The following is a 93997-nucleotide window of genomic DNA, read 5'->3' as shown; positions in this document are numbered from 1 at the left end:
GAACACCACACCGTGCACGCCGACCGCAAGGTCGAGGCCCGCGCCAGCGACCATCTGACCGTCGGCGCCAACCAGCACATCAAGATCGGCACCGGACAGTTCATCGAGGCTGGCCAGGAAATCCACCTCAATGCCGGGGTGAAAGTGGTGCTCGAAGCCGGCAGCGAACTGACCCTCAAGGGTGGTGGCAGCTTCGTCAAGCTCGATGCCGGCGGCGTGACCATCAGCGGCCCGCAGGTCAAGGTCAACTCCGGCGGCGGCCCGGGCAGCGGCTCCGGCGCCGCACCGCTGATGCCGGGCGTGCTGAAGCAGGCCGACGCCGCCAAGGCCGGCGCCCTGCTGACCCCGGCGCAAATCAACACCCTCAAGCGCAACGCGCCGTTCTGCGAAGAGTGCGAAAAATGCAAGGACGGTGCCTGTGCCATCTGATCGCCTGACACCCCAGGCCTGGCTCGCCAGCCAGCCCCTGCAAGCCGACGAGCGCCTGTACCTGGTCGTCAGCAACGCCAGCGACGCCGACCCGCTCAAGGATTTCTACCAGACCCAGGGCGCCAGCGGCCTGACCCCGATCTGGAGCGGCACGCCCTACGCCGACTGGCAGCCGGTGATGCCTTACCTCGTCGAACTCAAGCCGAACGCACCGTTCCTCGACTGGATCGCCAGCACCGACGCCGACGACTGGGGCTGGCTGGCCGTCTCCACCTGTGAACCGGAGGTGGTGTTCGAACACCTGCGCAGCTTGACCCAGGTGAAGATGCCGGATGGGGCGGAGGTGTTTTTCCGGTTTTGGGATGGGCGGCATATCTACCCGATCCTGCAAGGCCTCGGCGCTGCCGCCGGGGAAGTACTGCCGGTCTTCAACCGTTACTGGATCAACGGCCAACCCCTGGACACCGGCTCACGCCCGGTGCCCAAGGCCAAGCAATGGCCGTGGTGGGAAGTCCCGAAGGCCCTGCTCGACCAGTTGACCAAGCAGGACCCGACCACCCTGATCGACAACCTGATGCAATGGCTGAGCGAGGAACGCCCAGACCTGTACGACGCTTTCCCGGAGGCCGTGTTACGCCACAAGGTCGCGCACTTCGTGCGCCGACCGGACGCCCCGAAAGCCCTTAACGAAGCACTGCTTAACCACCTGACTCTGGAGCAAGGATGATGGGTCGCGTTGCCGATATCGAAGCACAACTGAACTCGTTCAAAGGCAGCCTGACGCTGTACCGCGAGCAGACCGAAAAGTGGTACGCGCAAGCTGCAGATGCTGTGAGCGAGAAAACGGATATGCCTTCCTTGCTGGGCATGGAACGGGTGATCAAGGTCGGTGGCACCAGCAAAGCCGTCAGCATAACCGACGGCAGCTTCACCTCCAACGTTGCGCAGTGCCCGCTGAAAGGTCCGTTGCTGATCGAGAGCAAGTTCGAGTCGGTCTATGACATCCCATTGGGTGGTATCCAGGTCGAAGTCATTCCCGTCAAAGGTGGCGCAGCCACCAAACTGATGCTGGACGACAAGGGCAAAGCCAGTTTTCAAGGCAAGCCGGGAGAGTTCTACAAGATCCGCGTGCAGAACGAGGTCACTCCCGCTCAGGTCAATACGCTGTTCAAATCCTATGACGGCCTGACTGGCGAGCTGGAAAGCTGGTTGCGCAAGGAATGGGCCGTTTTCAAGCCGCAATGGTCCACTCAGTCGGCGGCGGCCTCGCTGAAAGCCGTCGGCAACGGCATCCTCGCGGGCAGTTGGGAAGCGATCAAAGGCGTGTGGGACGGCATCACGCTCATTCTCGACATCCTGCAAAACCCGATGAAGTACGTCGACCGGCTGGGGGCGGGCGCGGAAAAACTCGCCAAGCTGGCCAAGGAAGCCCCTGATGTCATGCGCAAGGCGATGCTGTTCGCCAGCGATGAAGCAGCGCTGTTTCTCCTGCTACGCAGCGCATCAATCTGGCTCAGTGCGCTGCCCCCCACTCAAATTGCCGGCGAAGCGGCCAAAGCCGTTTCTTCCGCCGTGGTTTCGATCCTGATCGATATCATCCTGGGCATCGTGCTGACCATTGCCCTGGAAGGCATGGGGGTCGTCTACCTGGCCCTGCGCCTGAAGAAATATGGCCAGGTCATCGTCAAAGCCGCGACACGCTTTGTCGAGTCCGTTTTCAAAATCATCAACAGCTTCATGGGCTACATCAAGAAGTACACGGAAGTGGCTGCACGTGGCATACAGACAGCAGCCAAGAAAGGTGTGGTTCAAGTTCGTTTCGATGGTAGAAAAAACTCCAGGCTTGGGGGAAGGCAAGCAGCCCCCGACGCCTCCCGCTCTGCAACGACTCCAGCCAAGCGCAATGCCGACTCCGCCAGCAATACCTGCACCAGCGGCTGCCCGGTATCGATGGTCACCGGCGAAGAACTGCTGACCCTGACCGACGGCGAGCTGGATGGGCTGCTGCCATTTGAATGGACGCGCCTGTATCGCACCAGCGCTGCGGAACTCAACTGTGGGCTGGGGTATGGCTGGAGCCATGCCCTGGCGCAGCGTGTCGAGATCGATGGCGAAACCGTCGTCTGGACCGACCATGAAAACCGCTCGACGACCTTTCCCCTACCCAGCGAACAACGTCCGGCCATTACCAACACCCTTTCCCGGGCAGCGATTTTCCTGGGAGACGATCCTTCCGAACTGATCCTGTCCCAGGCCGGCAAATCGTCGCGATTCTACCATTTCCGCTACAACAGCCAGGGCGCAAGCCTGATCGCCATCAGCGACAGCTATGACAACCGCCTGCACATTACCCGCGACATTCAGGGCCGGATCAAACGTATCGACAACGGTGCAGGGCGCGCCCTGTTGCTGCGTTACGACCGCACATTAATCGTCGCTGTCGATTACCAGCGGTTCACCCCGGCAGACACACTCGAAGACGCATGGAGTACCGTTCAGACTCTGGTCAGCTATAGCTACGACGCACAGCACCGCCTGATAGCAGCGAAGAACGCCGCGGGCGAAGCGGAGCGTTATACCTACGATGAGCAAAACGTCATTCTCGAGCGGCAACTGGCCGGAGGCGCAAGCTTCTTCTGGGAATGGGAAAACCAGGGCAAGGACTCACGCTGTATCCATCACTGGGCGAACTTCGCGCAAATGGACCAGCGCTATATCTGGGATGACAAAGGCAGCGTCACGGCCATCAACGCCGATGGCAGCGAAGAGATCTATACCCACGATGAGCAGGCGCGACTGATCAGCAAGGTCGATCCGGACGGCGCCGAACACCTCAAGGCCTATGACGAAAAAGGTCGGCTGATAGCGGAAAAGGATCCACTCGGAGCAGTGACCGAATATCGCTACGACGAAGCCGGGGACATGGTGGCGGTGATTCCGCCGGAAGATGAACCCACTGCCTACGAATACGACAACGGTCGTGTCAGTGCCGTCCATCGCGGCAACGCGACATGGAAATACCAGCGCAACCCTCAAGGCGACATCACTCGCCAGACCGACCCACACGGCAACCAGACCCACTACAGCTACGACCGCCAGGGCCGCCTGCTGGAAATCACCCACCCCGACGGCAGCCATCATCAACTGGGCTGGAACGGCCTCGGCCAATTGCTGGAAGAACGCCTGCCCGACGGCGGCCAGCGCAAATACCGCTACGACGCCCTCGGCCGGCAGATCACCCGCCAGGACGAAAGCGGCGCCATCACCCAGTACCAATGGGACGCCGCCAACCGCCTGGCGCAGATCACCCTGCCCGGCGGCGCGACCCGTGCCTTCAGCTACAACGCCTACGGCAAAGTCACCGCCGAACGCGACGAGCTGGGCCGCGTCACCCGCTACGAATACGCCGACAACCTGCACCTGGTCAGCCGCCGCATCAACCCGGACGGCAGCCAGCTGCGCTACCGCTACGACAACGCGCGCCTGCTGCTCACCGATATCGAAAACGAGCGCGGCGAGCAGTACCACCTGGATTACTACCCCAATGGCCTGATCCAGCAGGAAACCGGTTTCGACGGGCGCAGCACCGCCTACGCCTACGACCTCAATGGCAACCTGCTGAAGAAAACCGAATTCGGCGACGACGGCAGCGAACTGGTCACCGAATACCAGCGCGATGCCGCCGGCCGCTTGCTGGTGAAAACCCTGGCCGATGGCGAAGAGACCCACTACAGCTACGACGCCCTTGGGCGCCTGGTCAGCGTCGACGACGGCCACTGGCCGCTGGCCTACGAATACGACCTGCAAGACCGCCTGATCGTCGAACACCAGGGCTGGGGCACCCTGCGCTACGAGTACGACAAGCTCGGCCAACTGAGCCATTGCCGCCTGCCCGACGGCAGCAAGCTCGACTACCGCCATGCCCCTGGCGGCCAGCTCAGCAGCATCGACCTCAACGGCTCGCGCCTGACCAGCCACCAGTTCAATGCCGGCCGCGAACAGCAGCGCCAACAAGGTCTGCTGCTCAGCCAGTACCAGTACGACGAACAAGGCCGCCTGCAGGCCCACAGCGTCAGCCAGCAACAGCACGGCCAGCAGCACAACCTGTACCGCCGCGCCTATGCCTACGATGCCAACGGCAACCTGGCCGGCATCGACGACAGCCGCAAGGGCAACCTGCGTTATCACTACGACCCGCTGGATCGCCTGATCAACGTACGCGGCACCACCCCGGAAAGCTTCGCCCACGACCCGGCCGGCAACCTGCTCGGCCAAGGCGACCAGCCCGCTGCCAACCTGGCCAACGTCAAAGGCAACCGCCTGCTGATGCAGGGCGACCGCCACTACGACTACGACGCCTTCGGCAACCTCAGCCGCGAACGCCGTGGCGCCGGCCAGAAGCTGGTCACCGAATACCAGTACGACTGCCAGCACCGCCTGATCGGCGTCAGCCTGCCGGGTGGCAGCACCGCCACCTACAAGTACGACGCCTTTGGCCGTCGCATCGCCAAGACCATCGATGACCGCACCACCGAGTTCCTCTGGCAAGGCGAACGGCTGATCGTCGAGAGCGGCGAGAACCGCTATCGCACTTACCTCTACGAGCCCGGCACCTTCCGCCCGCTGGCGATGCTCGATGGCGAAGGCCCGACTCGGGCCACGCCGTTCTACTACCAACTCGACCACCTCGGCACACCACAGGAACTGACCGCCTATAGCGGCGAGATCATGTGGTCGGCGAAGTACCGCGCCTACGGCAATCTGGCTGCGCTGGATGTTTCCGAAATCGACAACCCGCTGCGCTTCCAGGGTCAGTATTTCGATGCCGAAACCGGACTGCACTACAACCGCCATCGCTACTACAATCCGAGCTCTGGACGGTTTTTGACGCCGGACCCGATCAAGTTGGCGGGTGGGTTGAACAACTACCAGTACGTGATCAACCCAACGGGGTGGGTGGACCCATTGGGGCTGAATGGATGTCCAGGCTCAACGCCTCACAAAGGCACGCCAATCAGTAATAATGCAAAACACCATATGGAAAAAGCCGACGGGTACAGTACCAAAACGGGTATCAAAGGTGCACACAATCGAGATGAGTTTATGCAAGCAATAAAAGATAATAACTTGCACATAATCTCTGAAACTCAAAGCCCGACAGTTCCAGGCCTCTCAGAAATTACTTATGGAAGGGATGCTCTAGATAGGACAGGAAAACCTACAGGAGTGATAAAAGAATTTGGAAATCCTAAAACTGTTTACGACCCTAAAGTCATCTCTACAGACAGCATGTTCGAAGCAGGCAAGGATGCCGCAGCTAGTGGATATAGCGCAGCAAAAGCTAGTGGCAACCGAGTATATAGCGCATCGCACAACGGCATGAATTTCAGAATATACCTAGATGAAACACTTACAACCGTCACAAACTTCCACCCATCCATGAAGTAGACCGATGAACATGAAGTTAACAGAGAAACAAATAAGCATTCTTCATAACTGCTTGCTTGACCTTAGGGACTCGTCCTCCCTAAAGAACCCAAGCTTTCTTCCCGTAGCCTTGGACAGACTTGTAAACTCAGAAGGTTTCGGAATAGAGATGTCTGGAATTTATCTCAGTATTGACGATGACTTCGAGAATGTTCCTGACTATTTAAAAGATGGTATGGCTTTTGAATTTATGGATGACCATGTAGTCCTCTCATTTTCTGATGGCACATCCTTCATAACAAACTGGTGCAAAAAGAACGTCACCCAAGATTATGAAAAAATACTATTGAAGTGTTCAAGCTTAGAAAAACGATTTCAAGAAAAAGAATAGTCAGAAGACCAATATGGACACAGTCACTTGGACGCCTACCTAAATTAGGAACCCTGAGACTTTCGACATAGGGTACATGAGATTAATAGGGAAACCAACAAGCATCATTATCACGAAAAAACGTGAACACTTGATATAAAGAACAACGCCATGGATGTAAATACACCGTTGCTCGCGCTCCCTTGGGGACTAAATGAATGAAAGTTACAATTCTTAGCGCAGCACAATCAGATACTGAAAGATCATTTGTAGAGTTCTCGACCTTTGTCGGTAATGGCTTGGCCCATTGGAGAGCCCGACCGACCGCTAAAGGACAAACACATGATGTAGAAGTAGAAATTGATGATGACTTTTTCTGGGGTAAAAACATAAAATCCTCAGCGAAAGCTTCATCATCCATTGAAAATTGCCAAGGAACTATTCACGTAACGGCCAAATTAATTTCTAGTGAGGATGACGGCTTGGCAGTAGTAGAGCTAGATAACTCTATAGTCATGTTGTCAACAAATAAGAAAGTAGACCCACCTCCAGAATATGTAGATTTTACAGCAACGCACATATCGTTATACCCTACAAATCTCTAGAATTTCTTGCTTCAGCAGAGCTCATGAGCAGGACCTATATTTTAAATATGGCACCATCTAGTCAATTAATTTCATTACAAAAGTAAAAATATAGCAACCATCAAACACCTGCAGACAACAAAATTAAAAACATCAGTCCCCCTGAAGTTTCGACCAATCCTACGATGCTATTCACTAGAGTTCCCCTACAGACTTCAAAGAATTTTCCTACAATCAATATCGACTTGCATTCTTGTGCCAAGGCATCCGTCTAGATAGCATCTTTAAGTCGCTGCAAAATCAGCGATCGGATGTGGAAGTCCGTTCTATAGCTAAAGGCGCTAAAGCGCCCAAAAACACATGTAGGTATTTTCTTATTCCTGCATTATTGTGTTGCGGCCGCTGTGCGCGGGGCACTTTCGAGTGCGCCGGGTTCCTTTAGCCCCGGTCTTCCACACCCGCGTACAGCTGCCACCACTCATGTGGAAGTGAGAAAGCAGTTCATCGAATTGCTAAAGGAGCTTCATCATGAATCGATACATGCCCATCACCGGCATCGACAACAACTTTCCCTCGCTACTGATTGATACTCAGGCACCTGTGGACGTGCTGCATGACACCGCCGCATACCGCATCCGATGCGTAACCCGACTACTCGAAACGATTTCTCTAACCGAAAATTTCAACAGCGACCCGCTACTGCTACAAGATTTGTCGCGAGTGATCGTCATCCCACTCCGCGACGGCTGCGACTTGATGGATGTCATCGGCCGCAGATTGCAGGATCAGGTTCTGAACGCTTAAACCCGTTCTTTAAAAATCAGGGATGTTCTATCAGCGCTGTCTGACGAACTGCGCTGATCTTCCGACGGTGGCCAGCACCGCCAACTGCGGATTTACTATCTATCCAACGACTAGAGATGGCTTTTGTATAGGTGGCACGACGGGGAGTTTCAAAATAAAACCAAAGGAAAACCATTTAACAAACTTATTTCTGAGGACATTTGAAAATGTCAAAAATAAGCATCGCCTCTGCAGTTCCTACTAACGATCTCGAGATCGCCAAGTTCTTACATCAACGATTCAAAATGTCATTAACGGGTTCTCAAAAAAAACTAAGCATGGGAGATAGAGGCTTTTTTTACACGTGTGACTTATATGGAAACGATCACGTAGAGCGAGAGACCGACATTCGCGACATCATTAGTTTTTTTAGTGGCAAAAAAAATCCACTTCTCTTTCTTGAAATTGACGACGACCAAGACTGGGGGGACCTAGACCCTGACAACCTTAGTGAGTTTTCAATATCAGAAGAGGAAATGATTAACACCCTTAACTCATCCAAAGGGCTTTATGAATAACATCACAATCCCTTAACTGTGAGCTAAGCCACCGAAACAGATCAAACAGCATATGGAAAAATCAAATTGAGAGAAAAATTAGAATACCATCTTCAAGCCATACGAGTGCCAAGCGGATGGACAATAACCATAAACAACCTATTCGAAGTTGAGCTAACAGAGAGAACGTCTGGCTGGTACAGTAGTTCCGTACTTATTGGTGGCGCACGAAGAAGCACTGGCCATTGTTTCGATGCACGACTAGAGCCAGAAGGAGACCCGTCCGGAGAGTTCGTAGTAGACTTTTTGACCATAAAATATGACAAATATGGAAACCCCATAAAAAACTCTGAAGAATACATACGTGAATTCAGAACAAGGTGCAAACTGGAGTTAATAGACACAATCGAGAGCTACATGCTAGAAACATGACTTTGCAGCTTAAAAACTCTCTCAACCCGACAAGCCCAACACCGATAGAACCCTACCCATCTTCCAAAAATCCAAGTTAAAAACCATGTACATCAATAAATCCCAAAAAACCGAATCCGACTCATATATTGGGGGAAAACCAGCCATTCCCCGAGGATTAAGTATCCCCAAAAGCCCAAACGGCAGCCTGATGAGCTTTTATTTCACCCTGCAGTTTCCAGAAGCTCATTCACTGCATGGCTACACGCTTAGTGTTTTTGCAGCAACAGATGACTTCAACGAAGACTATACGATTCCTGAAATGCTCAAGGTCCCACTATTGGGAGCAACCATTCCAGACAATTTCTTAAGAGACTACCAAAAACATTTCGCGGTCTTTCTTTTCAAGAATGAAGAAAAGGTCTATGTGAGTGACTACCCGTTACGGATTGCAATGACTCCTTTGGCGTTTAGCCATAGCGAAGGCCGTGACGTGTTCGGTTGGGCTGGCGACAAGCCCAAGTGGGTCCTGGATGATGAGACGCCGGGCCAGTACAAGGGAGCGGCTTTGGACTTTTTATTGCAAGTATATGGAGAGCAATCATTTCCGATTACTGACACCGCACCTGCGCAACAAGAAATGGACATCTTTGGCGAAAGCAAGCCCCGCACAAAGAGAAACTATATTTTATTCAATCAGAACGAAGTCTATTTCTTTGGAAGCAAAGCCGGAGATTTCGACGACCGTGTATATATAGTTACACAGTGCGACTGACACACCAACCCGCCTACATCCTCATGATGAGGGTAAAACCACATCCGCTTCATCTGGAGAGAAACCATGATTTTCATATCCGGCAACAAAGAAGTAAGCATCGACGTAGTTGGTCACAGAGAACCAGGCTTCGGAGAAAAACTAACAATAAAATCACAAAGCTTCGAGTTCAACATTGAACTCAACGAATTAAGCAGTGACTTTATAGACAAAGCCGACTCTTTTATTGAGGAGTGCAGAACTGATGATCTGTCCCAAGGATATATGGACATACCGGAGCTAGGAAATTTGGGTTATCCGAGCTTTGTAGAACTTTTCAGGAACAATAAAGAAACAGCTGCTTCGCTTATTCAAGATTTTCTATACTTCAATATTTTTGAGGAGTTATTCACCCGCAAGAAAAAATACGAGTTGGTGATAAACAACATTTACACCACGAAGATCACTGGCAATAGAATCACAATCAACGGTGAAGTTTTTATATCCCCACCAATCCCCATACAAGAATGATCAAGCGGGCACCCTTCGATAAACCTGAATAGCGCAATCCCGCCAAAGCCCATCGCACAGCGACAAAAAACCACAACCATCTCCCCCGCCAAACCCGTCATGCTCCCTCCCCTTGCGCCCCCCACCTGGCAGGCGCATTAACCGGCCGTAAACTCGGCAACCCGTACCCTCACCCCCACTGCCCATTTGTTTATTCCGCCGTTCATCCGTTTAATCCCTATCCACTCCCCCGCTACACAACGAAGACCCTCATGACTCGATACACGCTTTACCCCCTCCTCCTCCTTTCCCTCCTGCTCACCGGCTGCGCCACCAAGCTCGACGTGGCGCTCAATGGCACGCCGGATCCGGACTATGCCTTCGACCGGCAGGCGCCGGTGTTGGTGACGGCGACCCAGGGCAATGATGAGAATTCGCTGAATGCCCGTTATTACCTGCGCGACATGGTCAATGCCATGAAGGACCAGGGGTTCCGGGAGGTGTTCACCGAGGCGACGCTGCCGAAGAAGCATGCGCCGATCAAGATGACGGTGATGCTGGATATCGGCAGCAAGCAGGTGACGTATCGCTATACCGCCACCGAGTACGGGCAGGTGCAGAACAGTACTTCCACGGTATGCAAGGATGGCAAGAAAAAGGACAAGCTGGTCTGCACCAGTACGCCCAATACCTCTTATGGTCCGGTCGGTACTTCGGAGCGGACCGGGTATGCCAGGCTGACCACGTTCACCGTGACCGCCCGGGACGAGGCCAGCAAACGGGCGGTGTATCTGCTGCGGGTGTCGTCGCAGAACGACGATTGCCAGGACGCCAAGGTCGAGGCCTTTGTAGTGCAACAGGGTTTGCAGAACCTGGATTTCCGCGACCGGGTGCAGCGCAATTACACGGTGACCATGCCTGACAATTACAGCTGCAAGTAACCGTCTGCAGGAGCAGCCGGTCGACGCTTGGTTGACCGCGCTGCGTCAGGCCAGATGCAAACGGGCTGGCCGCGCGGCTCGACCTGTGCCCCCATTTGATGGCCTGGATCACCTCTGATCCGGCCCTGATGCCGCTCTGCCACTAGCGCGCAAAAACACGACTACACTCCCTTTCGCCAGGCCATCGCGATGTTCGGTACCGTGCATTTGTACGGCCGGAAAATGGCCAATCCCCAGGGTGCACCGTCCCCCGACTCCCGCAGGTCCCTGGCGCTGACCGGGCTTGATCAGGCTGCGATCTCGAGTCAAGGCGATACCACCGATCGCCACGCGCGGTCGATGCATCACGGTGCAGGAATGTGCGCGGCATTGCGCGAGGAACAAGGAATGTTCAAGGCATCCCACCGGGCTCGCGTTGCCTGGCTTCCAGACGCCCTGGCGAACCCTCGCACCCGGCAATGGCGCCCTTTGCCCCTGCGCCTGCCAGCTCAGCGTGGCGGGCCTTCTGCAGATTCCCCACCTGACCACGAGCGCAGCAGGCGCCTCGCCAGACGCGCCCTGGAGCGCCATCGAAAGAACCATCGGACGGCTACATGAGGTGCTACCTGGCCACCTGATTCTGGAGCAACGTGATGGATCGCATTGCCGCAATCGAACAGCAACTGGATACGTTCAAAAACAGCCTGACGCGTTATCACGAGCAGCTCAGAGGCTGGTATGCCCAAGCCTCGCAAGACCTTCCCTTCGAAAGGAGCAGGCCTTCCCTGCTGGCCATGGAGGCTGTGATCGGATACAGCGGCAGCCGCTTCACAAACTTTGAAAGCCCGCTCTCCTGCATTGCTCGATGCCCACTCGGCGAACCACTGCTGATCGAGAGCAAACTGAAATCGACCTATGACATTCCTCTTGGCGGCATCCAGGTCGAGGTGGTTTCTTTCCTGAGGGGTACACAGGCCACGCTGACGCTTGATGAAGAGGGCAAGGGGTATTTTCAGGGGACGCCAGGCGAGTACTACAACATCCGCGTGCACAACGGCGTGACGCCGGCAGACATCGATACCCTGTTTAACGTCTATGACGAGCTTGGCGGCACTCTGGAAGACTGGCTACGTGAAGAGTGGGCCGGTTTCAAACCACAGTGGCCAAAACAGTCGGTCTATATATTGCTGCACCCCATACAAATGGGAATCTTTGCCGGGGACAGGGACACCATCAACGGTGTCTGGAGCCAAATCAGGTGTGTCCTCGACATCCTGAAAGATCCCATGAGGCATACCGCACTGCTGGAAGGCGAGGCGCAATCACTGGCGGAGCTGGCAGAAACCACGCCCGACGCCATGAAGCGGGCGATGCTACTGGCCAGCGATGAGGCTGCACTGTTCCTGCTGGTACGCAGCGCCTCGATCTGGCTCAGCACACTGCCACCCACCCAATACCCCCACACGACGGCCCTCACGATTTCTTCCAACATCATTTCGGCCTTGATCGACATGGTGCTGGCCGTCGTGCTGAACATTGCGTCCAGCGGGCTCGGGGACAGTTACCTGAACCGCCGTCTGAACGCCAAGGGCGACTTCAATGCGGTGAATGACTTTCTTGCCGCCGTTTATTCAATCACCGATTCCCATCTCCAGTACCTCGCGCAATACACAACCGTGGCCGCGCGCGGTGTAATGATGTTGGCCAAGAACGGCCTGGTAAGACTCTACTTCGACGGCAGGCGCAACACTCAACTCAGCGATTACCCAGCGCTGCCCGACGCCTCCAGCCCGGCCACCACCCCCGATCAAAAAATCAACGACGCCGCCAGCAACACCTGCACCAACGGTTGCCCGGTGTCGATGGTGACCGGCGAGGAACTGCTGACGCTGACCGACGGTGAACTGGATGGCTTGCTGCCCTTCAAGTGGACCCGCCTGTATCGCACCAGTGCCGCCGAAATCGACTGCGGCCTGGGTCATGGCTGGAGCCATGCCCTCGCCCAACGCTTGGAAATCCATGGCGACAGCGTCATCTGGACCGACCACGAAAACCGCTCGACGACCTTCCCCCTGCCCGACGAGCAGCACCCGACCATCACCAATACGCTGTCACGGGCGGCGATCTTTCGCGGCGACGATCCCGCCGAGCTGATCCTGAGCCAGGCCGGCGAGACAGCGCAGCTCTTTCACTTTCGCTACGACAACCGTGGCGCGACGCTGGTCGCCATCAGCGATGCCTATGACAACCGCCTGCACATCACCCGCGATATCCAGGGGCGCATCAAACGTCTCGACAATGGCGCCGGCCGCGCCCTGCTACTGCGTTATGACCGCACCCACATCGTCGCCGTCGACTACCAGCAGTTCGTCCCCGCGGACACCCAGGAAGACAGCTGGAGCACGCTCAAGACCCTGGTCAGCTACCGCTACGATGCGCAACATCGCTTGGTAGAGGCCAAGAACGCGGCAGGCGAAGCCGAGCATTACCGCTATAACGAGCAGCACGTCATTCTCGAGCGGCAGTTGGCGGGCGGGGCGAGCTTCTATTGGGAATGGGAACGCCAGGGCAAGCACTCCCGCTGCGTTCGACACTGGGCCAGCTTCGCCCAGGTAAGCCAGCGTTATGTCTGGGATGACCAGGGCGGCGTCACGGTCATCTATGCCGATGGGAGCGAAGAGATCTATACCCATGACGGTCAGGCCCGGCTGATCGGCAAAGTCGATCCCAACGGCGCCGAGTACCTCAAGGCCTATGACGACAAGGGCCGGTTGATTGCCGAACAGGACCCGCTGGGCGCCATCACCGAATACCATTACGACGAGGCTGGCCAGCAGATCGCGGTGATCGCGCCCGAAGACGAGCCCATCACCTACGAGTACGAAAACGGCCTGGTCAGCGAGATGCATCGTGGCCAGGCAAGCTGGAAGTATGAATACAACGCTCAAGGCGATATCACCCGCCAGACCGACCCCGACGGCAATACCACCCGCTACAGCTACGACCGCCAGGGCCGTCTGCTGGAAATTCGTTATCCCGACGAAAGCCATCATCGGCTGGGCTGGAACAACCTCGGCCAGCTGCTGGAAGAACAGCTGCCCGACGGTGGGCAACGTAAGTACCGCTACGACGCCCTGGGCCGGCAGATCACCCGCCAGGATGAAAACGGCACCATCACCCAGTACCAATGGGACGCCGCCAACCGCCTCAGCCTGATCACCCTGCCCGGCGGCGCCACCCGCGCCTTCAGCTACAACGCCTATGGCAAGGTCACTGGCGAGCGCGATGAGCTGGGACGCATCACGCGCTACGAATACGCCGATGGGCTGCACCTGGTCAGTCGACGCATCAACGCCGATGGTAGCCAGCTCAATTACCGGTACGACAGCGCTCGCCTGTGGCTGACCGAAATCGAAAATGAACGCGGCGAGCAGTATCGCCTGGACTATTACCCCAACGGCCTGATCCAACAGGAAACCAGCTTCGACGGACGCCGTACTGCCTATGCCTATGACCTCAACGGCAACCTGCTGAAGAAAATCGAATTCGGCGACGACGGCAGCGAGCTGGTCACCGAATACCAGCGCGATGCCAGCGGCCGCGTGCTGGTGAAGACCCTGGCCGACGGCGAAAAAATTCACTACAGCTATGACACCCTTGGCCGCCTGGTCGGGGTCGACGACGGTCACTGGCCACTGGCCTACGAATACGACCTGCAGGACCGGCTGATCACCGAACACCAGGGCTGGGGCACCCTGCGCTACCAATACGACACGCTGGGCCAGCTCAGCCACTACCGCCTGCCGGACGGCAGCCGGCTCGACTACCACTACCAACCTGGGGGCCAGTTGAGCGGTATCGACCTCAACGGCTCGCGCCTGACCCGTCACCAATACAGCGCCGGCCTTGAACGACAGCGCCAACAAGGGTTGCTGCTTAGTCAGTACCAGTACGACGACCAGGGGCGCCTGCACGCCCATGACATCAGTCAGCAAAACCACAATCTGCTAAAGCGCCGTTACGCCTACGACGCCAACGGTAACCTTGCGGGCATCGATGACAGCCGCAAAGGCAATCGCCGCTACCAGTACGACCCGCTCGACCGTCTGATCCACGTACGCGGCAGCACCCCGGAAAGCTTCGCCCACGACCCCGCCGGTAACCTGCTGGGCGGTGGCGATCAGCCCGTCACCGATCAAGCCAATGTCAAAGGCAACCGCCTGCTGATGCAGGGCGACCGACACTTCGACTACGACGCCTTTGGCAACCTCAGCCGCGAACGGCGCGGCACCGGGCAGAAGCTGGTCACCGAGTACCGGTACGACTGCCAGCATCGGCTGATCGGTGTCAGCCTCCCCGGGGGCCGTACCGCGACCTACAAGTACGATGCCTTTGGCCGGCGCATCGCCAAAACCGTCGACGGCCGCACCACTGAATTCTTGTGGCAAGGCGAACGGCTGATCGCCGAAAGCGCTGAAAATCGCTACCGCAGCTACCTCTATGAACCTGACACCTTCCGCCCGTTGGCCATGCTCGACGGCGAAGGCCCGCTCAAGGCCGAACCCTTTTACTACCAACTCGACCACCTCGGCACACCACAGGAACTGACGGACTACAGCGGCGAAATCATGTGGTCGGCCAGGTATCGGGCCTATGGCAACCTGGCTGCGCTGGATATTGAGGAAATCGACAATCCGTTGCGGTTCCAAGGGCAATACTTCGATGCGGAAACCGGGCTGCACTACAACTTGCATCGTTACTACCACCCCGATACCGGACGGTTTTTGACACCCGATCCGATCAGGCTCGCAGGAGGGCTGAACAACTACCAATACGTACATAACCCAACGGAGTGGGTCGATCCGTTGGGATTAGCGGCCGGCAAGGGCACAACATCGTCAACGCTATTCATCCGAGCCTCAAGAAACGGGTTCTTGAGTCACTCCAAGCAGTTGTTTTCCACTGGCACCAACACCCTTTCGAAACGATACCAGCGTCCCGGCCCGCTGATTACCTCTGAACGCATCAAGATCCCAAGCATCAAAAACAATGCATTCCGCGATTGGTTCAGCGCTATATCCCCGGATGACTTTGATGCTGTCTGGGCCAATAAAGAAAACAGACAAGATATCGAAAGCAGGCTAAGAGCTCCCGGTAAGCTTCACGAGTGGTTTGTTGTTTCAAGAGCAAACATATTTAAAAGATGGGACGTATCGATAGATCTCATCTATGAAGCGAGGACCCCAATCTCTGAGGTAATCTTCATCAACCCTTCAGGGAAACATGGTGGGAAGGGGTCAACGCGAGCGCACAATGAAATCATTGAACTGATTGACCAGTCGAAAAACCCTGACGAATACCTATCTCGCTTAAATGAATGGGCGGATCATAGGCTATCAGGCGGCGCCAAGGCACTCCCCCCAGACATTCAGGTCGACTACCGTAAGCATGGAGACAACGATGAATAAATTTGTATCTATATGGATTGCCAATACAAATTGGGAAGACTCCACCCTCAGGGAAGTCTTAAAGCCATCGTACTCTGAAGACGGAGATTTTCTCGGATCCGAATTCACCAATGCCTTTGCGTTGGGCTATATCGACGATGACAAGATCGAAGCTGAAACCATTGAGCTTACAACTTCATTCGCGGATGCAATTGACGGCTTCTCTTATGACACCGATATTCTGAACGACATGAAGATCAAAAAAATCCTATCAAACGACACACCGATAGACACGATAGTGTTGATCTACGACTATGAATTCAATGCTTCTACAGATGCAGAAGCCATAAGAGATAAGTACTTTCTTTACATTGGAAAGTTTGAATACCGTGAATAACCATACAAACCCTGATTATTGAGCAAGCGCGTTGACTCGCGATACAGGCACCATAGTGTTAATCGCTGGAGCTATCGCGAGCAAACCCGCTTTTGAATAAATCAGAAATCGTAACGCCCGGTCACGCCCAATGTCCGCGGCGTCCCCAACAAGCCTTCATACCCACCGTTCCCACCGGTCCACAGCGTGGTGTAGTAGGTCTTGTCGAAGGCGTTTTTCAGCCACAGCGACACGTCCCACTGCCCCTGTTCGTAGTTGCCGCGCAGGCCGGTGGAGAGGTTGACCACCGCGTAGCTGGGGATCTGGCCGTAGTCGGAGTCTTCCACCGTACCCACCGCCTTGGAGCGGAAGGCGTAGCTGCCGGTGACGTAGGGTTCCAGGCCGTTTTCCAGGTTCCACTTGTATTCGCCGTTGGCGTTGCCGATCCATTTCGAGGCGCCGACCACCTGGTGGCCGCTGAGGTCGCAGGAGGCCGGGGCGCCCGGGCGCAGGCTGACTTCGGGCGGGCATGGCGCATCCTTGTACGACAGGTAGCGTACGTCGTTATAGGAACCGTTGAAGTTCAGGGTCAGGCCACGCAGAGGAATCAGCGTGCTTTCGAATTCCACGCCCCGTGAGCGCACCGAACCGGCGTTGGTCAGGTATTGCACGCGGTTGGCGTCATCGTAGGCGTTGGTCTGGTAGCCGTTGACCTGGGTCCAGAACAGGTTGGCGTTGAGTTGCAGGCGCTTGTCCCACAGGGTGCTCTTGAAACCCAGCTCGGCGTTGTTGGCGCGCTCGGTGCCGATCAGCAGCGAGTCGGCGCCGGCGGTCGGGGCCGAGCCCACCACCAGGTTGACCCCGCCGGACTTCTCGCCGTGGGACAGGGTGGCGTAGCCCAGCACATCGTCGGTGAAGCGGTAGCTGAGGTTGAGCAGGCCCGAGGGGCTGGTGCTGTACTGGTTGAGGTCGCCGGAATCGTAGGCTCCGGCACGCCCGCGCCGCGCGGTGGCCGCGGCGCCGCTCACCGCCGCGCCGCCCACCGGCGCATTGCGGGTCACCCAGGCGCTTTTCTCCTCATAGGTGCCGCGCAGGCCGGCAGTGAAGTCCAGGCGCTCGGTGAGGTGCCAGGTGCCCTGGGCGAACAGGGCGAAGCTGTCGGTGCGGATATGCCCGTTGCCGATGCTGGTGACGTTGTTCAGCGCGCCGTTGGGCGTGCCGTTCCAGATGTCGGCCTTGGGTCCGTAATAGGCGAAGGACTTGTTGTCCAGGTCGGAACCGAAGTAGTAGGCGCCCAGCACGTAGTCGAAGAAGCCGCCGGTGGGCGAGGCCAGGCGAAATTCCTGGGACCACTGTTTGTCTTCCACCGAGACCCCGGCGTTGTAGGTCGCCGGCACATTGAGGCCGTCGTCGTTGCGCGGGGTGAAGTTCCACCAGCGGTAGGAACTGACCGAGGTCAGGGTGAAGTCGCTGGGCAGGGTCCAGTTGGCCTCCAGCGAGGTGCCGCCCTGGAACACCGTGACGTGCTGATCGTTGTCCAGGTTGACCTTGCGGTGCGTGCCGTCGACCAGGGTGGCCCCGGCCGCGTTGGCCCGCGCCTGGTACAGGTTGGTGCCGTTGATGGTCGGCCCGGTGCTGTACAGCACCCGGGTGCCGGCGCTGGAATCCTCTTCGTTGTAGTCGCCGATCCAGCGCAGGTTGAAGCTGTCGTTGGGCTTGTACAGCAGCTGCCCGCGGAAGCCCTGGCGCGAGCCGCCGTTCAAGTCATGGCCGTCGAACTCGTTCTTGATGTCGCCGTCGCTGCGGGTGCGGTACGCCGAAAAGCGCCCGGCCAGCTCGTCGTTCAACGGCCCGGAAATGGTGCCCTTGGTCTGGAAGTAGCCGTCCTCGCCCACCGAGGTCTCGATGCTGCGCTCGGGGGTGAAACTCGGCGCGCGGGTGCTGATATTGATCACCCCGGCAGTGGTGTTCTTGCCGAACAGCGTGCCCTGGGGGCCGCGCAGCACTTCCAGCTGCTCGATGTCCATCAGGTCGAACACCGCCATGCCCGGCCGCCCCAGGTAGACGTTGTCGATGTACAGCCCGACGCTGCCTTCCAGGCCGTCGCTGGCCGGGTTGTTGCCCAGGCCGCGGATCGACACGCTGGACTGGCGCGCATGCATGTAGGCGACGTTGACGCTGGGCACCAGTTGCTGCAGGTCCTGGATACGGTAGACCCGCTGGCTCTCCAGAGCCTGGCCGCCGATCACGCTCATCGGCGTCGGTACGTCCTGGGAACTCTCTTCGCGGCGGCGCGCGGTCACGGTCACGGTTTCCAACTGGCCGCTGGCGGCGGGCTTGCCAGCGCTGGCCTTGGCCGAGGCCTCGGCGGGCGCTTCGGCGTCCGCGGCATAGCCTTGGGACCAGCCGGCGCTGCCGGCCAGCAACAGGGCCAGCGGCAGGCGCTTGAGCCGTCGAGGCGAGGTGGGGGACGCAAGGTTCAACGGGCTCATGGGCGGCTCCTGGGCAATGAAACAGGCTGATCCGTATATTCTTTTTGGCTATTTATTTATGTTTTTACAAAGATTTACGGAATAAGAGATTGCCTTTATAAAGAGTCGACCTAATGCATAGCCAATGCATTTCCCCGATATTTTCAATGTGAAAAATGCATATCGATCTGCGCCAGCTCCGTCACTTCATCGCCCTCGCCGAACAGCGCAGTTTTGTCGCGGCCGCGGTGGCGGTGAACCTGTCGCAATCGGCCTTCAGCCGCAGCATCCAGGCCCTGGAACACAGCGTCGGCTGCCAGTTGGTGGATCGTGGGCGCAAGGACCTGGCGCCGACCAAACAGGGGCTGGTGCTGCTCGAACATGCGCGGCGGCTGGTCAGCGGCGCGCAGCAACTGGCCAACGAGATCAGCCAGTTCAACGGCCTGGAGGCCGGCGAGCTGCGCTTCGGTTGCGGCCCGGCGCCGGCGGCGGGGCTGATCCCCCGGGCCATCGGCAGTTTTATCGGGCGTTATCCCAAGGCGCGGGTGCAGTTCCAGGTGGACGACTGGCAAACCTTGAGCAAGCGTCTGCTCAGCGAAGAGTTCGAGTTTTTCGTCGCCGACACCCGGCACTTCGAGGCCAACCCGGATTACCTGACCCAACGCCTGCGCCCGCGCAAATGGCATTTCTGCTGCCGCGCCGGGCACCCGCTGGCCCGGCAGGGCAGCGTCAGCGCCGCCGAATTGATGAGTTATCCCCTGGCGGTGACCATCCGCCCGCCGAACCTGCGCAAGGTCATCGTCGACCTCAGCGGCCGGCCGGACTTCGCCCCGAATGTGGAATGCGAGAACAGCTACAGCCTGCTCGGCGTGGTGCTGCGCTCGGACGCCATCGGCATCGTCGGTTCCTACAGCGACGCGCTGCACCAGGCCAGGGGCGAACTGGTGTGCCTGAAGATCGAAGGCCTGGCCGACGACCTGGAGGAGCTGTACACCCGCTACGGCATCGTCAGCCGCGCCGGCTACCGGCTGTCGCCGCTGGCCGAGGCGATGATCGAGGAGATCAAGCGCACCGATGCGCTGGATGAGGACCTGTGTTCGCTGGAGAATTTCGCCGTTTGAAACGCCGCGTCCTGTAGCCGCTGCCGCAGGCTGCGATCGGCGGCGTAGCCGTCGCCAAGCCTGCCAACGCGCTTTTTCAGGCATATCGCGGACTCAGGGTTTGCGGTTGCTCTGCAACCGATCGCAGGCTCGGCAGCGGCTACAGAGATCGCATCCTCCGATGCAGACCGCGCATGAAAAGCATGCGCCGAATGCGCTTGTGGTAACGCCCCGCTGGAAGCGAAAAACCTCGCCTGTCTTTCGATTGGTGAAGCCCATGTCCAACCCCGTCCCATCCGTGCGCAATGTGCTGTACATCATGTGCGACCAACTGCGTCGCGATTACTTGTCGTGCTACGGCCACCCCCACCTGCACACGCCGAACATCGACCGTCTGGCCGCCACCGGCGTGCGTTTCACCCGGGCCTACACCCAGGGCACCATCTGCGGACCGTCGCGGATGTCGGCCTACACCGGGCGCTATGTCAGTAGCCACCAGGTGGCGTGGAACGCCGTGCCGCTGCCCCTGGAAGAACTGACCCTCGGCGACTACCTGCGCCCCCACGGCATCCGCACTGCGCTGGTGGGCAAGACCCACGCCACGCCCAACCTCGATGCCCTGCAACGCCTGGCCATCGACCCCGAGAGCCGGCAGGCCGAAGCCCTCAACGAGGTGGGTTTCGAGCCCTACCTGCGCCACGACGGGATCTTCCCCGACAGCCCGCTGTTCGACGACAAGCGCGAGTCGGCGCCCTACACCCATTACCTGCGCGCGCAGGGTTACGAAGGGCGCAACCCGTGGCACGACTGGGCCAACGCCGCCGAAAGTGAACGGGGCGAAATCCTCAGCGGCTGGCACATGCGCCATGCCCACCTGCCAGCCCGCGTCCCCGAGCAGCATTCGGAAACCGTCTACACCACCGACCGCGCCCTGGACTTCATCCAGGAGCAGGGCGAGCGGCCCTGGTGCCTGCACCTGTCCTATATCAAGCCGCACTGGCCCTATATCGCCCCGGCGCCCTACCACGCGCTGTACGCGGCCGAGCAGGTGATCGCCCCGATACGCACCAGCACGGAAGAGGCCAGCGACCACCCGGTGTACGCCGCGTTTCGCCAGCACGAAGAGAGCCGCAACTTCTCTCGCGACGAAGTGCGCCTGAACGTGGTGCCGACCTACATGGGCCTGATCAAGCAGGTGGACGATCAGCTCGGCCGGCTGTTCGATTTCCTGCAAGGCAGCGGCCGCTGGGACGACACCCTGATCGTGTTCACCAGCGACCACGGCGACTTTCTCGGCGATCACTGGCTGGGGGAAAAGGAGTTTTTATTGGAGCCGGCGGTGGGCGTGCCGCTGATCGTGCGCGACCCGCGGGCGGCGGCGGATATCAGCCGGGGCACGGCGGACGAGCGCCTGGTGGAGACCATAGACACCCTGCCGACCTTCCTCGAAGCCCTGGGGCTGCCCGGTGCCGAGCATCGGCTGGAAGGCCGTTCGCTGATCCCGCTGCTGCACGGCACGGCCGGCGACTGGCGCCGCTACGCCATCAGCGAATACGACTACGCCTTCCAGGCCCCGGCCCGGGAGCGCCTGGCGCAGCCCATCGACCGCTGCCGCATGACCATGGTGCGCAGCGAACGCTGGAAGTACCTGGCCTACGACGGCTTCCGCCCGCAGCTGTTCGACCTCGACAACGACCCGCAGGAATTGCACGACCTCGGCGCCGACCCGGCCTATGCGGCGGTGCGCGAGGAGCATCTGGGGTATCTGTTCGACTGGCTGCGCGGCTTGAAACGCCGGACCACCATCAGCCACGAAGAGATCGATCTGCGCGGGCAGCGGTTTCGTTATGGCGAACCGGAGGCGGAGAAGGTGGTGCAGATCGGGGTGTGGTAGGGCGGCGGTTTCAAGGGGCCTATCGCAGGCCGCGTTCGGAGGACGGTCGCGGCGGTCTCGGGGCCCTCGGAGGTCCTGCGGACCTTTCGCAGCCTCGCAGGCTCGGCAGCGGCTACAGGCGTCCGGCTTCTACCTGTTCCTGTAGCCGCTGTCGAGCGGAGCGAGGCTGCGATCGCCCCGCAGGGGCGCAACGATTCAACGTCCAGCGGATTATTCAAAGCCCCTTGATAGTCTGGCTACGCTGCCCCTGCACGCCCACCGGCACGTCGCCCTTGAGGGTCACGCGGCGCACGATGCGGTCCTGGGTGCCGTAGTCGTCGACCGCGTAATGCTGGGTCGAACGGTTGTCCCAGATCGCCACGTCGCCGGCGGTCCAGCGCCAGCGCACGGTGTTTTCCAGGCGGGTGACATGGCTTTGCAACAGGTTGAACAGGTGCGCCGAGTCGGCCTGGGTATAGCCCTTGATGCGTTTGACGAAATGCCCCAGCACCAGGCTCTTCTCGCCGCTCACCGGGTGCACGCGCACCAGCGGGTGCTCGGTCTCATAGACGGTGGAAGTGAAGATCTTGCGGTAGCGCTCGAGCTTTTCCACCGACACGTCCGGCTTGGCCCCGGCGTAGTCGTACTCGTTGCTGTGCACCGCCCAGAGCTTGTCCGCCAGCTCGCGCAGCTCCGCCGGCAGCTCGTTGTAGGCCGCGGCGGTGTTGGCCCAGACCGTGTCGCCGCCGGAGGCCGGGGCCACCACCGAACGCAGGATCGAGGCTTTCGGGTAGGCGTCGACGAAGGTCACATCGGTGTGCCAGGAGTTGGCGCGCTGGCCCTCGGCGCCGTCCAGTTCGAGCAGGTAACGGGTGCCGTCGCGCACCGGCACCGTGGGGTGCGCCACCGGCTCGCCGAGCAGGTGGGCAAAGGCTTCCTGGCTCTGGTCGTCGAGGTGGGCCTGGCCACGGAAGAAGATCACCTTGTGCTGCACCAGCGCCTGCTGGATGGCCTCGACGGTGGCGGCGTCCAGCGCGCCGGACAGTTGCACGCCCCGGATCTCGGCGCCGATACGGCCGGCCACCGGGTGGATCTCAAGCGCCTGGACAGCGGGTTTAACGGCTAATGCGGCATTGCTCATCGGGTAGACCCTCTTCTGACTGCTGACGGTTGGCCGGCAGCGAAACAACGCTCTATCTATATTCATTTTAGATCTAATAGATAATTACATGCTTCGTTGACGGAATAAGAGCTTGCATTTAAAACCTCATTCCTCACTCGTCGCAAATGCCTTCGGGCTATTTTTCGGATGCCGGGAAAGCATATGGATCTTCGCCAGTTGCGTTACTTCATCGCCCTCAACGAGCACCGCAGTTTCGTCCGTGCGGCCGACGCCATGGGCATCACCCAGCCGGCCTTCAGCCGCAGCATCCAGGGGCTGGAGCAGGAGTTCGGTTGCGTGCTGGTGGACCGCGGCAACAAGGACCTGCGCCCCACCCCGGAAGGCCAGGTGGTGCTGCAACACGCCCTGAGCCTGGTGCAGGGCGCAGCCCTGTTGAGCAGCGAAGTGACGCAGATGACCAAGCTCGACGCCGGCGAACTGCGCTTCGGTTGCGGCCCGGCGCCGGCGGTGAAACTGGTGCCCGACGCGGTGGCGCAATTCACTGGCACGCACCCGAAGGTGCGCGTCTGCCTGGAGGTGGATAACTGGGAAAAACTCAGCCGCAGCCTGAGCCGCGAAGAAATCGAGTTCTTTATCGCCGACATCCGCCATTTCGAGGCCGACCCGAACTTCCAGACCCAGCCGCTGACGCCCAAGCGCGGGGTGTTTTTCTGCCGCCCCGGGCACCCGCTGCTGGCCAAGGAAAGCCTGTCGACCAACGACATGTTCGACTACCCGCTGGCCGCTACGCTGATCCCGCCGGGGATCCGCAAGCTGCTGGCCAACCTCAGCGGGCGCATCGACTTTGCCCCGACCATCCAGACCGAACACTTCCCGGCGCTAGTGAAGATCGTGCGCCAGTCGAACGCGATCGGCGTAGGCACCGCCGAGGCCTTCGTCGAGGACATCGAGCAGGGTTCCCTGGCGCTGCTGCACTGGCGCAACCTGCCGCAGAACCTCGAGAGCATGAACGCCCGCTGCGGCATCGTCAGCCGCACCGGTTTCCGCCTGTCCCCGGCGGCGCGCAAGATGATCGAGGTGCTGGTGGCGGTGGATCGGCAGCAGGTCGACATGGCGTCGTAGTGGGTCTTGAGGGCCTCTCGCGGGCAAGCCTCGCTCCTACAGAAGACGCGATTTCCTGTAGCCGCTGCCGAGCCCGCGAGGCTGCGATCGGCCCCGCAGGGGCCGCAAAACCGGGCACCGCGTTCCTCCCGGTAAACCGCGTGGACAGGTTTGGCGAGGACTGCGTCCTCGATCGCAGCCTCGCAGGCTCGGCAGCGGCTACGGGGCGTGTTCCAGGTGGCTTAAAGGCCGGCGGCAGCCAGTTGCGGCGCTACCCATTCGCTGACGTTGAACGGCTTGCGGATCAGCCGTTGCTGCGCGGCCAGGTCCACGGCGTCTTGCAGTTTGCCGAGGAACACCGGGTCCAGGGTCGAGGGGAAGATTTCGCTGAAGCGCTGGTCCTTGAGGTCCTGCTGCAGCACCACCGGCGGGTAGCTGGCCAGCCCCGAGACCAGCTGGATATAAGCCTCCTTGTTGCTGTCCTGGGTCAGCCACTGCACCGCCTGCTGCTGGGCCTTGAGCAGTTTCTCCACCACCTCGGGATGGGCGTCGACGAACGCGCCGCTGCCCACCAGCACTGCCTGCACGCTACCCGCGCCGCCCAGGTCCTTGGTGTTCAGCGGCACCTCGGCCAGGCCCTTGGCCTGCAAGGCATTCAGGTTGGCGCCGCCCCAGGAGGCATCGATCTGCCTGGCCGCCAAGGCCGCCACCGCCGCGTTGAAATCCAGGTTGATGATCTTCAGGTCCTTCTCGCTCAGGCCCTGGCTGGCCAGCGCCGCATCCAGCGACAGCTGGGTGGCCGTGCCGCGGAACACTGCGACCCGCTTGCCCTTGAGGTCCTGCAGGGTCTTGATCCCCGAGCCCGGCACCACCCCCAGGTATTGCTTGACCCCGCGGGCCGTGGCGCTGAGCAGGCGGGTATCCAGGCCGTTGGACTTGCCGATGATCGCCGCCAGGTCCCCCAGATAGGCCAGGTCCACCTGACCGTTGGCGAACGCCTCGTTGATCACCGGGCCGGCGCCCTTGAAGTAGTTCCACTGGATGCTGATGCCCTGGTCGGCGAAGGCCTTTTCGAAGATCTGCTGCTGACGCAATACATCGGTGATCCCGCCGCCGCTGTGTTGGGTGCCGGCGCTGAGGTCCGGCACGGCGATGCGGATCTGCTTGAGTTCGTCCGCCTGGGCCAGCCACGGCAGGCTGCCCAGAAGCCCGGCCAGGGCCGGCGCGGCGAATACACGGAAGACGCGTTTGAAAGGAAGGTTCATAAGGTGGGGCTCCTGGCTGCGACGGGCATTGAGGAGCTGAAGGTAGGCCGAAGGCGATCCAGGCTTTAAATACTATAAATTCACATTTTAATAGCCATATCGAATAAATCAGTCAGAACGCGGCTCTGCGCGAGCCATGCATGAACCGCATCGAAAATATTCTCCAAATGCATTGGCTGCAGCGCACCCGCGCAGCCTTAAATGGCCTCTCTTATCTCCCAATAGCATCGATAAAACTTTTTATATAACCAAAAAACATTTTGTAGGAGCGAGCGGGCGGCGATCCGACTTGCCCGCGATGGCGGCATCAAGGCCACAACCGGCCTGCGGCCTATCGCGGGCAAGCCTCGCTCCTACGCAAGAACAAAAGCAAAAGCTGCAGCCCAACCCGACAACGGAGGTCATCCATGGCCCGTGTTTCCCTTCTCAGCCTGCCGTTGGCCGCGCCCGCCGATCAGCCGCTGTCCTGGCCGCGCCTCAACCGGCGGCTGCTGCCCTGGCTGCTGCCCCTGGGCCTGTTCGCCCTGTGGTGGCTGGCCGCCCGCCAGGGGTGGATGAGCGAGCAGATCCTGCCGGCCCCGGCGCTGGTCTGGCACAGCGCCCTGGAACTGGCCGGCGGCGAGCTGTGGAGCCATCTGGCGATCAGCCTGCAACGGCTGTTCTGGGGCCTGCTGGCGGGCATCGGCGCCGGTGCCTTGCTCGGGGCGGCACTGGGTGCCAGTCCGCGCCTGGAACGCCTGGTGTTCCCCACTTTCGCCGCCTTGGCCCAAGTGCCGACCCTGGCCTGGATCCCGCTGTTCATGGTGTTTTTCGGCATCGGCGAGCTGCTCAAGCTGGTGGTGCTGGTCAAGGCCATCGTGGTGCCGGTGACCCTGCACACCTTGGTCGGCGTACGCGACGCCCAGCCCAAGTTGCGCGAAGCCGCCGCGGTGCTGCGCCTGCCGCCGCACCTGATGATTCGCCGGCTGGTGCTGCCTGCCGCCCTGCCCGCCTTCATGGCTGGTGTGCGCCTGGCCCTGGCCGCCGGCTGGACCTCGTTGCTGGCGGTGGAACTGCTGGCCTCCAGCGAAGGCATCGGCTACCTGATGGTCTGGGCCCGCCAGCTGTTCATGCTGGATATCGTCTTCGTCTGCATCGTGGCGATCGGGGCGATAGGCGTGGCCATGGACCGCGCCGTCGGCCTGCTGGATAAAGCCTTGGTGCACTGGCCGCACCCGGCCATCGCGCAGATCCGCCGCGGCCCGCGTTATCAAGGCTGGCAACGCCTGCAGCCGTGGCTGCTGCCGCTGTCGCTGCTGGCGCTGTGGCAACTGGCGAACCGCCTGGAATGGGTCGACGCCAATATCCTGGTCAGCCCCTTGGCGGTGCTCGACACCACCTGGCACGGCCTGCTCGACGGCACGCTGTCCAGCGGCCTGGCCCTGAGCTTGGAACGCACCCTGGGCGGCCTGCTGCTGGGCGGCGGCCTGGGGTTTGCCCTGGGCCTGCTGCTGGGCCTGTCGCCGCTGAGCGAACGTCTTTTCGGACCGACCCTGGCAGCCGCACGGCAGATCGCCATTTTCGCCTGGGTGCCCTTGCTCACCGCCTGGTTCGGCCTCGGGGAACTGGCGAAATGGGTGTTCGTCGCCCTGGCCGCGTTCTTCCCGCTGTTCATCGCCACCCAGCGCAGCGTCGCCAACCTGTCGCCGCAACTGGCGGAGGCCGCCCAGGTCTTGCGCCTGAGCCTCTGGCAACGCCTGCGGCGCCTGGTGCTGCCGGGCGCGGCGCCGGGGATCTTCGCCGGCCTGCGCCTGAGCCTGATCTACGCCTGGCTGGGCACCATCGGCGCGGAATATTTCATGCCGTCCAACGGCGGCATCGGCAGCCAGATGATCGGCGCCCAGCAGCTGTTGCGCATGGACCTGATCCTGGCCGGCATGCTCCTGGTGGGCCTGACCGGCGCCCTGCTCAACCTGCTCGGCCAACAGCTCGAACGCCGCGCCACCCGCTGGAGACACGCATGAACGCACCCGTACCGATAGTCAGCTTCAACCAGGTCGGCAAGACCTTCGAGGTCGCCGGCGGTGAGCTGGAAGCGATCCGCGAATTCAACCTGGAGATCGCCGAGGGCGAATTCGTCGCCATCGTCGGCGCCAGCGGTTGCGGCAAGTCCACCCTGCTGCGCCTGCTGATCGGCCTGGACACGCAGTTTCGCGGCGAGATCCGCATCGACGGCAAAGCCGTCAGCGGCATCGGCGGCGAACGCGGCATCGTGTTCCAGGAACACCGCCTGTTCCCCTGGCTGACGGTCGAGGACAACATCGGCCTGGGCCTGGTCAACGAGCCCCTGGGCAACGCGCAACGGCAGAAACGTATCGCCGATTTCATCGAACTGGTCGGCCTGAGCGACTTCAGCCGCGCCTACCCGCACCAGCTGTCCGGCGGCATGGCGCAACGGGTGGCCATCGCCCGCGGCCTGGTGGCCAGCCCGCGCCTCCTGCTGCTGGACGAACCCTTCGGTGCCCTCGATGCGCTGACCCGCCAGCAGATGCAGGACGAGCTGCTGGCGATCCGCGAACGGGCGCGGATCACCACGGTGCTGGTCACCCACGATGTCGAGGAAGCGATCTTCCTCGCCGACCGCGTGGTGGTGATGGAGCCGCGCCCCGGCCGCATCAAGCGCGTGGTGAACATCGCCCTGCGCCATCCACGGCAGCGCAGCAGCTTCGACTTCCACCAACTGCGCGAAGAACTGCTCCACGAACTGACCCGCGATGAGCACTACCAGCTGCCCTTGCCCGCTCAGATCCGTGACCTGCCCCTGGCCTTTATTGCTTGCTGATATGGAGTGAACCGATGCCGCAACGTCCCAACTTCCTGGTGATCCTGGCCGACGACCTGGGCTTTTCCGACCTCGGCGCGTTCGGCGGCGAAATCGCCACGCCGAACCTCGATGCCCTGGCGTTCAATGGCCTGCGCCTGACCGACTTCCACACCGCGCCGACCTGCTCGCCGACCCGTTCCATGCTGCTCACCGGCACCGATCACCATATCGCCGGCATCGGCACCATGGCCGAGGCCCTGACCCCGGAACTGATCGGCAAGCCAGGCTACGAAGGCCACCTCAACGATCGTGTGGCGGCCCTGCCCGAGCTGCTGCGCGAGGCCGGCTACCAGACCCTGATGAGCGGCAAATGGCACCTGGGCCTGACCGCCGAACTGGCGCCCCATGCCCGGGGTTTCGAGCGCTCGTTCTCGCTGTTGCCCGGCGCGGCCAACCACTACGGGTTCGAGCCGCCCTACGACGAAACCACCCCGGGCCTGCTCAAATCCACCCCGGCGCTGTACATCGAGGACGACCGTTTCGTCGACCAGTTGCCCAAGGATTTCTATTCCTCCGACGCCTTCGGCGACAAGCTGCTGCAGTACCTCAAGGAGCGCGACCAGACCCGGCCGTTCTTCGCCTACCTGCCGTTCTCGGCGCCGCACTGGCCGTTGCAGGCGCCCGAGGAAGTGGTCGCCAAATACCGGGGCCGCTACGACGCCGGCCCCGAAGCGCTGCGCCTGGAGCGCCTGGAAAACCTCAAGCGGCTCGGGCTGATCGACGCCGATGTGGAGCCCCATCCGCTGGTGGGGCTGAACGCCGAATGGGCCGCCTTGAGCGAAGAGCAGCGCCAGGTGTCGGCGCGAGCCATGGAGGTCTACGCGGCGATGGTCGAGCGCATGGACTGGAACATCGGCCGGGTGGTGGACTACCTGCGCCAGCAGGGCCAGCTGGACAACACCTTTATCCTGTTCATGTCCGACAACGGCGCCGAAGGCGCGCTGCTGGAGGCCTTCCCCAAATTCGGCCCGGAGCTGCTGACTTACCTCAACCAGCACTACGACAACAGCCTGGGCAATATCGGCCGCGCCAACTCCTACGTCTGGTACGGCCCGGCCTGGGCCCAGGCCGCCACCGCGCCGTCGCGACTGTTCAAGGCTTTCACCAGCGAAGGCGGGATCCGCGTGCCGGCGCTGGTGCATTACCCGCAGCTGTCGCTCAAGGGCCGGATCAGCCATGGCTTCGGCACGGTGATGGACATCGTCCCGACCGTTCTCGACCTGGCCGGCGTGCGCCATCCGGGCAAGCGTTGGCGCGGCCGGGACATCGCGCCGTTGCGGGGCAAGTCGTGGCTGGGCTTCCTCTCCGGCGAAACAGCGCAGGTGCATGACGAACACACCGTCACCGGCTGGGAGCTGTTCGGCCGCCGGGCGATTCGCCAGGGCCAGTGGAAAGCCGTGTATATCCCTGGCCCCGTGGGCCCGGCGATCTGGCAGTTGTATGACCTGGATCGCGATCCGGGGGAGGTCCACGATCTGGCGCAAAGCCAGCCGGACAAGCTCGCCGCCCTGATCGGCCATTGGCAGCGCTATGTGGAAGAGACAGGGGTAATCCTCAGCGCCTCGCCGTTCCAGCCGGATTGATGCCCGGTCCCCTGTAGCCGCGCGATCGACCGGCACGGTCGCGGCGCTCACCAGGCCCCAGGAAGTCCTGCGGGCCTTGCGCAGCCTGTGGCAGCGGCTACAGGTTTTGATTCGCGCTATCTCTCCCTCCTTTTCCTGCCGTCCTTGCTTGAACGTCGATTGGCGCACTCATGATTATGCATAAATGCATATTAATGCTTGCATGCATAACTGTGTTTTTATACAGTACACAGCCTAAGGAAATGCTTCTCAATACGCCTTACGCGTTGCGACTCGCACCCTCAGGATCATTCAATCTAGGAACAGGACTTCATGGCAGAAAAAAACATTCTGGTTAACCGCGGCATTCAACCCGGCACCAGTATCGGCAGCAGCCCTTCGCGCTTTGGCAACGGCTGGAACACCCGCAGCTACAACACCGACATGACCTCCGGCGCCGGTGCCGGGCTCTCCAGCACGGTCTCCGTCAACGGCGCCCCCACCAGCGGCGGTCACGCCATGGCGCAGGTCCCGTTCTACCTGCTGCAAAGCGCCCTGGAAGAATCGTTGGCCGAAGGAAACGGCTGGCTCCCGTATGAGTCCTATCCCGACCTGGGCATGGACTTCTGGGGCACGATCCCGATTCAGCTCTACGAAACGCGCCGGGAACTGGCCTCCAAATTCGACCGCGAACGCAATCAGCAGCTCGCGGCCGTCAAGGCCGAACTCAATGGCGCCGGGGTGTCGCACGCCAGCGTCGACGTGATCAACCGCTCCCTCAAGTTCGTGCAGAAAAAGCTGGGCGAGTGGGAAGACAAACTGGCGGCCAGCGTTGCCAGGCTGATGCAGAACCCGGCCAAGGACTACCTTGAGCGCACTATCGACGACATTCTCGCCGACCTGAAAAAGATCGGCGAATACGACGCCCCGGCAGCAATCGACCAGGAACTGGCCGGGTTCAAGAACGCCTGCGAAACCGCCAACAATCTGGTCATCCGCGACTTGCTGGCCCAGGAAAACGCCAACCTGGTGGACAGCCGCAGCGCGCTGAACGCCATTGCCCAAGCCAAGCTGATGGCCAGCATGACTGCCCAGGAACAGAGCCAGGCGCTGGCCCAGCAGCCGTTGTTCGACGCCGATTACCTGCGCGACAAGGAAGGCGGCCTGCAGACGACCGGCTACATCCCGATGGAACAGGGCGTGCCAGTGGGCGAGTCCGGCGTGACCTTGGGAGTCGGGGTGGACCTGGGTGGCAAGACCGCCGCCTCGCTGCTCAACGACGGCGTGCCGCCGAGCCTGGTGTCGATCCTCGGCGAATACACCGGGCTGCGCGGCCAGCAAGCCCTGAACAAGCTGCAGCAAAAGCCGCTGGTCGTTAGCGAGGCCCAGGCCAGGGAGCTGACCGCCATTTACTTTGAAATCATCTCTTCGGCCGTGGAAAGACGCATCGACAAAGTCGCGGGTGCCGGGAAATTCCGCAGCATTCCCTTCCACACCCGTACCGCGATCATCGATCTGGCGTACCAGTACAACGACAACCTGGCGGCAAGGACGCCGAAAACCTGGGGGATGATTATCGGCGGCGACTGGAAAGGCCTGGTGCAGGAGTTGCACAACTTCGGCGACGCCTACCCGACGCGCAGGGAAGCCGAAGCCAAGTTGATTCAAGGCGATATCGACAGGGGCCTGCTCAAGTAAAACAACGCCTGCGCCATGCTCGATCCATGGCGCAGGCCTCAGCCCCGGGTGATGTCGCAGGCCGGGGTCTTCGGCAGTTCCTTGACCACGACGTAATGCCCGGCGCGGTTTTTCTCGACCAGCAAAGGCGAGGCAAACAGGTAGCTACCGCGCAGGTTATGGTCGACAAAGCAGATAGTGATGCCCTTGCTCCCCTGCTCCATCACCCTGACGCTGTAGATCCAGCTTCGTTCTTCGTCCACCGCGCTGTAGGTGCCCTCGACGCCTGCGGCCTTCTCGTAGACCCGATAGGGCGTCTGGCCCAGCGTAGTGCCGTCCGGGTAGTGCCCCGGCCGCAAGGAATTGCGAAAGCCGTTCACTTCCAGATTCTTCAAGATACTCAGCGCCAACGCCTCGTCGTTGCCGCCTGCCGCCGAGTCGGCCAGTGACACGCCGCCGACACTCATCAAGGCCCCGGCGATCAACAGCCTTACCGCACTTTTCATACCCGCTCCCTGTCGATGCCCGTCCACGGGCACCGGGATGTTCCCGGCGCCGCATTACCTTGCGTTTAACGTTATCGATCCTTGGATATTTAACCAGAGAGAGGGCCCACCCACTCAGGCCCGTGCCGTATGCGCCGGTTGCGTCGCCGCCTGTTCCTTGCGGGTAAACCGGTTGGCCCGGCCGAAGGTGCCGAAATCATTGAAGCGCACGCCCATCTCGGCCATCACCTTATGCGCCACCGGCGCGGTCAGCTGGCGGATGTAGAACGGTTCCTTGACCACGAAATGGTGGATGCCGTGGGTGCTGCCGAAGTTGCAGCAGAACGCCTGCAGCGGCCACAGCCACCAGGGGTTGAGCACCTGGGTCTGCTGGATCACGTTGCCCGGCTCGATGTCGCCGTAGTAGTGCATGTTCGAGCTGACGAAGTGCAGGCAGAAGGTGCGCAGCACATTGGGACCGATGATCACCACCACGGCGATATCGATCACCTGCATCACCGCCAGGGTATCCGCCGACCAGTCGATGGAGCCGCCCAGCAACGCGGCCACGCCATTGGCCCCGTGGAAGCCGAGAAACAGGTACCAGGCGCCCCAGTGCAGCAGCGCCAGCGGCGCGTAGACCTTGAGGGTGCGCTTGAGAATATTGAGCTTGTGCGCCCAGGTCCTGGCCCGCAGGGTGCGGATCAGCGACGACATGACATTGTCGCCAACCATCAGCAGGCGCGCGAGGCCCCAAGGCTCGCCGTTGGTGATCGCGCGTTCCTCCATGTCGGCCTCGCTGCCGGAGACCTTGTGGTGGTTGAGGTGCAGATGGCGACGGATCCACGGGTTGATGGTGCTCGGCCGCGCCAGCCAGACCAGCGCCAGCATCAGGTTGTGGGGGATGCGCTGCTTGCGGAAATACATGCTGTGGATCAGGTCGTGTTCCAGCTCGTGGGTCAGGGAGGCGAAAAAGGCGTTCAACAACAGACAGGCCCACCAGGCCAGGTAACCGCCAAGGTAGAGCGCCGCCGCGCCGACCATCCCGAGCAGGGCCAAGGCCAGGATGCCCGCGCCCAGGGCGTCCTGATGCTTGAGCAGCGGGTAGCGCTCGCGCAGTTCGACGCCCCGGGCCAGCACCACCTCACGAATATGCGCCGATCGTTGCTGGGCATTCAGCCGGTCGGGACTTGCAGAAGTACCGTGCATGCTTCCATCCTCTGGTTATCGATGTTCGCATCCTGCCCTGCGCCCGCGCCCCGGGCGCTAGCCGCAGACGCCAACCTGTTGACCGGACGCGCCAACCGCCATGACCGAACCCACTTCCCTCGCCAGCTGGACCCGCGCCCTGCGCAAGCAGCTCGATGCCCTGGGCCTGGACAGCTGCGCCCTGTGCCAGCAGGCCGGGCTCGACCCGCAGCTGATGGACGATCCCAACGCCCGCTACCCGCTGTCGGGCACCACCCGCCTGTGGCAGTTGGCGGTGCAGGTCAGCGGCGACCCGGCCATCGGCTTGCGAGTCTCGCGCTTCGTCAGCCCGACCACCTTCCATGCCCTGGGCTATGCGCTGGTGGCCAGCGGCAGCCTGCGGGAAGTGTTCGAGCGCATCGTGCGTTATCACCAGGTGGTCAGCGACGCCCTGGAGCTGGAACTGACCCGTACCGAGGACCGCTATCGCTTCTGCCTGAAAGTCCCCGCGGGCAACCCGGAGCCGGCGCTCGAGGCCATCGACGCCTTCGTCGCGATCTACGTGCGTACCTGCCGCAACCGCCTGGGCCGCGACTACGCGCCGCTGGCGGTGTACCTGCGGCGCCCCGAGCCGGCCGATCCCAAGCCGTGGCACACGGTGTTCCGCGCGCCGATGTTCTTCGCCGCCGACGAGGACTGCCTGGAGTTCGGCCTGCAGGATTTCGACAGTCACCTGGACGACGCCAACCCGGAGCTGGCCGAGCACAACGAAGCGGTGCTCAAGCGCACCCTGGCGCAACTGCAACCCCTGACCTGGGAACGCAAGGTGCGCGGGGTCATCGAGGCCCAACTGCCGGAAGGCGAACCCGCGGCCGAGCGCGTGGCCCAGGCCCTGCACCTGAGCCTGCGCAGCCTGCAACGGCATCTGGCGGACGAAGGCTGCCGCTTCGACACCCTGCTCAACGAATGCCGGGAGAACCTCGCCCTGCTGCACCTGCGCGACCCGCAGTGCTCCCTGAGCGAGATCAGTTACCTGCTGGGTTTCGCCGACGCCAGCAGCTTCAGCCGCGCGTTCAAGCGCTGGACCGGGATGACCCCGGGGCAGTTTCGCGACGGGTTGCGCTAAGGCAGTGCGGTGGGGCCGAGGGCCCTATCGCGGGCAAGCCTCGCTCCTACAGAGTGGCGTTGTTCATCAATATCGCGAACGACACGAACCTGTAGGAGCGAGGCTTGCCCGCGATAGCGATCTGAAGGTCAAACCCCGGCCAACAGTCGCAACCGGTCCTCGTCGAGGATCTCGATCTCGCCGTAACCGAGCTTGAGAATGCCCTGGCCCTGCAAATCCTTGAGGATCTGGTTGGTGGTCTGGCGCGACAGCGAGAGCAGCAGCGCCAGCTGTTCCTGGGGCAGGTGCAGGACCCGGCGCGGGGTGTCGGTCTCGCCGTAGCCGCGGGCGATCATCAACAGGCGGTTGGCCACCCGGGCCGGGGCCGGCATCAGGCTCATCTGCTCGAGGTTGATGAAGGTCAGGCGCAGTTTTTGGCTCATCAGCAGCGCCAGCAGCTGCCAGTATTGCGGGTGTTCGTCCAGCAGTTCGAGCAGCGCCGCCTGGGGCACGTTGAGCAGGCGGCACTGGCCCACGGCATAGGCGTCATGGGTGCGCGGCTGGCCGTCGAACAGGCTGATCTCGCCGAACCAGTGCGGCGCCTCCACCAGGCTCAGCAAGGCCTCCTTGCCCTCTTCACTGACCGCGCCGATGCGCATCGTGCCCTCCAGCACCGCATACAGGCCGCAGGGCGGGTCGCCGCGCTGGAACAGGCGCTGGCCGGGGCCTAGCAGGCGCAAGCGGGCACTGGCCAGCAAACTATTCTGTAAGGGGGCGGGCAAGTGGCTGAACCACTGGCCGCGCATCAGGCACTCACGCCAGAACTGCATATTCATCGATGGTTTCATCCACACGGGCAGCGCGCCGATTGTCGCCTAGCCGACAGAGCCGGCAACCGGCGCAGGGCATGATGCGATCACCCTACAGGAGGAACAACAATGAAAAGCCTCGTCGACCATCTCAGTCAATACGCCGCCTACCACCGCGATCCGCGCAATATCGCCAGCCACTTCGTCGGAATCCCGCTGATTGTGGTGGCCGTCGCGGTGCTGCTGTCGCGCCCGGCCTGGCCGGTGGCCGGGCTGTGGTTGTCGCCGGCGCTGCTGCTGGCCCTGGTGTCATGCGGGTTCTACCTGCGCCTGGAGCTGCGCCTGGGCCTGCTGATGAGTGTGCTGATGGGCTTGTCGGTGTGGGTCGGCCATGCCCTGGCGCAACAGAGCACCCTGGTCTGGCTGGCCAGTGGCGTGGGCCTGTTCGTGATCGGCTGGGCGATCCAGTTCGTCGGCCATTACTACGAAGGGCGCAAGCCGGCCTTTGTCGATGACCTGTCGGGGTTGATCGTCGGGCCGTTGTTCGTGGTGGCGGAGCTGGCGTTCATGCTGGGCTTGCGTCAGGGGCTCAAGCAGGAGATCGAGGCGCGGGTGGGCGGGGTGCGGATCAATCCGAAGCGTGCCGCGATTTAGATCGCAATCGCGGGCAAGCCTCGCTCCTACAGGTCCCGGGTCGAGCACGCCATGTGTCCGACCACGGTCCTTGTAGGAGCGGAGCTTGCCCGCGATGCTTTTGCTTTTAGATATTGGCCACTTTCTGCCAGACCTTGGGCTTGAAGAACAGCGTCTCGCCCTTGGCCAGGCCGACCAGGCTGTCATGGTCCTTCACCACTTCGGCCTCGATCAGCTCGCTCTGCCCTTCGACCTTCAGGGTCACCCGGGTGGTGGCGCCCAGCGGACGGATATCCCGCACTTCGGCGGCGTGGTGATCGGCCAGCTCGGAACGTGACAACGACACTTCGTGAGGGCGGAACAGCACATGGTGGTCCTCCCCCAGGTGCAGGCGGTTGGAGTCGCCGAGGAAGTGGTACACGAAGTCGCTGGCCGGGTTCTCGTACACCTCCCCTGGCGAACCGATCTGTTCGATCACGCCCTTGTTCATCACCACGATGCGGTCGGCCACTTCCATGGCTTCTTCCTGGTCGTGGGTGACGAACACCGAAGTCAGGTTGATGTCTTCATGCAGCCGCGCCAGCCAGCGCCGCAGCTCCTTGCGCACCTTGGCGTCGAGGGCGCCGAAGGGTTCGTCCAGCAGCAGCACCTTGGGCTCCACCGCCAGGGCGCGGGCCAGGGCGATCCGCTGGCGCTGGCCGCCGGACAGCTGCTCCGGATAACGGTCGGCGAGCCAGTCCAATTGCACCATGTTCAACAGTTCGTGGACCTTCTCGGCGATCCGGCTTTCGCTCGGGCGCTGGTTTTTCGGTTTCATGCGCAGGCCGAAGGCGACGTTGTCGAACACGCTCATATGGCGGAACAGCGCGTAGTGCTGGAACACGAAACCGACGTTGCGATCGCGCACGTCGTGGCCGGAGACGTCCTCGCCGTGGAACACGATGCTGCCGGCGTCCGGGGTCTCCAGGCCGGCGATGATCCGCAGCAGAGTGGTCTTGCCGCAGCCGGACGGGCCCAGCAGCGCCACCAGCTCGCCGCTCTGGATGTCCAGGTTGATGCTGTTCAGGGCCTTGAAGGCATTGAAGTTCTTGCTGACGTTACGGACTTCGATCGACATGAATTATTCCTCCGCGGCGCTGGCGCGCAGGCGGTTGATACGGTTTTCGCTCCACTGCTTGAGCAGCAGGATGAAGAGCGCCAGGATCAGCAACAGGCTCGCGACGGCGAACGCGGCGACGTGGTTGTATTCGTTGTAGAGGATCTCGACGTGCAGCGGCAGGGTGTTGGTCACCCCGCGGATGTGCCCGGAAACCACCGACACCGCGCCGAATTCCCCCATGGCCCGCGCGGTGCAGAGCACCACGCCGTAGATCAGGCCCCACTTGATGTTCGGCACGGTCACATGCCAGAACATCTGCCAGCCGTTGGCCCCCAGCAGCCTGGCCGCTTCCTCTTCCTGGGTGCCCTGCTCCTGCATCAGCGGGATCAATTCGCGGGCGACGAAGGGCACGGTGACGAAGATGGTCGCCAGGACGATGCCCGGCAGGGCGAACACGATCTGGATGTCGTGATCCGACAGCCACGGGCCGAACAGGCCCTGGGCGCCGAACATCAGCACGTAGACCAGGCCCGCGATCACCGGCGACACCGAGAACGGCAGGTCGATCAGGGTCACCAGCATGCTCTTGCCGCGGAAGCTGTACTTGCTCACGCACCAGGCCGCGCTGACGCCGAACACCAGGTTCAGCGGCACCGAGATCAGCACCGCGATCAGCGTCAGTTTCAGGGCCGACAAGGCGTCCGGTTCGAAGATCGCGGCGAAGAACGCGCCGAGGCCGAGCTTCAGGCCCTGGGACACCACGATAAACAGCGGCAGCAACAGGAACAGGGCGAAGATCAGCCAGCCGAGGCCGATCAGGATGCGCCGCGAGGTGGCGCTGCCACGACGGTCGGCGTTGGCCGAAGAGGCTGCGGAAATAGACGATTGGGACATGGTCGCGCCTCCTTAAGGTCGTTCGATGCGCCGCTGCAGCAGGTTGATCAGCAGCAACAGGACAAAGGACACCACCAGCATCAGCACGCCGATGGACGTGGCGCCGGTGTAATCGTACTGGTCGAGCTTGACCATGATCAGCAGCGGCAGGATCTCGGTTTTCATCGGCATGTTGCCGGCGATGAAGATCACCGAACCGTACTCGCCGACGCCCCGGGCAAAGGCCAGGGCGAAGCCGGTCAGCCAGGCCGGCAGCAGCGCCGGCACCAGGATATGGCGGAACACCTGCCAGGGCTTGGCGCCCAGGCAAGCAGCGGCTTCTTCGACTTCACGGGGAATGTCGGCCAGTACCGGCTGTACGGTGCGCACCACGAACGGCAGGGTGACGAAGGTCAGCGCCAGGGTGATCCCCAGCGGGGTGTAGGCGATCTTGAAGCCCAGGTCGGTGGCGAACTGGCCGACCAGGCCGGTCGGCGCGTACAGCGCGGTCAGGGCGATGCCGGCCACGGCGGTGGGCAGGGCGAACGGCAGGTCGATCATCGCGTCGATCACCTTGCGCCCGGGGAAGCTGTAGCGCACCAGCACCCAGGCCAGCAGCGTGCCGATCACGCCGTTGATGATCGCCGCGTACAGTGCCGTGCCGAAGCTCAGTTGGAGCGCGGCGAGCACCCGTGGCGCCGAGACAATGGCCCAGAACTGGTCCCAGGTGAGTTGGGCGGCATGCACGAACATGGCTGCCAGGGGTATGAGCACAATCAGGCTGAGGTACACCAAGGTGTAGCCCAGCGTCAGCCCGAAGCCGGGTATGACGGGGGAGATACGACGCGACATAAAAGTCCTTGGTTGACACGCAAAGCCCGGAAACGAATCCGGGCCTATTGTTCTGGCGGTTCGGCGAGCCCGGGAGTCTTACCACCCCGGGGGCTCGCCCCTGAAGATTACTGTGCCTGATAGATCTGGTCGAACACCCCGCCGTCATTGAAGAATTTCGGCTGGGCGGTTTTCCAGCCACCGAAGTCCTTGTCGATGGTCACCAGGTCCAGTTTCGGGAACTGCTGGGCGTATTTGGCCGCGACTTCCTTGTCCCGTGGACGATAGAAGTTCTTCGCCGCGATCTCCTGGCCCGCCGGGCTGTACAGGTGCCTGAGGTAGGCCTCGGCGATCTCGGTGTTGCCCTTCTTCTGGGCGTTCTTGTCCACCACCGCCACCGGCGGCTCGGCGAGAATCGACAGCGAAGGCACCACGATGTCGAACTTGTCGGCGCCGCCGTCTTCCTTCAGGGCCAGGAAGGCTTCGTTTTCCCAGGCCAGCAACACGTCGCCCTGACCGTTGTTGACGAAGGTGATGGTCGAACCGCGGGCGCCGGTGTCCAGCACCGGCACGTGCTTGAACAGCTCCTTCACGTACTCCTGGGCCTTGGCTTCGCTGCCGCCGGCTTTCAGGCCGTAGGCCCAGGCGGCGAGGAAGTTCCAGCGGGCGCCGCCGGAGGTTTTCGGGTTCGGCGTGATCACCGACACGTCTTTCTTGATCAGGTCGCCCCAGTCCTTGATGCCCTTGGGGTTGCCCTTGCGCACCAGGAACACGATGGTCGAGGTGTAGGGGGTGCTCGCCTCCGGCAGGCGCTTCTGCCAATCGACCGGCAGGGTCTTGCCGAGCTTGGCGATTTCGTCGATGTCGCCGGCCAGGGCCAGGGTCACCACGTCGGCGCGCAGGCCGTCGATCACCGCGCGGCCCTGCTTGCCCGAACCGCCGTGGGACTGCTGGATCTTGACGTTGTCGCCCGGGTGTTCCTTGTTCCAGAAGCTGGTGAACTCAGTGTTGTAGTCCTGGTACAGCTCGCGGGTCGGGTCGTACGACACGTTGAGCAACTCGTAATCCTTGGCGACGGCGGAACCGGCAAAAACGGCGCTGGCGAGAGCGGCCAGGGCATAACGGCGAATCGACGACATGGTCAAGCTCCTGAAATTCTTAGTGTGCTGGCATTTTCTTATGGCGATTCAGGCCCGCATTCGTGAACGAACGCTGGGGTTTTCAGTACTGGGGGTCATGGAAGACGCCCTCCGGTGGTCCAGTCGGGCCTCGGCGGGCTTCTCAAGAAGCCCGGGAGGGTGACGCGGATTCAGCTCGGCTTGTTGCCCGGGTTCTGCAGGCGGAATTTTTCCTTGCGCTCGATCTGCACCACCTGGGCGTTGTGCACGGTGATCTCCACCGCGCCGAAGCGCAGGTCGCGCAAGGCGCTTTGAATTTCCCGCAAGATGGTTTGTTCGTCCTGGCCGTCCACGCTACGAAGAGATGCGCTCATGGTGTTGCTCCTGAATGAAAGGTGCCTGGCAGTGGCGGCACTGCTTGCGGCGTGAGGGCAATAGTAGATAGGCGCAGATATTCTTAAAAATACTATTTAAGAATGTTTATATAACCAGGAGAAATTATTTGCAGGAACGCGGGCTTACAGCCAAAGAGCCGCCTGTAGGCTGCTGCCGCGAGTGTTTTCTGAGGCACCGCGGCGTCTGGATCGCGGGCAAGCCTCGCTCCTACGAATTCGCGGAGTGGCGCGGGGGCAAGGACAACGCTGACGTGTAGGAGCGAGGCTTGCCCGCGATGCCCCACCAGGGCCCGGCTCAACGAATCTCCGGCACGTGCCGCCAATCCAGCTGCTCGGCCGGCACCGGGCGGCCGAACCAGTAGCCCTGGCCCAGGTCGCAGCCCTGGTCGAGGAGGAACCGCGCCTGTTCCACCTGTTCGATGCCTTCGGCGTGCACCTGCATGCCCATGCTCTGGGCCAGGGCGATGATCACCCGGGAAATCGCCGCATCGTCTTCGTCCCACGGCAGGCCGGCGACAAAGCCCTGGTCGATCTTCAACTTCTGCACCGGCAGGCGCTTGAGCCGCAGCAGCGACGAATAGCCGGTGCCAAAGTCGTCGATGGCCAGGCGCAGCCCCAGCTCGCGCAGGCGGTGCATCTGCTCCAGGGCGACTTCCGGGTCTTCCATCACCGCGCTTTCAGTCACCTCCAGTTCCAGGTAGCCAGGGTCCAGGCCGGTGTCGTGCAGCACCTGGGCCACCTGCTGGTACAACTCGCGGCGGGCGAACAGGCGGCTGGAGACGTTCACCGCAACGAACGACAACGCCACACCGGCTGCCTGCCATTGGCACATCTGGCGACAGGCCTGCTGCATGACCCAGGCATCGATCTCGGCGATCAGCCCGGTGCGCTCGGCAATCGGAATGAACTCCCCCGGCGGCACCAGCCCCCGCTGCGGATGCTCCCAGCGCACCAGCGCCTCGACCCCCACCAGGCGGCCGCTGGCGAGGTCATGCACCGGCTGGTAGAACACCCGCAGCTCCTGCTGCTCGAGGGCCCGGCGCAGCTCGAAGGCAATCTCCACCCGCTGCTGGGCATGGGCCGTCAGCTCCTCGGTGTACAACGCATAACTGTCGCGCCCGGTGCTCTTGGCCTTGAACAGCGCCGTATCGGCATTGCGCAGCAGTTGCTCGGCGCTCAGGGCATCGCTGGGAAACAAGCTGATGCCGATGCTGGCGTTGATGAACAGCTGGTTCTCGTCCATCAGGAACGGCTGCTTCACCCCATCGATGATGCGTTGCGCCAATACCGCGGCCTGCGCCGGTTGCGCGCAGCTCTCCACCAGCACCGCGAACTCGTCGCCGCCCAGCCGCGCCAGGGTGATGCCCGGCCCGAACATGCCCTGCAGGCGCTGGGCCACAGCCTTGAGCAGGCGGTCGCCGACGTTGTGCCCGAGGCTGTCGTTGATCATCTTGAAATGGTCCAGGTCGACCATCAGCAGCGCGCAGCCGCGCTTGTGGATCTGCGCCGACGCCAGGGCCTGCTCGGCCCGGTCGGTGAACAGCAGGCGGTTGGGCAGGTCGGTCAGCGGGTCGTGGTGCGCCAGGTGAGCCAGTTCGTGCTCGGAATCCTTGATCGCGCTGATGTCGGAGAACACCGCGACATAGTGGCTGAGCTGGCCGTCGTCGTCCCGGATGGCGCGGATGGTCTGCCACTGCGGGTAGATCTCACCGCATTTGCGCCGGTTCCAGATCTCGCCGCTCCACTCGCCCGTGGCCTTCAGCGAATCGAACATCGCCAGGTAGAAGTCGGCGCTGTGGTGCCCGGACTTGAACATGCTCGGCTGGCGGCCCAGCACCTCCTCGCGCTGGTAGCCGGTGATCTCCATGAAGGCCCGGTTCACATGGACGATCTTGCCCCGGCGGTCGCTGACCAGCACCCCTTCGCGGGTGCAATCGAACACGGCCGCCGCCTGGCGCAGGCGCTCGCGGTCCTCGCGCTGGTGATGCAGCCAGGTATCGGCGCCCAGCATGCGCAACAGCCGGCCCCGGGCGATGAAGATCAGGACGGCGCTGATCAGGGCCCAGAGGTAGCCGTTGATCCGCTGCCAGTGCGCCACGTCGTTCGACTCATCGAAGAAACTGCTCAATAAATAACCACTGAACTGCAGCCACAACACGGACAGCAGGAGATAGAACAGGGCTGCACGCAGAGCGTCGCGAGAAGAAACCGACATAAGGTCGTCAATGTCCTTACGAAAAGCTTGGGATTATAGAGTAAGAAACATCCCGCCACTCTTATCTGAAAGGGCGACTGGTTTTCTGTGCGGGCTTGGTGATAATGCGACTGCTGTTTTTTCTTGATGAGGGCCCTACAGCCTATGTGGTACGAAGGTTTTCTTGGCTTGTCGGCCTGGCAACTGGTGGCGGTCACCCTGGTGATGACCCACATCACCATCGTTGGCGTCACGGTCTACCTGCATCGCTATTCAGCCCATCGCTCCCTGGAGCTCAATGCCGGCCTGAAACATTTCTTCCGCTTCTGGCTGTGGCTGACCACGGCGCAGAACACCCGCGAGTGGACCGCCATCCACCGCAAGCACCACGCCAAATGCGAAACCGCGGACGACCCCCACAGCCCGGTGATCAAGGGCCTGTCCACGGTACTGCGCAAGGGCGCCGAGCTGTACCGCGAGGAAGCGAAAAACCCGGAAACCCTGCGCATCTACGGCAAGAACTGCCCGGAAGACTGGATCGAACGCAACCTCTACTCGCGCTACAAGCTAGGCGGCGTGGCGCTGATGGCGGTGATCGACCTGCTGCTGTTCGGCACCATCGGCATCACCATCTGGGCGATCCAGATGATGTGGATCCCGCTCTGGGCCGCCGGCGTGATCAACGGCCTGGGCCACGCGGTGGGCTATCGCAACTTCGAGTGCCGCGACGCGGCGACCAACCTGGTGCCCTGGGGCATCCTGATCGGCGGCGAAGAGCTGCACAACAACCATCACACCTACCCCAACTCGGCCAAGCTGTCGGTGAAGAAGTGGGAGTTCGACCTGGGCTGGGCCTGGATCAAGGTGTTCAGCTTCCTGGGCCTGGCCAAGGTACAGCGGGTCGCGCCGATCGCCCACCGGGTCGAAGGCAAGGGCCACCTGGACATGGACACGGCGATGGCGATCCTCAACAACCGTTTCCAGATCATGGCGCAGTACCGCAAGCTGGTGATCGCGCCGCTGGTCAAGCAGGAACTGGCCAAGGTCGATCACTCGGTGCGCCACCAGTTCCATCGCGCCAAGCGCCTGTTGTCCCGGGAAACCAGCCTGCTGGAAGAGCGTCACCACGCCCGCATCCAGAACATGCTGGAACACAGCCAGGCCCTGAAAGTGATCTACGAAAAGCGCCTGGCGCTGCAACAGATCTGGGTCAAGACCAGTTCCAACGGCCACGACATGCTCGCGGCGATCAAGGACTGGGTGCACGAAGCCGAAGCCAGCGGGATCCAGTCCCTGCGCGACTTCGCCAACCAGCTGAAAACCTACTCGCTGCGCCCCGCCAACGCGTGACGCCAGGCCCGCCCGCCACGGCCCTTTCACGGGTCATGGCGGGTGCCCCGAGCCGCCCTCCCCAACGATCGCTCCCAGGGCCATGACCGCCCAGCGGGTGCCCGCGCCCCGGCCACGGAACACGGGAACTTCGCCGCCGATCCCCTATCTCAAGCAACACTTCGCCATCCAGGCGGGTTTTCCGCGGCCGCTTGGTTTTCCGAGCGGCATACGCTTTGAGATCTGTGCCGATGGTCAACAAGAACCCCCAACACCCATCCGCTTTTCCCCAGTGGCCCGAGGCCGCGCAAACCCTGATGGCGCTGATGCATGCCCAGGGCGAGGTCGCCCGGCTGACGGAGCGCGAACAGCTGTTCAGCTCGTTGCTGGTGAGCGTCAACGCTGTGCTCTGGGCCTTCGACTGGAGCAACCGCCAGGTGCTCTATGTCAGCCCGGCCTATGAACGCATCTTCGGCCGCTCCGCGGGCCTGTTGCTGGCAGACGCCAACGAATGGCGCGACAGCGTCTACCCCGACGACCTCGAATACGCCGAGCGCAGCCTGGCCCAGGTGCTGGAGACCGGCGCGGTGGAAGACCGCGAATACCGCATCATCGACGCCCAGGGCCAGGTGCGCTGGCTCAGCGACAAGTGCTTCATCAATCGCAATGCCGCGCCGGGGGACCGGGTGATCATCGTCGGCCTGGCCGAAGACATCACCGAGAAAAAGCAGCTGGAAACCGAGCTGCAGCGCCTGGCCACCACCGACGTGCTGACCCAGAGCAGCAACCGGCGGCACTTCTTCGAATGCGCCAACCGCGAGTTCGAACAGGCGCGCCAGCAAGGCACGCCGCTGGCCTTCCTGCTGCTGGATATCGATGACTTCAAGGTGGTCAACGACACCTACGGCCACCCCGAAGGCGACAACGTCCTGCAACGCATCGCCGAAACCGGCCGCGCGGCCCTGCGCCGTGGCGACCTGTTCGGGCGGATCGGCGGCGAGGAATTCGCCGCCCTCTTCCCCGGCTGCGCCCCGGAGATGGCGCGCCAGGTTGCCGAACGCCTGCAGCGGGAAATCCAGCGCCTGACCTTCAGCCATGACCAAGAGCCGTTCAGCATCACCGTCAGCCAGGGCCTGACCAGCCTCACCGCCGACGACGAAACCCTCGACAGCCTCTTCGCCCGTGCCGACGCAGCGATGTACGAAGCCAAGCGCCAGGGCAAGAACCGTATCGTTTCGGGGTAGATAACCTCCACCACAAGAACCTGTAGCCGCTGTCGAGCTCCAGCGAGGCTGCGATCGGCACCGCAGGGGCCGCAAAACCAGGCACCGCATTCCTCCCGGCAAACCGCATGGACAGGTTTTGCGAGGACTGTGTCCTCGAGCGCAGCCTCGCAGGCTCGGCAGCGGCTACAACGGTGGTGTGCCAGCACGAAACCGGTAGCGAGCCTACCCACGAAGCAATCGCCCGGATCTCTTCCGCTTCAGCCTTTGCGCAGCCGAACGAGCTCCGGCAGGCCAATCTTGAGCAGGCGCGCGGTCTTGCTGTTGGCCAGCTCTTCGACGCCTTCGGACGGCTGCAGGCGGGCCAGTTGGGCGGCGAGATTCATCACCAGCGCCTCGCGGGAATACACCCCGCCCCCCAGTTGATAGACCGACGCGATCAGCTCGCGCAACTCCAGCGGCAGGCGCCAGCGGGTGCGCAAGGCCGAGCCGTAGGCGGCGCCGAATTTTTCCAGGGCGTCGCCGATCTCTTCCATGTCGTCGAGGGCGCCGCCGGCCTGCCGCCACTCCTGCAGGCAACGCAGCAGTGCCAGATCCCCCAGGCGATGCAACATGCCCGCGCAATAGCAGCGCTCCTGGTCCAGGTCCAGCAAGCGGGCCAGGGTCCGGCCGTATTCGGCGGTGTGCAGCGATAGCTCCCAGTAACGCTCGGCATAATCGGACAGGGCCGGATCGCTCAAGCGGGCGCTGCGCTTGAGGGCCAGGCCGAGCACCAGGTTCATGCTCTGCCCGGAGCCCAGCCGTTGCAGGGCCTGGGCCAGGGTCTGCACCGGGCTGCCGTGGTGCTGGGCGGCGCTGTTCGCCGCGGCGATCAGGACCGCGGTGATCTGCGGATCGGTACGCACCTCGTCTTCCAGCAGCTTGAGGTCGAGGTCGTTGGGGTCGAGGCTGCGCTTCACCGCCAGTTGCACATCGGCCAGCAACGGCGCGCCTTCGGCCAGATCGCGACGGCGCTCGAGAAAGCCCCACAAGGTCATGTTCGGCGCCAGGGCCGGAACCTCGCACGACACTTCCTGGCCGGCATCCAGCAGCAGGTCCTGCAGGCGCTGGGTCAGGCCTTCCATGTTCAGCGGCTTGGTCAGATAGGCCGTCGGCGCCAGCGGCAGGGCTTCGCGCACGCTGGCACTGTCGTTGCGACTGCTCATGAGGATGAAGGGCAACACCGGATTGCGCCTGCGTTGCCGCACGTTGCGCAACAGGCCCAGGCCATCGACGCCGGGCAGCTCCCAATCGGCGATGACCAGGTCATAGGGGACGTCGGCCAGCAGCTGCAGGGCTTCCTGGCCGTCGGCGCACACATCCAGCCGTGCATCGCAACGAACATTGAGCAACACCTGTTGCAGCAAATCCCGCGACCAAGGGTCCGCCTCGGCAATCAACACTCGCGGTACAGCGGGTAAATCCACAGCAGTCATGCAACACGCTCCTTGGACAATCCCTTGCACCTTAGTCAATGCGCACCGATCCATACAGCGCAAATACCTTCAGTCTGGCAGGCAGCGATAAAAAAACCCGCCGAAGCGGGTTTTTTGTCGATCGGCTCACGGGCAACCAGCCCCGCGGGATCACAGCTCGGCGAAGCACTCTTCGATGATCGCCAGGCCCTTGTCCAGTTGCTCGTCCGGCGAAGTCAGCGGAACCAGCACGCGCAGCACGTTGCCGTAAGTGCCGCAGGACAGCAGGATCAGGCCTTTGTCGCGGGCCTTGGCCACGACCTGGGCGACCGCTGCCGCGTTCGGCTTGTGGCTGTCGCCGTTCTCGAACAGCTCGACCGCGATCATCGCGCCCAGGGCACGCACATCGCCGATCACCGGGTACTTGGCCTGGATGGCCTTGAGGCCGGTCACCAGACGCTCGCCCACCGCCTTGCAGCGATCCAGCAGGTGCTCTTCCTCGAACACTTCCATCACGGCCAGGGCCGCAGCGCAGGCGATCGGGCTACCGGCGTAGGTGCCGCCCAGGCCGCCTGGAGCGATGGCGTCCATGTATTCGGCCTTGCCGCAGACACCGGCCAGCGGGAAGCCGCCCGCGATGGACTTGGCGAAGGTGGTCAGGTCGGCGGCGACGCCCATCTGCTCCATGGCGAAGAAGGTGCCGGTACGGCCGGCGCCGGTCTGCACTTCGTCGGCGATCAGCAGGATGCCGTGCTGGTCGCACAGGGCGCGCAGACGCTTCATGAACTCTTTGGGCGCAACGTAGAAACCGCCTTCGCCCTGTACCGGCTCGATGATGATCGCGGCGATGTCACGGGGCTCGGCGTCGTTCTTGAAGATGCGCTCGATGCTGGCGATCGAATCGTCGATGCTCACGCCGTGCAGCTCGTTCGGGTACAGCGCGCGGAAGATGCCGCCTGGCATCAGGCCCATGCCGGCCGAGTAAGGCACCACTTTACCGGTCAGGCCCAGGGTCATCATGGTGCGGCCGTGATAGGCGCCGGTGAAGGCGATCACGCCGGCACGGCCAGTGGCGGCGCGGGCGATCTTGATGGAGTTTTCCACGGCTTCGGAACCGGTGGTCACCAGCAGGGTTTTCTTGGCGAAGTCGCCCGGCACCTTGGCGTTCACTTTTTCGCACAGTTCCACGTAAGGCTCGTAGGCCAGGACCTGGAAGCAGGTGTGGGTCAGCTTGTTCAGCTGCTCGCTCACCGCGGCGACGACTTTCGGGTGCAGGTGACCGGTGTTCAGCACGGCGATGCCGCCGGCGAAGTCGATGAACTCGCGACCTTCGACGTCGGTCACTGTGGCGTTCTTCGCGGAGTCGGCGAAGATCGGGTGAATCTGGCCTACGCCGCGGGGAACAGCGGCGACACGGCGGGCCATCAGATCAGCGTTAGTCTTGCTCATTACAGTCCTCATTCGCCGCTCATCGGTCGGCGTGGTTCAAGGATGAAGCGGCGGGGGGCGAACTGCGACAGCATGCGATGATCGACTGCCACAGGGTTCCCGGCCACAGAGAAAATTCCAGTTTGACGCGGCGCAAAGGGACAGCGCTCTCGTGCCCTTTGCGCTTGAAGCAATGCCTTGCCCGGCCTAAACCTTCGAGCTTAGATGCCCAGGCAGAGGTATTTGATTTCCAGGTAATCCTCGATGCCGTACTTGGAGCCTTCACGGCCCAGGCCCGAGGCCTTGATGCCGCCGAATGGCGCGACTTCGTTGGAGATCAGCCCGGTGTTGACGCCGACCATGCCGTATTCCAGGGCTTCGGCCACACGGAACACACGGCCCAGGTCACGGGCGTAGAAGTAGGAAGCCAGGCCGAACTCGGTGTCGTTGGACATCGCGATCACTTCGGCCTCGTCCTTGAAGCGGAACAGCGGCGCCAGCGGGCCGAAGGTTTCTTCCTTGGCTACGGCTGCGTCTTTCGGCACGTCGACCAGGATGGTCGGCTCGAAGAAGTTGCCTTCGATGGACTTGCCGCCCGCCAGCAGGGTCGCGCCTTTGCCCAGGGCGTCGGCGATGTGTTCCTGGACCTTGGCCACGGCTTTTTCGTCGATCAGCGGGCCAGTGGTAGTGCCTTCTTCCAGGCCGTTGCCGATCTTCAGCTTGGCCACCGCGGCTTTGAGCTTCGCGGCGAAGGCGTCGTAGATCGAGTCCTGGATGTACAGGCGGTTGGCGCAGACGCAGGTCTGACCGTTGTTGCGGTATTTGGAGATGATCGCGCCTTCGACGGCCTTATCCAGGTCCGCGTCGTCGAACACGATAAATGGCGCGTTGCCGCCCAGTTCCAGGGACACTTTCTTGATGTCCTTGGCGCACTCGGCCATCAGCTGGCGACCGATTTCGGTCGAGCCGGTGAAGGACAGCTTGCGCACGATCGGGTTGCTGGTCAGCTCGCCGCCCACTTCGCCGGCGCTGCCGGTGACCACGCTCAGCACGCCTTTCGGGATGCCGGCGCGGTGCGCCAGTTCGACCAGGGCCAGGGCGGAGTACGGGGTCTGCGAGGCTGGCTTGATCACCATGGTGCAGCCAGCGGCCAGGGCCGGGCCGGCTTTACGGGTGATCATCGCTGCCGGGAAGTTCCACGGGGTGATGGCCGCGGTCACGCCGATCGGCTGCTTGATCACGATCAGGCGCTTGTCCGGCTGGTGGCCAGGAATCACGTCGCCGTAGATGCGCTTGGCTTCTTCGGCGAACCATTCGATGAAGGAGGCGGCGTAGGCGATTTCACCCTTGGCTTCGGCCAGCGGCTTGCCCTGCTCCAGGGTCATCAGGCGACCGAGATCGTCCTGGTTTTCGATCAACAGCTCGTACCAGCGACGCAGCTTGGTCGCCCGCTCCTTGGCGGTCAGGGCGCGCCAGGCCGGCAGGGCCTTGTCGGCGGCTTCGATGGCGCGGCGGGTTTCAGCGGCGCCCATCTTCGGCACGGTACCGAGGATTTCGCCGGTGGCCGGGTTGTTCACTTTGATCGTCTGACCATTGTCCGCGTCGACCCAAGCCCCATCGATGAAGGCTTGCTGGCGAAACAACTGGGCGTCTTTAAGCTGCATGTCGGTTTCCTTAACAGCACCGCGCGAAGCGGAGCGAATTGTGATTGTTGAAAGGCGCCTTGAGAGGCTGCCGTCAGGAAAATCTTGTACCGGGCTCAAACACAGAAAATAGCGCCTGTCTGGATAGACGTGCGGGTCGGCTCTCAGACAAGAGCGTTTGAAATCTCAAACGAATCCTAGGGTCAACAGGGGAACAGGGCAATAGCCTGTTCGAAAAAAAGAACGAAAACGCCGCTTTCCCTCAGGAATTCAGATCAATGACCATAAAAAAGCCCCCGCAACCAAAAGGCTGCGGGGGCCAGGGCGTTGGCCCGTTACGTGAACGACTTCAGCACGCTCAACAGGTTAGTTACTGGCCGATTTTCTCAGTGGCAACGGCGGTGTCCACACTGTAGATCTGCATCACGCCCTGGTTGGTAGCGGCTTGCGCCAGGGTGTTTTGCTGTTGTTGGGCCGAAACAGCGTTCTGAAACAGAATCGCCGTAGCCTGGCCCATGGATTGGTAGATGGTGCTCATCGCCATGGCCGGCGACTCGGCCACTACTTTGACGTTGGCCTGGGTGACTGCGTCGGTAATTTGCTCTGATACAGGCATAGTTCAACTTCCTTTGTTAAAACACGGGAGATTCCGTGCTAATCAATGAACGTTGCAAAACAACGAGTGTGAAGACGATCTGAATCAACTTTGCCCACACTCGGCGTGTTGCTCGCTCAGCCGTTCAAGGGCTGACTCGACTTGCTCTGCCAGCCCTTTCATTTGCACTGCCAATGCTTCTTTTACTTCGCGCTCAACACCTCCAGGATGAGCTGATCGGTCTCTGATACAGCGTTCGACGAAGACAATGATTGCTTCGCCGCCAGCCATTTGCGGATCACCGCTTCATGCTGTGACGACTGGGGCCTCGATGCACTTTCGTTAACGACGGAGTGTTCCATCAACTCGCGAGTGCGCTGTTTTTCACCCTCGATCAAGCGCTGGGTCTGATCGAGCAACTGATCGATGACCGTGGTTGAGGGCCCCGAAAAAGTGTCAGGACTACTACGAATCAACGCCTCGAGAATGTGCTTTTCTCCTGGCGACAACTTCAGGTCGAGCAGCTCGGCCAACCGGTAGATGCCGGCCATTGCGGCCTGGTCTTCCTTGTCCATCTGGAGTTCCTTGGCAAGGGGCTGAAGGAGCGACAGTTACAGCGTCACCTCTTTGCCATCTTCCCAGAACCCGGTGAATCTGAAGAGCTGGTTGCTGTCGCAGAAAACCGCCAGCTCCCATGGATTTACCGTCTTGGGACGGCCGAAGAACACCACCGGGGGGGGCGGGATGATGTTGGCGTTGGTGTACAGGTTGCCCACTTCGTAGGCATTGGCGACAAACTCCGAACAAAACGAAGCCACGCCGACCTCGACCGAAGCGTTGATCCTTGCCTCGAGCCCCTGATCGTAGGAAGAGCGCCTGAATGTCGACAACATCGCTTTCCAAAGGCTGTACTCGCCTTTGATGTCTCCGGTGCTCACATCGTTGGAAAACCGCTCGGCCACATACGCAGCCGCGTCGGCGAGGAGTCGGTCCTCGCAAGTGAAGACCATGGCATTGCGTTTATCTTCGACCAGGTTAGTGAGTTCCACCCCACCGCCGACACTTTCCACGACATCATTTTTGTTGATGGCGAGCGCCGCATGGACAATCGGCAAACCCGGTTTGTCTTCAGACAAAAAGGCGGCTTTCAAGCGTTCCCCGAGCGCAATGAGCGTACGCGGAACGCGTGTGGCCAGAGGGTCATCGTCTCTGGCTACGGTAAAAACAAGATCTCCAGGCTGCATGATGTCGCTCCTCAATAAAGAAAAGTTACTTGCACGTTGCTATTGCACTGTTCCAGAGGGGTTCTGGAACCTGATGCTCGGTAGAGTCAGGCCGCAGGCGCGGCGCGATTGGCCAGGGTGCTGCTGTACTTGGCGATGCTCTGGTCGATCTTGTCGATGGCCGTGCCCGCCGCTTCCGCTTCCATGGCGCCGGCCGCCGCGGCGACTGCAGCGGCAGCCCCCACCAGCAGATCGGTGGCCAGGGCGCCCAAGGCGTCCTCGGCGGCTTTTTCGGGCTGGTTTTCGACGATATTTTTCGTCATCTGCTCAAGCAATACCGCCTGGGCCGCCAGCGCCAGCTTGCTGACCCCGTCGAAATAGCCCGCCGCCGACTGCGCGACCAGGCCGGCGGCCTGGCTGATCATCATGTCCGGGGCAATGGCGATCTGCGCCGGGGCATAGGCGAAGGTCTGGGCATTGGTGAACTGCACCGCCTCGACGATCTGGCTGTTCAGCGCGTCGGTACTGCCGGTCGCCGGCGCCGCGGCCTGAGCCAGCATGTGCTCGTTCATGCGGTCCATCACCGTGCGCGAAGGTTTGGCGGGAGTGGTTGGCTGCGCAGAGTTGCTCGCGACCTTGGGTTCAGCTGCCTTGGGATCAGTTGCCTTGGGGTCAGCCGTCGTCGCGGCGTCAGTTGCCGGCTCGTCAGCGGTAGCGGCAGCAGGTTTTTTCTTGAACCAGAACATGAGGTTTCTCCCCAGGTGTCAGCCCTTCTCGCCGATCTGCATGATCAGCGAGACCGCCTTGGAGATCACCGCGTTGGAGATCTGATTCAACGCCTGCTGGCTGCTGACCGCATTCTGCAGGGACAGCCCCGCCGAATGGCTGGCCACCTGGTATAGCGAGGCAATGGCCTGGGCCGGAGCCTCGGCCACTACCTTGACGTTGGTTTGGGTTACCGCGTCGGTAATCTGGCTGTTGACCTCTGGCATACATCTCTCCTTGATGGAAGGCGCCAGCGCAGGCGCGCTGGCGGTGAACTCGTCGACGGTTTCAGGTGCTCATGAAACAAGAACGCACCACCTGCGAAGCTGTGAAGGCAAAAGTCGCGTTCAACGCAGCGCCTCTCGCAGCAACTGCACACGCTTGCGCACCAGGGGCTGGCCGATCCCCAGCTCGGCGGCGATCTGCGGATACGGCAATTCTTCGACGAAACGCATTTCGAACAGCCGCCGCTGGGGCAACGGCAACTGCTCCACCCGACAGCCCAGTTGCACCAGCCGCTCGAACTGTTCGGTGTGCTCGAACACCGATACGCAAGGCTCGGCGAGGAGCGCCTGGTGATCGTGGGCCAGGTCGATCGAATAATCGAACAGTTGCTCCTCGCGCTTGCGGCGCCGCAGGCTGTCGAGAAAAACGTGATCCAGCACCAGAAACAGAAAACCCTGCGGCTCTCGTATGCGTTCGGGGGAACGCCGGAAGAACAGCAGGGCTTTGAGGGCCGTATTCGACAGGCACTCCTGAGCCTGGCCCAGATTACCCCTGGCGCGGCGGTTGGCCCGGCGCATCAACTCGGGGTACACCGCTCGCCAGCTCGCCTCGAACAGCCGGTCGATCATCGCTACTTCACGAAAAGATCCCATCTGCAGCACTCCCTGTGCATTCCTTGATGAGCCGTCAGTCTGTGATCGGGCAGCAGGCGTTCGCTGTTACCTGGGGAACAGTGGGGGAAAATTAATTGAGCGCGCAGGCCTTGCGTCGCAGATGCTCGACATCGTTGATCACCAGGCGGCCGCTCTGGCAGCTGATCACCCCCGAGCGCCGCCAGTGTTGCAACTGGACATTGAGCTTCGGGCGGCTGGTATTGAGCATGGAAGCGAGAATGCCCTGGTTGCGCGGCACCGCCGCGCAGGTCGCGGGGGCCAGCTCGAAGTCATCTATATTGGCCAGCAGAAAACGCGCCAAGCGCGCCTCCAGGCGATGCAGGCACACCAGTTCGAGCAGTTCGATAACTTTCAGCAGGCGCGTCATCAACAGCATCACGATGCGTTGCCAGAACAGCGGCTCGGCGTACAGCGCCCGGAAATGCCGCTGCCCCAACAGCAGCACTCGGGTCGGGCCGCAGGCGAAGGCCGAAGTTTCCCGGGCATGGCCCTCGATCAGCGCCGACTCGCCCACCACCTGGCCAACCCCCGCGCTGCCGACGATCTGCTCGCGCCCGTCCGGGCCGTGAATCACCGAATACACCAGCCCCTCGGTGACCAGCGCAATGAAGTCCAGCGCCCCGCTCTTGAGATAGAGCACCTCCCGGTCATTCAAGGTCCGCTCCACCGCATGGGTGGCCACATAACTGATCAATGTATCCGGCAGTCCCCTGAACAGATCGGAGCGTGCCAGCAGGTTTTGCCGCAACGAGAAATCAAGCATTACCGCGCCTTTAGAGTGCATGCGTTGGCCTTGACCGGCAGGAAATCGCTGCGCGAGACGCAGCGGGTTAGAGCGCTTGAAGCCATAGAGCGAAGCAAACAAAGGGACGTCTGGCGGGGGGGCTTGTGAATCGGGCCCAGCGTCTTTCGGGTAGCGAAAAGGACAAGGAAAACAGCCAGACGACGACCAACCATCCCGCGAAAAAAAACCGCATGGACGCCCCCGGCCGACATGGGTATGATGTCGCCCGCTGCACTCGTAGCTCAGCTGGATAGAGTACTGCCCTCCGAAGGCAGGGGTCGTGGGTTCGAATCCCGCCGAGTGCGCCAGATAGAAACGCAAAAGCCCCAGGTCGAATGCCCTGGGGCTTTTTTGTTTCTGGCCTTTGAGCCGATCGAAGAATCATCGAGGTGTGTGCCGACCCATGCCTCGCGGACAGGAGGTCCAGGTGCTGCACCATCCCTTGCTCAATCAGCCCTACCAGCCGAACCTGCGCGCCTGGATCGGCGGTTTTATCGGTTATGACATGCCCCCGGCCCTGGATGCCGAGCTGAGCCGCTACGACCCCAACGCCCCCAATGATCGCGAACACCTGATCCGCCATTACTGTCTGGAGCGCTTCCACGTTCGGGAGAACTTCCGTCACCGGCAGCAGTTGGTAGAGCTCCTGCAAGCAGCGCTGGACGACCCGGACTTCGACTTCCAGGAGGTTTGGGAGCCCGCTGAAGACGACTACGATCAATGGCCCGCCGGCTGGCCGGCGCAGATCGACGACAGCCGGGACTTCTTTCAGCGCCTGCTCCTGGCGGCCCGACAGCTGTGGCACGACGACCTGATCCGCGCCCGCTTGCCGTCCCTGGCGCAATGCCGGGCGATCCCGGAGCGGGATCGCGGTTCCCGCGACTGGCTGTTCAGCGTCGACAACTCCGAGGCCTGGAAAGCCATATTCGATGTAGTGGCCACGCCCTACGACCTGCACACCCCGGGACCACAGTTCCAGGGCGAGCAACTGAGCCTGCAGTTGGCGGGCCCATTGCCGGGCCAGTCCCTGCCCTCCACCTGGCCGGCCAGCCAAGCGCTGACCCACTGCTGCCTGGAGCTGAAGATCCAGGGCATCAGCGAACTGCAACTCAGCGGCACACGTTTCGACGGGCATATGCGTACCCAGCTCACGCGCTTGCAGCCCGGGTATTACCTGCGCCTGGAAATCGGCTTCGACTGCGTCATCGAATGCGTGGCGCAGTTCGTCAGCATCGGTAATGTCCAAGGTTCAAGGAAGGAAGAGCAGCAACGTTGAACGGGCCTGCTGCCGGTTGTTGATCGAAGGGCTGCCTAAGAAGCCCTTCGTGGAGCTCAAGCAACACCTCGCCGCGCAACCTCCAATAAATCCACCCCTTCCCTGAGCAACAAATAAGCTGCGTTGGTCAGCCGATAAAGATCACCATCCTCGACGCCCTTGATCGTCACCGAAGTAAGGCTTTCCAAAAGGTCCGTCCCGGCCTTGATTCGGGCATGGGCACAATCAAGCACCGAGGCTACAGAGGCGTGGCTATCAATCAGCGTTACCTGACCATCGGGGTGATTGGTATTGAAGGGGATGTACTGGTTCATAAGTCATTCCTGTTTGGCGAACAGCGCGATCAAGTCCAAGAATCCGCTAGCTGATGCAGCTACCGCGGGTCACGAACAAACACCCAACTTAAAAGCCGGATCGCCAAATCCGGTCGCTGATCTTTCAGCGACAGGAAGAACTATAGGGATGGTTGTTTGGGAGGAACAAGGCGGATTGACTGCATGGGTTGTGAGGTATTTCGCTTCTTGGAGAAGCCTTTTCTCCCCCCTCAGCCCGAAACCCCTTTAGGTGTCTCCGGTCTTTTTTGCGATGATGCCACCCAGACATCATTCACGAGCTCACAGCCGAGCGATGCCCATTTTTCCCCGGCTCACGGAAGACCGCAGACCATGAATATCTCCAACCTCTCCAGCAATCCCGCGCCTTCTCACCAGGCGCGTTACTACTACGGGCCGAACTTCAAGAAGATGAGCCTGGCGTGCCTGGTGTTTGGCGGGCTTTCGCTGTTCGCGATCTTCAGCACGCCCGATGACCACACCAGCATCGTCCGCCTGGCGAATGCCCTGGGGCTCGATGGCCATCTGGTAGTGAAACTGGCGGGTATCCTGGGGGTGGCCATGACCCTGGCCGTTATCGGTGCGTTGATTTTCCTGCGCGGCGCCGGCAACCGTTACGTGGTGCTGACGGACAAGAAACTGTTCGCCCCGGCCAGCAACTTCAGTTCGAAAACCCGCGAGATCCGTCTGATCAATATCTCGGGCGTCGAGCTGGTGGAATTGTTCAACCAGCGCTTCATCCGCGTCCAACACACCGACGGCAAGATGGAGCTGGTGGAGAACATGTTCAAGAACCCGGCGTTGTTCCACGACTGCTATGAGGCGATTGCCCTGGCCATCGAGAACAAAGGCCAGAACGTGAAACGCGCGCCCGCCCGCAAGTGAATCGCCTGGCGTCAGTCTGGCGCCCGTTCATCCTGATCCGCAGCAGGTTCGGCCTGCTGCTCGTCTTCATCCTCTTCTTCAGCCTCCAGCAGAAAGTCCTTGCGACTCTCCTTGATGGCCTGGCGGATATCCGCGCCCTTGGTCGGGCAATTCAGCAGTGCAGCGATACGGTCGATGCGTGGCGCCATGGCCAGCCTCTCACTTTCAGGAAACTGGCTCGATAGTGCGCGCTTTCGGGGTGCCAGGCCATTACTTGCGCGGGTTTTATCGTCAATGCGGCTGCAAGGCCCGCAAGCGGGTGGCGATGTCCTCGTCAGGGAAACGTTGCTTCAGGGCCTCGATGTACTGGTCGGCGAGCGCGTCCTGACCGGTCTGGCGCAGGCGTAGCACCTCCCGCAGCGCCTCATCGAGAGCCGATTGCGGGGCCGGATGCGCGGCCGAGGCTCTATCCGAGAACGATGCCAGGTGCCCGAGGGACTCATGGGGTTCGGCGTCGAAGGCTGGGTTGTCCAGGGTCAGCGGCAGGCCCGCCACCGGCGCCGCCGGGGCGGGTGCCGACAAGGCGCCGCCAGCCGCCTGCGGTTTGGCGGCCAGTTCGAAACGGGGCGACGCCTTGGGAGCCGATTCTTCCAGTGCAGAATCCGCAGCAGTGGACTCGGCCTGACGCCGCGCCAGTTGTGGGGCGGAAGCCTTGGCCACCGGTGCCGGCGCGGGCGCGAACGCCTGGCTGGGGCTTGGCTCTGGGGAGCGCTGCAACACGCCCAGCAGCAGGGTCACGCCGAACAGGCCGGCGAACGCCACCTGCCAGCGCGGCTGGCGACAGGCCGCGAACCAGCGCTGCCACAGGGAAGGCCTGGGGGCCGGGGCTTCGCGCCGGGCCGCGGCCAGGATCAGCGCGTCGAGGCTGGCCGGTGGCTCGCCCTGGCTGTGCTGGCGGATATGTTCGAGCATGCGCTCTTCTTCAATAGGGGGGAGCGATCGGGCGTCAGTCATGTCAGTACCTCCTCGGCCAGCAGCCGACGCAGTTTTTTCAGCGCGTAACGGAAGCGGCTTTTCACCGTTTCCAGCGGTGTGTCGGTCAGGCTGGCGATCTGCGGCAACTCCAGTTCGCCATGGGCACGCAGCAGGAACACTTCGCGCTGGTCGGCGGGCAGGACTTGCAGCGCAGCATCGATGCGTTGCTGCTCGCGGCTCAGGCTCAGGTGCTGTTCCGGGCCGCCGGCGTCGTCGGCCAGCTCGTGCAGTTGCTCGTCGTAGCTGTCGTGCAGCGGGTTGCGGATGCCGTGTTTGCGCCAGTGGTCGATCAGGCGGTTGCGGGCGATCTGGTACAGCCAGGTGCGAAAGCTGGCCCGGCCTTGTGGCTCGCTGGCGGTGCGGATCAGGCTGAGCCAGGTCTCCTGGTAGACCTCGTCGGCCAGTTCGGCCTTGTCGCACAGGCTCAGCAGAAACCGGTACAAACCCTGGCGATGGCGCTGGTAGAGCAGCTCGAAGGCGGCGCTGTCGCCAGCGCGATAACACGCCAGCAGCGTTTCGTCGCTGCTGGCGGGCCCTGCTCGATTCGCCCTGGGCATGGTTGTGCTGAACTCCTTGTGGTGACTCGTCATGACCTTACTCACGGCGGCTCAACGCCTGTTCGTCACGCTCCGGCCGAGTCGTCGGCGCGGCCTGTGCCTGCAGGCTTTGCGCCAGCTCCACCAACTGCACGAACTCGCCGCGCAGGCCGAAACGGTCCTCGCCCTTGGCCGCGCGCGCCAGGGCCAGCGTGTCCTTGAGGCCGAAGTCGCCGGTGTAGCGGCCGTCCTTGAGCTGCTGGGCAAACGCCGCCACCGCTGCGGCGAATCTTAGATCATCGCTGGCCTGGGCGAGCGTCCGGTGCTGCTGCGAGGCCAGGATCGGCCGTTCGAGCAACCGGCTGCTGCCGCCCTGCGGCGCCTGGTAGCGCACCCGCAGCATGGCCAGTTCGTCGTCCTTGATGTTCGATTGCACCTGGGCCTTGGTCTGGCCATAACGCAATGGCTCCAGCCAGCCCGGCTCGCCCTTGGGCACGATTTCATAGAGCGCGGTGACCGTATGCCCGGCGCCGATTTCGCCGGCGTCGACCTTGTCGTTGCTGAAGTCTTCGCGCTTCAACCCGCGGTTCTCATAGCCCAACAGGCGGTATTCGCTGACCTGGGCCGGGTTGAATTCCACCTGCAGCTTCACGTCCTTGGCCACCACCGCCAGGGTCGAGCCGAGCTGGTCCACCAGGACCTTGCGCGCCTCGCGCAGGTTGTCGATGTAGGCGTAGTTGCCATCACCGGCATCGGCCAGTTGCTCCATCAGGTGCTCGTTGTAGTTGTCCACGCCAAAGCCGAGGGTGGTCAGGGACACCCCGCTCTTGCGCTGCTCGACGGCCATCTGCCGCAGGCTGTCGAAGTCGCTGATGCCGACGTTGAAGTCGCCGTCGGTGGCCAGCAGGATGCGGTTGATGCCGTTCTCGATAAAGCCCTGGCGGGCCATCCGGTAAGCCAGCTGGATGCCCGACGCACCGGCGGTGGAGCCACCTGCCGTCAGTTGCTCGATGGCGTTGCGGATCTTCGCCTTGTCGCGCCCGGAGGTCGGCTCCAGCACCACCCGCGACTCGCCGGCGTACACCACCAGCGACACCCGGTCCTGCTCGCGCAACTGCTCCACCAGCAGCTTGAGGGTGCTTTGCACCAGCGGCAGGCCTTCGCGGCGGTCCATGGAGCCGGACACATCCACCAGGAACACCAGGTTGGCCGGCGCCAGCTCGGCCACCGCGCGATCGGAAGCCTTGATGCCGATGCGCAGCAGCCGGGTGTGGGGGTTCCACGGTGACGGCGCGATCTCGGTGGTCATGCCAAAGGGCGAACCATCGGTGGGCAAGGCGTAATCGTAGGGAAAGTAATTCACCAGCTCTTCCAGGCGCACCGCGCCTTGCGGCGGCAGGCTGCCCTGGTTGAGCAGGCGCCGGACGTTGGCATAGGCGCCGGTGTCGACATCGACGCTGAAGGTCGAGACCGGGGCCTGCGCCACGCTGTGGATCGGGTTGTCCGGCAGGTTCTGATACTGCTCGCGCGGCTCGCTGCGATAGCCGTCGGGCAGCGACTCGCGCTCCTGCATCACAGCCGGCATCGGCGCCGGGGCGAACGCCTTGGCGCTATGCCCGGCAAGGATCATCTCGGCGCGCCGGGCCTCGGCTGGTGCCGGCACGGCGGCCTGGGGCGGCGGCGCGTCCTGCACGGGCGAATGAGCATCCCGGGGATCCGGCGAGGACTGGCCGCAACCGGCCAGGGCCAACAGCAGCCCGGCGGCGCAACCCCGAGCAGCGGGGCGAAGGTGGTACGGGGCAAGGAACATGGGGGCTGACCTCGGGAGAAATTGATCCATTCCCCCCTTCAGACGAAACCCCTGGGCAATTCGGGTTAAGCCCCCCGGAAAAATTTTCGCTTAGCGCAGATAACGCCGCACCACGCTGCTGTTGCGCAGCACGTGGCCGTTGATCTTCTCCAGCAGCTGGGCGCGGGTCAGGCCGGCCGGCAAGGCGTCGGGCGCCAGCTCCAGGGCGTAGATCTGGATGATGTAGTGATGCGCACTGTCGCCCAGCGGCGGGCACGGGCCAACATAGGTGGTGGTGCCTTTGCTGTTGGTGCCGCCCAGCCCTTCCAGGGTGCCCTTGGCCCCCACGCCCGCAGCGATCTGCCGGGTGCTGGCCTTGATCCCGTAATGCACCCAGTGGTCCACGCCCTGGCCTTTGGCGCCGTCCGGGTCGTGCATCACGATGGCGTAGCTGCGGGTGCCTTCGGGGCCGGCGGTCCAGGCCAGGGCCGGCGACTGGTTGCGCCCGCCGCAGCCCTGGGCATCGCTGGCGCTGGCCGGGGTGAACAGGCGGTTGTCCGAGACGCCTGGCACGTTCAGGGTGAAACGCTCCTGGGCCTGGACCGGCAATTGCAGGCACAGCAGGACGGCGCTGGCGGCCAGCCAGGTGTTGAGAGAGGCGAAACGGGACATACGCGAGCACCTTTTGCGAATGGGTTCATAGGAGCCGGAAGACTATAGCCGCGCGGCGAAGCGTTGCCATTGGGCGGTACCGGAGCTGATTGAGCTTGAGTCGGGGCGGCTTGTAAACGAAAAACCCCGGATTTTTTCAGCTCCGGGGTTTTTGCTGACCACACTGGGTGGTCCGGGTTCCGCCTAGCCTTTGCTGTCTTCGGCCGGCAGGTGGATAACCCGCTCCAGCGGCTCGGGCATCAGCGGCGGATGGGGTTGGTCCTCCGGGTTGATCCGGAAGAACTTGGTAGTGACGTGGCTGATGCCGCCCTCCGCATCGTTGTGCACGACCATGGTCCCGGACTGACGGATCTGGGCGAAGGTCTCGTCGCTGAGGTTGAAGCGTTCGCTCAGACGCTGGTTGTCCACCACCGGCGCCGGCTGGCGTGGAGGATATTTCTTGTGGCTGCGCTGGCGGTAACGCGCCCAGGAAACCAACAGCACCGCATTGATGACCGCGACCCAGCCATAGAACTGCAGGGTGGTCAGGGCCGCGAACAGGTTGACGTCGACGCGCGGTCCTTCGTGGCTGTCGATCAGGGGAAAGAGCCCACGGACCAACAGGTACAGCAGGCCGATCCAGGCCATGATGGTCAGGAACACATCCACCAGCATCAGGAACGGACGCTGGCGGGTTCGGATGATCTTCATCGGCGCACCTCCTTTTCATCATCCATGGGTTTGATGCCGCGGTCCGGGCTGACCCAGCGCGCCCGCTTCTGATGTTCGCCGAACAACACCTTGGGAAAGCTCACCAGGGTGGTGAGCAGGCTGATGAACCAGAACACCAGGGGGTACCAGACCACCCAGAACATGGTTTTCCACATGTCCTTCTCGTAACGCCGGTCGATCAGGATGCTGACCACGAACTGGCCCAGGCAGACCACCGCCAGCACCAGCCCGGTGAAGGCTGGCGGCATCAGCTCGTCCACGGCGATGGATTCGGGCAGGACGACAAACTTGCCAAGGACCCAGAAGATCACCGACAGCAGGAAGGTGAAGGCCCAGCCGGTGGACAGGCAGTAGTCGAACAACAAGGTCCACAGGTAGCGATGGCGCCATTCCCAGATGCCGCGAATGTTCTTGAACAGCACCTCGGCCCCGCCCTGGGCCCAGCGCAGACGCTGCTTCCACAGCCCGCGCAGGGTTTCCGGCATGAGGATCCAGCACAGCGCCCGCGGCTCGTAGAAGATGTTCCAGTGGTCGAGCTGCAGCTTCCAGCTGATGTCGATGTCCTCGGTGATCATCTCCGGGCTCCAGTAGCCGACCCGGTGCAGCGCCGTGCGACGGAAGGCGACTATCACCCCGGACACGGTGAAGACTTTGCCGAACACCCGCTGGGTGCGCTTGATCAGACCGATGATCGATGAAAACTCACCGACCTGGACCCGGCCCACCAGGGTCGAGCGGGTACGGATCCGCGGGTTGCCGGTCACCGCGCCAAGGCGCGGGTTGTCCAGCATCGGCGCTACCAGATAGGCCGCCGTATCGGGCGCCAGCAGGGCATCGCCGTCGATGCACACCAGGTATTCGCTGCGCGCCGCCACCGCGCCCATGCGCAGGGCCACGGCCTTGCCCTGGTTTTCCGCCAGGTGCAGCACCCGCAGCCGCGGATCCCGCAGCGCCAGGGCATCCAGCACTTCGGCGGTGTTGTCCTTGGAGCCGTCGTTGATCGCGATGACCTCGATGTTCGGGTAGTGCTGGGCCAGTGCCGCCTCGATGGTATCGGTGGCGTTGTCGCCCTCGTTGTAGCAGGGAATCAGGATGCTGATCAGCGGCTCGCCAGCCAGCGGCGGCGGCAAGGTGTTCTCGCCCCATGGCCAGTGGCGCTCCCAGTGCAGCCAGAAATACAGGCCGCCGGCGATCCACAGGCCGGACATGAACAGCGGGTAATAGAACACGAAGTCCATCAGGAACTGGCCGGTCACCAGGAAGATCAGGCCCAGCGGTACCCCGAGGACAATCGCCAGAACGAGCAGGGCTAACAGTCGATCCCACATGATTTAAGGATTCCACTTGGTGGAGAACGCAGGACGGATGGTCTTCAGGTCCGGCGAGTTCTCGAGGAAGTTATCCGGGTAGTAACCGAAACTGCTCGCGCCCTGGCGCTTGAGTCGGCCCATCCAGTCGGCCATCTGTGCGGCGTCGATATCGTTCGCCGGCTTCTGTGCCCAATCCCGGGCCTGTAACTCGAATACGGTGCGCTTCAGCGCGCCGGGGCGGGTCTTGACCGTGGCCACCAACTGCTCCAGCCAGGCGCCGGAAGCCTTGCGCGACTGCCCTTCCATCAACGGCATGGCCATCGGCGCGGTCCAGTCGTAGCTGACGAGAAAATCGTCGAGGTTCTGGGCGAACCAGGCTTCGCTCTGCGGATTGAGTATCGGCTCGGCGAACAGGTTGCGCGCGGTCAGCACCTGCGGCCCGCGGATCGCCTTGACCTTGGCCGTCAGCTCGTGGGTGAAGTCGATCAGGTAACGACTCTTGAACCGGGTCCAGCGCTGCATCACGGCCGGGTCGGCGCGCAACGCGGCGATCGAGCCGGGCAGGCCGTTGGCGGCGTAGGTGCGCAGCGCCTCGGGGCTGGCGTCCTCGAAGTCGGAGAGTACTGCATCGTCGTGGTAGAGGATGCCGTCCACCGAGGCCAGGCGCGCCACGTCTTCGTAGATTTCACCGATGATCTTGCGCACCTGCGGATCGAACGGCGACAGGCGCCGGTACTGGTCCGGGTCGACCGCCACCTGGCCGGTTTCCGGGTTCCAGCGGGTCACGCGCGGCAGGCTCGGGTCGAGGGCGTAACTGAGCACCGGCATCCAGGCGAACACCTTGACGTGGGCCCGGGTCCGCAGTTGCCAGGCCACCCGGTCGAACAGGTCGGCGCGCACCGGCAGGTGACGGTTGGGGAAGTACAGCGAGTGCACCAGGCCGTCGCCCTGGGGATCGGCGAAGGCCTGCAGGAACACGGTTTCGGCTCCCATGTCGGCCATGCGCTGGACCAGCTTGCCGAGGTTGGCTTCCTGCTGCTGCGGGTCAGGGTCGTAGACGTTGTCCAGGTCCACGTGCACCACGCGCATCGGAGGGCGGGTCTGCACGCTGACGATGCTGTTGGAGAAATGCACGCCGTCCGGGTCCGAGTCCACGAGGAAGCGCGGGCTGCTCATCAGGTTGTCGAGGGCGTCGAGGCCATCGTCGAGGGTCAGGGCCATGTCATAGCCCTGTGCGTCCACCACCCTCAGCGTCGTGCCGTCGGCGGTGCCGTATGGCCAGACCCAGATGCGTGGGCTGTAGCCGGTGACCGCTCGGATTTTCTTCGAGATAGTCGCCACGTCGCTGCGCATGCGGCTCTCGAATTCGGCCTCGGTTTCATAACGCTTGGTGGTGGCGTCGTAACGCCGGGTGGCGGCGGCCGGCTGCAGGTTGCCCTGCGGGTTGGCCAGGATGCCTTTGTGGCTGGCGTCGGTGTGGGCGGCGATTTCCACCAGGCCGGAACGGGAAATCTCGCGGATCTGCTCCCAGGTCAGGAAGTCCGAGCGCTTGCGTGGGGTACCGGCGAAATCCACCGGCTGGTTGAGCGGGGTATCGATCCACGCCCCCACCGGGGCCAGCAGCGCATGCCAGTTGTAGCTGCGCAGCACCGGCATCACCCGGGTGTAGAAACTCGAATAGCCGTCGTCGAAGCTCAGCAGCACGGCCTTGGCCGGCAACTCGGGACCGCCTTTGCGCGCCGCCAGGATCTGGTCCACGGTGACGGGCTGGTAGCCGTTCTCCCGCAGCCAGGCCAGTTGCTCGATCAGTCGCTCGGTGCGCACCGCCACCACCGCCTGATCGGGGTCGCGGTCGTTGACATCGTGGTAGGCGATCCCCAGCACATGGTTTTTCGGCCATGGGGCTTCATTGGCCGGCACGGGGCGCTGCGCCGGCGGTACGAAGTCCGGGGCTTGCTGGGCACAGGCGCTGAGAATCACGGCTCCCAGCAGGAGGATGCAACGGCTGATCTGGCGCATCTTCAAACTCTTCTAGAAGCGATAAGTAAGGTCGAGGAGCAGGCGCAGATCGGTTTCCCGATCCCCGTCATACGGCCGGTTGATCACGCTCAGGTTGGCCCCGGCTTCGAACACGTCGTTCCAGGTCACGCGCTGGCCGTAGCCGAGCAGGCCGATGCCTCCGGTGGAGTGGTCACGCTGGCTGTAGGTACCGGCCCCCACCTGGAACTGCTGGCTCCAGGAAGTTTCGTAGTGGCGATAGAGCACGTGATTGACGTTCACCATCGGCAGGACCGTGAGGTCCGACTTGGGGTTGAAGTACGGCGTGTCTTCCTTGGTGTTGTGGCTCGCGCCGACTTCCAGGCCCAGGTCGACCTGCACGTGGGGCGTGGTGTAGATCCCCTCGCGACCGGTGAGCAGGGCTTCGATGCGGTTGTTGCCGTCGCTGAAATGCGACGGGCTCAGGCTCAGCCGCCACTCGCGGCTCTCGTTGGCCCGCCAGCGCAGGAACGCGCTGCCGCCATTGGCGTAGATGTCGCTGTTCAGCGCCCGCAATGGCGTATTGGCCGACAGGTATTCCAGGCTGCCGCCGTATTGCCAGTGGTCGTTGATGTCCCGGGCGATGGCCAGGCGCGCGCCCTGCTTGTCGCCAAAGCCATAGGAGTGGTTGGAGACTTCCGCTTCCAGGGTCATGTCCCGGGTCCGGCGCTCCACGCCGACACGCTGCCAGCGGTGGTGCCCGGTACCTTCCTCGAAGTCGCCGGTGGCATAACCGAGGCCACCGAACAGCCGCCAGTCTTGCGCGATGGGCGGGCTGTAGAGCACGCTCTCGATGCCGAAATCCTTGCTGCCGGTGACCGCGCCGGCGCCATTGCTGCCACCGCCGTAGCTCTTGCCGCCATAGGTCTCGATGCGCAATTCGGCCATGTTGTGCACCTCGCGCTGCCGGGCCAGGCGCTGTACCTGACGGTTGGCGGGGAAACGCTGCACCACGTCGTCGGTCAGGGCATCGAGCTGGCGCCATTCCTGCAGGTCCAGGGCGGCATGGCCCTGGGCGACTTCCAGGCTGATGTCCTGAGGCTCCAGGACCTCGGTTTCCTTGAGCAGGCCTTCGGCGCGGCGTGGCCATTTGCGGGCCAGGTACAGGTTGGCCTGGGACAGGCGCAGGCCGAGGTTGCCCGGCGCCTGATTGACCAGGTTGTCCAGGCGCTGTTCGCTGTCCGCCAGGTCCTCGCTATAGGTGCCGGACTGCGCCGACAGTTGCTGGGCATCCATCCATTCATCGTTGGGGTTGCCCATCGGCAGCCCCTTGAGCTCGACCCGGGGCTTCTGGCTTTTCGCCAGGTCATCGGCGACCTGCTGCGCTTCTTCCGGACGGTCGCTTTCCAGCAACGCGTAATACAGTGCCGTGCTGTCTTCGACCCGGTCGCTGATATCCGCGTCCGGCGCCGCCAGCACCTCGCGATAGAGATCGCTGGCGATCTCCGGCTTGCGCTGGTCCAGGTGCGAGGACGCGACCCAGCGCATGGCGTAGGTGGGGATGGTCACGTCTTCGGCGGTGAGCTTGTGGTATTCGTCGAGGACCTCGGCGGTGCGGGCACGGGCCCTGAGGGCGCCCAGGCGGTCGACGCGCCAGCGGTTCACATCCTCCTTGGCTGTCGGGTCCGGGGTCCAGGTCGCGATCAACTGGTCGTAATCGGCCAGGGCGCGGTCGGCGATGACATAGCGCTCTTTCTCACTGCGGGTGGCCAGCTCGGTCAGGCGCACGCGCTCGGCGGCCACGTCGCCTTCCAGGCGGCGCTGCAGGACCGGATCGAGCAGCCCGGGGCGCTGGCGGGCCAGGCGCAGCGCCGGCTCCGGCAAACGGGCGCGCTGCAGGGCGAGGATGTATTCGCGGGCGACTTCCGGCTTGCTGCCGGCGCGGACAAACGCCTGGTCGAATTCGAACAGGGCGTCATGGGGCAGGTCGGCGCGGGTCAGGGCATAGCCCAGGGCCAGGCGCCGGGTCGCATCGTCGGGCTTGGCCGCCACCAGTTCGCGGGCACGCTGCACGGCTACGTTGGGTTGGCCGGAGTCGGCCTGGGTCAGGGCCAGGCCCAGTTGCAGGTCGGGGTTCTGCGGTTCGCGCTCGAGGGCCAGGCGGTAAAGCTGGATCGCAGAGTCCCAACGCTTGAGGTTGCGATAGGCTCGCGCGGTGGCGGTCAGTGCCTGGGTCGGCAACACCCGGCCACGGGCCTGGGTCTCATAGACATTGACCACCTCGGCATCGAGGCCGGCCCAACTGGCGATCTGCAGGTGATCGCTGACCAGGCCGGTGGTCAACTGGTCGGCCGGGACCTGGCGTAGATGAGTCAGTGCGGGCGCATAGGTTCCGGCTCGGGCATCAAGGATCAATTGGTCATACGCCGCGTCGGCGAGAACCAGGGTTGGCCATAACAATTGACTGCACAACGCCAAGCGAAACAGCGGGCGCAAAGCACAACGACGCAAGGGATGAACTATCAGCGGCATTTCGTCAGCATCCTTACATGGCTAGCCGGAGTTTCTGGATACTCCCCCTGCCTGACGGGTATCAGGAAACCGAATCGAATGATTCGGCCAGCTTCAGGGTCAGTCTTCCACGCAAGGTTAGTTCAGATATCGAAATGCAATATTTATTCAGATTCGATTTTTTGCCCGGGCCTTGAATAATGCGGCCTGCAGCCCTGTTCGAAGCGGTCGGGCGGTCTGCCGCCCACAGCAAAACGCCCGGCGACTGCGAATGCAGAGGCCGGGCGTTGGCGGGTCGAACGGCTTGGAACGGGTTACTGGATGGTGACAGGACCCAGTTTGCTCATGACAAAGCCGACAAACTGCTCAGGCGTCATTTTCTGGCCGTTGAAGTCCACTTCGTTGTTGGCGTAGCGCACCTTGGACACGATGTCGTTGCCCTCCAGCTTGGCCAGCTGGGTGCCCAGCGCCATGCCGCTGAGCATGTCGGCGGCCATGCTGCCCTGATCGGCGATGGCCTTGGGATCGGTCACGCCGTCCAGTTGCGCCTGCAGCGCCGCCACGTCGGCGATCATCGGCTTGGACAGCAGCAGCTTCAGGTCCAGTTGGGTCAGCAGTTGCTTGCTCAACTCCTCCAGCGGCAACTCCATGGATTGTGGCTTGTTCAGGTCCAGCACCAGGCTGGCGCGGCTTTCGCCGTTGGCGGTCTTGAACGACAGATTGTCCAGGGCGAGATGCGGCTGGGCAGCCAGCAGCTTGTCCAGGTCAGCCTTGACCTGGGCCTGCTCGGCCTCGCTCAGGTTCAGCTCGGGGGCCGGCTGGCCAGCGGCCTCGGCTTCGGCGACCGCGGCTTCGTAAGGTTGCAACTTGTTCTGATAGACCTGCATCAGCGACATGCCGGAAGCGATGTCCAGGTTCTTCATGCTCCAGGTCATTTGCGCCGAACCGACCGCCTTGCCGTTGAGGGCTACCTCGCCAACCTTGTAGTCCGCGCGGCCAGCCAGGTGGGCGCCCGTCTCGTCGGTGGTGCTCTTGACCTGTGAGTTGTTGAAGCTGAGCACCGATTGCTTCTCGCCGAAGGTGGCCTGGGTGCTGCGCAGTTCCAGGATGTTTTCGCCGACGTAGAAGCCGTAGCTGCTCTTGGTCAGGTTGCTGGCCAGGGTCAGGCCGTTGAGTTCGAACTGCACCGGGGTCTGGTCTTCGGCGACGCTGTTGAGCTTGAAACTGTCCATGTAGCCGTCGGCCTTGACCTTCTTCGCGTCGGCGCTGGCCGAGAGTTCCAGTTTCAGGCCGGAGAACTTGAGGGTCGACTTGTCATCCAGGGCCGTTTCCAGCGGCAGCAACTCCAGGCTGCCGGTGGCGGAACGGTCGTAGCCCAGGTTGACCACGCCCTTGAGCGGCGAGGCATCCTTGGTGGCGGCGAACCATTTTTCGGTCAGGGTGTTCTTTTCCAGCTCGTAGTGACTGCTGGCCATGACCGGCAGCCATTTCAGGGTCATCAGCCGCGAGAACGGCAGCGGGCCGTGTTCGATATGGTCGACGAACACCAGCTCGACGCCCTCGGTGCTGTCGCCGAACATCTCGCCTTGTCCCTTCAGGCGGTAGCGCGCGGTGCTGCTGAACAGATGGCGCTCCAGGGATACCAGCTCCAGGCTGGCGGTACCGTTGGAACCGACCATGGCTGCCTGCAGTTCCTTGTTGGCATCGGCGATGGAGGTTTGCAGCACCCCTTCCAGCTTGGTCCCGGTGTACCAGGCGCCGCCAGCGCTGATAGCCCCCACTGCCACGACGATTCCTAACAGTACGCCTGCTGATTTATTCATTATCTGACCCGATCGATCCGTTGTTTGAATGAGTGACCGTCTTCCCTGAACCCGGCACGGGTTGTGGCTCGACTGTGCATAAAACTGCCGAAGGTTAGCACCGGCCGGGCTGGGCGGCCCAACCTTTCCATGTGAAAAGTTGCGAAAGCGGGGCTAAGGAAACCTGTGGTTGCTGCGGGCCTATGCGTTTTTCCAGGGGGATCGCGGACTCAGGTTTTGCGGTTGCTACGTCGGAATGCCGCCCAAACCGATCGCTGCCTCGCCGAGGCTCGGCAGCGGCTACAGGGCTACAGGGCTATGCGGGGTGTTCGGAGTATTCGGTCTCCATGGCGTCGAGCTGGTGATCGAAGCTTTTCAGGCGAGCGGTCCAGGTGTAGACCAGCACTTCGAAATCCCGGTTGATGACTGCACCGCCCGGCGCTTCCGAGCCCGGGTCGCAGAAGTCCAGTTGATAACGCTCGCGGGCCATGGCCGCGGCGACGTCGGACAGCTCGCGGGCATTGTTCAGCCAGTGGCGGCCGTCCGCGGCCTGTTTATCCAGCAACACGCATTGTTGTTTCAGGGCTTCGAGGCTTTTTTCCAGGGGGGTGCCGGTCAATTCGCCCATGACTTCCTGGAAGGTCCGTCCCGGCTGCCAGTAACTGCCCCAGAAGTAACGGTCGAACACCGTTTCGACCCGGCGCAGGGCGACTTTGGTGTCCCAGATCGCCACCAGGGTCTTGCCCTGTTCCAGCTGTCTTTTTTTGATTTTCTGGGTCTGGTACGACGCCCAGGCGACAAACACGATGGCGATCACGGCGATCAGCGCGCTGGCGCTGTCGAGGAAGATCATCGCCTTGTCGATCTGGTGCGCCAGCATGACGCCATAGAAGTAAGTCGCCGAAAGCAGCACCAGTGCGACCGTGGCGCACCAGAAGCCGAGAGCATAAGGGTTTTTCATTATTTGAATCCCCATGACCATCACGTGCCTGACCGCTGGTCGAGCACCTCCCGCAAAGCGCTCCCCAACTGTTCAAAGCATAGCAACGGCCTCAGGGTTTGCTGGGGTTCGAAGCTTGCGTTCGTCCGCTTTCCCAGCCACCGCCCAGGGCCAGGAACAGGTCGATCTGGCTCATCGCCACCTGGGTGTTGGCCGCCGCCAACTGGGCCCGTACGTCGGTATAGGTGCGGGTCGCCTGCAGGTCGGCGAGGAACGACTCGCGCCCGGCCTGGAAGAAGCGATGGGTCTGGTCGGCGGCCTGCCGCGCCGACTGCTCGGCATCGGCCAGGGCGTCCCGGCGCTGCAGCTGGGCGCTGTATTGGGCCAGGCCGGTCTGGGTTTCGCGGAGGGCGTTGAGCACCACCCCGTCGAAATGCGCCAAAGCGCCCTGGCTGGCGGCTTCGGCCTCGTGGATGCGTTCGCGGGCGCCGTTGGCCGGTACCGTCCAGCTGATCAGCGGACCGAAGCCCCAGCGGTTGGTGGACGGCTTGCCGAGGTTGTCGAGAATGCCCACGGTGCCGACAGTCGCGCCGATGCTGATGTCGGGGTACAGGGCCCCGGTGGCCACGCCGATCCGCGCGGTAGCGGCGGCCAGCTGGCGCTCGGCCTGGCGCACGTCGGGGCGGCGCTTGAGCAGCGTCGCGCCGTCACCCACCGGCAACAATTGCGCCATATGCGGCAGCTCGGCACAGCTGTCGGTGCCGGCCGGCAACTGGTTCAGCGGTTTGGCCAGGAGCATCGACAGCCGGAACAGGCCGGCCTGGCGCGCCGCCTCATAGCGCGGCAGTTCGGCGCGCAGGGATTTGAATTGGGTCTGCGAACGGGTGACCTGGGTCTCGTCGCCGCGCCCGGCGTCGCGCAGGCGCTGGATCAGCTCGGTGCCCTGGGCCTGCAGGGCCAGGGAACGCTCGGCGATTTCCCGTTCTTCGTTGGCTGCGCAGACCTGGGTGTAGGCCCGCACCACATCGGCCACCAGGGTGATGCGCGCGGTGTCGGCCGCGGCCTGGGTCGCGTCGGCGTTGGCCTGGGCCGCCTCGATGCCGCGCTGCAGGGTGCCGAACAGGTCGAACTGGTAGGAGGTGCTGATGGACAGGTTGCCGACGTTGGCCACCGGCACTTTTTCCGGCAGCAGGAAGGCTTCGCCTGACTCCTGCAAGCGCTCGACCCCGGCCTTGACCCCGCCGCTCCAGCCACCGGCCGCCTGGGCTTCGTCCACCTGGGCCCGGGCCCGCGCCAGGTTGGCCGCCGCCACCCGCAGGTCAGTGTTGGAGGCCATGGCCTGCTGCACCAGTTGGTCCAGGCGCGGGTCCTGGTACAGGCGCCACCAGTCCGCCGGGACCGGCGCCGAAACCACGTTGTCGCCCGCACCGGCCAGTTCGCCCTGCAGGTCGCCGCGGCGCAGCGCCGCATCCTTCGGCAATTGGTAGTCGGGGCCGACCGCCTGGCAAGCCGACAGCAGCAGGCCGAGCCCCGCCGTGGCCAGACGCAGGGCACCGTTCATCGCCACGCCTCCGGCAGGAACTGCAACGGCGCCCGATCGTCGATGATCGAGACGGTGGCGGTACGCCCGGCGATCATGCGGAAGTCCTCCGGCACCTCATCGAAGGCGATACGCACCGGAATCCGCTGGGCCAGGCGCACCCAGCTGAAGGCCGGGTTGACGTTGGGCAGCAGGTTGGAGCCGCTGCTGCGGTCGCGGTCCTCGATCCCGGCGACGATGCTTTCCACATGCCCGCGCAGCCGCGCGCGATCGCCGATCACCCGGATATCGACGCCCTGGCCGATATGGATGCCGTCGAGCTTGGTTTCTTCGAAATAACCGTCGATATGGAAGGAATTGCTGTCCACCACCGACAGCACCGGGCGGCCGGCGGTGACGAATTCCTGGGCCCGCGGCGCCCGGTCGTTGACGTAGCCGTCCACCGGGCTGCGGATCACCGAACGGTCGAGGTTCAACTGGGCGCTGTCCACCGCTACCTGGGCTTCGGCCAGGGCCGACTGGGCGCGGGCCACGCGGGACTGGCTTTCTTCCAGTTGCTCGCGGGGCACCAGGTTGCCCAGGCTGAGGTTGCGCTTGGCCTCGCGCTGGGCCTGGGCCAGGGTTTCCTGGCGGTCGGCCAGGGCGGCCCTGGCCTGGCGCAGGGCCAGGCCGAAGCGGTCCTGGTCGATGCTGAACAGCACCTGGCCGCGCTTGACCAGCTGGTTGTCCCGCACCTGCACCTGCTGGATCAGCCCGGAGACGTCCGGGGCGATCTGCACGATATCGGCGCGGATATGCCCGTCCCGGGTCCAGGGCGCGAACATGTAGTACATCACCATGCGCCAGACCACCACGACCGCGAAGGTCACCACCAGCAAAGTCAGGACCACACGGCCAATGGTCAATAGAGGTTTTTTCATGTCATCAGGTATCGACTGAGGGAGTCCACGGCGCCGAGCAGCAAAGCGTACAGACCAACGTTGAACAACGCCCGGTGCCAGACCAGACGATAAAAGTGCAGGCGCGTCAGCACCCCGTGCACCACCAGGTACAGGCCATAGGTAATGCCCATCAGCACCAGCAGCGTGGGCAGGAACACCCCGCTGATATCCAGGTCACCGATCATAAAGGCGCTCCATCGATGCCATGGGGAAGCGGTTCTTCGAGTTCGCCGCCCCCGACGAACTCCACGCCAGGCAGCAGGGCCAGGCGCAGGCCGCTGAGGGCGTGCAGCAGGTGCAAACGGGTTGCCGGGTCGTCCTGGCTGCGGGCATCGAGCGTGCGCCGGGTGCGATCCAGGGTCATCAGCAGCAGGCTCGGCGCCGGCAGGCGTTCACCGGCCTTCAGACAAGCCTTGAAGTAGGCGCCGACCTCGGCCACCACCTGACGCAACAGCGCCTGCGCGTTGCTCCCGGCTCGCGGGGCGTAGGCCAGCAGGTCCAGCAGGTTCAGGCCCACGCGCACTTCGCGCAGGGCGGCGCCGGTGTCCTGGCCGGTCATGGCCAGACGCGGCAGGTGCTGCATCAGGCGGTCGAGCATCTGCACGCCCAGATGCCGGTGTTCGGCCAGGTTCGCCGGCTCCGTCATGCCGACAATGTCCTGCCAACTGAAACGGGTCAGGCGCTTGGCCGCCAGTTCCGAGCCGAATGGCCGGGCGACCAGGGTCCAGACAAAAGCGAACAGCAGGCCCATGGGCCCGGCCAGGTTGGAGTTGGCGAAGCTCAGGAAGTCGGCGTCGTAGGCACCCTGGATGCTGATGAAGGACGAGGTGTTGACGATGGTCAGCAGCATGCCCAGGTAGAAACGCGGCTGTACCGTCAGGGTGCCGACGCAGATGAAGGGCACGGCGAAGGCCAGCACCAGCATCGGGAAGTCGTGCAGGTTGGGCAGGATCAGGAACAGATAGAGGCTGGCGAACAGCACCGACATCGCGGTCCAGAAGAAGAACCGGTAGATCTGCGGCGCCGGGTCGTCCATCGCGGCGAAGAAACTGCAGGCCACGGCCGCCAGGATCACCGCGCTGCCGCCGTCGGTCCAGCCCAGCAGGATCCACAGGACCGAGGCGACGATAATCGCCAGGACGGTGGAGGCCGCTGAATACAGCATCAGCCCACGGTCAAGGAACGGCGTCAGGCGGCCCAGGCGCCAGTGGCGATAGACCGCGCGCCAGATGTCCTGGCTTTCGCATTGAATGGCGTGCTGCAGGCTGCGGCAGTCCTGCCATAGGTCGATCCACTCACCGAGGCGGTACAGGGCATTGGAAAACAGCAGCTGGCGCCGGTCGTCGAGGGCTTCGGCGTCGGGCTGCAAGACGTCGAGCTGACTGCGCAGGGCTTGCCAGCGCTCGACCGGCGCGCCCTCGGCGGTGCCTTGCAACCATTCGCCGGCCTGGGCCAGCAGGGGCGCGAACCGGTCCACCAGCTCCGGGGTGCGCCGTTCCAGGGCGTACAACGCATCGTCCAGGGCGTCCACCACCGGCAGCAGGTGGATCATGCGCCCACGCAGTTCCTTGGTATTGCGCACGGTCTGCGGGCGGGCGCCTTCGTGGGGCAACTGGCCGATCATCAGCTCCAGGCTGTTGAAGGTGGCGACCATGGAGGCGCGCAAGGCACTGACGGCTTCGGGCTGCACATCGCGGGCGAGAAAACGCTGGCTGTAGGTGGCGGCATCGGCGAACCACTTGCCCGCCGAGTCGACGAACACCGGCGCCAGCCGCCGGGGCCAGAACAGGCTGCCGACCACCGCCGCGCAGACGATGCCGAGGAAGATCTCCTCGGTGCGGGCCTCCGCCACGTCCCACACCCCCAATGGGTTATCCACCACCGGCAGGGCGATCAGCGGCAGGGTGTAGCCGGCCAGCATCAGCGCGTAGCTGTTGGCGGTGCGCAGGTGCAGGGACAGGAACAGCAGGATGCCGGTCCACAGGGCGATGATCACCACCAGCAAATAAGGGCTCTGCACGAACATCGGCACGAACAGCACCGCCGCCGAGGCACCGAGAAAGGTCCCGATCGCGCGGTACAGCGCCTTGGAGCTGGTGGGCCCGACAAAGGGGCTGGAGACGATGTACACCGTGGCCATCGCCCAGTACGGGCGCGGCATCTGCATGAGCATGGCGATGTACAGGGCGATCATCGACGCGGCAAAGGTGCGCACGCCGTAAAACCAGTCGCGGGCTGGCGGCACGCCGGTAAAAAAACCGTTCAAGCGGGCACCACCGGCAACTGGGCAGCCGATTCGAAGGCGCGGATCACCCGCAGCGCCGCCGCAAGGTCCGCGGGCGGGATGCCTTCCAGCACGTCGCGGCGCAGGCGCACCAGCTCGGCTTCCACCGCCTGCACCAGCTCGCGACCGGCGTCGGTCAGGCTCAGGCACTTGGCCCGGCGGTCGTGGGGATCTTCAGTGCGGCAGGCGTAACCGGCGCTGCACAGCTGGTCCAGCAGGCGCACCAGCGACGGGCTTTCCATCCCCGCCGCCTGCGCCACCGTCACCTGGCGCACGCCCTCGCCCAGGCGCCCGATCATCAGCAGGGGCACGGCGCAGGCTTCGGAGATTCCATAGTTGACCAGCGTGCTCTGGCAAATCCGCCGCCAATGCCGCGCGGCGACCACCATGCCACTGCTGATATTCATCTGGAGCGATTCGAGAGAGTCGGGCAAAGGAAAGTTCGCACACTGTTAGTTTGCTAACTATCAATGCTGCGTTGACTTCAGTCAAGTTTTGAAACAATTGAACCGACCGATCGTCGTTGCGGGGAAGCTTGAGCCGGTTCAAGTACTGATGGTGTATATACTTGGTATATACGTTTGCAGGAGCTACCTGATGCCCAAACATGCTGTTTTCACGATGAAACTCGAAGCTGACCTGCGCGATCAGTTCATGGCCGAGGCCGAGGCCAGCCATCGCCCAGCCTCGCAAATCGTCCGGGAAATGATGCGTCAGTTCGTCCAGGAGAAACGGGAGGCTCGAGAGTACGAAGCCTTCCTGCAGCAGAAGGTCGACACCGCACGCGCGTCCATGACGGCCGGGACAGGCATCGCCAACGATGATCTGGAAGCCACCTTCGCCGCCCGCAGGGCTCAGGTAACACCCCGACAATGAAAGTGATCTGGACGCCGCAAGCCGCACAGGATCGTGCAGAAATATGGGATTACCTGCATGCCCTGAACCCGCAGGCGGCGCTGGATATGGACATCCGCTTCAGCCGGTCGGCCACGCAGTTGGAACAACACCCTCAAGCGGGCCGCCCCGGATTGATCCCGGGGACCCGCGAACTGATCCCCCATCAAAGCTACCGCCTGGTCTACCAGCTCCATCAGGACGCGGTATGGGTCCTGGCGCTGGTGCACAGCGCACGCCAGTGGCCGCCAACCGAAGCCTGACGTCTCAAACGCTTCGCCCCTTCCTCAACAACACATCCAGTTGATCCACAACCTCCGCCCAGTCGGCATCGTCGAGGATCTCGTCGCGCAGGAAGTCCGCCTGGCTGCGGGTCCAGAAGAAGGCGTCCGCCAGGTGCAGTTCCGGTTTCAGCGGTGAATGGGTGGCGATGAAACGGTCGATGCCGACGGGGTCGTCGGGCAGGCCCAGTTGTTTGAACAGGGCTGGCAGGGTGTGGGATGGGGATTCCATGGGTGGCTCCTGAATGGGTTGGGTGGATGCTGCACAGACGCTCGCGGGCAAGCCCCGTTCCCGCAGGAACGGGGCTTGCCCGATATGCCCGCCGCAACCTTACTGGCTAAGCTCGCACACCTCGGCATGGGGCACCATTTTCAGGTACTCGTCCATGCTCAGATGCACCAGGTTGTTGTGGTTGCCGGCTTCGACATAGATGTCTTGCTGACGGGTCAGCAAGGGGTCGATCACCACGTCCAGGCCATAGGATTCGCCCAGCGCCGGTACCGCTCCCCGCTCGCAGTCGCTGAACAGATGCGCCAGGGTGCTTTCCCGGGTGATCTGCCATTCGCTGCTGCCACGGACCTTGCTCAGGTCCAGGTGCCGGCTGGCCGGCAGCACCGCCATCAGGTAGTGGCCGTGACGATCGTCGAGGATCACCGACTTGGCCACGCGCTCGGCGGGAACCCCCGCGACCCGGGCGGTTTCCAGGCTGCTCGCCGAATGAGGGTGAGCCACCACGTCAAAATCGCAATGCGCCTGTTCCAGGCTGCGTTGCACGGTTCTTGCCATACGCATGATGCACCTCTCTGTCCTGAACGGCCTTGCAGGACCCTGGGTTAACAACCGGTCACTCCCTTCCCCAAGTCTAGGACGCGGCGCCTTCGCCCACCGACTAACTTCCGAACGGCATGGGGCCAGGCTGCTCAAGATTCGATCGATCCCGGGCTCTACTAGACTCAAGGACAGAGCCGACGGCTGACTGCCGAGGTGCATGACTCTCCAGGAGGGTCGGATGAACGGGCGTGGGTGGCGGGCAACACTGAAGGGGCTGCTGCTGGGATGGCTGATCGGCTTGCCGACCGGGCACGCCCAGGCCGTGGCCCCGGTGGTGGTGCTCACGGTCAATGACGTGATCAGCCCCGCCAGCGCCGACTATATCGTGCGCGGCCTGGGCAAGGCCGCCGACGAGCACGCGCAACTGGTGGTGCTGGGCATCGACACTCCGGGCGGTCTCGATACCTCGATGCGCTCGATCATCAAGGCGATCCTCGCCAGCCCGGTGCCGGTGGCCAGTTTCGTCGCCCCCAGCGGCGCCCGGGCCGCCAGCGCCGGTACCTACATTTTGTATGCCAGCCATATCGCCGCCATGGCCCCGGGCACCAACCTCGGGGCCGCCACCCCGGTGCGGGTCGGCATGCCGGGGCAGCCCGACCCGGGCAATCCGCCCGCCGCGCCGCGCTCGGACAAAGAACCGGAGCCGGAAACCGACACCCTCACCCACAAGCAGATCAACGACGCCGCGGCCTATATCCGTGGCCTGGCGCAACTGCGCGGGCGCAACGCCGAATGGGCGGAACAGGCGGTGCGCGAGGCGGTCAGCCTGCCGGCCCAGGAAGCCTTGAAGCTGAAGGTGGTCGACTATGTCGCGGATGACCTGGGCGGCCTGCTCAGGCAACTCGACGGCAAGCTCCTCATCGCCGCCGGCCAGGCGGTGCAACTGCATACCCTGGGCGCAGGGGTGATCCATCACGACCCGGACTGGCGTACGCAGTTGCTGTCGGTCATCACCCACCCCAGCGTGGCGCTGATCCTGATGATGATCGGCATCTACGGGCTGTTCTTCGAGTTCGTCAACCCGGGCACCGCGGTGCCCGGCGTGCTCGGCGGCATCTGTCTGCTGCTCGGCTTGTATGCCTTGCAACTGCTGCCGGTGAACTACGCCGGCGTGGCCCTGATCCTGCTGGGCATCGCCTTCATGGTCGCCGAGGCCTTTCTACCGACCTTCGGCGTCATCGGCTTCGGCGGCATCGTCTCCTTTGTCGCCGGCGCGGTGATCCTGATGGACACCGATGTCCCCGGTTATGGCATTCCCCTGCCGCTCATCGTCAGCCTGGCCGTGGTCAGCGCGGTCTTGCTGGTGACGCTGGCGAGCATGGCGGTGCGGGCGCGCCGGCGCCAACAGGTTGCCGGCGACGCCGGGCTGGTGGGCAGCTTCACCACAATCACCGCCGTGCAACCGGGCAACCCTTACAACGGCTGGGTGCTGTTGCAGGGCGAACACTGGCAGGTACTGAGCGCAACGCCGTTGCAAACCGGACAACAGGTCCGGGTGGTGGCGCGCAAAGGGCTGCTTCTGGAAGTGACGACGGCCGAAGCCGCGTCGCGAGGAGGATGACATGGGTCTGGAATTGGGTTTTGGCGCGCTGCTGGCGTTGTTCCTGGCACTGGCGGTCTCGACGTTTCGCATCCTGCGCGAATACGAACGCGCAGTGGTGTTCCAGCTCGGGCGCTTCTGGCGGGTCAAGGGGCCGGGGCTGGTGCTGCTGATTCCGATCGTCCAGCAGATGGTGCGCGTCGACCTGCGCACCGTGGTGCTCGACGTGCCGCCCCAGGACGTGATCACCCGCGACAACGTCTCGGTCAAGGTCAACGCCGTGCTGTATTTCCGCGTGCTGGACTCGCAGAAGGCGATCATCCAGGTCGAGGACTTCCTCATGGCCACCAGCCAACTGGCCCAGACCACCCTGCGCGCGGTGCTGGGCAAGCATGAACTGGACGAGCTGCTGGCCGAGCGCGAACGCCTGAACGCCGATATCCAGCAGGTGCTCGACGCCCAGACCGACGCCTGGGGCATCAAGGTGGCGAACGTCGAGATCAAGCACGTCGACCTCAACGAATCGATGATCCGCGCCATCGCCAAACAGGCCGAGGCCGAACGGGAACGCCGGGCCAAGGTGATCCATGCCGAGGGCGAATTGCAGGCTTCGGAAAAGCTCATGCAGGCCGCCGAAATGCTCGGCCGGCAGCCCGGGGCCATGCAACTGCGCTACATGCAGACCCTGGGATCGATCGCTGGCGACAAAAGCTCGACCATTGTCTTTCCATTGCCCATCGAGCTGCTCAAGGGCATGGCCGAGTTATCGTCGAAGCCCTGAGGCGCGTTCACGCAGTTGTTCCAGCGCCGCGTAAGGCGCCCGGGCCCATTGCTCCAGCTGCTCCCTGAGCCTGGCAGAAGCCTGGGCCTGCTTGCCCTGGCGGTCGTCGACGAAAGCCTGTGCCGGCTGCTTGGCATGCTGGCCGATCCTGGCGAACGCCGCTTGCCGCTGCAGGGCGTCCAGGCCGAAAAAGTCCCCCAGATGGCCGTCCACCGCGCCGGGCAGCTCGTTGTAGTTCAGCGCCAGGCCCGCCCGCTCGCGGCAGTGTTCCAGCCCCAGTTGCAACAAGCGCCCCAGGCGCCGGGCGATCCAGCTTTCGCGATCATGGAAGGGCGCGCCATCGTCCAGCGCGCAAGGCCCGAGCAACCCCGGCGTCATGTGCATGCCGGCACGGCGCAGATGGGACACGGCGATTTCCAGCGGATCGCGATACAGGAACAGCCACGGCGTATCGGCAAAACACTGGCGCAGCAGCGGCAGCTCGCCGATGTTCCAGGCGTCGAGCTTGATCACCAACCGTCGTTCGCCGCCGCCACGCACCTGGCCATAGGCCGACAACAGCCCGAGGATTGCCGCGGCGCGCTCGCCCGGCGCCAGCGAGCTGCGCAACAGGGCATCCAGGGCCGGCGGTTCGGAGACCACTATGTGGTCGTCCAGTTGGGCCAGCATCTGACTGATCAGGGTCGAACCGCAGCGCGAGGCGTGAAAGATAAAGGCGCTGGGGGCCAGGCCCGGGCTGCGCTGCTGCCACTGGGTCAGCACCGCCAGGGAAGTCTGGCGGCGAAACGCCTGATTGAAGGGCAGGCGCAGGCCCTCCTCGACCGCCTCGCGGAAAAACGGCTGCCGCAGCGGCCTGTCGCCAAACCAGCACCAGTCGACCCGCCACTCGTCCTGCGCTTGCCAGATCCGGATCGGCAGCCAGCCGTGCAGGTTCAAGCCGTCCATTGTTCATTCCACAGGCGACGCCCCTGGCGCATGGCTGCACGCAGGTCCTCACGACTGAACGCCAGGCCCCGTTCGCTCGCCAGGGCCAGGGCAAGCGCGATGAAGGCTTCGTTGTCGGTCGGTTCCTGCAAGGCCTGGCAGAGCGCGGCGTCCTCTTCCAGCAACCGGCAGAACCGCGCAAAGGCAAGGGCGGCACGGCCTACGCCGGGGGCCGGGGTGGTCGCCACGCCCGCGGCGATCGCCTGCTCCAACCAGGGGCCGGGGCGGCAGTCGAGCACCAGATGGATGCGCGGCTGGCGGTCGTGATTGTCGACCCGGTGCGGTCGCGACAGGTCGAGAAACCAGCACTCCCCCGCCACCATGGGCATGCGCTGGCCGTCGAGCAGGAAATCCACCTCGGGCGGGCTGAGCAATGGAATGTGCAGACGCAGGTCGGCGTCCGGGCCGCCCAGGTCGTAGTCGCGATGCTCATGGATGCACGCCCCCGGGCCCAGCCGCAACAGGCGCGCCGAGACCATCTGCAACGGCAGGTGCTGCAAGGCTTGCTGCCAGTCCGGGTCCTGCAACCAGGGCCCGCGCTGCACCGGCAGGCCCTTGCCCGGCGCCAGCTCCGACGGCGCGTCGACCGCCGAGATCAGCGCCACGCCGCTCCAGTCGCCGTCGTAGAAACCGCCGTTGAAATGCCCCTGCCAGGCACTGGCGGGGATTCGCTCCAGGGCCCGCAACAACCGCGGCAGGTCCACGGCGACCGGCAGCCGGGCGAACGCCGGACGGCTCATGAGGGCGGCAGTACCTGGCGCTCGACCAGCCAGCCGAGTAATTGCTCCAGGCAGGCGTCGATCGACTGGCGGCCGGTGTCCAGTTCCAGCGCGGCCCGTGGCGGCTCGTAGGGCGCCGAGATGCCGGTGAAACCGGGCAGCTCGCCGCTGCGGGCACGGGCGTAATGGCCCTTGGGATCGCGTTGCTCGCAGACCGCGAGCGAGGCGCTGCACCAGATTTCCAGATAGTCCTCGCCCAGGCGCCGGGCGAACAGTTCGCGCTGTTCGATCAGCGGCGCGATCATCGCCAGGATCACGATCTGCCCGTTGTCCACCAGCAAGGCCGCCAGCTCGCTGGCGCGGCGGATATTTTCCCGGCGGTCGGCCTCGGCGAACCCCAGGTCGCGGTTCAGGCCGCCGCGCAAGGCATCGCCGTCCAGCACCAGGCTCTGTCGGCCATGCTGGAACAGCCCGGCCTGCAGCGCCTGGGCCAGGGTCGACTTGCCCGCCGCCGGCAGGCCGGTCAACAGGATCGCCACCCCGCGATGGCCGTTGCGGGCTTCCCGCTGGGCCCGGCTGACGCTGACCGGCGGCGCCTGCAGGTTATTGTCCTTGGGCATGGGCCACCGGCACCGTGATGTTGCCGGCCGCCCAGTCGGCCTCGCGGCTGGCCAGCGCCGTAGCGATGGACTGCACCTGGGTCGATTGCACCTCCCTGGGCAGCGGGTCGAGCCCGGCGCTGGCGAAGATCTGCCCATAGGCGTTGCGCAGGTCGGCATAGGCCAGGTCCCGCCGCAGGTCCGCCTGCAGGGTATTGAGCTCGCCCTGGATCAGGTCCAGCTCGCCGATGCCATTGGCCTGGTAGCGGTTGCGCAGCTGGCCGATGATCTGCCCGTCGATGTCGGCCAGTTCCTGGCTGGTCTTGAACTGGCGCAGGGCGTCGCGGTAGTTGGCGTTGGCCACGTAGACCTGGGCCAGCACGGCGATCGACATGGCCTGACGACGCGCCGCGGCGACTTCTTCGCCGGCCTTGGCGGTATCGATGGCCGCCGGCGCGGAGAGCACGTTGAACAGGTTCCAGGTGACCTTCACCCCATAGTCGGCCCACTTGTCGTTGACCAGGAACGAGTTGCTGTCGTAATGCCCACCGGCGGAGAACTCCAGGCCCGGTAGCAGGCGCAGCATCGCCTTGCGGGTTTCCGCCGTGCTGATGCGACTCTGGTAATCCTGCTCGCGCAGTTCAGGGCGGCTGGTCAGGGCCTCGTGCTCGAGGCGGGCCATGTCCACCTTGAGCTCCGGGATCGGATAGTCGTCGGTGGTCGCCAGGGTCAGGTTGGTGCCCATGGGCAGGTTGATCAGGGTCGACAGCTCGGTCTTGGCCAGGGACAGCGCCCGGCGCTGCTCCTCCAGCTGGCGCGTGGCCTCGATCAGCGAGCGCTGGTAGGCCAGGGCCTGCACCGGGTCGCCGATGCGTTGCTGGCTCATGCTCTGGCTGTTGCTGCGGGCCTGGTCGACCCGGCCCATGAGGCTGTCGATCTGCTTGAGCAGGCGTTCGGCCGCCACCGCCCGCCAATAGGCCGAGCGCACGTCCTGGACAATGGTGTTGATCACCTTGCGCCGGCGTTCCTGGACGATCAGCCGCTGGTCGCCCTGTTGCTTGGCATTGATGTAGCTGACGCCGAAGTCCAGGACGTTCCAGACCATGGTCAGGTCGGCCACTCTGCGGTCCCGGTCCTGGGAGGTCGACGGTTCCAGGGACTGGCTGCCGGTTTCCACGCTCTGGCTGCTGGAAGCGCTGACGTTGTTGCGTCCCACATAGCCGGCGGAGAGCGCCATGCGCGGCAGCATGTCGAAACTGGCGAGGTCCAGCTGGCGCTTGGCCAGGGCCTCTTCCATGATCTTCAACCGCCCCTCGAGGTTGTATTTCACTGCCCGGGCCATGGCCTGGTGCAGGGTCAGCGGACCGCTCAACGGCTCCTGGTCCTTGTACATGCTCTGCAGGTCGCTGCGGGCGCGCTGCTCGCTGGCACTGCGTTCAATCGGTTTACTGCTGACGGCACAACCACTGACCATCAGCGCCAACAAGCTGACCCCGAACAACTTCTGACTCTTATTCATCCTTGTCTCGCCCCTGGGTGCCACATCGTATTAAGTGGTGTGTCAGGCCGGCATTTCGCTGATGCCGGCCTGTTCGAACGCCTTGGCCAGATCGCGGATCTGCCGTTGCTCCGTGTCTTGCATCAACTGTAGCTGCTGGGTCAGCGAGGGTGCCCCAAACACCCCATGCACGCCCTGGGTAGCATCGACAGTCTTGAGCGAATGGTCGCCAAAGGGCTTGAGCGCCCCCTTGTCCCCGGCGGTTTCCTGGCCGAACAGCACCGACAGCGTGCTTTGGCTGAATACCCCGCCGTCGCCGCCACCGAAGCCCAGGAAGCCATGGCCGTTGCCGTCGCCACCGGCGTCGCTGCTGCCGAAGACCTGGGCGATATAGCTCGGTGCCAGGGCCCCGCGATTGATGAAAATATCCCCCAACGGCCGGATGCCGTCGCCCAGCACCCGCTGCTCGAACAGCGGCGCGAAGGTCAGCGGCGAGCCCAGGTCGCCATCCGGTGGCATGGCCACCACAGGCTGCAGCGGTACATAAGGCGGCAGTGACGGGACCACCGGATTGCTGGAGCGGAACTCCGGATCGCCGACCGGCAGTTGGGTCACCGGGTCGGCCCCCGGCACGGTATTGATCGCGTAATTGTTGGAATCGGTGCTGCCGCTGCCGGCGTTGCCGAAGGCATCGCTCACCCCGCTGTTGTTCAGGGTGATCTGGTTGCTGGTATCGCTGATGTTGGCCGTCGGCGTCAGGGTCGCGGTCCAGGTCCGGCCGCCGTCGCTGCTGCTCACCGCGCTCAGGGTGCCGTTGGCCACGGTCAGGTCCGAGTTGGTGAAACCGCCCACCGCCTCGCTGAAGGTGACGGTCACCAGGCTGGTCTGGCCGACGCCGAGGCTGCTGTTGGCGACCACGATGGTCGCGGTCGGTCGCTGGGTGTCGATCAGGTAATTGTTGGAGTCCGTGCTGCCCAGCCCGGTATTGCCCGAGCCGTCCGTCACGCCAGTACCGTTGAGGGTGATCAGGTTGCTGGCATCGGTGACATTGGCGTTCGGCGTGAAGGTCGCCGTCCAGGTGATACCGCCGTCGCTGCTGCTGACCGCGCTCAAGGTGCCGTTGGCCACCGTCAGGTCGCTGTTATCGAAGCCGCTGACGGCCTTGCTGAAGGTGATGGTCACCAGGGACGTATCGCCCACGGCCAGCATCGGGTTGGCGACCACGACGGTGGCCGTGGGCCGAACGGTGTCGATGACATAGTTGGCCGAGTCGGTGCTGCCCACGCCGGCGTTGCCGACAGCGTCGATCACCCCCGCATTGTTCAGGGTGATCTGGTTGCTGCTGTCGCTGATGTTGATGCCCGGGGTGAAGATCGCGGTCCAGGTGATGCCGCCGTCGCTGCTGCTCAGCGCACTCAGGGTGCCGTTGGCCACGGTCAGGTCCGAATTGGTGAAACCGCTGATCGCCTCGCTGAAGGTGATGGTGACAGTGGTGGTCTCGCCCGCCTTCAGGGCCGTGTCGGCGATCACGATAGTGGCCGTCGGACGCCCGGTGTCGATGATGAAGTTGTTCGAGTCGGTGCTGCCGCTGCCGGCGTTGCCCGCCGCGTCGCTGACCCCGCTGTTGTTCAGGGTGATGACGTTGGTCGTGTCGGCGATATTGGCGGTCGGGGTGAAAGTGGCCGTCCAGGTGATACCGCCGTCGCTGCTGCTGACCGCGCTCAAGGTGCCGTTGCTCACCGTCAGGTCGCCGTTGTCGAAACCGCTCACCGCCTCGCTGAAGGTGATGGTCACCAGGCTGCTTTCGCCGATCGCCAGGATCGGGTTGACCACCACTATGGTGGCTGTCGGGCGGGTCGTGTCGAGGGTGTAGTTGTTGGAATCGGTGGTGCCGGTACCCGTGTTGCCGGAGGCGTTGGTCACCCCGCTGTTGTCCAGGGTAATGAGGTTGCTGGTGTCGGTGATGCCCGTGGTCGGGGTGAAGGTGGCGGTCCAGGTGACGCCGCCGTCGCTGCTGCTGACCGCGCTCAGGGTGCCGTTGGCCACCGTCAGATCGGCGTTGGTGAAGCCGCTCACCGCCTCGCTGAAGGTGATGGTCACCAGGCTGGTTTCACCGGCCTTCAAGGCCGTGTCGGCGACCACCACGGTGGCCGTCGGCCGCACGGTCTCGACGGTGTAGTTGGCGGAGCCGGTGGTGCCCATCCCGGCGTTGCCCGCCAGGTCGCTGACCCCGCTGTTGTTCAGGGTGATCAGGTTGCTGAGGTCGGTGATGCCCGCGGTCGGGGTGAAGGTGGCGGTCCAGGTGATGCCGCCATCGCTGCTGCTGATCGCGCTCAGCGTGCCGTTCTCCACCGTCAGGTCAGCGTTGGTGAAGCCGGTCACCGCCTCGCTGAAGGTAATGGTCACCAGCGAGGTTTCGCCAGCCTTGAGGGCCGAGTCAGTCATCACGATGGTGGCGGTCGGGCGCTGGCTGTCGATGATGTAGTTGTTGGAGTCGGTGGTGCCGCTGCCGGCGTTGCCGGCCGCATCCGCAATGCCCGTATTGTCCAGGGTGATGAGGTTGCTGGTGTCAGTGATGCCCGCGGTCGGGGTGAACGTGGCGGTCCAGGTGATGCCGCCGTCGCTACTGCTGACCGCACTCAAGGTGCCGTTGTCGATGGTCAGGTCGGCGTTGGTGAAACCGGTCACCGCTTCGCTGAAGGTAATGGTCACCAGCGAGGTCTGGCCCACGCCCAGGGCACTGTCGGCGACCACGATGGTCGCGGTCGGACGCTGGGTGTCGATGGCGTAGTTGTTGGAATCGGTGGTGCCGCTACCGGCGTTGCCGGAGGCGTTCTGCACCCCCGTGTTGTCCAGGGTGATCAGGTTGCTGGTATCGGTGATGCCCGCGGTCGGGGTGAAGGTAGCGGTCCAGGTGATGCCGCCGTCGCTGCTGCTGACCGCGCTCAGGGTGCCGTTGGCCACCGTCAGGTCAGCGTTGGTAAAGCCCGTCACCGCCTCGCTGAAGGTGATGGTTACCAACGAGGTTTCGCCGATCTTCAAGGCGCTGTCCGCCACCACTATGGTCGCCGTCGGCACGACGGTATCGATGGCGTAGTTGTTCGAGTTGGTGGTGCCGGTACCGGTGTTGCCCGCCGCATCGCTCACCCCGGCGTTGTTCAGGCTGATCAGGTTGGTGGCATCGTTGATACCCACGGTCGGGGTCAAGGTCGCGGTCCAGGTAATGCCGCCGTCGCTGCTGCTCACCGCGCTCAAGGTGCCGTTGGCGATGGTCAGGTCGGCGTTGGTGAAGCCGGTCACCGCTTCGCTGAAAGTGATGGTCACCAACGAGGTTTCGCCGGCCACCAGGGTCGTGTCGGCGACCACGATGGTGGCGGTCGGACGCACCGTGTCGATGGCGTAGTTGTTGGAGTCGGTGATGCCGCTGCCGGCGTTGCCGAGCGAATCCGCGACGCCCGTGTTGTCCAGGGTGATCAGGTTGGTGCTGTCGGTGATGCTGGCGGTCGGGGTGAAGGTCGCGGTCCAGGTGATGCCATCGCTGGTACTCAAGGCGCTCAGGCTGCCGTTGGCCACTGTCAGGTCGGCCAGGCTGAAGCCGGTCACGGCTTCGGAGAAGGTAATGGTCACCAGCGAAGTCTCGCCGATTTTCAGCGCGGTATCCGCCACCACTATGGTCGCGGTCGGCCGCTGGGTATCGATGGCGTAGTTGTTGGAGTCGGTGGTGCCACTGCCGGCGTTGCCGGAGGCGTTGGTCACGCCGCTGTTGTCCAGGGTGATGACGTTGGTGGTGTCGGTGATGCCTGCCGTTGGGGTGAAGGTGGCGGTCCAGGTGATACCGCCATCGCTGCTGCTGACGGCGCTCAGGGTGCCGTTGGCCACGGTCAGGTCGGCGTTGGTGAAGCCGGTCACCGCCTCGCTGAAGGTGATGGTGACCAGGCTGGTCTGACCGATGCCGAGGCTGCTGTTGCCGACCACTATGGTCGCCGTCGGCAGCACGGTGTCGATGGTGTAATTGTTCGAGTTGGTGGTGCCGGTGCCGGTGTTGCCGGCCGCATCGGTCACCCCGGCGTTGTTCAGGCTGATCAGGTTGCTGGCATCGTTGACACCGACGGTCGGGGTAAAGATCGCGGTCCAGGTGATGCCGCCGTCGCTGCTGCTCACCGCGCTCAAGGTGCCGTTGGCGATGGTCAGGTCGGCGTTGGTGAAGCCGGTCACCGCCTCGCTGAAGGTGATGGTCACCAACGAGGTCTCGCCGGCCACCAGGCTAGTGTCGGCGACCACGATGGTGGCGGTCGGACGCTGGGTGTCGATGGCGTAGTTGTTGGAGTCGGTGGTGCCGCTGCCGGCGTTGCCGGCCGTATCCGTAACGCCCGTGTTATCCAGGGTAATGAGGTTGGTGCTGTCGGTGATGCTGGCGGTCGGGGTGAAGGTGGCCGTCCAGGTGATGCCGCCGTCGCCGCTGCTCACCGCGCTCAAGGTGCCGTTGGCGATGGTCAGGTCGGCGTTGGTGAAGCCAGTCACCGCCTCGCTGAAGGTGATGGTCACCAGCGAGGTTTCGCCAACTTTCAGCGCGGTATCCGCCACCACTATGGTCGCGGTCGGCCGCGCCGTGTCGACGGCGTAGTTGTTCGAGTTGGTGGTGCCGACCCCCGGGGTGCCGAGGCCGTTGGTCACCCCGGTGTTGTCCAGGGTAATCACGTTGGTGCTGTCGGTGATGCCTGCCGTCGGCGTGAAAGTGGCGGTCCAGGTGATGCCGCCGTCGCTGCTGCTCACCGCGCTCAGGGTACCGTTGGCAATGGTCAGGTCGGCGTTGGTGAAACCGGTCACCGCTTCGGAAAAGGTGATGGTCACCAGCGAGGTCTCGCCGATTTTCAGCGCGTTGTCCGCCACCACTATGGTCGCGGTGGGCGGTGGCGCATAGGCGGTGTTGAGGATCCCGCCGTCGTTGTAGATCCCCGCCACGGCGGTCTGGGTGGCACCGTTCGAACCACCGCCCAAGGCGATGCCGCCAGCGCCGCTACCGGCCGCGTTGCCGCTCATGGCGGCGAAGTTGGCCGCGGTCATCAGCAAAGTGCCCTTGTTCCAGATCGCGCCGACGCCCCGGCCGGCGATCCCGCCGTTGCTGGCGTTGCTGCCTTGGCCGCCACCGCCGCCGCCACCGCCGCCCGCGCCGATGTTGTTGCTGATGGCCGAGGTACCGATGACGGTGATGGTGCCGCTGCTGGCGTTGTAGATACCGCCGGCCGCGTTGCCGCCAGCGCCGCCGACCGCGTCCCAACCGGCGCCGCCGCCACCGCCGCCGATGGATATCGTGCCGTTGGTCGCCGTGCCGCCGTTGCCGCCGTTGCTGTAGTAGGACACACCCACGCCGCCCGCGCCGCCGGTGGTGCTGCCGCCGCGACCGCCCATGTGGGTGGCGTCGTAGCCACCGCCATAGCCGCCCACACCGCCGCTGCCGGCCTGGCCGCCCAGGGTGCCGACGCCAGGGCCTGCCGTACCGCCATGGCCGCCGCCCTGGCCACCCAGGCCGCCGCCACCGCCGCCGCCGCCGCCATAAAACGCGCCGGTGACACCGCCCCCGCCCCCGCCGCCCGAGGCGGCGTTGGAGGTGACGGAGACGTTGTTGAGGGTGAGGGTCCCGGCGTTGAAAATCCCCCCGGCCATGGCGCCGGCCGCTCCAAAGCCGCCATTGCCACCGTTGCCCGAGACCAGGCCCCGGGTGATCACCAGGCCATCCAGGGTCACGGTGCTGCCCGAGGCCACTTCGATGACCCGGGTCTTGTGCTGACCGTCCAGGGTCACGTCCGCCACCCCGTCGTTGTTCAGGTCGCCATCGATGGTCACGTTCTTGTTGACCAGCAGTTCGGCGGTCAATTGCACCGTCATGCCGCTGCTGAAGGTGACGATATCGCCGTTCTGCGCCGACGCCAGCGCCGCCCGCAGTGAACCGACGCCGGAGTTGGCGTTGTTGGTGGCGGTCCAGGTGGCCAGCCCCCATTGATAGTCATGCATGGCCTGGGTGGACAGCACGTTGGCGCTTTCGATGGTGCCGGTGGCGATCTCCAGCTCCCAGTCGCCGCCGACGCCGGTGCGGTCGTTGGAGGCGGCCACGTCGCGGCCGGTCAGTTGCGCCAGGGACTCGACGAAACTCAGGCCGCGCTCGCCCTCGGCGGTGTAGCAGCCGTAGATGAGGATATCGCCGCCGGCGTTCATCTCCTTGCCGATGTCCGCCAGCACCGCCGCACGGGCCTGTACGTTGTCGGCCGACAGGTAGCTGTCGCCCAGCCACAGGTCCCCGGCATTGCCGTGAGCGATGATCTGCACCGAGCTGACGCCCTGGTGCTGTTCCAGGTAGTCGGCGATCTGCTGCAAGCCATCCCGGCCGGCGTTGAGTTGCACCACCTGGGTGCCGGGCGCGATGCCCTTGAGCAGGCTGTCGGCGTCCTTGACCCGCGAGTCGACGAACACCACCGTCTGCCCCGGCACCGCGGTCGGGGCTGCCGCCGCGGGCGCATCGGCCTGGCCGTGGGTGTCCTTGCTGACGCTCGGCTGATCGGCGGCGGTCGGCGTCTTGGCCACGTCCGCCGTGGGGTGGCTGTCCGGCTGGGCAGCATCGGCCACGGTCGCCGCCACCGCGCCGTCGAACAGCATGCGCGGCTCCAGAGGCATGATCATCGGTGAGGCCAGGGCATTCGCCCGCCCGTTGGCCCGCTGGGAAACCCGCGACTTACCGTTGCTCCACCACATGATGCTCACCCGGACTCGAACGTTCTGAAAGGTGCAGATAGAAAAAAGCCGCGATCAACGGAGCGCGGCGTCGGATTTCATGCGAATGACATTGGCGGCGCTGGCGGCTCCATCCCGCCAGAAAGACAGTTCCGCGTACTTCTCGAACAGGTCCGGCGGCAGGATGGTGCGCCGCGACTCCAGCGCCACCCGGGCCTTGACCTTGTGCAGGCCCGCCAGCCCCAGGGCCTGGTCGAATTCGGGGGCGTCGTAGGCCAGGCCGTCGAAGTCGTGCTCGTACCAGGGCTCGCCGATAAAGTCATAGACCAGGCGCATCACCCGCTCGGGGGCCTGGCTCAGCAGGTCGTAGTCGACGATCAGCAGTGAATCGGCGTTTTCGCCGTAGTAGGCCTCTTTCAAGGCCGTCCAGGCATACCCCACCAGCCGGTTGTGCTGGGCCAGGGTTTCGCAGCGGCTGTAGACCGAGTTGCGCTCGGCCGCATCGCCCCACAGCTTGGTGTTTTCGAAGGGGTTGGCCCGGTACAGCCGCTCCAGGCTGTCCATGATCCAGGCGACATTGCGCACGCAGGCGATGGTCTTGGCCTTGGGAAACAGGTCCTTCAGGGCCGGCTGGCGCGCGCACCACTGGCGGTTGGTGTCGAAGATGACGGGTTTGTCGGCCTGGTCGGCGTAATAGGAATCGAACAGCCCGCGCAGCAAGCGACGGCGCATGTCGATGTCGATGACCGCACCGAATTCGCTGCCAGCACTGCATTGTTCGAGGACGCCATTGAACAGCGCACCGACCGGACTGGTCATGCCGGCGTGAAAGCGCGGGTTCTGCAGCAGGATGGCCGACAGCAGGGTAGACCCTGAGCGCGGCAAACCGGAGATAAAGTGGAACTGCGGCAATTCCTTCACCCTAACTACAAGTCCATTTGTAGGACAAATCCTAGCTCAATGTCAGAAAGCTGCTAGTGGTGTTTTGATATCAATTAGAAGCAAAACCACAAAAAATATGTGCTTTTAAAACAGCAACCGCTCTACGACTGAAAGTGAATCGATTAGGCCGGCAACCGCCCCGAATCGCCCGTTCATCACAAGTCCAGGCTGCAGCAGCACGTTTCTCCGGGCGCCCCTCCCAAAGACCCTATCCGGCAGGCTTTGCAGCCTGGGCGCACGCGGCTGCCAACCGCGCGTCCGCGCGGGGCTCGCCGCACATCAGCAGCAGCCGCGCCTTGACGTTACCCGCGGTGAATTCGGCGCTTTGCCGCCAATGGGCCGGCAACGGGGCGAACTCGTCGGGCTGGTCGGCCGTGCTGATCAGCCACACGCGGCCAGTGCCCACCGGCAGCGCCGACAAACGATCGACGTACAGGGTATCGGCCTGCTCCTCGACCAGGGTGCCGAACCCATAGGCATTCGGCCGGGTCGAGACGCCCGCCGACGTGGGCGGGGTGTAGAGCAGCGGCTGGGCATCGGTGCGGTTGTAGTAGACGTAGCTCAGGTACCACAGCAGGTCGCTGGTGACGATCCGGTCGCCGGCCACATAACGCTGGTTCACGTAGTCGACCGTCACGCTGATCTGGTCGTTGACGTCCACGGTGGCGTTGTTGTTCAGACCGACGGCCTCGGCCCCACCGAACAGCAGCAGGATGGCCAGCCCCAGGCCACGACCCCTGACCCGGGCATCGGCCAGCAGCCGATCGATCGCGATCGCGAAAATCAGCGGCAGGCCCAGGGCATAGGCCGTCAGGTAACGCTCGATGAACACTGGCGAAACGAACGACACCGCGAACACCAGCAACAGCGGCAGCGTGCTGTAGATCACCAGCAGCCAGTGCAGGCGCCAGGGCGAGCGGTCGCGCCAGGCGACCAGGGCGACCACGCCCAGCACCAACAGCGGCAGGCCGGCGAACACCAGCCAGGAGCGGGCTTCGCCGTCGTCCTGGGTCAGCAATTGCCAGATCATCGAAGGCAATGAGACCAGGTCCACCGCCGGCTCCCAGCCGACGTCGCCATTGGCCTTCAACTGGTCGACATGCTGGACCAGGTCCACCAGCCCCGGCAGCCAGGGGGCGAACAGCAGGACGATGGCCACGTTGGCCAGCCACCAGCCCGGGCGCTCGATCAGCCGGCTCTGCGGTGTGGCTTGCTGGCGCAGCAGCAACAGGTACAGCCAGTGGGCCAGCACACAGAGCGCGGTGAAATAGTGGGTGTAGAACGCCACCCCCATCAGCAGTGCGTAATACACCAGGTAGCGCTGGCGCTGCGGTTGCCTGACCCAATACACCAGGGCAATGGTGGCGCCGAGCAGCCACACCCCCAGCAGCGCATACATGCGCACTTCCTGGCTGTAACGCACGGCGGTGGGCAGCAGGGCCAGCAGGTAGCCGGCCAGGATCGCCGCGCGGCGGTTGGCGACCTGGGCCACCAGCCACACCCCCAACCCGACACAGACGATCCCCGGCAAGGCGCTGAAACTGCGGATGGCCAGAATGCCGTCGCCAAAGGCCTCGATCCAGCCGTGCAGGAGCATGAAATACAGCGGCGGATGCACATCATGGGCGGCATGCACCCAGATATCGCTCAAGGCATAGCGGCTCAACAGCAGGCTGGAGCCTTCGTCGCCCCAGATGGCGGCCGCGGTCAGGTCATAGAAGCGCGTGGCCGCCGCCACCAGCAGGATCGGCAGCAGGCAGTAGGTACGGAACACATCGAGCAGGCGCCGCCCCTCCCTCGCCAGCCGCTCGGCCATGGGCGGCCGGGCCGTGCGAAGCAATTGCGGTTCTCTACGAAACTCCATGACTCCCCCCTGCGCCCACGTTTCACCACCACAGCATCGCTGTTTGTCCGGCCATCTACAAAGCACCCATCACCCCAGGCGACTGGCGGAAGAGCGTCTACGCTAACCCTTGCTGTCAACGAGCCAGCCTGAAGTCGGGCCCCCAGGGGCCAAGCTCTCAGGCCAGACGCCAGGACCGGCTCAGGGAGTACCGCTGATCAACCTGAAGGATAAAAAACTATGGAAGTGTTCATGGGCACCATTCAAGCTTTTTCCTTTAATTTCCCGCCTAGCGGCTGGGCCTCCTGTTATGGCCAGACCCTGGGCATCTCGCAGTACCAGGCGCTGTTCTCCTTGCTGGGGACCTACTACGGCGGCAACGGCACCAGCAACTTCCAGCTGCCGAACCTGCAAGGGCGGCTGCCGATCGGCCAAGGTAACGGGCTCGGCCTGACGCCGCGGGTGATCGGCGAGGTGTCCGGTACCGAAAGCATCACGGCCACCCTCAACAACCTGCCGACCCACACCCACACCATGGCCGGTCTCAACGCCGCCACCACGCTGCAGTTGGCCAACCCCGCCAGCAACCCGCTCAGCACGCCGACGGCCGCCAACTCCTTCCTCGGTACCTCCGGCGGCGGGCCGGGCACCGCGACCATCTATTCCGACAGCCAGGGCACCACGCCGGTGCCCCTCAAGGGCGTCAACACCACGATCACCGGCACCATCTCGCCCACCGGTAACGGCTTGCCGATGGCGGTGATGAACCCGTTCCTGGTGATCAACTTCAGCGTGGCCCTGAACGGCCTGTTCCCATCGCGCAATTGACGTTCGTGCCGGGGGCAAGTGCCCCCGGCCCTTTTTCCGGCCAGGAGTCACGCCATGCTGCATTTGCTGCAAAGCGAGCATTTCCAGCCTTTGCTGGGGCAAACCTGCAACCTGCTGCTAGCGGACGGCAGCGTCTTGCCGGTCCATGTCGAATCCATCAAGGACACCCCCCAGGCCCGTATGCCGAACAGCCCGCGCATGCCCTTCAGTGTCGAGCTGAACAGCCTGGAGCCGACCGAGTTCGTCGACGGCCTGTGCGACCTGGAACTACCCGGGTTCGGCCGTCTGCAGGACATGTTCGTGTCACGGGTGCCCGCCCTGGGCCGCGATCCGACGCTGGGTTATTTCTTTATCGCCTTCAACTGATACGAGGGTGCCTGCGACAACACCGCAGGCACAGCCCCTTGCCGAACGACCCCGCTTACGTGCGCTGGCCTGGGTACCACACCAGCCGCTCGGCCGCCGGGTTGGCTTCCTCGACCTGAAACCCCAGCGCCAGGTAATGCCGGCGCGCATGGGGGTTGCTGGCCCAGACCACCGTCGCCACCGGGCAGCGCACCTGTTCGGCGGCTTTCTGCACGCCCCGCAGCACGGTGCGCCCATAGCCGCGGCCGCGGGCGGCGGGAATGAACGCCAGGTACAACACGCGGATTTCATTAGGGCCGAAATCGGTGGTCAAGGCGCCGATGGCGCTGCCGAGTTTCTCGATCACGTAGTGCATGGCGTCGGGGAAGTTCTCCCCCGCCCCGCGCTCCTGGATCTGGAACTGCTGGGCGATCACTTGCTCGACCTGCTCCTGCTCGCCGTCGATCCATTGCAGATCGCTGCGCGCCGAGCGGTAGAGGCTTTGCAGGAATGGCCCGTCGGTGGGCCGCGACGGGCGTACCACCAGGCCGTCGGACATGGCTGAATCGTTCTGCAGCATTGGCGCTCTCCCTGAAAAATCCCTGTTCTCAGAACCCGCTTTCCCTCACCCCCAGCGCCGCCAGGCGCCGCCAGGCCGTGCCCAGCAACGACTCGCCCCGCCCCTGCAACACCACCACGCCACGTAGCGGCTGGGCGGGGGTGGCACTGTCGTCGAGCACCTTGAGCCGGGCGCCGTATTGCGCCTGCACCGGCTCGGCGCGGTGGTTCTCATCGCGGCGCACGGCAATCGGCCCATGGTGATCGGAGGTCAGCGCCTCCTGATCGATATAGGCCACGCCGTTGGTATCGACTTCGGTCAACTGCACCTCGAGCGCCGGGTGCATCGGGTCGTCGGCGATGAAGCGCCCCGTGGCGCCCGGCGCGACGCGCCACAAATCGGCCTCGGCGAGAAAACCGCGCAAGCGCGC

80 protein-coding genes, 1 tRNA gene and 1 pseudogene (1 of these 82 running past the window's edge) are annotated in these 93997 nt (G+C 63.3%); 32 read left to right on the top strand and 50 right to left on the bottom strand.

Translation table 11 applies throughout. The annotated features are described in order from the left end of the window. From ACQKQA_RS04290 to ACQKQA_RS04235, 12 genes and pseudogenes are all read left to right on the top strand, one after another. A pseudogene (locus ACQKQA_RS04290) lies at positions 1–429 on the top strand (type VI secretion system tip protein VgrG); the annotation flags it as partial. Then, complete coding sequence (locus ACQKQA_RS04285) at positions 419–1156, top strand: DUF4123 domain-containing protein (protein WP_427553874.1); 738 nt, start codon at positions 419–421, stop codon at positions 1154–1156. The pseudogene ACQKQA_RS04290 and the gene ACQKQA_RS04285, both read left to right, overlap by 11 nt. After that, positions 1156–5877, top strand: coding sequence for an RHS repeat-associated core domain-containing protein (locus ACQKQA_RS04280; RefSeq protein WP_427553878.1), 4722 nt, complete (start codon positions 1156–1158; stop codon positions 5875–5877). The genes ACQKQA_RS04285 and ACQKQA_RS04280 overlap by 1 nt, the downstream gene beginning before the upstream one ends. A gap of 4 nt (positions 5878–5881) precedes the next feature. Continuing rightward, positions 5882–6247 (top strand): hypothetical protein, encoded by a 366-nt coding sequence (locus ACQKQA_RS04275; protein WP_427553872.1) that lies wholly within the window; start codon positions 5882–5884, stop codon positions 6245–6247. A 197-nt stretch (positions 6248–6444) separates the two neighbouring features. Beyond that, positions 6445–6831, top strand: a complete 387-nt coding sequence (locus tag ACQKQA_RS04270; protein WP_427553870.1) for a hypothetical protein — start codon at positions 6445–6447, stop codon at positions 6829–6831. 507 nt (positions 6832–7338) lie between these two features. Next, positions 7339–7614, top strand: coding sequence for a hypothetical protein (locus tag ACQKQA_RS04265; protein ID WP_427553868.1), 276 nt, complete (start codon positions 7339–7341; stop codon positions 7612–7614). Positions 7615–7820: 206 nt separating this feature from the next. Next, positions 7821–8171 carry a hypothetical protein gene (locus ACQKQA_RS04260; protein ID WP_427553866.1) on the top strand — a complete coding sequence of 117 codons (351 nt, stop codon included), beginning with the start codon at positions 7821–7823 and terminating at the stop codon, positions 8169–8171. A gap of 496 nt (positions 8172–8667) precedes the next feature. After that, positions 8668–9336 (top strand): hypothetical protein, encoded by a 669-nt coding sequence (locus ACQKQA_RS04255; RefSeq protein ID WP_427553864.1) that lies wholly within the window; start codon positions 8668–8670, stop codon positions 9334–9336. 66 nt (positions 9337–9402) lie between these two features. After that, a complete protein-coding gene (locus tag ACQKQA_RS04250; RefSeq protein ID WP_427553862.1) occupies positions 9403–9846 on the top strand; it encodes a hypothetical protein in 444 nt (147 codons plus the stop codon). Positions 9847–10097: 251 nt separating this feature from the next. After that, a complete protein-coding gene (locus ACQKQA_RS04245; RefSeq protein WP_427553860.1) occupies positions 10098–10766 on the top strand; it encodes a hypothetical protein in 669 nt (222 codons plus the stop codon). Between the two features lie 632 nt (positions 10767–11398). Next, entirely contained in the window at positions 11399–16213 is a 4815-nt protein-coding gene (locus ACQKQA_RS04240; RefSeq protein ID WP_427553858.1) for an RHS repeat-associated core domain-containing protein, read from the top strand. Then, on the top strand, positions 16206–16589 hold the full coding sequence (locus ACQKQA_RS04235) for an immunity 22 family protein (protein ID WP_427553856.1): 384 nt from the start codon (positions 16206–16208) through the stop codon (positions 16587–16589). The genes ACQKQA_RS04240 and ACQKQA_RS04235 overlap by 8 nt, the downstream gene beginning before the upstream one ends. Positions 16590–16690: 101 nt before the next feature. On the opposite strand, the gene ACQKQA_RS04230 is transcribed toward ACQKQA_RS04235, so the two are convergent. Beyond that, complete coding sequence (locus ACQKQA_RS04230) at positions 16691–19060, bottom strand: TonB-dependent receptor (RefSeq protein WP_427553854.1); 2370 nt, start codon at positions 19058–19060, stop codon at positions 16691–16693. 155 nt (positions 19061–19215) lie between these two features. On the opposite strand from ACQKQA_RS04230, the gene ACQKQA_RS04225 reads away from it, so the two are divergent. After that, positions 19216–20160: a LysR family transcriptional regulator gene (locus ACQKQA_RS04225; protein ID WP_427553852.1), complete on the top strand. Its 945-nt coding sequence runs from the start codon at positions 19216–19218 to the stop codon at positions 20158–20160. 256 nt (positions 20161–20416) lie between these two features. Then, the gene (locus ACQKQA_RS04220; RefSeq protein ID WP_427553850.1) at positions 20417–22033 is read left to right on the top strand and encodes an alkaline phosphatase family protein; all 1617 of its coding nucleotides are present in this window, start codon (positions 20417–20419) and stop codon (positions 22031–22033) included. Between the two features lie 214 nt (positions 22034–22247). Here ACQKQA_RS04220 and ACQKQA_RS04215 read toward each other — a convergent pair whose 3' ends face one another. Further along, positions 22248–23153, bottom strand: coding sequence for a TauD/TfdA dioxygenase family protein (locus ACQKQA_RS04215; protein ID WP_427553848.1), 906 nt, complete (start codon positions 23151–23153; stop codon positions 22248–22250). A gap of 183 nt (positions 23154–23336) precedes the next feature. On the opposite strand from ACQKQA_RS04215, the gene ACQKQA_RS04210 reads away from it, so the two are divergent. After that, positions 23337–24257, top strand: coding sequence for a LysR family transcriptional regulator (locus ACQKQA_RS04210; RefSeq protein WP_427553846.1), 921 nt, complete (start codon positions 23337–23339; stop codon positions 24255–24257). 221 nt (positions 24258–24478) lie between these two features. Here the strand turns inward: ACQKQA_RS04210 and ACQKQA_RS04205 are convergent, their stop codons facing one another. Further along, positions 24479–25501, bottom strand: coding sequence for an ABC transporter substrate-binding protein (locus tag ACQKQA_RS04205; RefSeq protein WP_427553844.1), 1023 nt, complete (start codon positions 25499–25501; stop codon positions 24479–24481). A gap of 407 nt (positions 25502–25908) precedes the next feature. Between ACQKQA_RS04205 and ACQKQA_RS04200 the strand changes: the two genes are divergently transcribed. From ACQKQA_RS04200 to ACQKQA_RS04185, 4 genes are all read left to right on the top strand, one after another. Then, positions 25909–27504 (top strand): ABC transporter permease, encoded by a 1596-nt coding sequence (locus tag ACQKQA_RS04200; protein ID WP_427553842.1) that lies wholly within the window; start codon positions 25909–25911, stop codon positions 27502–27504. Next, entirely contained in the window at positions 27501–28322 is an 822-nt protein-coding gene (locus ACQKQA_RS04195; RefSeq protein WP_427553840.1) for an ABC transporter ATP-binding protein, read from the top strand. The genes ACQKQA_RS04200 and ACQKQA_RS04195 overlap by 4 nt, the downstream gene beginning before the upstream one ends. A gap of 14 nt (positions 28323–28336) precedes the next feature. Beyond that, positions 28337–29947: an arylsulfatase gene (locus tag ACQKQA_RS04190; protein ID WP_427553838.1), complete on the top strand. Its 1611-nt coding sequence runs from the start codon at positions 28337–28339 to the stop codon at positions 29945–29947. A gap of 312 nt (positions 29948–30259) precedes the next feature. Beyond that, positions 30260–31624, top strand: coding sequence for a pesticin C-terminus-like muramidase (locus ACQKQA_RS04185; protein WP_427553836.1), 1365 nt, complete (start codon positions 30260–30262; stop codon positions 31622–31624). 38 nt (positions 31625–31662) lie between these two features. Here ACQKQA_RS04185 and ACQKQA_RS04180 read toward each other — a convergent pair whose 3' ends face one another. Beyond that, positions 31663–32109, bottom strand: coding sequence for a hypothetical protein (locus ACQKQA_RS04180; protein WP_427553834.1), 447 nt, complete (start codon positions 32107–32109; stop codon positions 31663–31665). A gap of 114 nt (positions 32110–32223) precedes the next feature. Beyond that, positions 32224–33297, bottom strand: coding sequence for a fatty acid desaturase (locus ACQKQA_RS04175; RefSeq protein ID WP_427553832.1), 1074 nt, complete (start codon positions 33295–33297; stop codon positions 32224–32226). Between the two features lie 100 nt (positions 33298–33397). Between ACQKQA_RS04175 and ACQKQA_RS04170 the strand changes: the two genes are divergently transcribed. Then, positions 33398–34402 carry an AraC family transcriptional regulator gene (locus tag ACQKQA_RS04170; protein ID WP_427553830.1) on the top strand — a complete coding sequence of 335 codons (1005 nt, stop codon included), beginning with the start codon at positions 33398–33400 and terminating at the stop codon, positions 34400–34402. A 128-nt stretch (positions 34403–34530) separates the two neighbouring features. Here the strand turns inward: ACQKQA_RS04170 and ACQKQA_RS04165 are convergent, their stop codons facing one another. Then, positions 34531–35217 carry a Crp/Fnr family transcriptional regulator gene (locus ACQKQA_RS04165; RefSeq protein WP_427553828.1) on the bottom strand — a complete coding sequence of 229 codons (687 nt, stop codon included), beginning with the start codon at positions 35215–35217 and terminating at the stop codon, positions 34531–34533. A gap of 102 nt (positions 35218–35319) precedes the next feature. Between ACQKQA_RS04165 and ACQKQA_RS04160 the strand changes: the two genes are divergently transcribed. After that, positions 35320–35844, top strand: coding sequence for a DUF962 domain-containing protein (locus tag ACQKQA_RS04160; protein WP_427553826.1), 525 nt, complete (start codon positions 35320–35322; stop codon positions 35842–35844). Positions 35845–35950: 106 nt separating this feature from the next. Here the strand turns inward: ACQKQA_RS04160 and ACQKQA_RS04155 are convergent, their stop codons facing one another. The 6 genes from ACQKQA_RS04155 to dibA all read right to left on the bottom strand — a co-directional run bounded on the left by ACQKQA_RS04155 (position 35951) and on the right by dibA (position 42354). Next, on the bottom strand, positions 35951–36940 hold the full coding sequence (locus ACQKQA_RS04155) for a sulfate/molybdate ABC transporter ATP-binding protein (RefSeq protein ID WP_009041631.1): 990 nt from the start codon (positions 36938–36940) through the stop codon (positions 35951–35953). Between the two features lie 3 nt (positions 36941–36943). Then, on the bottom strand, positions 36944–37816 hold the full coding sequence (cysW, locus tag ACQKQA_RS04150; protein ID WP_427553823.1) for a sulfate ABC transporter permease subunit CysW: 873 nt from the start codon (positions 37814–37816) through the stop codon (positions 36944–36946). Between the two features lie 12 nt (positions 37817–37828). Further along, complete coding sequence (gene cysT / locus ACQKQA_RS04145) at positions 37829–38647, bottom strand: sulfate ABC transporter permease subunit CysT (RefSeq protein ID WP_427553821.1); 819 nt, start codon at positions 38645–38647, stop codon at positions 37829–37831. Positions 38648–38754: 107 nt separating this feature from the next. Continuing rightward, on the bottom strand, positions 38755–39765 hold the full coding sequence (locus ACQKQA_RS04140; protein ID WP_427553819.1) for a sulfate ABC transporter substrate-binding protein: 1011 nt from the start codon (positions 39763–39765) through the stop codon (positions 38755–38757). Between the two features lie 170 nt (positions 39766–39935). Further along, positions 39936–40118: a sulfur starvation response protein OscA gene (gene oscA / locus ACQKQA_RS04135; RefSeq protein ID WP_009041629.1), complete on the bottom strand. Its 183-nt coding sequence runs from the start codon at positions 40116–40118 to the stop codon at positions 39936–39938. Positions 40119–40434: 316 nt separating this feature from the next. Beyond that, positions 40435–42354 (bottom strand): phosphodiesterase DibA, encoded by a 1920-nt coding sequence (gene dibA, locus ACQKQA_RS04130; RefSeq protein WP_427553817.1) that lies wholly within the window; start codon positions 42352–42354, stop codon positions 40435–40437. Between the two features lie 144 nt (positions 42355–42498). On the opposite strand from dibA, the gene desA reads away from it, so the two are divergent. Both desA and ACQKQA_RS04120 read left to right on the top strand, forming a co-directional pair. Continuing rightward, a complete protein-coding gene (gene desA, locus ACQKQA_RS04125; RefSeq protein ID WP_427553815.1) occupies positions 42499–43683 on the top strand; it encodes a delta-9 fatty acid desaturase DesA in 1185 nt (394 codons plus the stop codon). Positions 43684–43913: 230 nt separating this feature from the next. After that, on the top strand, positions 43914–44906 hold the full coding sequence (locus tag ACQKQA_RS04120; protein ID WP_427553813.1) for a GGDEF domain-containing protein: 993 nt from the start codon (positions 43914–43916) through the stop codon (positions 44904–44906). Positions 44907–45145: 239 nt separating this feature from the next. Here the strand turns inward: ACQKQA_RS04120 and ACQKQA_RS04115 are convergent, their stop codons facing one another. From ACQKQA_RS04115 to ACQKQA_RS04070, 10 genes are all read right to left on the bottom strand, one after another. Continuing rightward, positions 45146–46360, bottom strand: a complete 1215-nt coding sequence (locus ACQKQA_RS04115; protein ID WP_427553811.1) for an HDOD domain-containing protein — start codon at positions 46358–46360, stop codon at positions 45146–45148. A gap of 150 nt (positions 46361–46510) precedes the next feature. Beyond that, positions 46511–47788 (bottom strand): 4-aminobutyrate--2-oxoglutarate transaminase, encoded by a 1278-nt coding sequence (gene gabT / locus ACQKQA_RS04110; protein WP_427553809.1) that lies wholly within the window; start codon positions 47786–47788, stop codon positions 46511–46513. A 200-nt stretch (positions 47789–47988) separates the two neighbouring features. Further along, positions 47989–49431 (bottom strand): NADP-dependent succinate-semialdehyde dehydrogenase, encoded by a 1443-nt coding sequence (gene gabD / locus ACQKQA_RS04105; RefSeq protein ID WP_427553807.1) that lies wholly within the window; start codon positions 49429–49431, stop codon positions 47989–47991. A 349-nt stretch (positions 49432–49780) separates the two neighbouring features. Next, positions 49781–50026 carry a RebB family R body protein gene (locus tag ACQKQA_RS04100; RefSeq protein ID WP_007930335.1) on the bottom strand — a complete coding sequence of 82 codons (246 nt, stop codon included), beginning with the start codon at positions 50024–50026 and terminating at the stop codon, positions 49781–49783. 182 nt (positions 50027–50208) lie between these two features. After that, positions 50209–50580, bottom strand: a complete 372-nt coding sequence (locus tag ACQKQA_RS04095) for a hypothetical protein (protein ID WP_427553805.1) — start codon at positions 50578–50580, stop codon at positions 50209–50211. 36 nt (positions 50581–50616) lie between these two features. Further along, a complete protein-coding gene (locus ACQKQA_RS04090; protein ID WP_427553803.1) occupies positions 50617–51249 on the bottom strand; it encodes a hypothetical protein in 633 nt (210 codons plus the stop codon). Between the two features lie 86 nt (positions 51250–51335). Further along, positions 51336–51974 carry a hypothetical protein gene (locus ACQKQA_RS04085; protein ID WP_427553801.1) on the bottom strand — a complete coding sequence of 213 codons (639 nt, stop codon included), beginning with the start codon at positions 51972–51974 and terminating at the stop codon, positions 51336–51338. 18 nt (positions 51975–51992) lie between these two features. Next, a complete protein-coding gene (locus tag ACQKQA_RS04080) occupies positions 51993–52220 on the bottom strand; it encodes a RebB family R body protein (RefSeq protein ID WP_427553799.1) in 228 nt (75 codons plus the stop codon). A 120-nt stretch (positions 52221–52340) separates the two neighbouring features. Beyond that, positions 52341–52871 carry an RNA polymerase sigma factor gene (locus ACQKQA_RS04075; RefSeq protein WP_427553797.1) on the bottom strand — a complete coding sequence of 177 codons (531 nt, stop codon included), beginning with the start codon at positions 52869–52871 and terminating at the stop codon, positions 52341–52343. Positions 52872–52962: 91 nt separating this feature from the next. After that, a complete protein-coding gene (locus ACQKQA_RS04070; RefSeq protein ID WP_427553795.1) occupies positions 52963–53676 on the bottom strand; it encodes a Crp/Fnr family transcriptional regulator in 714 nt (237 codons plus the stop codon). Between the two features lie 231 nt (positions 53677–53907). Here ACQKQA_RS04070 and ACQKQA_RS04065 point away from each other — a divergent pair. Continuing rightward, a tRNA-Arg gene (locus ACQKQA_RS04065) sits at positions 53908–53984 on the top strand. A gap of 95 nt (positions 53985–54079) precedes the next feature. Next, positions 54080–54952: a hypothetical protein gene (locus ACQKQA_RS04060; protein WP_427553793.1), complete on the top strand. Its 873-nt coding sequence runs from the start codon at positions 54080–54082 to the stop codon at positions 54950–54952. Positions 54953–55008: 56 nt separating this feature from the next. Here ACQKQA_RS04060 and ACQKQA_RS04055 read toward each other — a convergent pair whose 3' ends face one another. Then, positions 55009–55266 (bottom strand): hypothetical protein, encoded by a 258-nt coding sequence (locus tag ACQKQA_RS04055; RefSeq protein ID WP_427553791.1) that lies wholly within the window; start codon positions 55264–55266, stop codon positions 55009–55011. Positions 55267–55617: 351 nt separating this feature from the next. Between ACQKQA_RS04055 and ACQKQA_RS04050 the strand changes: the two genes are divergently transcribed. Continuing rightward, the gene (locus tag ACQKQA_RS04050) at positions 55618–56169 is read left to right on the top strand and encodes a hypothetical protein (protein WP_427553789.1); all 552 of its coding nucleotides are present in this window, start codon (positions 55618–55620) and stop codon (positions 56167–56169) included. Between the two features lie 11 nt (positions 56170–56180). Here the strand turns inward: ACQKQA_RS04050 and ACQKQA_RS04045 are convergent, their stop codons facing one another. From ACQKQA_RS04045 to ACQKQA_RS03970, 16 genes are all read right to left on the bottom strand, one after another. Beyond that, complete coding sequence (locus ACQKQA_RS04045) at positions 56181–56357, bottom strand: hypothetical protein (RefSeq protein WP_427553787.1); 177 nt, start codon at positions 56355–56357, stop codon at positions 56181–56183. A gap of 82 nt (positions 56358–56439) precedes the next feature. After that, positions 56440–57162, bottom strand: coding sequence for a hypothetical protein (locus tag ACQKQA_RS04040; RefSeq protein WP_427553785.1), 723 nt, complete (start codon positions 57160–57162; stop codon positions 56440–56442). After that, the gene (locus ACQKQA_RS04035; RefSeq protein WP_427553783.1) at positions 57159–57740 is read right to left on the bottom strand and encodes an RNA polymerase sigma factor; all 582 of its coding nucleotides are present in this window, start codon (positions 57738–57740) and stop codon (positions 57159–57161) included. Before ACQKQA_RS04035 ends, ACQKQA_RS04040 begins: the two co-directional genes overlap by 4 nt. 37 nt (positions 57741–57777) lie before the next feature. Beyond that, complete coding sequence (locus ACQKQA_RS04030; protein WP_427553781.1) at positions 57778–59529, bottom strand: vWA domain-containing protein; 1752 nt, start codon at positions 59527–59529, stop codon at positions 57778–57780. A 90-nt stretch (positions 59530–59619) separates the two neighbouring features. Further along, positions 59620–60180 (bottom strand): YbhB/YbcL family Raf kinase inhibitor-like protein, encoded by a 561-nt coding sequence (locus tag ACQKQA_RS04025; protein ID WP_427553779.1) that lies wholly within the window; start codon positions 60178–60180, stop codon positions 59620–59622. Between the two features lie 183 nt (positions 60181–60363). Beyond that, positions 60364–60870, bottom strand: a complete 507-nt coding sequence (gene pgaD, locus ACQKQA_RS04020; protein WP_427553777.1) for a poly-beta-1,6-N-acetyl-D-glucosamine biosynthesis protein PgaD — start codon at positions 60868–60870, stop codon at positions 60364–60366. Then, a complete protein-coding gene (gene pgaC, locus ACQKQA_RS04015; RefSeq protein ID WP_427553775.1) occupies positions 60867–62219 on the bottom strand; it encodes a poly-beta-1,6-N-acetyl-D-glucosamine synthase in 1353 nt (450 codons plus the stop codon). Before pgaC ends, pgaD begins: the two co-directional genes overlap by 4 nt. Before the next feature lie 3 nt (positions 62220–62222). Further along, positions 62223–64220: a poly-beta-1,6-N-acetyl-D-glucosamine N-deacetylase PgaB gene (gene pgaB, locus ACQKQA_RS04010; RefSeq protein ID WP_427553773.1), complete on the bottom strand. Its 1998-nt coding sequence runs from the start codon at positions 64218–64220 to the stop codon at positions 62223–62225. A 12-nt stretch (positions 64221–64232) separates the two neighbouring features. Next, positions 64233–66710: a poly-beta-1,6 N-acetyl-D-glucosamine export porin PgaA gene (gene pgaA / locus ACQKQA_RS04005; protein ID WP_427553771.1), complete on the bottom strand. Its 2478-nt coding sequence runs from the start codon at positions 66708–66710 to the stop codon at positions 64233–64235. Between the two features lie 293 nt (positions 66711–67003). Continuing rightward, a complete protein-coding gene (locus tag ACQKQA_RS04000; protein WP_427553769.1) occupies positions 67004–68512 on the bottom strand; it encodes a YdgA family protein in 1509 nt (502 codons plus the stop codon). Positions 68513–68807: 295 nt separating this feature from the next. Beyond that, complete coding sequence (locus tag ACQKQA_RS03995) at positions 68808–69452, bottom strand: NADH:ubiquinone oxidoreductase subunit N (RefSeq protein WP_427553767.1); 645 nt, start codon at positions 69450–69452, stop codon at positions 68808–68810. Between the two features lie 91 nt (positions 69453–69543). Continuing rightward, entirely contained in the window at positions 69544–70992 is a 1449-nt protein-coding gene (locus tag ACQKQA_RS03990) for an efflux transporter outer membrane subunit (protein ID WP_427553765.1), read from the bottom strand. Beyond that, positions 70989–71891 carry an efflux RND transporter periplasmic adaptor subunit gene (locus ACQKQA_RS03985; protein WP_427553764.1) on the bottom strand — a complete coding sequence of 301 codons (903 nt, stop codon included), beginning with the start codon at positions 71889–71891 and terminating at the stop codon, positions 70989–70991. The genes ACQKQA_RS03990 and ACQKQA_RS03985 overlap by 4 nt, the downstream gene beginning before the upstream one ends. After that, entirely contained in the window at positions 71888–72097 is a 210-nt protein-coding gene (locus ACQKQA_RS03980; protein WP_427553763.1) for a DUF1656 domain-containing protein, read from the bottom strand. The genes ACQKQA_RS03985 and ACQKQA_RS03980 overlap by 4 nt, the downstream gene beginning before the upstream one ends. Next, entirely contained in the window at positions 72094–74178 is a 2085-nt protein-coding gene (locus tag ACQKQA_RS03975; protein WP_427553761.1) for an FUSC family protein, read from the bottom strand. Before ACQKQA_RS03975 ends, ACQKQA_RS03980 begins: the two co-directional genes overlap by 4 nt. Then, positions 74175–74603: a MarR family winged helix-turn-helix transcriptional regulator gene (locus tag ACQKQA_RS03970; RefSeq protein ID WP_427553759.1), complete on the bottom strand. Its 429-nt coding sequence runs from the start codon at positions 74601–74603 to the stop codon at positions 74175–74177. The genes ACQKQA_RS03975 and ACQKQA_RS03970 overlap by 4 nt, the downstream gene beginning before the upstream one ends. A gap of 190 nt (positions 74604–74793) precedes the next feature. Here ACQKQA_RS03970 and ACQKQA_RS03965 point away from each other — a divergent pair, with 190 nt between their 5' ends. Together ACQKQA_RS03965 and ACQKQA_RS03960 are read left to right on the top strand one after the other, a co-directional pair. Further along, positions 74794–75072 (top strand): antitoxin of toxin-antitoxin stability system, encoded by a 279-nt coding sequence (locus ACQKQA_RS03965; protein WP_427553757.1) that lies wholly within the window; start codon positions 74794–74796, stop codon positions 75070–75072. Beyond that, the gene (locus tag ACQKQA_RS03960) at positions 75069–75353 is read left to right on the top strand and encodes a type II toxin-antitoxin system RelE/ParE family toxin (protein WP_427553755.1); all 285 of its coding nucleotides are present in this window, start codon (positions 75069–75071) and stop codon (positions 75351–75353) included. The genes ACQKQA_RS03965 and ACQKQA_RS03960 overlap by 4 nt, the downstream gene beginning before the upstream one ends. Positions 75354–75357: 4 nt before the next feature. Here the strand turns inward: ACQKQA_RS03960 and ACQKQA_RS03955 are convergent, their stop codons facing one another. Continuing rightward, positions 75358–75603, bottom strand: coding sequence for a DUF2789 domain-containing protein (locus ACQKQA_RS03955; protein ID WP_427553753.1), 246 nt, complete (start codon positions 75601–75603; stop codon positions 75358–75360). A 99-nt stretch (positions 75604–75702) separates the two neighbouring features. Continuing rightward, a complete protein-coding gene (locus ACQKQA_RS03950) occupies positions 75703–76164 on the bottom strand; it encodes an aminoacyl-tRNA deacylase (protein WP_427553751.1) in 462 nt (153 codons plus the stop codon). Between the two features lie 217 nt (positions 76165–76381). Here ACQKQA_RS03950 and ACQKQA_RS03945 point away from each other — a divergent pair, with 217 nt between their 5' ends. Both ACQKQA_RS03945 and ACQKQA_RS03940 read left to right on the top strand, forming a co-directional pair. Next, the gene (locus ACQKQA_RS03945) at positions 76382–77764 is read left to right on the top strand and encodes an NfeD family protein (protein ID WP_427553749.1); all 1383 of its coding nucleotides are present in this window, start codon (positions 76382–76384) and stop codon (positions 77762–77764) included. 1 nt (position 77765) lies between these two features. Next, positions 77766–78524 carry a slipin family protein gene (locus ACQKQA_RS03940; RefSeq protein WP_427553747.1) on the top strand — a complete coding sequence of 253 codons (759 nt, stop codon included), beginning with the start codon at positions 77766–77768 and terminating at the stop codon, positions 78522–78524. On the opposite strand, the gene ACQKQA_RS03935 is transcribed toward ACQKQA_RS03940, so the two are convergent. The 7 genes from ACQKQA_RS03935 to ACQKQA_RS03905 form a co-directional block, all read right to left on the bottom strand. Further along, on the bottom strand, positions 78507–79469 hold the full coding sequence (locus tag ACQKQA_RS03935; protein ID WP_427553745.1) for a sulfotransferase family protein: 963 nt from the start codon (positions 79467–79469) through the stop codon (positions 78507–78509). The genes ACQKQA_RS03940 and ACQKQA_RS03935 overlap by 18 nt on opposite strands. Next, entirely contained in the window at positions 79457–80248 is a 792-nt protein-coding gene (locus ACQKQA_RS03930) for an aspartyl/asparaginyl beta-hydroxylase domain-containing protein (RefSeq protein ID WP_427553743.1), read from the bottom strand. The genes ACQKQA_RS03935 and ACQKQA_RS03930 overlap by 13 nt, the downstream gene beginning before the upstream one ends. After that, entirely contained in the window at positions 80245–80847 is a 603-nt protein-coding gene (gene cysC, locus ACQKQA_RS03925; protein ID WP_427553741.1) for an adenylyl-sulfate kinase, read from the bottom strand. Before cysC ends, ACQKQA_RS03930 begins: the two co-directional genes overlap by 4 nt. Beyond that, on the bottom strand, positions 80831–82345 hold the full coding sequence (locus ACQKQA_RS03920; RefSeq protein ID WP_427553739.1) for a TolC family protein: 1515 nt from the start codon (positions 82343–82345) through the stop codon (positions 80831–80833). The genes cysC and ACQKQA_RS03920 overlap by 17 nt, the downstream gene beginning before the upstream one ends. Before the next feature lie 42 nt (positions 82346–82387). Then, entirely contained in the window at positions 82388–89071 is a 6684-nt protein-coding gene (locus tag ACQKQA_RS03915) for an Ig-like domain-containing protein (RefSeq protein WP_427553737.1), read from the bottom strand. Positions 89072–89125: 54 nt separating this feature from the next. Next, a complete protein-coding gene (locus ACQKQA_RS03910; RefSeq protein WP_427553735.1) occupies positions 89126–89971 on the bottom strand; it encodes a sulfotransferase family protein in 846 nt (281 codons plus the stop codon). 229 nt (positions 89972–90200) lie between these two features. Then, positions 90201–91856 carry a glycosyltransferase family 39 protein gene (locus ACQKQA_RS03905; protein ID WP_427553733.1) on the bottom strand — a complete coding sequence of 552 codons (1656 nt, stop codon included), beginning with the start codon at positions 91854–91856 and terminating at the stop codon, positions 90201–90203. Between the two features lie 219 nt (positions 91857–92075). Between ACQKQA_RS03905 and ACQKQA_RS03900 the strand changes: the two genes are divergently transcribed. Both ACQKQA_RS03900 and ACQKQA_RS03895 read left to right on the top strand, forming a co-directional pair. Next, a complete protein-coding gene (locus tag ACQKQA_RS03900; RefSeq protein ID WP_427553731.1) occupies positions 92076–92663 on the top strand; it encodes a phage tail protein in 588 nt (195 codons plus the stop codon). 54 nt (positions 92664–92717) lie between these two features. Beyond that, complete coding sequence (locus tag ACQKQA_RS03895; RefSeq protein ID WP_427553729.1) at positions 92718–93029, top strand: DUF6916 family protein; 312 nt, start codon at positions 92718–92720, stop codon at positions 93027–93029. 55 nt (positions 93030–93084) lie between these two features. On the opposite strand, the gene ACQKQA_RS03890 is transcribed toward ACQKQA_RS03895, so the two are convergent. Both ACQKQA_RS03890 and ACQKQA_RS03885 read right to left on the bottom strand, forming a co-directional pair. Then, the gene (locus ACQKQA_RS03890; protein WP_427553727.1) at positions 93085–93588 is read right to left on the bottom strand and encodes a GNAT family N-acetyltransferase; all 504 of its coding nucleotides are present in this window, start codon (positions 93586–93588) and stop codon (positions 93085–93087) included. Positions 93589–93616: 28 nt separating this feature from the next. Then, on the bottom strand, positions 93617–93997 hold the 3' portion of the coding sequence (locus tag ACQKQA_RS03885; protein ID WP_427553725.1) for a biotin/lipoyl-binding protein. It continues 1716 nt past the right edge of the window; the window shows 381 of its 2097 coding nt (coding positions 1717–2097); its start codon lies beyond the right edge, outside the window; the stop codon is at positions 93617–93619.

Source organism: Pseudomonas sp. NPDC089530 (assembly GCF_050280705.1).
Classification (GTDB): domain Bacteria; phylum Pseudomonadota; class Gammaproteobacteria; order Pseudomonadales; family Pseudomonadaceae; genus Aquipseudomonas.
Note: the sequence above shows the minus strand (reverse complement) of the source record. Positions and strands in the feature narration are given on the sequence as shown.

Excerpts from the sequence above, each read along its gene's own strand:
- ACQKQA_RS04280 (WP_427553878.1), top strand. The coding sequence starts at position 1,156 with ATGGGTCGCGTTGCCGATATCGAAGCACAACTGAACTCGTTCAAAGGC.
- ACQKQA_RS04275 (WP_427553872.1), top strand. The coding sequence starts at position 5,882 with ATGAACATGAAGTTAACAGAGAAACAAATAAGCATTCTTCATAACTGC.
- ACQKQA_RS04270 (WP_427553870.1), top strand. The coding sequence starts at position 6,445 with ATGAAAGTTACAATTCTTAGCGCAGCACAATCAGATACTGAAAGATCA.
- ACQKQA_RS04265 (WP_427553868.1), top strand. The coding sequence starts at position 7,339 with ATGAATCGATACATGCCCATCACCGGCATCGACAACAACTTTCCCTCG.
- ACQKQA_RS04260 (WP_427553866.1), top strand. The coding sequence starts at position 7,821 with ATGTCAAAAATAAGCATCGCCTCTGCAGTTCCTACTAACGATCTCGAG.
- ACQKQA_RS04255 (WP_427553864.1), top strand. The coding sequence starts at position 8,668 with ATGTACATCAATAAATCCCAAAAAACCGAATCCGACTCATATATTGGG.
- ACQKQA_RS04250 (WP_427553862.1), top strand. The coding sequence starts at position 9,403 with ATGATTTTCATATCCGGCAACAAAGAAGTAAGCATCGACGTAGTTGGT.
- ACQKQA_RS04245 (WP_427553860.1), top strand. The coding sequence starts at position 10,098 with ATGACTCGATACACGCTTTACCCCCTCCTCCTCCTTTCCCTCCTGCTC.
- ACQKQA_RS04240 (WP_427553858.1), top strand. The coding sequence starts at position 11,399 with ATGGATCGCATTGCCGCAATCGAACAGCAACTGGATACGTTCAAAAAC.
- ACQKQA_RS04235 (WP_427553856.1), top strand. The coding sequence starts at position 16,206 with ATGAATAAATTTGTATCTATATGGATTGCCAATACAAATTGGGAAGAC.
- ACQKQA_RS04230 (WP_427553854.1), bottom strand. The coding sequence starts at position 19,060 with ATGAGCCCGTTGAACCTTGCGTCCCCCACCTCGCCTCGACGGCTCAAG.
- ACQKQA_RS04225 (WP_427553852.1), top strand. The coding sequence starts at position 19,216 with ATGCATATCGATCTGCGCCAGCTCCGTCACTTCATCGCCCTCGCCGAA.
- ACQKQA_RS04220 (WP_427553850.1), top strand. The coding sequence starts at position 20,417 with ATGTCCAACCCCGTCCCATCCGTGCGCAATGTGCTGTACATCATGTGC.
- ACQKQA_RS04215 (WP_427553848.1), bottom strand. The coding sequence starts at position 23,153 with ATGAGCAATGCCGCATTAGCCGTTAAACCCGCTGTCCAGGCGCTTGAG.
- ACQKQA_RS04210 (WP_427553846.1), top strand. The coding sequence starts at position 23,337 with ATGGATCTTCGCCAGTTGCGTTACTTCATCGCCCTCAACGAGCACCGC.
- ACQKQA_RS04205 (WP_427553844.1), bottom strand. The coding sequence starts at position 25,501 with ATGAACCTTCCTTTCAAACGCGTCTTCCGTGTATTCGCCGCGCCGGCC.
- ACQKQA_RS04200 (WP_427553842.1), top strand. The coding sequence starts at position 25,909 with ATGGCCCGTGTTTCCCTTCTCAGCCTGCCGTTGGCCGCGCCCGCCGAT.
- ACQKQA_RS04195 (WP_427553840.1), top strand. The coding sequence starts at position 27,501 with ATGAACGCACCCGTACCGATAGTCAGCTTCAACCAGGTCGGCAAGACC.
- ACQKQA_RS04190 (WP_427553838.1), top strand. The coding sequence starts at position 28,337 with ATGCCGCAACGTCCCAACTTCCTGGTGATCCTGGCCGACGACCTGGGC.
- ACQKQA_RS04185 (WP_427553836.1), top strand. The coding sequence starts at position 30,260 with ATGGCAGAAAAAAACATTCTGGTTAACCGCGGCATTCAACCCGGCACC.
- ACQKQA_RS04180 (WP_427553834.1), bottom strand. The coding sequence starts at position 32,109 with ATGAAAAGTGCGGTAAGGCTGTTGATCGCCGGGGCCTTGATGAGTGTC.
- ACQKQA_RS04175 (WP_427553832.1), bottom strand. The coding sequence starts at position 33,297 with ATGCACGGTACTTCTGCAAGTCCCGACCGGCTGAATGCCCAGCAACGA.
- ACQKQA_RS04170 (WP_427553830.1), top strand. The coding sequence starts at position 33,398 with ATGACCGAACCCACTTCCCTCGCCAGCTGGACCCGCGCCCTGCGCAAG.
- ACQKQA_RS04165 (WP_427553828.1), bottom strand. The coding sequence starts at position 35,217 with ATGAATATGCAGTTCTGGCGTGAGTGCCTGATGCGCGGCCAGTGGTTC.
- ACQKQA_RS04160 (WP_427553826.1), top strand. The coding sequence starts at position 35,320 with ATGAAAAGCCTCGTCGACCATCTCAGTCAATACGCCGCCTACCACCGC.
- ACQKQA_RS04155 (WP_009041631.1), bottom strand. The coding sequence starts at position 36,940 with ATGTCGATCGAAGTCCGTAACGTCAGCAAGAACTTCAATGCCTTCAAG.
- cysW (WP_427553823.1), bottom strand. The coding sequence starts at position 37,816 with ATGTCCCAATCGTCTATTTCCGCAGCCTCTTCGGCCAACGCCGACCGT.
- cysT (WP_427553821.1), bottom strand. The coding sequence starts at position 38,647 with ATGTCGCGTCGTATCTCCCCCGTCATACCCGGCTTCGGGCTGACGCTG.
- ACQKQA_RS04140 (WP_427553819.1), bottom strand. The coding sequence starts at position 39,765 with ATGTCGTCGATTCGCCGTTATGCCCTGGCCGCTCTCGCCAGCGCCGTT.
- oscA (WP_009041629.1), bottom strand. The coding sequence starts at position 40,118 with ATGAGCGCATCTCTTCGTAGCGTGGACGGCCAGGACGAACAAACCATC.
- dibA (WP_427553817.1), bottom strand. The coding sequence starts at position 42,354 with ATGTCGGTTTCTTCTCGCGACGCTCTGCGTGCAGCCCTGTTCTATCTC.
- desA (WP_427553815.1), top strand. The coding sequence starts at position 42,499 with ATGTGGTACGAAGGTTTTCTTGGCTTGTCGGCCTGGCAACTGGTGGCG.
- ACQKQA_RS04120 (WP_427553813.1), top strand. The coding sequence starts at position 43,914 with ATGGTCAACAAGAACCCCCAACACCCATCCGCTTTTCCCCAGTGGCCC.
- ACQKQA_RS04115 (WP_427553811.1), bottom strand. The coding sequence starts at position 46,360 with ATGACTGCTGTGGATTTACCCGCTGTACCGCGAGTGTTGATTGCCGAG.
- gabT (WP_427553809.1), bottom strand. The coding sequence starts at position 47,788 with ATGAGCAAGACTAACGCTGATCTGATGGCCCGCCGTGTCGCCGCTGTT.
- gabD (WP_427553807.1), bottom strand. The coding sequence starts at position 49,431 with ATGCAGCTTAAAGACGCCCAGTTGTTTCGCCAGCAAGCCTTCATCGAT.
- ACQKQA_RS04100 (WP_007930335.1), bottom strand. The coding sequence starts at position 50,026 with ATGCCTGTATCAGAGCAAATTACCGACGCAGTCACCCAGGCCAACGTC.
- ACQKQA_RS04095 (WP_427553805.1), bottom strand. The coding sequence starts at position 50,580 with ATGGACAAGGAAGACCAGGCCGCAATGGCCGGCATCTACCGGTTGGCC.
- ACQKQA_RS04090 (WP_427553803.1), bottom strand. The coding sequence starts at position 51,249 with ATGCAGCCTGGAGATCTTGTTTTTACCGTAGCCAGAGACGATGACCCT.
- ACQKQA_RS04085 (WP_427553801.1), bottom strand. The coding sequence starts at position 51,974 with ATGTTCTGGTTCAAGAAAAAACCTGCTGCCGCTACCGCTGACGAGCCG.
- ACQKQA_RS04080 (WP_427553799.1), bottom strand. The coding sequence starts at position 52,220 with ATGCCAGAGGTCAACAGCCAGATTACCGACGCGGTAACCCAAACCAAC.
- ACQKQA_RS04075 (WP_427553797.1), bottom strand. The coding sequence starts at position 52,871 with ATGGGATCTTTTCGTGAAGTAGCGATGATCGACCGGCTGTTCGAGGCG.
- ACQKQA_RS04070 (WP_427553795.1), bottom strand. The coding sequence starts at position 53,676 with ATGCACTCTAAAGGCGCGGTAATGCTTGATTTCTCGTTGCGGCAAAAC.
- ACQKQA_RS04060 (WP_427553793.1), top strand. The coding sequence starts at position 54,080 with ATGCCTCGCGGACAGGAGGTCCAGGTGCTGCACCATCCCTTGCTCAAT.
- ACQKQA_RS04055 (WP_427553791.1), bottom strand. The coding sequence starts at position 55,266 with ATGAACCAGTACATCCCCTTCAATACCAATCACCCCGATGGTCAGGTA.
- ACQKQA_RS04050 (WP_427553789.1), top strand. The coding sequence starts at position 55,618 with ATGAATATCTCCAACCTCTCCAGCAATCCCGCGCCTTCTCACCAGGCG.
- ACQKQA_RS04045 (WP_427553787.1), bottom strand. The coding sequence starts at position 56,357 with ATGGCGCCACGCATCGACCGTATCGCTGCACTGCTGAATTGCCCGACC.
- ACQKQA_RS04040 (WP_427553785.1), bottom strand. The coding sequence starts at position 57,162 with ATGACTGACGCCCGATCGCTCCCCCCTATTGAAGAAGAGCGCATGCTC.
- ACQKQA_RS04035 (WP_427553783.1), bottom strand. The coding sequence starts at position 57,740 with ATGCCCAGGGCGAATCGAGCAGGGCCCGCCAGCAGCGACGAAACGCTG.
- ACQKQA_RS04030 (WP_427553781.1), bottom strand. The coding sequence starts at position 59,529 with ATGTTCCTTGCCCCGTACCACCTTCGCCCCGCTGCTCGGGGTTGCGCC.
- ACQKQA_RS04025 (WP_427553779.1), bottom strand. The coding sequence starts at position 60,180 with ATGTCCCGTTTCGCCTCTCTCAACACCTGGCTGGCCGCCAGCGCCGTC.
- pgaD (WP_427553777.1), bottom strand. The coding sequence starts at position 60,870 with ATGAAGATCATCCGAACCCGCCAGCGTCCGTTCCTGATGCTGGTGGAT.
- pgaC (WP_427553775.1), bottom strand. The coding sequence starts at position 62,219 with ATGTGGGATCGACTGTTAGCCCTGCTCGTTCTGGCGATTGTCCTCGGG.
- pgaB (WP_427553773.1), bottom strand. The coding sequence starts at position 64,220 with ATGCGCCAGATCAGCCGTTGCATCCTCCTGCTGGGAGCCGTGATTCTC.
- pgaA (WP_427553771.1), bottom strand. The coding sequence starts at position 66,710 with ATGCCGCTGATAGTTCATCCCTTGCGTCGTTGTGCTTTGCGCCCGCTG.
- ACQKQA_RS04000 (WP_427553769.1), bottom strand. The coding sequence starts at position 68,512 with ATGAATAAATCAGCAGGCGTACTGTTAGGAATCGTCGTGGCAGTGGGG.
- ACQKQA_RS03995 (WP_427553767.1), bottom strand. The coding sequence starts at position 69,452 with ATGAAAAACCCTTATGCTCTCGGCTTCTGGTGCGCCACGGTCGCACTG.
- ACQKQA_RS03990 (WP_427553765.1), bottom strand. The coding sequence starts at position 70,992 with ATGAACGGTGCCCTGCGTCTGGCCACGGCGGGGCTCGGCCTGCTGCTG.
- ACQKQA_RS03985 (WP_427553764.1), bottom strand. The coding sequence starts at position 71,891 with ATGAAAAAACCTCTATTGACCATTGGCCGTGTGGTCCTGACTTTGCTG.
- ACQKQA_RS03980 (WP_427553763.1), bottom strand. The coding sequence starts at position 72,097 with ATGATCGGTGACCTGGATATCAGCGGGGTGTTCCTGCCCACGCTGCTG.
- ACQKQA_RS03970 (WP_427553759.1), bottom strand. The coding sequence starts at position 74,603 with ATGAATATCAGCAGTGGCATGGTGGTCGCCGCGCGGCATTGGCGGCGG.
- ACQKQA_RS03965 (WP_427553757.1), top strand. The coding sequence starts at position 74,794 with ATGCCCAAACATGCTGTTTTCACGATGAAACTCGAAGCTGACCTGCGC.
- ACQKQA_RS03960 (WP_427553755.1), top strand. The coding sequence starts at position 75,069 with ATGAAAGTGATCTGGACGCCGCAAGCCGCACAGGATCGTGCAGAAATA.
- ACQKQA_RS03955 (WP_427553753.1), bottom strand. The coding sequence starts at position 75,603 with ATGGAATCCCCATCCCACACCCTGCCAGCCCTGTTCAAACAACTGGGC.
- ACQKQA_RS03950 (WP_427553751.1), bottom strand. The coding sequence starts at position 76,164 with ATGCGTATGGCAAGAACCGTGCAACGCAGCCTGGAACAGGCGCATTGC.
- ACQKQA_RS03945 (WP_427553749.1), top strand. The coding sequence starts at position 76,382 with ATGAACGGGCGTGGGTGGCGGGCAACACTGAAGGGGCTGCTGCTGGGA.
- ACQKQA_RS03940 (WP_427553747.1), top strand. The coding sequence starts at position 77,766 with ATGGGTCTGGAATTGGGTTTTGGCGCGCTGCTGGCGTTGTTCCTGGCA.
- ACQKQA_RS03935 (WP_427553745.1), bottom strand. The coding sequence starts at position 79,469 with ATGGACGGCTTGAACCTGCACGGCTGGCTGCCGATCCGGATCTGGCAA.
- ACQKQA_RS03930 (WP_427553743.1), bottom strand. The coding sequence starts at position 80,248 with ATGAGCCGTCCGGCGTTCGCCCGGCTGCCGGTCGCCGTGGACCTGCCG.
- cysC (WP_427553741.1), bottom strand. The coding sequence starts at position 80,847 with ATGCCCAAGGACAATAACCTGCAGGCGCCGCCGGTCAGCGTCAGCCGG.
- ACQKQA_RS03920 (WP_427553739.1), bottom strand. The coding sequence starts at position 82,345 with ATGAATAAGAGTCAGAAGTTGTTCGGGGTCAGCTTGTTGGCGCTGATG.
- ACQKQA_RS03915 (WP_427553737.1), bottom strand. The coding sequence starts at position 89,071 with ATGTGGTGGAGCAACGGTAAGTCGCGGGTTTCCCAGCGGGCCAACGGG.
- ACQKQA_RS03905 (WP_427553733.1), bottom strand. The coding sequence starts at position 91,856 with ATGGAGTTTCGTAGAGAACCGCAATTGCTTCGCACGGCCCGGCCGCCC.
- ACQKQA_RS03900 (WP_427553731.1), top strand. The coding sequence starts at position 92,076 with ATGGAAGTGTTCATGGGCACCATTCAAGCTTTTTCCTTTAATTTCCCG.
- ACQKQA_RS03895 (WP_427553729.1), top strand. The coding sequence starts at position 92,718 with ATGCTGCATTTGCTGCAAAGCGAGCATTTCCAGCCTTTGCTGGGGCAA.
- ACQKQA_RS03890 (WP_427553727.1), bottom strand. The coding sequence starts at position 93,588 with ATGCTGCAGAACGATTCAGCCATGTCCGACGGCCTGGTGGTACGCCCG.